Here is a 115,343-nt window from a genome sequence, read left to right on the forward strand (position 1 = left end):
ATGGCGCAATTCGCCGAAAAGCGGTATTGTGGCCTGCAGACAGACCCGAGAAGAATTCACTCTTCACGCTTCAAAGCGCCGCTTACGCGTTCCATCCTCATGCCGCGAGATCCCTTAACCAATACCCAGACGTCACTGCCCATCTCCTTAATAAGTGACTTCGCAAGCGAAGCGGCCTCAGCGCATTCGCTGCAAACATGAATGCTGGAGGCGGGAAAACCTGCCTCCGAGGCTCCTTGCGCAATATCTTCAGCCATTTTGCCGACCGTGATCAGCGTGTTGATTCCCAGCTTCGCAGCAGTCTTACCTACATCCCTGTGACCGGGGACGGCAGAATCCCCCAGTTCATACATTTCACCAAGCACTGCGATCGTTTTTGCCCCTCCGCTTTCAGCCAGCACGTGCAGTGAAGCTTTCATGGAGGTAGGATTCGCATTATACACGTCATTAATGATCGTACTCCCGAAAACGCCCTGCTGAATCTCGAGCCTCATTTTGGACAGTTCCAGTTCTTCGAGTGCTTTGGCTCCTTCAGCCAGGGATACCCCTTTAGCCAGCCCAACACTCAAAGCCGCCAGTGCATCGAGCACATTATGCTCTCCTGGCAGCGGGAGGCGAACCTCAGCTCTGTCCTCGCCGGATACAACTTCAAAACACGTCGTTAGCGTCCCGGAGCTGTGGATATTGACAGCATAAACATCTGGAGACGCATATTTACCGGAAATCCCGTAGAAGACTTTTTTCACATCAGCAGTGGCTGCCTTGCTGACACTGAACGCATCCTCCGCATTTAGCACGGCTATGCCTCCTTCCGACAGAGCGTCAACCAGTTCCCATTTGGCCTTCGCAATATTCTCCTGTGATCCTAACAACTCCAAATGTGTTGTCCCTATATTCGTGATCACAGCAACCGAAGGGCTGCAAATATCGCAAAGGGCCCTAATCTGCCCGAGTCCGCGCATTCCCATCTCCAGAACCATGATCTCGGTTCCTGCCGGTGCATTCAGGATGGTCAGCGGCAGCCCGATCTCGTTATTATGGTTTTCCAGATTTTTATGAACCTTAAAGCTTTTAGCAAGTACGGCAGCCGTCATATCCTTGGTCGTAGTTTTGCCGCAGCTACCGGTAATCCCAATGACCACAGGATCGAGCGTTTTTCTCCACGCCCTGGCTAAATCCTGCAAAGCCCGTAGAGAATCCTCCACAGCAATGATTGCTTTGCCTGCGGGAATAACCGGAATTCCAAATTCTTTCAGGCTGTGGGTTTCCGCCAGCACAATCGAGGCTCCAGCTTCAAAGGCTTTGTGGATGAATAGATGCCCGTCGGTTTTTTCTCCCCTGATCGCAGTGAACAGCACTCCTTCGGAAGCTGCCCTGCTGTCAATGACGCATCCCTTAAAATAAGCCGACTCCGAACCGTAAAGTCTGCCGCCGAGAATTTCGGCAATCATACCGCTATTCCACATAACCCAATCTCCTAAGAACTTTATCTGCTTCTTCCCGGTCATCAAAATGTATTTTTTCCGTACCGAGAATCTGATAGTCTTCATGCCCTTTGCCGGCGATAAGTACCGTGTCCCCGGAACCGGCTGCCATACAGGCTTCGGCGATCGCACTGCGGCGGTCTTTTATCACCTTGTAATTGGCTGATTTAAGCCCCGGAATAATATCTTTAATAATTTCATCAGGATCTTCAGTCCGGGGATTATCTGAGGTTACGACAATATAGTCACTAAAACGGCTGGCGGCTTCTCCCATGAGCGGCCTTTTTTTTCGGTCCCTGTCACCGCCGCAGCCGAATACTGTGATCAGTTTTCCACCAGTGATTTCTCTGGCCGTACGCAAAACATTTTCCAGGCCGTCTGGTGTATGGGCATAATCGACAATGACCAGAAAAGGTTGGCCTTTGCGAATGCTCTCAAATCTGCCCGGAACCCCTTTGATACTGTGAAGCGCTTGCACCACAATCTCAGTCGGATATCCGCTTTCCAGTGCCCAGGCAATTGCGGCTAGGACATTGTAAACACTGAATTTACCAGGGGTACTGTAAAAAAGTTCGGCGCTTTTCCCGTGAAAAAGCACGTCAAATTCAACACCTCTGTCTGAAAGCCTGATATTCATAGCTCGGTAGTCCGCCTCGTGATCAACACCATACGTGACTACCCTGCAACCTGCCTGTTCTTTCAGAAAAGCGCAGGAGCCGTCGTCAGCATTGAGCACAGCCAGCTGGCCGGCTTTTCCGCCGTTCAAGCCGGAGAAAAGCAGCGCCTTCGCTTTGAGGTATTCCTGCATATCCTTATGGTAATCCAAATGATCCTGGGTCAGATTGGTAAAAATCCCGGCATTGAATACACAGCCGTTGACTCTTCCCAAATCGAGCGCATGCGAAGATACTTCCATCACTGCAATGTCTACATTTTCCGTGACCATTTCAGCCAGTAAATGTTGAATTTCCGTGGATTCCGGTGTAGTATGCTGGCCGGGATATGCGTTACTTCCGATTCTGCTGCCGAGCGTGCCGATCAGACCGGTTTTCTTGCCACTTTGCTGCACAATCCGCTCAATCAGATGCGTCACTGTGGTTTTGCCGTTCGTCCCGGTTACACCGACAAGTTCAAGTCGGTCGGATGGTTTCCCGAAGACCTCACCAGCTAAAAAACCCATGGCCTTCCGGGTATCCGCAAATTTAAGCTGGGGTACGGCTAGCGGCAGGAACTCCTCCACGGCTAACGCTGTAGCGCCGGCCCGGACCGCAGCCTCGGCAAATGCATGACCGTCCGCCTGATAACCTCTAATGCATACATATAGATTGCCCGGAGATACCATCCTTGAGTCATGGGTGATCCCATTAATTACCGTCTGCGTATCTCCAAGCACTTCAACCTGTTTCATAGTGTCAATGATTTCCGCCAGTGTTTTTTCAGAACTAGACACGAGCTACACCTCTTCTCAGCTATCTTACCACAATCATGCTTTTTTTTCTAACTCCATCCGGTTGTGACCTATCGTCTTTATTCGGCCAGGTCCGGATTCAGGCTGATCGGGATCCGCTCTCCCAGGTTTTCAATCGCTTCCACATCCGGGTCACTCACTTCCAGCCAGGGAGCTAAGGTTTCTTTACCTGTTTCCGTTCCGAGATAAAGCAGTACTGTCGAACCCTTTTCCACCTCTGCGTCACCATGCGGGATCTGGTCAATTACAACTACGCCGCTTCCTTCAATTTTCACGTTAAATCCCTGTTTTTTAAGGGCGGTTTGAGCCTCAGCTGGAGAATACCCCAAAACGGAAGGTACTGTGGCGGCTTCTTTGACAGCGGGAAATTCCACACCATAAAGCGGTTCTCCCGGAGTGAGCGGAGCATCCGGATCAGGCTGGACGCCAAGATACTTCAGGGAATCGAGCATAACGCTCGAAAATACCGGGGCTGCCACGACCCCGCCGTAGAACGGGACACCATCAATGATGACCAGAATTGCCAGACGTGGATTATCTGCCGGCGCAAACCCGATAAAAGAAGCAACATATTCCCCCTGAATATAGCCGCCGCTGCCAACTTTCTGGGCTGTGCCGGTTTTTCCGGCTACTCGGTAGCCGGGAAGAAAGGTCCTTCTGCCCGTGCCATTGGTGACGACAGACTCCAGGATTTCGCGCTCGAGCTTAGCCGTATCCTCACTGATGACCCGCCGCACCATCTTCTTCGCAAATGGGACAAGTACCTCACCTGTCGGCACTGTAATTTCCTGAACCAACTGGGGCTCAAGCAGCGTACCTCCGTTGGCGACCGCCGAAACTGCTGTCAGGAGCTGAATAGGGGTAACATTATTGGTTTGGCCAATGGACATCGTAGCCAGATCCAAGGCCGTTGCTTTCTTCTTTTTGGCCAGGATACCTTTCGCCTCTCCGGACATTTCAATCCCTGTCTTCTGCCCGAAACCGAACGCCGTCAGATATTGATAAAACTTATCCATCCCGAGGCGCTGCCCCAGCATAATAAATCCCGGGTTGCAGGAGTTCTCGACAACTTCCACCATGGTTTGAGTTCTATGCCCGCCAGCTTTCCAACAGCGGATTTTTTTATTTAAAATTGTCGCATAACCAGGATCTGTAAAGCTTTCTTTCGGGTTATAGTCACCCTCTTCAATCGCTGCTGCGAGTGTAATGATCTTAAAGGTTGACCCTGGTTCATAGCCATTTTGAATTGCAATATTCCGTCGGGTTGACGCATTGGACGCTTGGTAGTTATTCGGATCATAAGTGGGTGCAGAAGCGATCGCCAGCATCCGTCCTGTTGAAGGCTCCATAACAAGAATCGAGGCATTCTTTGGGACTTTGCCTTCCATGTTGACACCCTGGCCAGCCATCAGTTTAGCCAGCTCTCTTTCGGCAAAGGCCTGAATGTTTTTGTCAATGGTAAGTTTGACTGTATTTCCCTGAACCGGCTGGATAAATTCATGCTGGCCTCCGGGAATTTTTATGCCATTTGCCCCGTATTCGGTAAGGATGCTGCCGGATGTTCCTGTAAGTTCTTCATCCCTGGAGTATTCAATCCCTTCCAGCCCCTGACTATCAATTCCGGTAAAACCTAAAATATGCGCCGCCAGTGAGCCATTCGGATAAAACCGTGTACTGTCTTCGATAATACCGATACCCGGGAAATTTTTCCCGGTGATCTCTGCTGCAGCTTCTGCAGATACTTTCTTTTTGACATACTCGACGGAAGTCCGTTTCGTAATTTTTTGCAGGACCTGTCCCTGGTCCATGTCCAGAATAGCAGCAAGTCTGGCCGCTATTTCATCCTGCCGCTTGGATTTTCTGACTTCGGCCGGAATCGCATAGACCGTTTGGGCACTGACACTCATCGCCAAGATATTGCCGTTGCAGTCTTCAATATTGCCTCTTTTAGCTGCGACCGGAACACCGCGGTAATGCTCAGCATCCGCCAGGCCTTTTAAGAAAGGGCCGTCCCGCAGCTGAACAAACGCGAGCCGGATAATCAGAATCAGCAGGAAAAGGCTGCATAGCCCAAATAATAAGAGAATTCTTTTACGCGTCTTGATGTATTGCACCATAGAAAATCTACCCCTTTTGAACAGAGGTAGATTAAACTCAGGCGACGCTATCTTTGGGTTGAAGCAAAAAAACTAGAAAATATGCTGAATACATTTTCAAATATAGAATTGGCTTTGCCTTCAACCGGCACCGCCGCAGTCTTCTGAGTTTCGTCAACCTCTGCTGTACTCTCAGGCTGGATCAGGCTGCTGGCAATATAGATCGTTCCTTCCGGTTTCTCCATGCCCATTGCCAGGGCAACCTTTTCAATTCTGGAAACGGAGCTGAGCTTGTCGACTTCAACCTGCAACAGATCATTTTCTACGTTCAGGGTCTGAATTTCTTTTTGCAGGGCTTTGATTTCCGCAGCTTTGACCACGGTGATATGTACTGTTTTGGCCCCAATCAGACCGAACATCCCAATAATCCCCAATATGACCAAGAGTGCCATGGCCCGATACTTCAGCATCTGAGAGGTCTTTTTGGACGGGGTGGCTTTTTTGGCCTTTGGCTTGCTCTTATCAAGAACTTGATCATATTCCTGATAGGCAAAGGATTCATTGAATTGTAGTTTTCTCTGTGCTGTTAACATCGTATTCTTCTCCCCTCCTATTTAGACCTTAAGTTTCTCAGCAGTACGAAGCTTAGCACTCCGCGATCTGGGGTTATCATTTTCCTCTTCCCTGGATGGAACAACCGGTTTTTTATTGACCAGCCTCACAAGGGGTTTTGCCCCGCAGCAGCAAACCGGAAGAGCGGGAGGACATGTACATTTGCCCATCCAGGACTGAAATTTGTTTTTGACAATTCTGTCTTCCAAAGAATGAAAGGTAATGACGGCTATTCTTCCGCCATCCTGCAGGCAGCGCAGAGCCTGATCCAATGTTTCTTCCAATACCTCAAGTTCTTTATTTACAGCAATCCTTAAAGCCTGGAAAGTGCGCTTGGCAGGATGAGGTCCTTCTCTGCGGGCCGCAGCAGGGACTGCATTCTTTATGATTTCAACAAGCTGCCCTGTTGTTCTGATTCTATCGTGAGTCCGGGCTTCGCCAATAAACTTCGCAATTCTCAGCGCCCATTTTTCTTCTCCGTAATCCCGGATAATTCCGGTCAGGTCTTCCACACTCCAGCTGTTGACGATTTCTTCGGCAGTAAGCAGTTTTCTGCGGTCCATGCGCATGTCGAGCGCTGCATCCTGCATATAGCTGAAGCCTCTTTCTGCTTCATCCAACTGGGGCGACGAAACCCCTAAATCGTACATGATCCCCGCTGCCGGCAATAAGCTATTCGCTCGAATCGTATCCTCAAGTTCCACAAAGTTTTTTTGAAAAACAGTGACTCTTGGGTCATCGGCGAACTTCATACGGGCATTGGTAACAGCAGTTTCATCCTGATCAAAACATACCAGCCTGCCCGAAGCACTCAACCGCCGGAGCAACAGTGCTGAGTGTCCGGCTCCCCCCAGCGTACAGTCTACATATAACCCATTAGGGTCTGTAAACAACAATTCAATTGTTTCTTGCAGCAGGACGCTTTGGTGTTCAAAAACCACTTAGGGCCATTCCTTTCTTTGCTTTATCGCAAGCGTACCCACTTTTTGTTCAGCCTATGTACGATGGCATATTCTGCTATATCATTAAACCCATTGCAGCAAGGGACTCAGCATCATCTTCATAATTTTGGGCTGCGTTGGTGCTGTATTCTCTCCATTTCAAGGAATCCCAGACCTCGATTCTATCCATGACACCGACAACAACGACATCTTTTTCCAAAAAAGCACGCTCCCGTAAATTTGCAGGTACCAAGATCCTCCCCTGTTTATCAAATTCGCACTCGGCAGCGCTTGAAAAGAACAAACGGGTAAATTCACGGGCTCTGGTTTGCGATACCGGAAGCTGTTTCAGCTTCTCCACAAAATCAAGCCATCCATTTTCAGGGTAAAGAAAAAGACAGTCCTCCATCCCCTTGGTAATAAACGACTTATTGCCAAGAAGATCTCTGAACTTTGCCGGTATGATCAGACGGCCTTTATTGTCTATCGTATGGAGAAATTCCCCCATGAACATAATCTTCACCCCACCAGGCACCACTAACTTACCACTTTAACCCACTATACCCCACATATTCTCTATTTTTTTAAGAATTCCTGCTACAAAAAAAAGAAAACAAAAAAAATAGGAATTTAGTCCCTATCTTTCATGTTTTCCTTAATCTGCTAACAAAAAGATCCAAACATAATGGTTAGGTAATGTCCTGCAAATTTTTATTTGGCAGGATCGCAGCAGCAAAATTCTGTTCTTGGAAAAGTTCACGAATCAGTTCCCGCAGAATCAAATTTTTCACCATCTTGGGCAGAACGCCGCTTTGCTTCACGAAAGCAGGCAGGGCGAAGGCTTCCCCGCTGCTTTTTGTTTTCACTTCCCGTAAATTCATACTGATCAATTCCAGAAAATCCTGAAACGAATAGACTCGAAACCTATAGATATCCTGTTCCAGGGCAATAAATTCCAAAAGAGCAATTACCATTTCCTCATAACTTGTTTCTTTTTTCAAATCGAGCAAAACAGCAATCTTCGGTATAATATATTCATAAAGCATCCTCCTGTAAGGAATGCCTTTAAAGCCCAGCTTTTCTCCCAACGCCAAAATTTTTTTCTCACCGAGAGACAGCATCATACGGATAAAAAAGTCCTCATCCCCTGTTGGTTCAATATAATATTTTTGGCCTTTCAGATGCCTGAACTGCCTTATAACATCGTAATAACCAAGTTTAAGATGGTATCTGGCCTGTTCATTGCTGAAATCCAGGATACTGCCAAGTGTCTCGGCGGGAGAAATATATTGAACATGAACCTCCCTGTCTGCAAGCTTTCTGCGACGTCCCAGCGCATTGGTCCTGATAGCAATGATTTCTTTGAAACCTTTGCCCACCAGCATGTTTAAAGGCAAATTGTCATAGAAACCGCCGTCAAGATAGTGTTTTCCGTCGATTTTTTCTTGCTGAAAAGCAGGAAGGTTTGAGCTTGCCAGTAAATACTCTACAACTTTGCCCTTGGGGATATCCTCGAGAAAAAATTCCATGGGTTTCATATCCGACAGGGAAACCGTCGTAAATCCGAACAACATTTTGGATTCTCTAAGCTTGTCTTCATCCACGATTTCCTGAAGCAGTTTTCTGATGAATGTGATATCCAGGCCTTTGCTGGAGGCAATCTCCTTGGCCTTTTTCATGTAGTAAAGCAGTCCGTCATGAGATATGTCCAACTTTTTAAGTTCTTCCAGCCGTACTTCTTCGATATCAAATACCTTTGAGGGAGACATCTCATACCACAGCTCATACGCTTTATCCAGTTCGTCCTGAACAATCATCGCCCCATTCAGCGCCCCAATGGACGTACCGGCCACTGCCCCGTAGCTTATGCCCAATTCCCGCATCGCCTTGCAGGCTCCGATCTGATAGGCGCCTTTTGCACCTCCGCCTTCCAAAACAAGACCGTACATCCTTCCACTCCTTCACTCCAACTCCTGAAGTTAATACCAGATAAGGAAAACCTAATCGATGCCAAACCTTTAGCGGCAACCTCACCTGCTCTTATTTCTACAAAAATGCTTACACTTTATGATACACTAAAAAAGCCCTGCGGAATATACCGCAGGGCCTTGTTATTGTGAGAATGATCGGGGTACTTGGAGTCCTTACTGTCCGACAGCTTTGTTAAGTTCTGCCACCAGATCATCAGGGTTTTTGCCATGCGTGATCGCAGCGCCTTCAACACTCTCCCTTGTTGCGGATGGGCATCCCAGGCAGTGCATACCAAGTGCCACAAAAATTTCTGCAGTTTGCGGGTATTGTCTAAGAACCTGGCCGATAACCATATCTTTCGTGATCATTTGATTTCCTCCTGTACAAGTTAGTTCAATGCTATTATAAAATATTTCATTATAAGAAGCAAACAAATTCATCCACGATTAGAATTTAGAAATAGATATTAAAATAATTGAAAAGAAAAGTCGATGTTAGGCAAGACCATTTGAATCAGATAGGAAAAATCCTGGTAATGCCATAAACACGTGATCAGAATGCCAAAAAAGACTGTAGCTGGAACGATCAGCAGGCGTGAGTGTTTCCCACCGGCTTTCCAGGAACCCCTGATCCTGGCAGGCAGGAATATAACAGACAGAAGGATATATGTCGCAATCGGAAAATAGTAAGGCATGCCGTATATCGTCAACACAAAAGCAACACCAACAAGAACAATCCAGCCGTATTTTCTTTCCATCCAGCACGTCAGCCCTAACGTCCCTGGATTTTGAGGGAAGGCTGAAGCTGCAACCCCAACCTGCAGTAGTCTTAAGACAATCAAAAAGAAGGAGATAAGAATGCAGACAAGTGAAAACGGAAGATCCTGTACTTCCTTAAGCCAGCTGAAGTCATAAGAAATCCAGGGCGGTATGGTATCGACCGACAAATTAAAAAGCAGAGAAGTAATAATCGCTCCGAACGTTCCCATGCGGGCCACAAGTGACAGACAACACCAAAAAAAAGCTCTGCGCACGGCCCTTTTGGGTAAATCGTTAAACAGCTCCTGGTATTTTAATTTAATCGAGAAAAAATTTTGGGCACTCAAAAACACGAGACAGATCAGCCATAAAATTACGGCCACTTTCTCCGTTTTCCATTTGGAATCTGATGGTTGTACCACCCCGGTTGACTCATCGGAATAATAAGTCAGATTTCCCCATTCGCCTTGTAATCCTTCAGGCAGGATCAAAATATTCTCTGTTACGCTTGAATCGACCGGATCTTTCGGAAGTGAAAGTTGATACTGTGAAAAGCCGAAAATCATATCCCCTGTCTTCTGAAGGTATTCTGAGGAAGCTGCCGAATTATCAATGCCTTTGGCAACTGTCCAGGCTAATACCGACGGATGCTTTGCCGCAATGGCAGCAAGATCTTCAAAAATAGCCGGATCCGGAATTTTAGACGATGCCATGATACCGACAGGCATCTCCAGCCATACGCCCACGCCAAACTTGTCCGCAGCATACAGCCAGCTCTCATCCGGAAAGAAGCCCATAAAGTAGATGACATGATAGCCGCCGGACTTAAGGTTTTTCAGAAAGGTCTCCGTCTGACGCTGATTTCGAATTGTGTAATCCTGTTCCTGGGAAATGATTTGACCTCGGACATTCAATGCCGTACCGTTTATTGTCCATTTTCCGTTTGTTGTGCCCAACTGACGGATCCCGACCGGGATCTGAAGACTGTCATAGCCTCCGCGGCTATTGGTAATATTCAAATTAAGTTCATAAAGAAAAGGATCTTCCAGACTCCAGAAATGTGCTGTCGGTATCTGAAAAACCAGCTCCGCGTCTTGCTCAAATCTACTATTGGTACTTAGCGGAAGCACACATTCAGCGAGCTTCTGCTGATTAACAATTAAAGCTCCGTTTAAGACCCAGGGTCCTTGCTCTAGCATATCGTGATGCTTGATCTTCACACGTGCCTTCACTTGCTTTTTCACTGAATCATACGAAACAGCTATACTCGATAAATCAATGGTCGTTTCCGATACTGCCTCCAGGCGTACCTGACCAGTAATTTTTCCTTGTTCCGGCCATAACCAGCCAAAAATTCTGTTCTGCTGAACGCTGTTCTTCTCAGTCTTCAGGTATAGCGTGTTTTCCTTGCTAAAATCAAATCTAGAGGCAGGAAAGTTTAAGATATATACGCCGCCGTTTCCTTCAACTTCACCGATCAAATTCACATCATCAATGCCATTTAAGAATACGCTGACTTTTCCGTTTACCCCTTCTAGAACCAGCTGAGCCGTCTTGTAACTCCATTTGCCGGTAACAGAAAACTTTTTAGCGGCAACATCGAACCCCTGACTCGAAGGTATAATCAAATCCTTGGCCTGATTGAGGTCCAAGACATCAATCCCGTTATCCGTTGCCTCATTTTCATAGATCAAAGCCTGCCTTAAGCTTGAATAGCTATTCCATTTTCCGCCCAAATCCTGCGCAATCCTGTATGGCTTAGTGACCGGATTATCACTATATAGTTCAACACCCTGAATGTTTCCCCAGCATATGGATACTGCAAGAGCAGCTAAAATAAACATCGAAACGAGTATGATGGTAAATCTCTTAAACATAAAACCTCGCAGAATCTTGCATTTCCATATTTATTTCGAGCAAAGCCCTTAAAAAACCTGCAAAAATTTAGAAAACTTGGCTGCCAAGCTTTGGCAGCATTATTTGCACTAAGATTTATTAGAAAGTTATTATGTCCGCGGCATTTGTCCATCCATGAACATCAAAATGCTGATAACAGTCTGAAACTATTATCAGCATCATATTTAGCATTCTCTTGTTTAGAAGTTCACCCCAACATTTAACTAAGAGCCTTATTCTTTGCTGTCTTGACAACCTGGACATACCCCATAAAATACCAGGTTATGGGTATGTACATCAAAGCCTGTTTTAGCAGTGACCATTGCATCCATATCAATCAATGAACTATGAAAATCAACAACCCTGCCACAGCGCGAACACATCACATGATAATGGTTTACCGGATTACCATCAAAACGGCTGGACATATCCCCACAGGGAAGTTCCAGAAGAAACCCGTGTTCCTTGAGCATATTCAGCGTGTTGTAAATTGTGCCCAGACTCACACCGGGGAATTTCGTCTTCACCTGTTTGTAGATCTCTTCCGCAGTGGGATGGGAATCAGTAACCAATAAAAATTCCAAAATTGCCTGCCTTTGGGGAGTAAAGCGTATTCCCTTATCCTTTAATCCCTTTAGAATTTCGACAGCATTCACGACTCTCAATTCCTTTCGTCAATTGTTGGAAAACTTTAAGTTTATATATTATTTGATCTATTTTTAGAATTATTATAATTATTTGTATTATATACCCACCGGACAAATGCCGTCAATAAAAAGAAAGAGCATCCTTCAGATACTCTTTCTTTATTGCCGTATTTAATTATCCTTCAATAATTGCACCTGAAGGACAAGCGTCTACACAAGCGCCACATTCTGCGCAGGTATCAGCATCGATGACATATTTGCCGTCGCCTTCGCTAATAGCTCCTACTGCACATTCGTCGACACAGGATCCGCATGTTGTGCAGTCGTCAGTAATAACGTATGCCATAGTCCCAACCCCCCTTTTCCTATCTCACCAGCAACTATATCAAAGTGCGGACAAAAAAACAAGTGTATTTTTGGGCTAAGCTATTTTTCGGAAAGAAAATGATTGCCATGCAAACCTTCAAATATTTAAGGTATTAAGGCCTGTATGGCACCTTGTATAATCTCCTCAGGCAATAAGAACAATATGGAAGCATCCGGTTGCTGACGTGGTTGCGGCGAAATATGACCCTGGAAATATCATCATGTTCGTGTCCGCAGGAACGGCATCTTTCAATCATTGAATTTCCATCTCCCGTTTGTGTTATTGTGAACAAAGAAAGCAATTAACATTAACGTCACTATTGTTTAGTTCTATTATTCTCCAATCAACCTCTTTTTAAACATTTAAAGCATGAGGTTTTTGCCCAGCAAACCCGGTTAATTCTTTTACGCCAAATAGTTTTAACTGCTGGACAACCTCTTCAAGATCACGTCCTACCATACTTGGTTCATGTGCATCTGAGCCTAGGGTGATTGGGATGCCCATCTGGTGAATTAGTTCAAGAAGTTTCGACTCCGGATAAAATTCCTGCACAGGCTTATACCGTCCGTTGGTATTAACTTCGATGGCCAGTCCTTGCTTCCTGATGGTTTCCAACGCCCTAGCTGCGAGGATTCTTACGTCTGTCTGCGGTCTCATTTTGAACAGTTTGATCAAATCAAAATGCCCAATAATCTGAAACATTCCGCTGGCAGCTGCTTTTTCCACCAGCGCGAAGTACTCCAGATACAAGCTGTCAGGGTTCCGCCTGAGATGTTCTTCTTCTTCCTCGGGATAATCGAAGAACCATCCGTTAATTTCATGGACAGAACCGATCGTATAGTCAAAAGGATATGAACTGATCCGTTTACGGATTAGTTCTTCATTTTCTTCCCGATAGTCGACCTCAAGACCTATTCTCACCTGCAATTCAGGATACTCTTCGGCGACTTCCCTAATCAGATTCAGGTTTAGGTCATTCCAGTACATATCATGATCGGCAAAACCGATCTGAATTAAGTTCTTTTTTTTAGCCTCGTCAAGAAAAAGACGGATATTTCCCCTTGTTGCTTCCCGGTCAAGATGCCCGAGCAAATGAACATGTAAATCAAGCATAACCTACCTCGTAACCTTTAATATTTTTTTAAACCTTATGATCTAATGATTCATTCTAGCTAAAGATTATCCGGCGGAATATGAAACATCTGTATGCAACCTATTTTCCATAAAAAGTGCCAAATTCCTGCAAAAAACTTTTGCATAGTTTCTTAGAAAGCGGGACACAATGGTATTAGTCTCACGTTTTCCAATTTTATTCCCACTCCTCTCTTTTCTTAACTTGCGGCAGATGGTCGCAAGTTTTTTTATGGAAACTAATATATTGATTTTTACTTGCATGATGTTCCATCCAGCAAAATAAAATAAACGGAGTGGTTTTATTCTGTGAATCTACGAGGAGTTGTTGATGCTTGTCCCCGTCTGTTTTACTTTTTTAGGCCTGATGCTATTATTGACAGGAATAAAAATTCTTAGAGATGGCCTGGAAAAATTCACGGGGTCTTATTTTCAGCTTGTTCTGAAGAGATTCACTGAAACCACCGCGAGGGGATTCATCAGCGGCATTCTGGCAACGAGTATCCTGCAATCGAGCACCGCACTGACCGTAATGGCAATTTCCTTTGTTGACGCCGGTTTGTTAAGCTTTCAAAATACCCTCGGACTGATCCTCGGAAGCAATATTGGCAGTACGGTAACTCCCCAGCTTTTGTCTTTGCCGTTCAAGGATTTCGCCATTTGGCTGGTCCCTCCCGGATTTCTAGGGTTCTGGCTGCTGAAAGGCAAAATAAGATTCTTTTACTATGCGTTGGCCGGCTTAGGCTTGATGTTTTTTTCACTTTCCGTTTTGGAATCCGCGATGATCCCGCTTGCCTCGACCTCGTATTTTCAGGAGCGGCTGCTTCATCTGAACAGCAGCTATCTTGAAAGTATTGCAGCAGGTACCGTTCTCTCGGCAGCCCTGCATTCTTCAAGTGCAGCAGCAGGCCTTGTGATGGTTTTAACAGAAAGAGGCTGGCTTGATCTACCAACCTCTCTTGCTTTTATTTTTGGAGCCAATATCGGGACCTGCTTCACCGCTTTGATTGTCTCAACTTTTACCTCAAGATCCGCCCAATGGGTTGCGTTATTTCATGTGTTCGTCAACGTTTTTGGTGTTCTGCTATTTTACCCGCTTCTAGATCCGCTGACTGAGGTGATCAGGTTTCTTGGAGGAGGTCTAAGCCGCCAGATTGCCAACGGTCATACAATTTTTAACATCCTATCTTCACTTATAGTTCTTCCTCTGCTTCCCTATATCAGCCGGTTACTAGTGAAGTCTCGTTAGCGCGTACTGCCGTCCCATCTCAACTTTCCAACCTGAAGGTTCCCTTTGTCCCTGAAAATATCAATTTTTTGAGCTGGTTCATCAATCTTGATCAGCTCTTTGCCGATGAAAATTTTAATATTGGCATGGCAGAACTCGATATTGATATGGCTGTTTTTGGATGCCTTAATTGTCGTGGCACTGATATTCGAGCCGCCAAGTTCCCAAATGTAAAGATCGCCTGAGCAACTGATCTCACCGCCACGGCAGACACCATGGATTTTAATTCCGCCTTCAATTTTCAAAATGGAATTATACACGCCTTTGTGGCAGAAAAAATCGCCGGCGCAACCGATTTCAGAATTTTGGACATAACTAACATCGCAGAGAACACTTACTGAGGCTGCCAGTCCCTTGGTGGCCATGAAGAAGCCTATAATCTTCAGAGCATTTTTAAGGTAAAGCGTATCTTTAAGCTGAAGGGGTCCCAATCCGATCATAAAATGTTTCATTGAACGTATCGCCAGATCAAGCTCCTGGGACACAAACCCGGGTTCCTGACTGTTAAGCAGTCTCTCCAGCTCTTCAACTTTTTTGGGCAATTGCTGAAAATTTTTCTCGAGGATGACCTTAAAAAGTTGGCCAACACTCGTATTAGTGGATGCTCCCTGTAGCTGCTCAATCTGATGAACACAGAGCGTAAGCTCTTCACTGACTTCATGCATGGTCTTGATAAACTCAGAAATGGAGACATGTTTCTCTCCCACAAGTATCTTACTGGCTATAATATTATTTCTTACGACCAGTCCCGTTTCTGCTTTAATATCAGCGCCAGAGACAGAACCCTGTACTTTGATTGTTCCAGAGGAATGAACATACAGTCCGTCCGCAACATTACCCCCGATAAAGACATCGCCTGGGAAGTCGATGCTTCCGGTACTCAGATCAACATCTTTATTCAAAATAAACGCGTTTTCAACCAAGTATGTATTTTTATTGACCCTTACCGGTGTACCGGAACAAGACGCTTTAACTTCCATATTCTCAGTCAGATAGACATTCTTCTTCAGCGTAATTATGAAGTCCTTGATTTTATCAACCTGAGTAGCTTTTCCGAAAATGTTTGTACCGGGGATCCCTTCTTTTCCCGGGATTTTCCTGGCAAGAGTATCATCCTTCTGACAAAGGACAATTTTACAGGCGAAATAATCAATTTTGTCTTCATTACTTTCTTCATTCTGAAATACTGGTTCGCCAACATAGTCGATTAACTGAGGCTGAACAGTTGGAATCGGCAGAGTCGCTTCAGCGATGACAATTTCACTTTCTCCATCGACGTCCATAAAATTCGCCCAAAGATTGCTTTTTATTCCATGAACAATTCCACTTTCTTCAATTTGTTTCAACAGGTCTGCTTCCGTTGGCAGCTCATCAGGTTCAGGAAAAGCATCCCAGGAGACATGTTGTTCCAATACAAGCTGCGAATAATTTGGAAGAGAATTGGTCAGGACAAATTTACCCGCACGGGCATGTCTGACTCTCGCGACAGCTTTGCTGCCGTCCGGCTCGACTGCGATTTGCCAAGATAGTTCACCTTGCTGGACCAAAGGATAGAATTCAAAGGTATCACCTTTATTAACAGGCATTTCGTATGCAATTTCGTTGCCCAGCATAAATAATTTTCCGGCTTGCGGATAAGGAATGATGCTTTGAACCTGTGATCCGGGATAAATCGTATATCTGACTTCATCCCAGACGACCCGCGTATCTTCCTCTCGTGCGTCTTCCTGAAGAATATCTTGTTTGACCGGTTCCGACAAAATTACGTTTACCTTATAGAGCCGGTTGAAGACTCCCGGTTTCTCTATGGTTTCTATCTGCAGCTCTTTAGGATCACAGCCCCATTCCTGAGACCATTTCTCTCTGATCTCTTCTAACGTTTTGCCTGTTGCAATCATTTCTTTCATGGTCCGCACTCTCCTTAAACAACCTGGGAAAATAATCTCATTTAAAAAAACAAAGCACATAGGACTTTAGTCCTAAAAAATCGCATATGCATCATAAATCATCAAAATAATAATGAAAATAAGCCCAAAAATTATCTGCAAAATCACATTTTATTTAAAAAAAGAATACTGTAATAGCATAATTACAGTATTTTATGACTGTTCTCTCTCATTTTACTGACTATTTCGATATTTGTCTACAGGAGAATTATTCAGGAATAATTAATAGCTTTATTCCTTCGTCTTGTTATCTGAAGAATTGTGATTGTTCAAATTGTTTTCATCCCGACCCAGGCTATTGCCCTGGTCTGGGCTATCCGTATCCTGACTAATATCTGTGCCGGTTCCGCCATCCATTCCTTTACTTCCGTCATTCAGTTCTGTTCCGGATGATCCTTCACCGCTCCCGCTCGCACTACCCGAGTCATCGTGGCCTGGAGATGCTGTACCATTTGGATCGGAAGTACTTCCGGGAACCGTGACATGTGCCTGGAGTTCTGGGCTCAGCAAGTCAATGACTGTCCCGTCGATGGTCATATCCGTGGTAATCCCGAGCAGAAGATTTTTAGCCACTTGTTTGGCATGGTCCGGATTGACTTCCCAGTAACTGATATAGTCAAGATAAAGCCCATAGCCAGGCAGTGTTTGATTCACCATGTTTGAGCTGTCGAAAGCTGCGGCTGCCTTAGATAGTCTTAGAATATCTGCGAGTTTCAGATCCGTTTCAACAACCTCATTGATTTGAGGAATAAGCTTGGGCAGTTTAATAATGGTTGAGGGTTGCAAGACTGCTTTGGCCACTGCTTTCAAAACCTTCTGCTGACGCGCAGTTCTGCCGATGTCTGCGGAGCTGTCTCCCCTGAATCTGGCATACTGGAGCGCCTGAGTCCCATTCAGATGCTGCTCTCCAGCTTTCAGGTCAATCACGCCGTCAACTTCGTCTCCAGTCTCTTTGTACATATCCATTTCAACATCAAGTTCGATTCCACCCACTGTGTCGATAATACTTTTAAAACCATCAAAATTGGTTACGACATAACCGTCAAGCGGTATGCCCGTCAGTTCGGTAACCTCATCCATCAGCTCAGTAATTCGTCGATACATCACGACCGAATTAATTTTAACGTAAGAATTTGATCCGGGAAGGCTAACCCTGGTATCCCTGGGAATGGACAAAAGAGAAATCAATTTCGTATCAGGATCCACACTAGCAACAATAATCGTATCCGTATTATACGAAGTCTGTCCGGGCCTTTTGTCTGCACCGATTAACAGGAAGCTTATCCGTTTGTTAAGAGAGTCCGTACTTGAGTTTTCTGTACTGTCCCCTGTACCTGTACTTCCTTGATTTAAGAACAAGTAGCCAAAGGCAGCCGAACCTGCAATAATTCCTGCGAGCAAAACTGCAATGATCGTAAAGGCTTTCCTTGTTTTATTTATTTTCTTCCTCAAGTCTGTCCCACTCCATTTATCGTAGTCTTGCCAAAGGCATGGTTCCCCCGCCGATTAATACTTTTCCGGGTTCTCCCTTCGATACGCTGCCAATGATTTCGACAGGATGCACATTCCTGTTATGACATTCCGTAATTAGCATTTCAATTTTTTCTTTAGGCACTGCCAGAAGCAGGCCACCCGAAGTCTGAGCATCACCGAGAATCAGTTTCCAGTCCAGACTGCAGTCCACTTCCAGATAATCCTCAAGATAAATCAGGTTGGATAACGTTCCTCCGGGGATTGTTCCTTTTTCTAGACAGTCCCAGGCACAGCCCAAAACCGGAACATTCCCAGCAAAGATCTCAGCCTGCATACCACTGGCTTTCATCATTTCGTGAAGATGGCCTAATAGACCAAAGCCGGAAATATCCGTACAGGCATTTACTCCGATCCGAACTGCAATCTCCGACGTTTCTTTATTCAGCCGTGCCATGACCTCAATAGCTGCTTTCTCGTCAATTGCTCGGACAATCCCGTTTTTTATCCCAGTCGTGATAATCCCAAGTCCCAATGGTTTTGTCAGAACGAGCAAATCGTTTTCCCTAGCGCTGGAATTAGTCAGCACTCGGTCAGGATGAACAATGCCTGTTACGGATAGACCATACTTTGGTTCAGGGTCATCGATCGAATGTCCACCGATGATTAAGGCTCCGGCTTCTTCAACTTTGTCTTTTCCCCCTCTTAGTATCTCCATCAATATGCTTTTGTCAAGCTTATCAATCGGAAAAGAAACAAGATTAAGTGCAGTCAGCGGACGCGCACCCATGGCATAGACATCACTGAGGGCGTTGGCCGCGGCAATTTGCCCGAAAGAATATGGATCATCAACGATCGGAGTAAAAAAGTCAACTGTCTGAACAATTGCCTGATCGTCATTAAGACGGTAGACACTCGCATCATCTGACGTATCAAAGCCGACCAGAAGATCCGGGTTGGATGTTTGTTTTGGAAAGTGACACAAAACTTGTGCCAGGTCGCCAGGACCAATCTTGCACCCTCAGCCAGATTTGCTTGAGTACTGCGTCAGTCTTATTTTGTCGCCGGACATTGCTTTCCCTCCTTTCGTTTTTTTCTTTGTTGTCCACTTTGTTTTTCCCAAAAGCAATTATAGCACAACATGACCTGCAGACCTACCTAGAATTCCGTTTTCAACAAAGGTGTCCTATGCTTTGACGCATTCGACCCTAGGCACATCTTGTGCCGTCAGTATGCCCTGCTTGATGCTGGAACTGTAGAATGCAGACCTAATACGGGTTAACGATTAAGAATGTCATAATATTTGAGTAGCAATTTTTAATACGTATACTAGTAAAACATTCATAGGATAACCATACACATAGGATAACCATACAAGTAATTAGCTACATTCTGGCATTGTAGCATGTGGTACTTGTCTCTTGTTACTGATTCCACTGCCGAAGACGGTCTGTCATCACCTGATAATCCTCCGGCAGCAAGGTTCGGGGGTCAAAAAACACTGCATCTTTCACAATGCGTGCCAGAATAGGAACCTCTCCCTGCCGCAGAAACCTTTCGAGATCAACAACTGATCCCTGCTGAGGCTTTACCGCACATACGTAAGTTGGAAGCTCCGCCGTCGGAAAAGCCCCGCCTCCGACGCAGGATTCAGCGTCCATGACTTGTATTTCTAAACCGGGCAGGCTAGCAAGCATTATACTTAGCTTTAGCGCGTCTTTTCGAAGATCATCTTTTGTACGGGAAAGCATATTCCAGACAGGTATCTTACTGATTTCCCCTCTCTGATAGAAACGGAGCGTTCCAATCAAGGCAGCCAGAACCAGTTTATCGACCCTCAAAGCCCGGGTAAGCTGATTTTTTTTCAAGCGATCAATCAGTTCCTTTTTGCCGATAATAATTCCGGCTTGAGGGCCTCCCAAAAGTTTATCCCCGCTGAAAGAAACCAGTGAAGCTCCGCTTTTCAGCGTATCCTGCACCGTCGGCTCCTGCGGAAGACCATATTCCGATCCATCCAGGAAACTGCCGCTGCCGAGATCTACGACAACCGGAATCCCCGACTCTTTACCGAGCATCACAAGCTCATCAACTGGAACTTCATGCTGGAATCCCTGAATTCGATAATTACTGGTATGTACTTTCAGCAGCATCGCCGTCTCAGGACCGATCCCCTCTTGGTAATCCTTGAGCCAGGTCTTATTCGTTGCTCCGACTTCCACCAGTTTTGCCCCCCCTGCTTTGAGCACTTCAGGAATCCGAAAAGATCCGCCGACTTCAACCAGTTCTCCGCGGGAAACAATGACTTCTTTATGAAGGGCAAAAGTATTCATGATTAAAAGTACGGCGGCGGCATTGTTGTTCACAACAAGGGATGCTTCCGCCCCTGTCAGTTCTGTTAAAATTTTTTCTACATGGCTGTACCTCGAACCGCGATCACCGGTTTCAAGGTTAAGCTCAAGATTGCTGTAAACAACAGCCTGTTCCGCAACATAGGCAGCGGTTTCCGGAGCAAGAAGTGCGCGTCCGCAATTCGTATGCAGAATTACACCTGTAGCATTGATAACTCTCTTCATACTTCCGTAACCTCTCAATTCTGCCCGGATCTCCTTATACAACCATGCTCGGAAGAATGGTATGAATTCTTCAGGCTGACAGTATAAAAAATTCTGAGGCTTTATCGTTTTTCCACTATTCAATTCTTTACTATCGTGATTCAGATCATCCAAAAGAATCTTTCTGCCCTTTTCCAAGGCTTTCCTCACAGCCCAGGTAATTGCCGAAAGTTCATAGCCGCTACAGGCACCAGTTTTTACTAATTCGGCAATGACCTCATTTACTGGGGGAAGAAGACGCAGTTTGCTGTTTTTCAAAAAAACACCCCGAATTCTGCAATCTAAGACAAAATGTTCATTCTTACTCGCTTGGTTTTTTTCAGGATTTCGACAAGCCGGATCGTTTAATATTAATATAATAACATTTTAGCCCACTTAAATAAATCCAAGGGGGAAAGGCAATGGAGCCGTCCGAAACAAAAATATACAACTTCTGCATGTTACAAACAAAAAAAAGATCCAAATGCATTTTCTGCAATGGCGAGGACCAGCTTCTATTGTTTAAAAAGCAACCCGTCTGCCCAGATTGCCTGATCAGTATCCGCAAGCTCTATAAGGCAGGCCATTTCAATTCTACTGGCTAGTATCCAAAGCAAAAGGAGCTGTTAGCTCCTTTTCTTTTTCTCGAGGCGTTTTAAGATTCTTACGGCATCTTCCTCGATAATCATTTCACCGTGCTCTTTGAGAAAAGTATCCGTGGTCATGACAGATTCCCCAAATTCGTCCAATATCGCTTCAGCCAGTTTCTTTTTACGCGGGTTTCCAATATTGCTGATTGTCAGGTAATATTCGCTCTCATATTGGAACAATGCGGATTGAAGCTGGAGAATCCCCGGCAAGAGACGGACTGCGGAAATAACATCCTCGAATTCTTCAAACAAATATACCCATTGTTTTTCAGACGCAAATTTCGGAGAAGGGCGTGGATTCTTCTTCTTTTCTCCAAATGCGGTCTGAATAATATGGTTAATTTCCGCATCAATTTGTTCTTCCTGCTTAATTACCGTTATGACAAATTCATCTTCTGAAGCAACAGTAGCCTGGATCCAGAAAGGCTGATCTAAACTAAAGTCTACTTCATCTCTGGCTTTTGAAATCAATTCCCAAAAAAACTGCTCAGTTCTCGCGGAACGTTGAAACAAGTCAGCAAGAGATATATTGCGATCTGCGAGCTCGGTAAAGGAGATAAAAATGCGAACCGTATTGTCATTTACCTTAAGAATACGCATAAGTTCTACCTCTCCTTTCCATGGATCTGATTGATAAAAACACTATTTGTTAATTATATTATATCATGAGACGTCAATAACCAATTCCATTTAATGTCAAATATTAAGCTATGCTATTATATGAAGCCGTCAGCTTGTCGGGTTAATACGCTGCATTTAACTACCTGTTTTTTCTGGCGAAGATAAGTGACTTCCACTAAATCTTTCTTATGAAGTTTATGGAAAGCAGCCGCATCAATACTTAACGTGAGTATCTCTTCTCCGCTTCGTAAGCTTAGTGTATACTGCTCAGCTTCCGCAGAAAGGCTTTCGATGACCCCTTTCGACACTGCCGCATTGTTCAGCCAATCCTGATTGTAATCCATAAACATCAGGGAGTAAATAAAAACGATCAAGACTAGGAAGAGTGATCGGGTTGCAGCAAGAAATTTACTGAAATGATTCTTTTCGGCCAATGCCTCTCTAAATATAGAAAGGCATTTTGCCCCTAAAAAAATGCAGACAAGAAAAAGACCGCTCAAAGCCGGCCAACTAATTTTAAAAAGATATAAATAATAGTCGATATGCACTGCTAACCCTTTTTCACTATCTTTTCTTTATCAGTTCCGCATTCGGGACATTGTTTTGGACGACATCTTCCTTCAGAGACCTTTTTGCATATACTGCATTCCCACAAAGCCAATTCAGACGCCCTCCTTTTCTAGTTAATTATAATGAATTCAATTTAATATAAATCAATATCTGAAAAAAGTCAAGATAGCTCACCAAACCTCCAGTCACCAGTAAACAGGCAGGCGGAGCCAATCAGGCCAAAGCCTTTAAATCTTCCAGCTCATCGGTTTTAAAAATAAATGCCGGATCCAGCTGAACAATCAGTCTGTCCGGGAGATTGACAATTCCTCCGATAAATGAGGCAGCAACCAAAGGAGGCGCCTGAACAACATTCTCAAGTATCCTTACCTCAATGATCTCATCAACGGCAATGCCAACAACATTATCATTAATTTTCATAATGATTGCAAAACCAGCTTCATTCCGGGACGGAATCTCAAATTTGGCATGCAGATCAATCAGCGGAATTGCCTGACCTCTAATAATAATAAGGCCCTTGACATATTTTGTAGACTGGGGTACAGGATGAACTTCTGTCAACTGTGTTATTTCCTGCACGACCTCAATCGGGAGGCCATATTCTTCGCTACCCAGCAAAAAAATAACGGATTGGAAGCCCATAGTTATCACCTCTTACGTATGTTCTGCTTTTTCAGGAGCCAGTTACACCTTTCCTATTTCATTGACGGCTTTTTGTAAAATTTCATCATTGGTTTGGACCACTTTTTGATTCGCTGAATACGATCGCGTTACCTGAATCATTTTGACCATTTGCGCATTTAGATCGACGTTTGATTCCTCAATAAAACCCTGTTCAACCCTGATGTTTTTCGGTAGTATTTCCGTAGGTTGATTCTGGCTGTTATAAAGACTCGTAAGTCCGTCACGATCCAGATCTTCCGCAGGGATGTCCACAATTGTAAGTTTGTCTATGACCTGGCTGCTATCAGTACTGATAATTGTTCCATCCTGCAGAATGGTGAAATCGTCCGGCAAAGGGCCGATTGCTCCGTTTTGACCAAGAACAAGATTACCGCCTGCTGTTCTGAGCATGCCGGAAGGATCAACCTGAAAATGTCCGTTTCTGGTATAACGTTCCCCGTCAAGCGTTTCGACGACAAAAAAGCCGTCACCGTTAAGCGCCACATCAGTCATATTTCCGGTTTCCCGGATCAAACCGGGTTCTGTGCTGTATAAGACTTTCTCCGCATAGACACCCGTTCCCATGATTCCCAGCGGAACATTTTCCGAAGGCTTATCACTGGTCGTAGAAGGGGTAAGCCTGCTGACCAGTAGACGCGGAAAAGAAGTGACCCTTTCACTTTCTTCAAGATAGCCGGGATTGTTCATATTTTCAATATTCCGGTCTATCGCCTCACTCTGTTGGTTATTCATAATCATGCCTGAAGCTGCCGTATATAATCCTCTGAGCAAAAAATCACGCTCCTCCAACGAACCGTCTATTCTTGGATGGTTATTCCTGAATTGCCTGTTTCAGCATGGAGAGATGCATCGTTAACATCCTGGATAATGAATTGTATTGAAGGGTATTTTCTGCAAGCCTGGTCATTTCGAGGTCAATATCCACGTTATTTCCGTCATTACGGTAGGTGGTGCCCTCATCCTTGACTACGAAGCTGTCTGAAGTCAGCCCTGTCCCGGTAATCGGGATATGGCCAGGCTCTGTGCCGGATACTGCTGTTGCATTGTTCATGCTGTCCATCGTAGCTTGCAGGATTTTATCGAAACTGACATCTGACCTTTTAAAATCGGGCGTGTCATTATTGGCGATATTGTCGGCCAAGACACGCTGACGCAGTCCGAGTCCATCCAACCCGCTCTCAAGTAAATTAAAAATCGGACTATTTAGCCATCCAGCCATGCTTATCTCCTCATTGCAATGCTCTGAGCCGTCATCTCATCAAGGTCCTGCCTAATCCGAACATCGACCTGGTAGGCTCTCTGGACTTGTATGAGATCGGTCATCGCCGTTAAAAGATTTGTATTGGATTTTTCCAGCATTGCGCTCTTAATAACGCCATATCCGTCTTCTCCCGGGATCCCGGCCTTTGCCTGACCTGAAGCTCCTGTTGTAAAATACACGTTGCTGCCTGCTTGCTCCAATCCATCAGGATTCGTAAAGCGGAAAAGAGAAATCTTGCCCAAGATAACGGGGTTGCCCTGGTTTTCCTCTTTCCCGGCGGGGACAGCCTGATCCTTTTCTTCTGCCATTGTCCGCACGCCATAGATAGTACCGTCGCTGTCAACACTGATGTCCGTTACATTCTCCGAAACAGATATCTTCGGTTCAAGCAGCATTCCTTGGTTGTTAACCAGATTTCCTGCGGCATCGACACTGAAAGCCCCCGACCGTGTATAGCCAAGCTTTCCGTCCTCCGTTTTCACCTGGAAGAATCCATCTCCACAGATTGCAAGATCCAAAGGGTTCCCGGTACTCCCCAGGGACCCTTGTGTAAAGTCGATGCGGTTTCCGTCGTATTGATTAATGTGAATTACCGGATTTTGCGTCACAGGCATACCACCGTACTGCGCCATCGTATTGCTTCTATCCTGAACGTCGTAACATTCTTCAATAGACAACAGCTGCTCCTTGAAACCTGTCGTGCTGGCATTGGCTAGATTGCTGCCAATCATGTCGATACGATCCTGAAGCGTTTGTAAATATTCCGTTGACAACTTCATCGTTCGTAGTCTCCTTTACCTGCTTAAATAGTTCTCCGTTAACGCCAATTATCCTTCAATGCTTAGCTGCGTTTCAGGTTGATCAGTTCTTCAAGCAGGGTGTCAGAAACCGTAATAACTCTAGAGTTAGCCTGGAATCCGCGCTGGGTTACGATCATATCCGTAAACTCCTGGGAAAGGTCAACGTTGGACATTTCAAGGTATGATGTCATGATATCGCCCTTGTCGCCACTGCCCGCGACCCCGAATTCAGCGTCACCTGAGTTGTTGCTTTGTGTATAGAAGTTGTTCCCCTCATAATTCAGTCCGCCTTCATTGTTGAATGTAGCAAGGGCCAGCTTAAACATTTCACGGCTAACAGAATTGCCCGTTGCATCCGTGAAAACCCCGGTAACGACACCTTTGGAATCAATCCCATAGCTTTCCAGCGTATAGTCAGTACCACCGATCTGGTACGTCTCTCCCTGCTGGATAATGATATCGGACAACGTGGTCATATCATAATCAGTTGTCGAAGGAAAATGATCATTCGTATTATCAGCTAATGCATAATCTCCATTCAGATACCCTTGGACTTTTGCTCCTGTGTTCGTATCGACCAGCATACCGTTTTCATCAAGATCAAAATTGCCGGTTCGGGTAAAATAGGTGTTTGGCCCAATCTCAACAACAAACATTCCTTCTCCCTGGATCATCATATCTGTCGGTTTACCGGTATAGGAAGAGCTTCCCTGCGTCATAATCTTATCGACGGATCCAAGCACGCTGCCGAGACCGATTGTAATGCCATTGGTTCCCCCTATCGTTGCTGTTGAAGGATTGCCCGCAGTAACTAGGCTTGGAGCCGAAGCTCCCTGGGAAGCCTGCCCGAGCATCGTTGCGAAACTGGCTCTTTCTCTTTTATATCCGCTCGTGTTTACATTGGCAATATTGTTACCAATCACGTCCATAGCGGTCTGGTGATTTCTTAAACCTGTAATTGCAGAATATAGTGAACGCATCATAAGGCGTTTCCTCCATTTTAATATTTTTTTGCAAATTTGTTCTAACACAGACACATTTTTTAGCCATTTGCTTATGGTGTAGCTGCAGCAGACCCTTTAATCTCACTAATATCTTCCAGAGATAACTCAGTTTCCCCGACCACCAGAGCCAGCGAACCGTCTGCCCATTTCACCGAAGTGACGGTACCGCTCTGCGATGCCCCATCACTATCGGCCCAAGTGACTTCTTTGCCGATCATAGCCGCTCCCTGCGTCAGCAGGGACTGGCTATTCAACGTAACCATGCTTTCTTTCAGCTCATCCATCGCCGTTGCCATGTTTGAGAGCTGTTCAAGAGAACTGAATTGGGCAAGCTGAGCAACAAACTGGCTATTATCCATCGGAGACATTGGATCCTGGTTTTGCAGCTGAGCAACCAAAAGCTGAAGAAAGGCCTGCTTATCTAAAGACGTACTGTCGGTACTGTTGGTGCCGGTGCTTGTGCCTTTAGTCGCGGCTGTATCCGAAGTTGTACCGGTTACATTATAAACGCTTGTCATGGTTTCCTCCTCGTTTCAGACACTGACATTAATTCGATTACCCTGGTTATTTGTCGTCAGGTAAGACGTAAATACCGGTAAAATACTGCTTGCTTCTTCTTGAAGGGTTAAGGCTGTTTCCTGCTGACTGCGGTAGTCATTCCTGTCCTGCGAAGACTGCTGGTCATTCTGGCGGTAACCCATTTCAAGAGTTCCGCACGAAACACCGATCTGCGCCAGGCCGTTCCGTAAATCCTGCAGGTTGTTCTGAAGCAACGATCCCGTAGCCTGTTCAGAAGCATTGATGATTAGATGCAACTGCCCATTTTCCAGCTTCATGGATACATTCAGCTTTCCAAGGTCCTGCGGCTGCAACTGAATAGAGATCTCCTTAATCTCCTGAGAATTCAGATCCTGTTTATTCAGGATGCCCAAAACCTGGTCCCAAACCGCACCTGGATTGACCAATCCTGCTTTGACACTGCTTACGCCAGTTGCTGAGCTGGTAAGCACAACATCAGTCTTGTCTCCTGAAACCAGTATCTGGTTCGGATCTATTGAGCTGTCCATTGAATCGTTTTGAGAGTTGTTTCCCGAAGAAGATAAATTCTGCTTGTTTTTTGCAGAATCTTCCGCCGCTGCAACACCGCTCAAGGTGTTCTGAGTGGTTGTATTCTGAGTGGTTATATTCTGAGCTGTTGCGGTAGAATTGTCCGCTCTGTTCTTATCTTGAATCAGAGATAATTTGTCGGACAGCCAGTTGAGCAGCTTCGCATTCGTATCCGAAGGTTCTGTTGCTTGATAATTTTTGTCTTTTTGTGAAACAATTTTCCCAGAGAGTTCTTTTAAATATCCTAATATATCATCCAACTCCGCTGGATCGAGAGAATCGGCCGTCGAACCAGAAATCCCTTTAAGTCCGAAAGCCTGCAGGTAGTTCCCGAGGTGTAACCCTTCGCCATTGGTCATAGTCTTATCGGCTTGCCCTGCGCCTGAGGAAAGAACTTCTTGCAAGGCTTGTCCGAGCATCATCCAGGCAGCATCGTTTCCTTTCAGTGCTAAACCTGATACCAGGGAACTATTTTGATCTCCATTTGATCCGGAAGTGGCCTCCATGCCAGCCGGAAATAGGTTTTGAAGAATTTGCAAATAAGTGCTCAGTTCCGAAACAGTCCCGTCGGAAATGGTGACTTCTCCTGAATCGGAATCCGGACCAGCTTCCGCCAATTCTCCAAGAATTTGTTTATCAGCCTTATTGGAAGGATTCAATTTCTGCATAAAAAGCGCAAACAGAAGGTTGTTCTGGTCAATGCCCTTACCTTCTTTTCCTGCTGCAGAATCAGTTTTTGTTCCTTCAACATTAACAGGCGTCAAAACATTCGCTACATTCATCCTTTCACCTCCTGTGTACTGTTATTCAGTATATCGGCACATTTTGGCCTAAACTTTAGTCTCTGCCAAATAAAAAAACCATTTTGTCCTCCAAAATGGTTTAGAAAATATTCTTTTTCTGTCTTCCCAGATAGCCTCGTAATCGTAAGATGGCCTGAGAATGAATTTGTGAGATCCGGGATTCCGATAAATTCATCACCGCCGATATCTCTTTTAAAGTCAGTTCTTCCCGATAATATAAAGCGACCACCAGCTTCTCTTTCTCCGATAATTTCTCAATGGCTTCTGTCAAAATCTGTTTCTGTTCCTCTTTTTCGATCTGGCCAAACGAATCCTGCGAGCTCGGGTCAATAATCAGATCAAGAGGTGAACTGATGATATCCTCGTTATCGTTGGAATTGACATCTTCAAGCGACACGAGTGTCATATACTGTGCCTGCAGCAGGGTCGCATTCAATTCCTCAACGGAAATATCGAGGTGCCGGGCTGCTTCTTCCAGGGTTGGGCTGCGCCCGAGCTGGTTCTCCAGCCAGGCATAACCCTGCGCAACCTGCTTGACCTTCTGGCGCGCTGAATGCGGAACCCAATCCATCGTTCTTAATCCATCAATAATCGAACCCCTGATTCGTAACGTTGCATACGTTTCAAATTTTACGCCGCGAGAAGGATCAAATTTTTGAAGCGCATCCAGTAAGCCAAATACGCCGTACCCAAATAAATCCTCCTGATCAATATGCTCTGGCAGAGACATGGCTAGCCGGCCTGCAATCCTTTTCACGAGCGGCAAGAATTTTTCTAAATGCTCTTCTGTCCATACAGCTTGTTTGGGTGTATCATATTGTCCTTTATACATGCAGCATACACCTCCTTACTGATCATCACCCCAGCCCATTTTTCTGACAATCTCCGCTCTGGCTGCGGCATCCGGTAAATGATCCATGATCTGGTTGTTGATTTGGCCCGGAACCCGTTTTTTTAGTGACAGAAGGCTCTCTGCAGGCTGCCCCGTCTTATTCGGGGCATTTTCGTCCTGACTTTCCATATCCCCAAGGAAGATATCAATTTTGGAAGGTGGTCTTTCTTCTTTGACCGGAGGAGAGACCTTGTTCCATAACAGAATAAGCCCTTTGCCCAAGAGATAAATAAACAAAAAGGCCAGCGCGGTTCGTAGTATGATAGCAGGATAACGATAACCGTTGAATATGGAGAATACCAGAACGATTCCGGCACTGATAACCGACAGTCTAAATGCGTTTTTTTCTAGTTTTCTTTCTGGCTCTGCCATTAGATCACCTTTTCCCCATGGTTAATGGTCCTCACATGCAAATCGCCGGATTGAATGTCAAAAGTGATCGTTCGCCCGAAATTGCCGCCGACATCATGGACGAGCAGCGGAATCCCGGCCTTTTTTAATTCCTGTTCCACTGACTGGGCGTTGCGCTCTCCAATTTTCAAGAGTGGTGCCTTATTTCCAAACGAAAACATCTGAGCCCCACCGGCCATTTTAGCTTTGAGTCTCGATTTCATAACCCCAAGCTTAAACATTTCCTCGAGCATCATGGCCAGGCATGTATCGGCATACTTCATCGGATTGCCCTGAAGGCTCTCCAAAGAGTTAGGAAGCATGATATGGGCCATTCCCCCAATCTGGGATAACGAATCATAAACACATATCCCGATACACGAACCGAGGCCTGCCGTCATCAGCTTGTCAGGCGCCTTTTCCACTTTGTAATCAGCCATTCCTACAATGATCGTCTTGCTCATATACCAAATACTCCCAACAATTTGTCAAGAGAACCTTTACTAGGAATAAAGAAAAATTTCCCTTCCACTTCTTTAACCCCGGATAATTTCGTATCAATGATCAAAACATCGTCATCAACCATTCCTTCTTCCAGCAGGACGCTGTCAATAATCGCGCCGACCATGTCAATAGCTATAGCCGGAATTGACGGATGTAGCAGGACTCCGGAAAACTTGGACAATGCGATGATGAAGGAACTCACCAGAATATTTCCGACTTCCTGCAACGCCGACTGCGCCATTTCGTCACTGAAAATATCCGGACGTTCTGAAAGCGAAAGCAGTTTTTGGGCTATGACCCTGGCGCTTTCAATCGGGAGGACAAAAATAGCCTTTCCGGGTGCGTCCCCCTCGACTTTCAGATAAAGCGCCACCTGAACGGTATCGTATTCACCTAGCGCCTCGCTGAGTTTTTCGAGCGGGACAAGCCATACTTTCGGCACGGACATGTCTATTCTTGCCTGCAGCAGTTTAGAAAGCGATGTCGCCGCATGCCCGGAACCTATATTTCCAATTTCCTTTAAAGCTTCCAGCCTAATTGCAGATATCTCCATGTTCAAACCAGTCCTTTCTTACGCATCTCTCGTTGAAGCTCAAATACATAGGTAATGATTTTATCACGCGTTCTTTCAGAAATCTCATAAAATTCGACGGAAACAAGATACGTTTCTTTTTCATCTTCTTTGATGCAGCGTACCACTACTGCCGGAATCTGCATCGGACTATCCATAATCATGGGCTCAACAACGACAGGTGTCTTTTCAGGTATACATTCTCTAGCGTGGAAAAGCAAACCACCACCACTCAAATCATGCATAAATCCTTTCTGCTCTATCCCTAAACCGTTTTTCTCCACTATCCTGTATTGGAGAGGACTAACCACCTGGACCCTAACATATTTTCTTCTTTGAACTTTAGATATTTTCTCGGGAAATTCTATAATAAACGTTGGAATAGGAACAGAAAACCTTTTGATCAAGACAGTCGAGAAGGAATACGCCGACAGGTCGTCGACAAATACCACTTCCAGCCGCGTTCCTTCTCGGAGCGGAATAAACTGGCCGTCAGCGACCGGTACCCCGATGGTTATGATTTTCTGCCCAACCTCTTCTACCCTGGTCTTATATCTGCCCTGATATTCTCCTTCAGGGACAACAATTTGGACACTTAAGCCTTCATATACTTTGTCTTTATAAAGCATCTTCATCACTCCCCAAATAGCTCTGACCAGGCTAGTCACATCGTTTGATGTCTGACGCTATCTTCATCTCGTTATTTCAATTTCAGTAGAGAAGAAATAAATCCTCTGATTCCGCTGCTTTGAGTCGGAGGCTGCATATATACGCCTGCAACATTTCCGGCGATCCATTGTACGCAGCGATAGGCATAACTTTCAGGATTCGATAACCCGACCGGTTTCTGTTCCATCACGGAACGTCCGACTGATGGGTCGTCGTAAATCCATCCCAATAAACTGATGGGCATCCCCAGAAACTTCGTAACTGCATGCTCCAGTCTTTCATAGGCCTGCTTCGCTTCGGTCTCACTTTTGACCCGGTTCACAACAATGTTAAGATTCACTCTTCCGGTTGGACCTTTGATTGATTTAATCAGTCCATAAGCATCGGTCATGGAAGGCGGTTCCGGCGTCAAAACGAGAATGACATCGTCCGCAGCGCTGATAAAGTTCAGTACAGTATGTCCTAAGCCAGCTCCTGTATCAATCAGTAGGATATCTGCCATTTTTTCGAGGCGGCCAAGATTAACAAGAACATTTTTCAGCTGTCCCCTGTCCAAATTCGCGAGCTCTACCATTCCAGATGCTCCAGGCAATACTTTGATTCCTTTACCAATCGGGTAAAGAATATCTTCAATTCTTTTTTCACCAGTCAGCAGGTGTTTAATATTGTATTTCGGCGTGATCCCAAAAGCAACATCGACATTGGCCAGTCCCAGATCTCCGTCAAGAATAATCACCCTGTAATTGTATTCGGTCAGAGCAAGCGCCAGGTTCACCACAAAACTAGTCTTGCCCACACCACCTTTGCCACTGCTGACTGCAATGACCCGCATATTTCTTGGCATTGCAACTTCTCTTTCACTCGCCATCTGCCTGAGTATACTTGCTTGGTCATGCATATGGATTATCCTCCCCAAGAACGTACCGGGTTAGTTTCTCGGAAGTGGCTGCGTCAATATCATCCGGGACATTCTGTCCGTTTGTTAAATATGCAACAGGCAAATCGGTCTTTGCCAGAAGGTCAAGTATGGAACCGAGCGAAAAACTCTCATCCAGCTTTGTTAAGATCAGATGCGTGGATAACTTATTGAACCTTTGGTAAACTTTCATCTGGTCTGTCATGTTGGTTGTGACACTCATGACAAGCATTGTCAGGTCAGGTTTGGCCTTGTCCAGAAAAGCTTCCAGTTCGTCCATATGAAGGTCGTGCTGTGGACTGCGTCCGGCTGTGTCAATAAAAATAAGCTCTTTGTCGGCATGGATGTTAATCGCTTCTCTTAACCCTTCCGGCGTCATAACAACTTCAACTGGAACACCGATAATTTCTCCGAAAGTTCTGAGCTGTTCGACTGCTGCTACTCTGAATGTGTCGGCTGTTACCAGCGCCACCTTTCTTCTTTCAATGATGCTGAAACCTGCTGCAAGTTTCCCGATGGTTGTTGTTTTCCCGACTCCGGTTGGCCCTACCATTGCGACCACCAGTGTCCTGGATTTGCTTGGCCTAATAACCTCGGTATTTGAACATAATCTCTCGACTTGATTTTTCAACAGCTCAAATACTTTTGTATTGTTTTCCCACTGGTCTTCGGCAAGATCGTTTCTGATAGGTTCAAGCAGCTCAGCGGCAGTCTCTCTGCTGGCTCCTCTAACCGTCAGAAAATTGATCCAGTCGGAGTAGCGTTTGGATTCGGCACTGCTGCTTAAGTCCCCTTTGGTGATATGCCCCTTAATTTCTTTTAAAATATTGTGCATCTGTTTAATTTCGGACTGGGCATCATCGGGAATACTTTGTTCTCTCGTATTTTCATTCTCTTTTTCTCTGTAAGCTTCATAGGCCTTTTTTATCACATCCGTATTAACGACTTTGACAGGTTCATCCTCCGCTGACTTCATCAAGGTATGATTTTGCTGTCTTTCTTCAATCGCTGCGGTAATTTCCACTTTTGTACGCGCAAAAAAGCCTAAGAATCCACCTTCTTTAATCTGGCGGGTTTGCAGAATCACTGCCTCGGATCCAAGCTCCCGTTTGATCTTCCCCATTGTATCTGCCACATTGTCACCGACAAACCGTTTCACCCTCATTAATCCAACACCACCATTCCAAGAGCCTGAACCTCTATTCCCTGTACAAGTTCATTATAAGACAGGATGACCAGGTGAGGAAGTTGACGCTCTGTCATTCTTTTTAAACTTATCCTGACCATAGGAGCACACAACATTACAGGATTGTGTCCCTGCAGCATAATTTTTTCTACTTGTGCGCCTATCCTTTTTAAGAGCTTCTGTATGACATTCGGGTCAATATTCACATAACTGCCGAAGTCCGAGGGGCGAAGATTATCCAAAATCATCTGCTCAATCTTGGGCTCAAGTGTAATTACCGGCAATTTTTTTTGAGGATTCAGAAAGGGTTGTACGATCTGGCGGGCCAAACTCTGCCGGACATATTCGGTGAGTCTGTCCATATCTTTTGTCAGAGGAGCACAATCGGCAAGCGTTTCCAGGATCGTCACCAGATCTTTAACCGATACCCTTTCCCTCAGCAGGTTGCTGAGTACCTTCTGAACCTGCCCCAGACTGAGAAGGTCGGGGATAAGCTCTTCGACAACTGCCGGTGACTGTTCCTTGGTATGATCAATTAGTTTCTTCACATCCTGTCGGCTAATAATCTCATGGGCATGCGTTTTTAGAACTTCCGTTAAATGGGTTGCCAGTACAGTCGGTGCATCGACAACGGTATACCCAGAAAGTTCAGCCTGCTCTCTGACCGACGCGTTAATCCATTTGGCATCAAGACCGAAGGCTGGCTCTTTGGTTGGAATGCCCTGAATGGAATCATCTTCGATTCCCCCACTAAAGGCCAGGTAATGATCGGTCATCAATTCCCCGGAAGCAACCTCCGCACCTTTTAGTTTGATCGTATACTGATTCGGCTGTAGATTCATATTATCCCTGACCCTGATCACTGGAACGATAAATCCGAGTTCACCGGCCAGCTGCCTGCGGATCAGAATAATCCTGTCCAGAAGGTCCCCGCCCTGACCGGCGTCAACCAGAGGAATCAGCGCATAACCGATTTCCAGTTCCATATGATCAATTCCAAGTATATTCATAACATTTTCAGGCTTCTTAGTCTCGTCAATATCGCTTCTAACGGCCGCCTCCGACTCTTTCTTGGCTGCCTGAGCAGTGTTGCGCTGAAGGTAGTAGCCCATTCCGCCAGTAGCGGCGGCAAACATTAGCATGGGTACCTGGGGCATACCAAAAATGGCGAGAGCTACCAATACGCCGGAAGTAATATAGAGCGCCTTTGGCATCCTGAACAGCTGTTTGGCCAAATCCTGCCCAAGGTTACTGTCTGATGCGGCTCGGGTTACGACAAGGCCAGTAGCCGTTGAAATCAGCAACGCCGGGATCTGGGTTACCAGCCCATCTCCGATCGTCAACAGCGTATAGGTGTATAGAGCATCGGTAACCGCCATACCCTTGGTTACCATTCCGATAATAAAGCCGCCGATAATGTTAATTAGCAGGATTATGATTGCCGCAATGGCATCTCCTTTGACAAATTTGCTAGCGCCGTCCATCGCACCGTAAAAATCTGCTTCCTGTTGGATATTCAGTCTTCGAGTTCTGGCCTCCTGATCCGTGATGATCCCGGCGTTCAGGTCGGCATCAATGCTCATCTGCTTCCCGGGCATTGCATCCAAGGTAAAGCGGGCCCCGACTTCGGATACGCGTTCCGCGCCTTTGGTAATGACCAGAAACTGTACCACGACCAGGATACAGAACACAATAAAGCCAACAATCGGATTTCCCTGAATAACAAACTCTCCAAACTGCTGAATGACCTGCCCCGCCTCAGCCTCGAGTAAAATCAGTTTCGTCGTGGAAAGGTTCAAGGCCAGTCGAAATAGTGTCATGGTTAGCAGCAAGGAAGGCAGTACGGAAAACTCCAGTGGATCCTTTGTAAAGACAGCCAGCAGAAGAATCAGAACTGATCCTGTAATGTTTAAGGTAATAAGAAAATCAAGCCAACCTGCGGGCACGCCAATGACCATGACAACAATGATGCCGACGATGCTGATGGCTGCGATAATATCCGTATTTCTTGCTAATCTACCAGCGCGAGTTGTCGTGGCCATGATGCAGTATCCTCCTTTGCTTGATTCTGTGTTTTCAATAATGATCCTTGAATATATCTATTATACTATTGGCTAAAGAAAAATCGCTTTTCGGGTAGGTCTCCGTAATATATAGCCGCTTTCGGCCATTGCGTCCTCCTTGACGCAAAAGGCCGCGCTACGCACTCCATGCTCCACTGACGCTGGCTATATATTACGGAGACTTATCTCTGAAGCTATCTTTGTTTTGGGTATTTCTTCAAGAAGTTTACTGTTTGCATGTTCTCATAGCTTGGAATGGATCTGCAAGTACATAATTCCACAATGGCATACAAACCTGCGTGAATGAGCTTACGTTCAATTCGGGGCAAAAAAGCTAGACCCTAATAAGCATAAGATCAGTCTGCGTGCCACAGTTCCGCGGCGAGCGGAGCCTGGATGGCGGTAGCGCGGCCTTTTGCGTCAAGGAGGACGCAATGGCCGAAAGCGGAATTGTGGCATGCAGACTTGCCCCGGCATAATGGTACCGGCTCCCGCTACGCTGAATAGGATCGTCTCTTTTTGTTAAGACGGAAGACAAACGCGAGGACTTCGGCGACTGCCTTGTATAGTTCCTTTGGCACGGACTGCCCAAGCTCAACCTGGGAATAAAGCGTTCTAGCCAAAGGCTTGTTTTCCATAATCACAATGTTGTTTTCCTCGGCAACCGCCTTGATTCTTAAAGCTATTTCATTCTGCCCTTTGGCGACGACATAGGGAGCAGGATATTTGGCTGTATCATATTTTAGGGCGACTGCATAATGTGTCGGGTTCGTAATAACGACATCGGCCTGCTTGAGGTCCTCCATCATTCTACGCATGGCCATCATACGCTGGCGTTTCTTAATCTGGCTCTTGATAAGTGGATCTCCCTCAGTCTGTTTGTATTCTTCTTTGATTTCTTCCTGAGACATTCTGAGGTTTTTCTCATAGTCCCACCATTGATAAAGAAAATCAGCAAATGCAATAACCAGAAAGGCCAGGGCTATTTTCCAGGCCATTTCAAACAACAACCCACTTAGGAAAATGAGGGACTGACCAACTTCAGCTCCTTGCAGTGCCGGAAATACATCAATGTTTTTTCGAATAACATCGATAAGAAAATAACCAATTACCAGCACTTTGAACAAGGACTTAACCAAATTGACCAGAGCCTTTAGACCAAACATTCTTTTGACCCCTTCAACAGGACTCATTCTTGAGAATTTCGGGATCATAGGTTCGGTAATGAACACCGGCCCCGTCTGCAGAAAATTTACGGCGATGGCGATGACCAGTGCAACAGCAAATACCGGTGCCAGGATCAGCAGGCACTGCCATGAAACATCGATGACAACCTTCCAGAGGGACTGAATATTCCAGTCCACGGAAAGACTTGCTGTATACGTAAAAATGTTAGCTAACCTTTGGAACACATATGGCAGCCATATTTTCAGCAACCCGATAATTGCCAGAAGCATTACCGCCGAAGTCAGTTCCTGACTTTTAAGTATCTGGCCTTTTTTACGGGCGTCCTGCTTTTTCTTGGGAGTCGCCGGAAACCTTTTTTCAGCTATACACTCCACCCCCTGAACAGTTCAAAAATCCACTGCATCGTAATATCGAAGACTCTGGATACCGTATCTCCAAAGAAAGCAATCATTAAATACAACATGGCCAAGCCAAAAATGATTTTTACCGGAAATATCACGGAAAACATATTCAGCTGCGGTACGATCTTCGCTAAAAGGCCGACACCGACATCCGCTAGTAATATGGCACCAAAGACCGGCATCGCAATCTGGAGCGATAAACTCAAGACCTTCCCGGTAATTTCAATAAAAAATTCTGCGCCATAGTTCACCCCGGCAGGATTAATCGGCAGAAACTCATAACTTTTGGTCACAGCAGCAATGATATAGTAATGGGAGTTTGTGGCCAAAAGCAGCATCGTTGCAATCATCGCCAGAAAACTTCCCGTCATCGGACTTTGCATACCGTTGATCGGATCGATAACATTTCCGGTCATAAACCCGAGCTGAAAATCAATTAGCTGCCCAGCTCCCTGCATGACCATGGAAAGCAAGTTGATAATGAATCCTATCGTAAGGCCCAGAAGCGTCTCCTTCACCAGTATCCCAATCAAAGGGAGTAATGCATTCGGTATAACGGGATTTTGGGCTTGAATCAGCGGATATACTACAATGGACAGTCCCGCGGCGAGACCCAGTCTTATCATTGCCGGAACGCCTTTTGCGCCGAACACCGGAGCAAGCATGACCATTCCTGCCCAGCGGGAAAAAATAAGCATGAATAAAGTAAGATTCCACTGTAAGTAATCAGACAGGTTCAAGTTGCTTCCTCCATTGGGCTGCTTTTAATACCGGGCATATGTGGCAATCTCAGTAAAGAGCGTTGCCGTGTAAGTGGTCATGACATTGAGCATCCAGGGGCCCAAGATAAGCAGAATCACGGCAACTCCCAATAATTTCGGAATAAAGGACAGCGTTTGCTCCTGTATTTGCGTCATGGCCTGGAAAATACTCACAATAAGACCGATAAGCAGGCTTACCGCTAGGACCGGTCCACCAACAATGACTGCTATCGCTATTGCTTCTTTAGCCATAGCAAGAATTTGATTCTCAGACATTCCGTTTCACCTCTGGCAAATTTCTTGGAAATCCATTTAACTGAAACTTGAAACCAGAGACTTCACCACCAATGACCATCCGTCAACCAGAACAAACAGCAATATCTTGAACGGCAGGGAAATCATCATCGGAGGCAGCATCATCATCCCCATTGACATCAGCGTACTCGATACGACCATATCGATAATAATAAAAGGAATAAAAATCGCAAAACCCATCTGAAAAGCCGTCTTTAATTCACTAATGACAAAAGCCGGAATTAAAACATACGTCGGAATATCCCCATATGTTTTGGGCTGCTCAATTTTTGCCATATTCACAAACAACGCCAGATCTTTTTCTCTGGTTTGTTTAAACATAAACGTTCGTAACGGCTGTTGGGCTTTGTCCAGGGCTTCCTCCTTCGTTATCTGGCTTTGCAGGTAAGGTTGAAGCGCATTGGTATTGATTTGGTTGAATGTTGGCATCATGACAAAAAAAGTAAGAAATAAGGAAAGTCCGATAATGACTTGGGTAGGGGGCAACGTTTGTGTTCCCAGTGCATTACGGACAAAAGATAAAACGACAACAATCCGGGTGAAAGAAGTCATTAATACCAGAATAGCCGGTGCAAAGGAAAGGACAGTAACAAGTAAAAGGATCTGAACCGCTGAGCCGGTCTGCCCTACATCAAGTGTTATGTTCATTTTTTCTCCTCCTTGAGATAGTACTCAAGTTCAGCAGAGAACGGTTCATTCTTTTGCTTCCTTCTTAACCTCTTCCAGATGCCGGACATCCATCTGTCCATTTTTTCCTGCGGTTGTCGGGCAATTTCCTCAAGAATTTCAGCAGCAACATCAAGATCGTCAATCTCGGCCACCTTTGTGATATGATGATCCGTCCCGCCAAGTACCTGGATCTTACCGGCAATTTCGACCAGATACAGGGCCTGTTGACCGTTTAAGACCTGCCGGTCAAGGACTCTTACCCACGGCGACTGAATATTGCGCAATGAGAAGCGGTTCAGACGTTTCATCAGCCATAGGGCGACGACGAGAATAATCAGAAAGACGACAATCATCCCGATCAGACCAGCCCAGGAAAAAGGTTCCGTCACGGTTGTCGCTGATGCTGCAGCTTCTGAAGCACCCGGATAAGGCTGATTTTCATATCCGTTCATGGCTATTTCAGCGCCTTGGCAATCGCTTCGAGTACTCTTTCCGCCTGGAAAGGCTTGACAATAAAATCTTTTGCTCCAGACTGGATGGCTTCAATAACCATGGCCTGCTGACCCATTGCACTGCACATGATAACTTTGGCCTGCGGATCCTTGGTTCTAATCTCTTTCACAGCCTGAAGCCCATCCATTTCGGGCATTGTAATGTCCATTACCGTGATATCCGGTTTCAATTCCATATATTTGTCGACGCCAACCATCCCATTTTCTGCCTCACCGACAACCTGATATCCATTATTGGCCAGGATATCTTTAAGCATCATTCTCATAAAAGCAGCGTCATCAACAAGCAAAACTGTTTTCCCCACTACGCTTCCTCCTCGATCTAGTTTAATGTGTCAATTCTTTCATTTGGATTTACAATTTCTGTAATACGGATTCCAAAGGTCTCGTTGATTACGACAACTTCACACTTGGCGATAAGTTTGCCGTTGACAATCATATCGACCGGTTCGCCTGCCAGGCGGTCAAGTTCAACGACGGATCCGGGACCCAAATCCAGGATTTCCTTGATCGTTTTTATTGCTTTACCGAGCTCAACATTGACCTGGAGCGGAACATCATAAATCAGACCCAGATTGCTCGGCAGAGCTGCGAGTCCCCCCGAAGAAAGCGGTGCAAACTGCGCCGGTTGCACAAAGGTCGGCTGAACCTTCTGGGAAGGAAAATCCACAGGCGGCTGCCATATTGTCTCCATCGGTGAAGGAGGCGGAGCCTGAGGTTTCGGAATATGCGGCTCAAGCTGTACCGGCGCGGCCGGTGCAGTATACTGGGGCTGCGGTTCCGATACTGTTTCCTGAGCGGGTGCCGCGTACATTTGTCCCAGAAGCTTGTCGGCCATGCCTTTGGCAACTTCAAACGGGAGTACCTGAATCAGAACGCTGTCAATGATTCCTTCAATGATCATTCTAAAAGAAACTCTGATCAATGGTTCATCGGCATTCAGATTCTTGCTTAACTCATAAACCTCATCATCCTCCTCCGCTACGATGACACGGGGAGGCGTGATGTCCACAACCGAATTGAACATTGTGGACATAGATGTGGCTGCCGATCCCATCATTTGATTCATTGCCTCTGAGATACCGCTTAACTGGATATCGGATAGTTCATTTGTCGGGCTCTTGCCGGCCCCCCCCATCATCAGATCCACAATAATGGAACCGTCTTCGCGGGAAAGAACCAGCATATTGGATCCTTCAATCCCTTTTTTATATTTGACATCAATGAGAACATGCGGCACGGGATAATCTTCGAATATTTTCTGTGCTGTGGTCAGTTCGACTTTTGGAGCAGTTATCTCTACGCGCTTTCCGACAAGTTGAGATAAAGTTGTTGCGGCTGTCCCCATCGATATATTTGCAATTTCTCCCATGGCGTCTTTTTCCATATCGGTAAGCTGAATTGTCTGGCTGTTACGTGAAACAGGCTCGTCAACCTCTTGGGAACTGATATCCATTGAGCCGGACAGCAAGGCATCTATCTCCTCCTGCGAAAGCATTCCGTTACCCATCCTCATTCCCCCCTTTTTTAATGACATCCGTAATCTGCACTGCCATTCTGTTTCCAAATAAGCCAGGCATTCCTCTGAATTTGATGTATTCTCCGACGTAGACAGCAAGAGGGTCCTTGATGCCTTGATTCAGAGGGATCACGTCCCCACGTTCCAAATTGATTAGATCCTGTACGGTGATCTGGGCTTTGCCGATAACGGCTTTCATCGGTACTCTAGCCCATTCAATCTTTTGGCGGATCAACTCCCTTTCCTCAGGGGATATGACCTTCCCTCCGGAAGAGAACAGCAGAAGATTATTCAATTTTTCCAAAATCGGTTTCATAACAATATAAGGAAGACAAACATTAATCATCCCCGACTGCTCTTCAATCTTCACCTCCATGGTCACGACAACCACCATTTCATTTGGCGCAACAATCTGGGTAAATTGGGAATTTGTCTCCACATTAACCAACTGAGGATTCCCTTCAAAAATTTCAGCCCAGGCTTCCCCCATTAATTGGACAATCTTGCTTAGCCGGCTGATAATGATTTTTCGCTCAATTTCCGTCAGATCACGATTTTTGGCCGGTTCCATACCATGGCCGCCTAGCAGTCGGTCTACCAGAATAAAGGCCAGTGAAGGACTGAGTTCGAGCAGCCCGTTCCCTTCCAGCGGCGGCATGCTGAAAATTCCAAGGATGGTCGGATAGGGCAGAGAACGAATAAATTCGTCATAAGTCACCTGCTCGGTAGACAGCACTTTGGCATCTACGGCAGTATGCATGTTTCCTGCCAGAAAAGTCGCTAATGAACGGCAAAAATTTTCATGAATATTCAGCAAGGAGTTCAACTGTCCTTTGGAAAACTTGTTGGGCCTTTTAAAATCATAAACTTTGATTTTATGAGGGCTGGACATTTTTATGGTTTCTTCATCAACTGAACCGTCTGACAATGCATTTAGCAAAGCATCAATTTCCGCTTGGGATAATACTTCACCCATCCAATCCCCCCTCCTTTAATCCGTTTGAGATTTGTTAATCATACATGAAATCTTTGAACAATACTTCTTTGACCTGGTCACCGCAGACGTTATTCAGCTCGGTCAGCAGCTCCTCTTTGAGTTTTTCACGTCCTGCATTTGTCCGGACATCGTCAATTCCTTTTGATCCAATCACGGAAATGATACGGTCTCTCAAGAATATTTCTTTTGCTGTAATCTTCTCTTGGGATTTCTTGTTCACGCCTTCCAGTACAATATTCGTCTTTATCATTCCACCTCCGTCGAGGTTGATCATAAATTCGTCTTTCATTTCAATCAGTGGTCCAACTTCCTCCGTAACTTTTTCGACCTGAGCGGCGCCTGAACCGGAACCCGGGAAGATTTTATCTTTAACAATCGTGCCGCCTACGCCAAGCCCTGCTCCGATAACAATAAAGATAAGGGGTACGATAATTTTTTTAATTTTCATTACTGCGGGTTCCTCCTCTGAATTCTGGATGGCAGCGTCTTCGAAATTCTGCAATCCTTTCTATGAGCTCATCAATGGATTCTTTGACGACGTACTTCTTTTCAGTGGTCAGTGTAATAACCGTGTCGGGGGTAGCCTCCGCCGTCTCAATCAAGTCTGGGTTTATTGTAAATTCTTTGTTGTTCAGTCTTGTCAAATAAATCACATCAATCCTCCTGTCATTTCCAGCCTCTAAGGTTCTGGGCAATCTCATCAATTTCAGATTGTTCTTTTTTTAATTGTGCTATATAAAAAAGTCTTATTTTTTTCTCTTTAAGCCTTTTGTATTTTTCTGTTTTAATTCGGCACTCCAGCAGCTTTTCCCTTTGTTTTTCGACTCGAATATTTTGTTCTTCGACTTCTTTTTCTCGCTTCAGCAAAATATTTTTTTGATCATAACAGTATCTTTGCCATAAGTTCAGTATCTGTGGCTCTTCAAGACAGGCTATTTTTTGTTTCTCGTAGGCCTCGTTCAGAAGCTGCTTCTGGAGATCCCTTTGTTCAGTCAAGTGGTGCAGCGTTCTGAGCGCCTGCGCCAACAACCCCTGCTCAATATCCATTTCCTGCTTGGCCAGTCGCAGAGAAGCCTCTAAACGAAATTTGAATGGCATCACTTATCCTTATCGCTCTCTTCAAAAATATCTTTCATAAAGCTCAACATTTCATCAAAACAGCATTTTTCATCCGTATTCTGACAGACGAAAGCGCGTATCTTTTCATGATGCTTGATAGCCTGGTCGATCCGGTTGCTGCTTCCCTCCACATAAGCACCGATGTCAATCAAGTCCTTGGCTTCATGGTAGACTGCAAGATGCTCCCGAATTTTCCCGGCGAGTTCCCTGACCTGCGGATCCGCAACATCGCTCATTAAGCGGCTGATGGATTGCAGGATATCGATAGATGGATAGTGGTTTTTCGCCGCCAGTTCCCTCGTCAAAACAATATGGCCGTCCAGTATTCCCCTTACGGCATCCGCAATAGGTTCATTATGGTCATCACCGTCAACAAGGACGGTATAGATCCCTGTAATACTGCCTTTTTCAGATAAACCGACCCTTTCTAACAATTTTGGCAGCATGGCAAATACCGACGGAGGATATCCTCTGGTTGCCGGAGGTTCTCCGATCGTTAAGCCTATCTCCCGCTGGGCCATTGCAAAACGGGTCACGGAGTCCATCATGAACAATACATTTTTACCTTTGTCGCGGAAATATTCGGCGACCGCAGTTGCCGTGAAGGCAGCTTTCAGTCTGACGAGAGCAGGTTGGTCTGATGTCGCGACAACGATCACAGACCGAGATAGACCTTCTTCTCCAAGGTCTTTCTCCATAAAATCCCGCAATTCCCGCCCGCGTTCCCCAACAAGCGCAATCACGTTCACATCGGCTTCCGAATTCCGTGCCATCATCCCTAATAGCGTGCTTTTACCAACACCTGATCCGGCAAATATCCCCATTCTTTGGCCTCTGCCCATTGTCAGCAGCCCATCGATGCCTCTGACCCCAACGTTCAGAGGCTCACAAATACGCGGTCTGAACAATGCACTGGGTGGCTTATTATGAAGTGGATACAATTGATCCGTATTTAAGGGTCTACCATCAAGCGGCTGACCAAGTCCGTCAAGGATTCTTCCTAACAATTCAGGACCGACTTTGACATTCAGCGTTTCATCCTGAGGGACCACCTTATCACCCGGGGCTACCCCTTCCAGCTCCCCGAGAGGCATAAGCAGGGTTTTTGTTCCTCTGAAGCCAGCGACCTCAGCAGGAATCGCTTTGAAGTTGGAAGCCATAATATGGCAGTATTTCCCGACGCTAACTCTCGGGCCATCCGCTTCAACCAAAAGGCCACTGATTTTAGAGACTAACACAGACTGAGATTGGCTCGTATTGTTCAATTTTCCGGGCCAGCGCCTTCCAGTCGGCCATACTTCAACTCCCCCTTGAGGTATTTTTCTATCTTTTCCAGCTGAAGTTCAATCCGAGCATCAAATATCCCTTCGGAGCATTCCAAAAATGTATCTCCGGCCTTGATTGTTTCATCAATAATGACCGGATAGCTAGGCTTGTACTCAGACGGGAGATTTTTATACCAATCCCAATCTCTACTGGACAGGTGGATCTTTATGCTCTGTTTGTCACTAGGCAGCAAGGTAAGATTCTTAATGATGCCCAAAAGAAGTTCAGGATCAATGTCTAATGAAGTATGAATAATTTTGCTGCAAATCTTCAGACAAAGGTCTGCCAGTTCCCTGTCTGCTCTATTAGATTCATCCGTCAGGACCTTTTGAGCCATGTCTAGATAGTTTGTTGCCTGCTGTGTAATCAAGTCTGCCCGAGACTGAGCTTCTTCAAGTCCCTTATTATAACCTTCTGCAAAAGCGACAGGTGTAATCTCGCTCTTGACCTTTTCCTGATATTCGATGGTTAAGGCTTCACTTTCCTTTCGAGCATTTTCAATGATTTCAGTCGATGTTTTTTGAGCTTCGGCAATTAGCTCATCGGCTTCAGCCCTAGCCTTTGCCAGGATATCGGAAACCTCTGGCCCCCAGTCTTCCTCTGCAACCGGGGCCGTTTCAGTCACATACTGCTCTATGAGCGTATAATCCTCACTAACGGACAGCACAGCCAAGGCAGAGGAAGCATCATATACATTGGTCCTATTTCGATATATCTCCGGATCAGGTGATTCTAGAATCCGCGGAGAAGTAATTTCAATAATCTTGCTCTTCAAAACTGAGGTTTTAGTAGATAATTTCATCTGCACCACCTCTGGAGATTACAATCGCTCCAGCTTCCTCCAGCTTACGAATAACTTTGACAATCTTCTGCTGGGCCTCTTCAACTTCACGCAGCCGAACGGGGCCCATAAACTGCATATCTTCCTTCAGCATACCTGCAGCTCTGCTGGACATATTCGTGAGAATCTTCTGTGTGACGTCTTCATTGGAACCTTTCAGTGCCAAGGCAAGATCCTTGGTTTCGACTTCTCGCAGTACCAGCTGAACAGAACGATCGTCAAGCAGGATGACATCATCAAACACGAACATCTGGCGCTTAATCTGTTCGGCGAGATCCGGATCATCCATTTCTAGAACATCCATGACGGCTTTCAACGTACCGGGATCTGTCCGGTTAAGCATATCAACAACGGACTGCATCCCCCCTGATGAAGTATAATCGGTCGGGGCAAGATTAGAGATTTTGTTTTCAAGCACCTTCTCTATTTCTTTCAGCACTTCCGGACTTGTTCTTCCCATCAGGGCAATCCTTTTTGTGACCTCCGCCTGCAGGTCCTGCGGCAGACTCGCTAAAATCGTAGCCGCTTTGTCCGGTGGAAGGTGTGTCATAATTAAAGAAATCGTTTGCGGATGCTCACCTTGGATAAAAGAAAACAGCTGTTTGGCGTCCGTACGACGGACAATGTCAAACGGACGCATCTTCAAAGAAGAGGACAGGCGTCCGATAATATCAAACGCTCTTTGCTGTCCCAAAGCCCTTTCTAATACATCCCTGGCATATTCGATGCCGCCCTGCGCAATGTAATTGCTGGCCAGACACATTTTATGAAATTCATCAACGACCGAGTCTCTCTGTTCCTCAGACACCTTGCGCATATTGGACATTTCCAGCGTAAGCTGCTCGATCTCCGGCTCAGAAAGAAATTTAATGATCTCCGAAGATCTTTCCGGACCCAAGGTAATTAGTAGTACTGCTGCTTTTTGTAATCCCGTAAAAATTCCGCTGCTCATCCTTATTGCTCCTCAGTCAGCCAGGTTTTGACTAATCTTGCCACATCATCCGGATTTTCCATCGTATATTTTTCAACTTCTTGACGGATCTTCTCTTTTTCAATTTCTTCCGTAGTTTTGGCTCTCTTCCGTGCCAGTTTTAAGTCGGCCTGACGTTCAGCCTCAATCTGTGAGGCCAAGATCTGTTCAGCCTCCTGCAGTGTAACAAATTTGGATCCATCTGCCATATCCATCGATTCGATCGCCAATTCTTTCTTTTTCGATCTGGACCTTAAGATTGCAATCAGAAGAATAATCGCCAGCAATACGCCTCCACCAATCTCCGCATACAGTAGAATTTGGGCCTTGCGGGCAGCTTCTTCTATCGCCGCCTGCTTCTCAAGCGCCGTCGTCTTTTCAAAAGGCAGTCTGGCCGCCTCAATCACATCACCACGATCCTGATTATAACCAACAGCGGAAGAAACAATATTCTTGATGTTATCAAGCTGTTCATCTGTTACACTATCCGAATCGGCCAGGACAGACACAGTCAATCTTTTGATCTGTCCGGGACTTACGATCGTTTCTTCCTGGGTCACACTTGGCTGAAAATTCTCTGTCAGACTGTTTTTTTCTGAAGTTGAAGTCGTACCGCTTTGGCCGGTAACCGGATATCCAGGCACATTAGTCTCCGTACCAGCAACACCCCCATTAGCAGAAGTACTACTGCTTTTCTCCGATACTTCCTGCCGGCTGGTAACAGCCCCGTCTTCACTTTTCTGACTGGTAATCTTCTTTTGATCGAAGTCGAGAGTTGCGTTAGCCCTGACAATGGTATTACCCGCCCCAAACACTTTATCCAGCATCGTTTGCACAGAACTTTGGATATCGTTTTCATACGTTTGCTGAACTTGAAGCTGGGTCGCGGATAATTTCTGCGGCGAAGTGCTGCTTCCGAGAATATCGGATAAGACATTGCCGTTCGTATCGACAATTGTCACTTTATCAATGCTGAGCCCTTCGACCGAATAGGATAAAAGGTTCGCGATTGCCCTTACCTGATCTTCCGACATCTCCTTTCCGTACTTTCGTTTGATCGTTACAGCAGCGGTTGTAGCTTCCTGCTGCTCGGAAAACAGGGCGTTTTCAGGCATAACAATATGAACCCTTGCATATTCCACACCGTCAAGCGTTCCGATTGTTTGTTCCAGTTCGGTCTGCAATCCCAATATATACCTCAGTTTACGGTCTTCGTCAGTTTCACCGATTCTCATCTCATTCAAATAATCAAAACTGAAGGTGCTTTCACTGGGAAGGCCTTGATTGGCCAACTGCAGCCGAACTTCTGCAACATTCTTATGAGGAACCTCGATAGTTGAACCCCCATCCGCCAATTGATATTGAACATCTAATCCTTTCAGCGCCTCCGTGATCGCTCCGGCTTCCTCGGTTTTTAAATCGGAAAACAGAACGGTATACTCCGGACGGCTTGCCCAAAAGATAAGTGTAATCAAAGCAGTTGCAACAATAACCGGTGCGGCGACTAGAATAATCTTTTGCGGGCCGGTCAGTTTTTTCCAAAAATTACGTACAGCATCTAGTATTTCCGTTAAGGAAAAATTCAACTACCTTTCCCCCCAGATTAGATTTGCATCTGCATGATTTGATTATAAGCATCAACAACTTTATTGCGCACAGTAACCGCCAGCCCTAAAGCCAGGCTGGCTTTTTCCATGGCAATGACCGGTGTATGAAAGTCATCAACTTGACCCGTAGCCAAATCTGCCGCAGCCTGTTCAGCTTCAGACTGCACATTCTCAAGCTTATCAAGCGCTTCACTCAGGAAAGAAGAAAAATCAGCGGAACCATTGGCATTGTTCGTTTTGGAAGCTTCAGAGTTTATTTTATTATCCAATGGGGAAAGCGGAACAATCATCGTCAGAGGCTCAATCGCATTACTCATTTTTTACCCCTTTCCAATCCCGAGGGCTGTGGAAGCCATGGCTTTACTCGCATTAAGGGCGGTTACATTCGCTTCATAAGACCTGTTAGCTGAAATCATATCAACCATTTCCTCTACGAGGGTCACATTTGGATAGCGTACATATCCGACTGGGATTCCATCTTCGGCTGTTTGGGCCGCATCCGGATTATCCGGATCGTATTCCAGTCTGAATTCATTATCATCCTGAATAACAGCAGTGACCTGAACCCCTTCACTTCTTAACTTGGTACGGGTATCCTTAAATACATCTGCAAAATCCGTTTCAGATGGACGAGAAGAAAAGACGGCAACTTCGCGCTGATAAGGAATGGGGTTACCGGCCACAGTTGTTTGTCCTGTGTTGGTTGTATTGATATTGGCAATATTATTGGATATCAGGTCAAGCCTAAGTTTTTGGGCAGTAAGACCCGAGGCGCTGATATTCATACCGGTAAACAGACCCATATTATTACTACCTCCTTTTCACACACTCTAAAATTGTGCTCCCGATATCGGAAAGCATTTCGATTCTATCGGCTAGTTTCGCTTCAATAATGGAGCGGGGCATGCCGTAGATGATGCAGGTCTTTTCAGATTCGGCAATTGCATAAGCCCCTTTGGCCTTCAAGGCTTTCATGCCTGCCAGACCATCATTCCCCATTCCTGTCATCACGACACCCAGCACACCGGCTCCGACCTCTTTCGCCAGAGACAGAAACATTACATCAACAGAGGGCTTGTAAAGTGTGGCAATCGGTGATTCCGTAGTGACATTCGCGGTAAGTCCACTGCTGTTTCTTGCCACCTGAAACTGTTTCCCGGCCTGTCCGATATAAATGGTACCTGCTTTAAGCAGCTCACCGTGTTCGACTTCCTTCACTGTGGCCTCACAGATGCTGTTCAGCCTGGAAGCCAGGGGAGCCGTAAATCCAGCCGGCATATGCTGGGCGACGATTACGGGAACCGGAAAATTTTTGGGCAGTTTGCTCAGAACATTCTGCAGGGCACTTGGTCCGCCCGTCGAAGTACCAATCGCAACAATTTCTATTTTGCAGCCAATTGGCTGTATTTGCTGTTTGACAAGCGGTGGCGCAGATCCCAAGTTTTTTTTGTTCAAACGAGTAGTATCTACCCCGGCGACACTCTTTATTTTCAGAACAATCTCTTCAGCCAGGGCTGAGAGATCATTTCCCTCTTTGCCAGAGGGTTTGGCAACAACATCAACAGCGCCAAGGTCAAAAGCTTTCATCGTCATCTTAGTGCCGTCAGTTGTTACAGAACTTAACACAATGACCGGCATCGGCTGCCAGCGCATAATTTCTTCCAAGGCTTCTAAGCCGTTCATCACCGGCATCTCGACATCCATGGTTACAACATCCGGTTTCAGGTCCTGAAGCTTTAATATTCCTTCTTTTCCGTCCTGTGCAGTAGCTATTACTTGAATAGCCGGATCACTGCTTAGAATTTTTTTCAGCGACATCCTGATGAAAGGTGAATCATCGACAATCAGGACCTTAATCGGCTTAAGCAATTTGTTCATTCATGCTATCTCCACCCATAAGTTGATCCAGCTTCAGGAGGATGAGCAGTCTTTCACCTATCTTGCCAACTCCACGGATGTAATTTGAATCCATACCAAGTGCAATCGGCGGGGGTGGTTCTATCGCTTCGCTGTCCAACCACAGCACTTCTGTTACACTGTCAACCATAATGCCAAACACCCTATTGTCGATTTGCAGAACAACGATCCTGCTTAAATCGGTTTCTTCCCCAGGTGGCATACCGAAGCGGGACCTGAGATTAACAATCGGAATGACATTCCCGCGCAGGTTGATGACACCCTCAATATAGCTCCGGGCCTTCGGTACCCTGGTGACAGGAGGAATCCGGATAATTTCTTGGACTTTCATAATATCGACTCCAAATTCTTCCGAACCTAACGAAAAAGTAACCATTTGTTCTTCAGCCATGATTTAGTCCCACCTTTCTTAGCGCTTGATCAAAATATCCTGAAGAAGTGATCCAATGTCCAAAATTAATGTTACTTTGCCATCTCCCAGAATCGTTGCCCCTGCAATGCCCGGTAAACCGTTCAGATAATCCCCTAAAGACTTGATAACAACCTCCTGCTGGCCTTGTAGCTCGTCAACGATAATTCCTACAGTTTTCTCTCCCAAACCAACCACAACGACATAAACTTCCTCATTTATGGTTTCACTTTCGGGCAAATCAAATTTCTGTTTCAACGAAATCAACGGCAAGGTATTCCCTCTGAGTTGAACCATCGGTAAGCTTCCGACGGTCTTGATATCAGGCTTGTTGACAAGCAACGTCTCAACAACAGAAGACAACGGCACTGCATAAGTCTCTTTGCCTACTTCAACGAGCAGCGCCTGAATAATTGCCAGCGTCAGCGGCAGCCGGATGATCATCGACGTTCCAACACCTTTACTTGTCTTGATATCAATGATGCCGCCCAAATTAGTTATGGCCTTTTTTACAACGTCCATGCCAACCCCGCGCCCGGAAATATCCGTCACTTGATCGGCGGTACTGAATCCAGGCTGAAAAATGAGATTGGCTATATCGCTCTCGGATAGGCCCTCCCTTCCACTGACAAGGCCCTTTTCCGAAGCTTTTTTGTAAATCTTTTCAATGTTAAGTCCGGAACCGTCGTCCGAAACGATAATCGCAATATGGTTTCCTTCATGATAGGCATCGAGCGTAATTGTTCCTACTTCAGGTTTCCCGACTGCAAGTCTTTCTTCCGGTGCTTCTATGCCGTGGTCGACTGAGTTGCGGATAATATGCGTCAACGGGTCACCGATCATTTCGATGACGGTCTTGTCCAGTTCTGTTTCTTCACCGTGAATAACAAGTTCAATCCTTTTACCGGTCTTCCGGCATAAATCCCGAACGAGACGCGGATAACGACTGAATACCGTTCCAATCGGCACCATACGAAGCTTCATGACACTTTCCTGAAGATCATTCATCAGACGCCCGAGGTAGACGTTTGCCTCATTAAGGCTTACAACAAGTGGATCAGTCTGGTTTTCCGTCTGCAGGTCCTGGCCGATTTTTACCAGTCTGGTTCTGGTAATGACCATTTCTCCGACAAGATTAATCAGATTATCCATTCTGGCTGTGTCCACACGGATCGTATGCACCTGATTGACATCTTTCCGGGGCTGTTCATTCGTGTTCTGCTGAACTGGCTGATTCGCTTGTTTAGAACGGCTTATTTGAACGGATTCTTCAATGCTCTTCTCTGTACTGACAGGATTTTCCTCTTCTGACTGAACGGTTAAGCCAATCTCCGGAGCATCTGACTCCGGCAATGTGTAATTCGTGACTAGGGCGTCGTAAATTTCGGATACTTCAAGGATGTCAGCCCGAATGTCTTTCTGCAATTCATTGGTCACAAACAAAATATTGAACTCCAGCGCTTCACAAACTTCAAGCTCATCAATCGAGGGGATAATCTTCACGACATTGCCGAGCAGCTCCAGCCTTTGAATAACCATAACCGCCCTTACTGCCTTCATCATGGTATTCGGTTCAAGTACCACATTAAGCCAATATACAGACTTGCTTACAAATGCTGCTTCGCTGACTGTCTCAGTTTCCTCCGGTGACAAGGCAAAGTTAATCCCGGGCTTTTCTTCCTGTTCTTCCATCTGATTTTTTTCGGCAAACGGCTTGCTTTTTTGCACCAGAGCTCCGGTCTCGGTGATCGTCTTCATCTGAGAGGTCAGATCACCATAATCGACCGAAATATCCAAACGCCGCTCGACCTGAGCCAACATCATTTTTACTTTATCGGTTACCGCCAGCAGCACATCGATAATCTCGTTGGTAACCAGCATCTTTCCCTGTCTCAGTTTATCGAGCAGGTCTTCTGCGGCGTGCGTCAATTTAACAATCGGGGTAAATCCCATGGTTCCTGAGGCGCCCTTTAAGCTATGCGCACTTCTGAAAAGATCATTAACCAGCGAAATATTTTCGCCGTCTCTTTCCAACTGCAAAAGACCAGAGCCAAGCTTCTCGACCTGCTCCTGTGAATCAAGCAAATAGAAATCTAGAAAGTCATCGAGGTCTATTCCCATACTCTTCTCACCTTGGCTCAATTTTCTCCCCCCTTTGTCATCATCATTGTTCCGACAAGTTCTTCATATAATTGTTTAAACAAACCAAAAATTTTATAATTAACCCAAATTACAAAGTTCGCCGTTTCTTGTTAAAATCCTCCAAATAGTCTAGATTATATGCAATTTTTCTGCAGCATTGTCGAAATTTATAGTTTGTTTTATTTTAAGATCTAAACATTAATAGCTCACAAACATCAGTTTCCTTTAAAAAAAAATCCCTTGTTCAGGATTTTCTTTTTGGACTATTTTATTGGAAAACTATTTCGATTTGTCAATAAACCTTGGTTCACGAGACACTGGACTGCCATAGGCAAATCTCATCTTTTTTACCCCTCTAACACGGGCAAGCTCTATTTTTACAGATTCTAATTCTGTTTGGATCTTGGGTATGATTTGCTGATCCATCTCCCGGATCTTATCCAGGGCGATTCCCAACGCGTCATGACTCTCGCAGAATTGGCGATATTCAGTAGCGCTCAGATAGGGCTCCAGCAACTCATTGCGGAATTGCAAAACGCCGATGGCCTGACAAAGCTCATCTTTCAGCTGTGATGTCTTATCAATATTCAATTTGAAGCTGGCAAACGTCTGAGCCCTGGTTTCCGAAAACTTCTGAAGCAGTGCGTCAAATATTTCTTCCTGTTCGGTAAGCGCAAGGGCGTCCGCTGTTTCCGGATGGAACAAAACCTTCTTGTCTTGCTTGCTTGTCTGGTAATCATCCAACATTTTGTTGTATTCCGCTAAAACCGCCAGGTGCTGCTCGCACTGGGGAAGGAGACGCTGATAGATTTCCAGTAAGACATTGATCGTTTTTTTCGGCATTATTTTGCCCCCAAACGGCTGATCCTGGCTGCTTCGATCCAGACATTCCTGAATGCTTCGAGAAAATCAAGCACCGGCCGTAGAAAGCTTGGATCCTTTTTGACATTTGCCTTGATCGTTTCCATGTAATAGAACCGATAGAGCTCACGCAGATTTTGCGCAATTTCACCGCCATTCTCCATATCCAGAGTCCTGTCCAACTCGGTGATAATATCCTGAACCCGCAGAAGATTGTTATGAATCTCTTCCAGCTTTTTTTCCTCAAAGGCTTTTTCGGTCTGATGCAAAAGCAAAATTGCCTTCGAATAAAGCATTATTATAAGCTTTTCGGGGGAGGAAGTCTCGACTGACGCCTGCTTGTACGCAGTCTGAGAATTTTGGTAGGCATTTTGTTGTAATGCTGTATTCATCGCCCAGCCTCCTGACATAAATTAACCTGTATAAGTTAAGCTGCATATATTGGTCGTACCTTGGTTCACAACAATTTTAGCTATCCGAATCGGAGTTTGAACTGGAAGTACTCATCGAACTAAGCAGCGAGGTCATATAGGTACTCTCCGAACTCAACGCTGAAAGCTGTGATTCCAGCTTTGAATATTGGTTCGTAATCCTCTCCGTATAGGCATCAATTTTTTCCTGAAAATCTTTCATTCTGCTTTTCAGGTCACTAATCTGACTGGAATAGCCATCTTCTGTCTGGTCAAGAGACCCGCCATACTTCACCATCGGATTCAGATACTCTTCCAGAATGTTAGCCAGACCCTGGGCCTGCGTTGTTTCCGTTGTTTCTGTGACCGGAGTCACCCCGCCGGCTACCGCGCCAAATAAATTGGCAACACCGTTCGGGTCCTCTTTCAGCGCTTCTGCAAAGGCATCTGTATCAAACTCCAGCAAAGCACTTTTGCCGAAATCATCAGAGGAGGTTTCAATACCGACGTCCGACAGGAGAGTGAAGGTACCGCCCATGCTTCCCATTGAATCAGCAAGGAGAGTTCTGAGCCTGGTTTGAATACTCTGAACCGTCGGATCTCCAAATAAGACACCCTTCGTGTTAGTCTCTTCATTATAGGCCAAATCCGTTTCTATTAACGTTTGCAGGGAATTATACTGGTCCACAAATGCCTGAACAGCATCCTGAGCATCTGTATAATCCGCCGCAACCGTTACATTGACCGTAGTTCCGACAGCTTCTTTATTCAGGTTCAGAGTAAGCCCGTCGATCGCTGTGGTAACAGTATTCGACGAACTGATGATATCCGTGATCCCGTTAATGGTCAGCTGTGCATCCTGAGCCTGCTGAACTACATTCAGCGTTCCGGTAGCAGCCGGTTTGACCCCTAGAAAGTCAAGCACGGTTCCCGAAGTATCCGCAAAATCAGCAGCATATTCTGTTCCGGTTTTGGACGATACCAGTGCGAGCTGATAGCCTCCGTTGACTTTGATGACCGAAGCGTTCACGCCTGCCCCGGCATTATTGATGGAAGTGGCAATATCCTGAAGACTTGCGCCGTCCGCTACTGAGATATCCGCCGTTGTGCTCCCGACACTGATTTGAAATGTCCCCGCCGTAAGTCCGGCAAGCGATGTAGAGGCGCTTGCGACACTCTGGACAGCACTAGCAGCCGTCTGTGCTTTGGCCAGCTGGATCACTTCAACCGCATAAACGCCCTTCAGCGTCGAAGAGCCACTGGAAGCTGTCAGGATGGTTTCATTGCTCGATACTGCAGAAGTCCCTGTCCAAGTTGAAGACTTTTTCAAATCGGCCAGGGTATTTTCCAGCGCCGACAACCGTGTATTGATATCCTGCCAAGCATATTTTTCTTCCTGAAGACTGCTCAGGCTGTTTTGCATCGTTGTCAGCGGCTTGCTGTAATTACTGATTAATGCTTCGGTAATTCCGCTGAAATCATATCCGGATATTCCAGAAAGTGATAAACTCGAAGTCATGATCGGTATCCCCTTTCCTAGGCCCTTTCATCCACGATCAGACCTACCGAATCCTGAACGGATTCAAGCATTTCGACAACTTTGGCCGGCGGGATTTCGCTCAGGATTTCACCGCTTTCCTGATCGATGATTTTAACTACAATCCTGTCGGATTTTTCAGCAACTTCAAACTGCAGTTTCTTATTGAAAAGTCCCATCAGCCGGTTCATTTTTTCCGCAGTCTGTTCAACTTCCTCACGCGGAAGCTCTTCTCTGGCCGAAGCAGCATTGTCTTTCTGATCGACAACCAGACGGGGCGCCTCGTTTTTCCCCTGCTCAAGTTTCTGGCCGGAAAAAGTATCCTGCGGCATTACCGGATTCAGGTTAGTTGGCTGGACAGCGCTAACCATCTTTAATTCCTCCTCATAATGGATTTTTCTAGTATGCAAAAACGAACAATATAGCTGTGCTTATGTTAAATCGCAAATGATATTATATGCTTAGTTACAATGCGTTTTATTTTGGAAAGAGAGCTGACCGAGATGACCCGGCCAGCTCTTTATTTATGCCGGCTATTTAGAAAACGAATCTTTAGGATAACAATTTGAGAACGTTCTGTGGAACCTGATTAGCCTGAGCCAGCATCGCAACACCAGCCTGGCTGATAATCTGATTCTTGGTGAAGTCAGACATTTCAGCAGCCATGTCGACATCTTTAATGGTCGATCTGGCAGATGACAGGTTCTCAGAAGCAACATTCAGGTTGGCAATGGTGTGCTCAAGTCTGTTCTGGTTCGCACCAAGTTTGGCTCGCTCGTCGGAAACTGCTTTAATCGCATTATCAATCGTTGTGATTGCCGCTGCAGCACCGACCTGCGTGGTCAGCGTAATGGCACCGGAGTTAACAGTCAACGCCGCTGCAGTCATTGTCCCGAGTGTAACTGTGAGCGTCTGTCCATTATTGGCGCCAATCTGGAATGTGTAGGTAGCATTGGTACCGTTCAGCAGAGTCTGTCCGTTGAACTGAGTTCTACCCGAAATATCCGTAATTTCAGTTTGAAGTTGGGTAATTTCCAGCGCGATTTCATTACGGTCAGCAGTTGTATTGGTATCCGTAGCCGCCTGAACAGCAAGGGTTCTCATTCTTTGGAGAATGCTGTGGGTTTCAGTTAAGGCACCTTCTGCGGTTTGAATCAGTGTAATGGCGCTTTCAGCGTTGTCAGAAGCCTGGTTCAAGCCGTTGATCTGGCTGGTCATCTTTTCACTGATGGCCAGACCTGCAGCATCGTCGGCTGCTTTGTTGATGCGGTAACCGCTGGACAGTTTCTCCAAGGAACTCTGCATGGCTTTGTTGGTTGTGTTAAGGCTTCTCTGAGCGCTCAGGCTCGATAAATTGGTATTGACTATCATAGTTTTTCCCTCCATGAAATTTGATATTTCGCATCCTTGCGATTATTTATTGTTTTTATTTTCTGCCGATGTCTTAACAATATCTTCCTTTTATTTGTTAAGAATTAGGATAGAAGCTTTAGAACATTCTGCGGAACCTGATTGGCCTGAGCCAGCATCGCAACACCAGCCTGGCTGATAATCTGATTCTTGGTGAAGTCGGACATTTCAGCAGCCATGTCAACATCTTTAATCGTCGATCTGGCAGATGTCAGGTTCTCGGAAGCAACATTCAGGTTAGCAATAGTGTGCTCGAGTCTGTTCTGATTCGCACCAAGTTTGGCACGTTCGTCGGAAACTGCAGTAATAGCCGTATCAATCGTTGCAATCGCAGCCGCAGCAAAGGTCTGTGAAGATACAGAAATTGTACTAACGCCTAAGGATACGTTATTCATCTGATTCAAGGTGACGCTCAGCGTTTGGCCACAGTTGGCACCGATCTGGAACGTGAAGGCATTGCTCGCCGTATTCAGCAGGTTCTGTCCGTTAAACTGGGTTCTGTTGGCAATTCCATCAATTTCACTGTTTAGTTGGGTGATTTCCAGCGTGATTTCGGCACGGTCAGCAGCCGTATTGGTATCGGTGGCTGCCTGAACAGCAAGGGTTCTCATTCTTTGCAGAATGCTGTGGGTTTCAGTTAAAGCACCTTCTGCAGTTTGAATCAGTGTAATAGCGCTTTCAGCGTTGTCAGCGGCCTGGTTTAAGCCGTTGATCTGGCTGGTCATCTTTTCACTGATTGCCAGGCCTGCAGCATCGTCAGCTGCTTTGTTGATCCGGTAGCCGCTGGACAGCTTTTCCAGAGAACTCTGCATTGCCTTGTTGGTTGTGTTCAAGCTTCTCTGAGCACTGAGGCTCGACAAATTGGTGTTAACTATCATTGTTTTTCCCTCCATGAAATTTGATATTTCGCATCCTTGCGGTATTCATTGTTCCAGGTTTCCGCCGGCAATGGAAAACCTGTTCTTACCTATATTTTCGTACATTTGAAAATATTCTTTAGGACCATTTTTTGAATATATAGCGGTTAAGATCTTTTTTTCTTAAAATTACTCTTTTTTTCTCTGTTTTTTGTTAAATCTATCATTTATTTAAATTAATAATTTTTTCAATGATACCTCATTCTGATATAATATAGTCAATTGAATTGACTATCGATGTCACTTTTCATAAAGGAGGCTCAGAAATAAGTGTTGATGATTTCTCCGCAAGCGAAAATATCACCTCTGGCAGATATCGAAGATTCCATCAGAGGCTCAAAAATTTCAATTGCTCCTGGTGTTGTTATCGATTCCTTCGTTAAAATAAAGCCTGCCGGCGGTATGGGGGATATTGAAATTGGTGAAAACAGTTTTATTAACTCCGGCGTTGTAATCTATAGTGGAAACGGCGTTAAAATTGGCCGTGATGTTCTAATTGCTGCCAATTGCACCTTTGCTCCTGTCAACCACGAGTACCATGCCAGAAATCAAAAAATAGTGGACCAGGGATTTATGCCCAGCAGAGGAGGAATCTTCGTCGGTGACGATGTCTGGATCGGGGCAAATTGTGTGATTCTTGACGGAGCTCATATCGGAACCGGCACAGTTATCGGCGCCCACTCAATTGTTAGTGGAAAACTCGAAGATTACGGTGTCTATTATGGCCATCCTTTACGCTTAAAAGAATACCGCGAGTAACACAAGGAGGGAAGAGTATGGAAACGACCATTATCGGCGCCAATGGCTTTATTGGAAAACATTTGGTCAATGAGCTAAAAAAACTAGGACAGTCTTATTTTACTCCTGACCGGAATGATGATTCGATTTTCCATGCTCCCCTAGGCAATGTAATCTACTGTGCCGGATTATCTTCTGATTTCCGCAGCAGATCCTTTGATACCGTCCGGGCGCATGTCACCTTACTGTCCGATCTATTGGAGAAATCCTCTTATCATTCTTTCTTATACCTTTCTTCCACTAGAATATATATAAATACGACAAAAGCTGATGAAGATACCGACTTGACTGTTAATCCTAAAAACAAGGAAGATATTTTCAATATTTCCAAATTGATGGGGGAATCCATTTGTCACGCTACCGATAATCCAAAGGTTAGAATCGCGCGACTTTCTAATGTCTGCGGCAATGATTTTTCTTCAGATAATTTTCTTTATTCCATCATAAAAGATGCTGTGACCACCGGCGAAGTAACATTCAGGACTTCGCTTGCTTCAGCAAAAGATTATGTTACGATCGATGACGTTACCAGGATCCTCCTAAAAATATCAAGCTCTGGCAAACAAAAAGTGTATAATGTGGCATCCGGCCAAAATATTTTCCACCAAACGATTGCTGATCTTCTTCAGAAGCTTACCTGCTGCAAAATACATGTCGATGATCATGCAGTACCGGTTACTTTCCCCTTAATTGACATTGACCGCATCACCAAAGAATTTCATTTCACACCTTCAGATCCTCTGGATTTCATAAAAAATCTTATCTTGGACTACCAGCATATCAATCCAATTTGAAGGCAGGCGATATACTCAAATGAATCTTTCATTATCCCCAAAGGAATTCAATCACTATGTTTTAAGGCAAGTGGATCATTTTTTTCCTGACAACGCAAGAATTGATACCGATAAATTCTCGTTAGCCTTTGATCTGGCTGTTGATCGTACTCATCACTGTTTTAAACATCTTCGTTTAACCTCATACTGCAGTCAGGGCGAAACCTATTTGAATCATCTTCATTCGGATCAATATGCCGTATTTCTTTGGTTTTTGTCCAATTCAGTCTGGAAAGAAACCGAGGATGAAAAGCTCGCGGCAAAATTTTTCTATTTGAACAAGTCCCTGCACAGTTTCAATTGTATGTATGATACAAATCTTCCTGATATTTTTTTATTTCTGCACCTAATGGGGACGGTGCTCGGAAAAGCAGCATACTCAGATTTTCTTGTTGTCACTCAAGGTTGTACAGTTGGTGCTCACCGTAGTAAATATCCGCAGATTGGCAAAGGTGCTTCCCTTTTGCCAAATACTTCGATTATCGGAGATTCGCATATTGGAAATTATGTCTCCCTTGGGATTAGTACCGTTGTTTATGAACAAGACATTCCTGACCGCCATATTGTTTACCGAGACAATCAAGGCACAATCCATACTAAACGAAGCGTTAAACCCTGGTCACAGCAATTTTTTAATATTGATTTTTCTTAATTCCCATAATCAGGATAACACGAATCCTTTTCAGAAATAGATGTTACCGGAAGCGGCCATTGTATGCCAAAGAATGCATCATCATACTTAAATCCTCTTGCATGATCCGAATGATAAAATTGCGATATCTGATAAAAAACCTCTGTACAGTCCTCCAAGGTTTGAAACCCATGTGCAAAGCCTTCAGGAACATAAAGCATATTTCTGTCTTCCGCGGATAATTCGATCCCAAACCATTGTTCGTAAGTAGCGGAAGCACTTCTTAAATCAACAATTACATCAAAGATCCGGCCTCTTGTACACTTTACTAATTTTGCTTCTTCATATGGAGGGTTCTGGAAGTGCATACCTCGCAAAGTGCCCTTTTTATAGTTGTAAGAAATGCTACACTGCACCAGGTTTGGATTTAATCCTCGTTCTGAAAATTCCAGCGAACACCATGTTCTGGCAAAAAAACCTCTTTCATCGTGCAAAGGATCAATTTCAATTAAAAAGGCACCTGGAAGTTTGGTTTCCTTGAAAATCATTCAGAACACCTCAATCCCGGGGATAAGAATGACAAATTTTGCCCCCCAGTTTTTTGCATAAGCCAACTGTTCCATGATTTCGCTCTTTAAATTCCAGGGCAAGATAACAATATAGTCAGGTTTCTTCTCCGCAATTCTTTCCGGAGAATAAACCGGAATATGTGTTCCAGGCAAATAGAGGCCTTGCTTATAGGGATTAAGATCAACCGTATATTCAATCGTATCTATTCCTATTTCGCAATAATTTAATAATGTATTTCCTTTGGCGGGTGCCCCATACCCAACAATTGTACACCCTTGTTCTTTGATCCCTTTAAAAAATTGCATAATTTCTTGTTTGATTTTTCTTACATCCTTAGCAAAACGAATATAAGTTTGAATAGCATTTAAACCGGCATCCATTTCTTTCTGCAGTAATTCGGTGACGCTATTCATTTTCATTCTGAATGTGTCTTCGCTATGTTTGACATATACCCGTAAAGAACCGCCATGTGTAGGAATTTCCTCGACATGGAATACTTCTAACTCAACATGTTCAAAGACTTTTTGTATAGTTAACAGCGAAAAATAAGAAAAATGCTCATGATAAATGGTATCAAATTGATTCCCATTAATAAGTTGTAAGAGATGCGGGAATTCGAGCGTAATCATACCGTTCGAATTTAAGAGTATCTTTAAGCCCTTGACAAAATCGTTCAAATCAGGAACATGTGCCAAAACGTTATTGCCAATCAGAAGATCCGCTTTAACCCCCTTTTCAACCAGGTATGCGGCTAAATTTTCACCGAAAAACTCTGTTATAATCGGAATTCCTCTTTTTTCAGCTTCCAAAGCCACATTTTTGGCTGGCTCTATTCCCAATACAGGTATTCCGTGTTTGACAAAATACTGTAAAAGATATCCATCATTACATGCAATTTCTACCACTTGCATTTGTTGATTGACTCCGAATCCGTGGATCATCTGTTCAGTGTATGTCTGAGCATGCCGCAGCCAGCTCTCTGAAAATGAACTGAAATATGCGTAATCCTCGAAAATTGCTTGAGGAGACTCAAATTCCTGCAATTGAACAAGATAACACGCATCGCAAACATATGCGTGCAGCGGATAAAAATATTCTTTCTTATTAAGATTTTCAGGTTTAATAAAAGCATTAGAAAGCGGAGATTCCCCCAGATCGGCGAATGTATGAACCAACGGTTCCCCACAAAACCGGCATGTCATTTTGCTCAATCCTACTCTCCCCTTATTTTTTCATATTTCCGAATATATTCCAGACTTATTTGTCTTAAATTATCTCCAAACGCATAAGCGTGGTACCAGTCGACCGTCCATTTTATAGTGTCCAAAATATCAAGCTTCGTTTCCCAGCCGAGAAGCATCCTGGCTTTCGAACTATCCAACTTCAACACCTGTGTTTCATAAGGTGCTTTGCTTTGATCATATTCATAGTACAGACTGGTTCCCCATTCTTGCAGCGCTAAATTCGTCAATTCCTCTACTGTTACCACATGACTGTCGGGAGGGCCAAAGTTCCATGGTTCCCCATACTTTATGCCGTTCATAAAGAGTTTCTCTGCCAACAAGATATATCCCGACAAAGGCTCGAGCACATACTGCCAGGGTCTTATCGCCAATGGATTTCTAATGACCGGTTTTGCGTTATCAATGATCGCTTTCATGATATCAGGAACTAATCTTTCCTGACTCCAGTCTCCACCACCAATAACATTACCTGCCCGGACAGAAGCAACAGAAATACCCAATTCGTTCAAAAAGGACTGGCGAAAAGAACTTGTAATCAGTTCACTGCACCCTTTGCTGCAGCTATAAGGGTCACGTCCTCCGATTGGATCGTTTTCTCTGTAGCTCCAAACCCATTCCTTATTTTCGTAGCACTTGTCGCTCGTAACATTGACGATTGCCCGTACGCTGTCGCACTCCCTGACAGCATCCAGAAGATTGACCGTTCCCATTATATTAATTTCAAATGTTTCCCTGGGGTTTCGATATGATTCCCTCACAAGTGACTGGGCTGCTAGATGAAAAATGATTTCGGGCTTAAAATCCGCGATTACTTTTTTCAAATGTTCTATATCGCGAATGTCCCCAGAGACAGAAGCCATATGATGTTCCAGGTCAACTTGCGTAAAAAGATTCGGCTGGGTTGGAGGCTCAAGAGCATATCCTAAGATTTCTGCGCCCTTGTTTTGCAGAAGCAAAGATAGCCATCCGCCCTTAAACCCGGTATGTCCGGTGATCAATACTTTTTTGCCAATCCAGAATTGATTATTCATTGCCAAGTCACCCACGGAGCCTGCCCACTGTTCCATAAGTCTTCGAGTCTTATCTTGTCCCTTAAAGTATCCATGGGAAGCCAAAAACCATCATGTTTAAATGCAAATAGTTTCTTCTCTTTGGCCAATTCCTCTAAAGGCTCGGTCTCCCAGGCTATATCATCGCCGGAAATGTAGTCGAATATTTCAGGTTCGAGCACAAAATAGCCGCCATTAATCCAGCTGTCTTCCCCTTCAGGCTTCTCTTTAAATTTCCTGATTCTATTTTTATTCGTACTAAATTCTAGCATACCATATCTTGCAGGAGGATTAACCGCTGTTAACGTAGCCTTCCCTCGCTGTTCAAGATGAAATTGAATCAACTCCTGAATATTTACATTACATAACCCATCACCGTAGGTAAAGCAAAATGTTTCTCGACCGACATAGTCCCGAATTCGCTTTAATCTTCCTCCAGTCATTGTATCTTGACCTGTATCAATAAGCGTTACTTTCCACGGTTCACTGGTATTGTTATGAATATGCATCTCGTTGTTTTTTAAATCAAACGTAATATCAGATTGGTGCAAATAATAATTTGCAAAATACTCTTTGATGACATATCCTTTATAGCCAAGGCAAATAATAAACTCATTAATACCATAAGAAGAATAGATTTTCATAATATGCCAAAGAACCAGATGCCCTCCTATCTCAACCATAGGCTTAGGCCTTATTGTAGTTTCCTCTGATAGCCTTGTTCCAAGTCCTCCAGCAAGAATAACACATTTCATCGCTATTCCCCCAAATACTAAAATTGATATTCTACGCTAACCAAAGGCTAAAAAAATACCTGTTGGCCTTCATCCTTAACTTCACAACTTCTCTAGCCTGTTCAGGAAAGACATCCGCTAAATTATCCATAAATACTTTGTCATCTCCCTCAACTTCATTCGTGTCAATGGTTACTTTTTTAACTTGAACGCCTAAAGCCATTAATTCTTTTTCCATACTGACAAGATCAAATACCTTGACATATCCGTTTTGGGCAATACCTGTTTCCATTCCTGCCATCATGCTTAATAACAGATCATATCGCATCGTATTATTTACGGATAAAATGATTTGTCCGTTTTCTTTTAATAACGTCTTCAAAGTTCCAATTAAATCAATAAATTGATCATAATATTGTGCTGGTTCTCCAATGACAACATAATCAAACTTTTCATTCGCGAATTTTTTGCTGATATCGCGATAATCTCCACAAATTGCACTTTGACAGATTGTATCCAGATCGGTCATATATTTGTAAACTTTGGTAAATGCAAAAAGCTGTACATCCCGCTGTCCTTGATTTCTTAACTTGTTTTTCAGCTGTAAGATTGTCGCACCGCATCTTGGATCAATCCCAAGAATTCGAATATCGCTTTTCCCCTTAGCCTCTTCATAATCGACAAGATTAAGCAAATCAAAATCGTAATGAACATCTGTCCAGGCATCAAGATTATATTTATCTATAAAAAATTGACGGCTAACCTCCAGAGACTTGTTTTCCTTTTGCCCTGCGCCCGTGGTAATCGATCCAAAATGGAACGTGAAGGTATCAGCGGCAAAAACCAGTTTATATCCCGCTCTGCGAATTCTGAAGCTCATATCGTCATCGGCAAATTCGCCAAAGTAGAATTTCGGATCGTAATAACCTACGAGATCTAAGACTTCTCTTTTCACAAAAAGAACTGTTGGCATCAGCCGAACACGCTCTTCCCATTTATCCGGATCTGAATGATTAAATGCTCTTGCAAAGTCCTGCATTTCCTCAATATTCTTATAATTGCCAGGTATCTGTTGAAAATTACTTACATTGCTAGCCGCTGGAGCAACAAAACCAATTTCTTCATCAGATTCCATGCATAAGATAAGATTTTTTAGCCAATCTTTTGTAAATATAAAATCATTACAGACACCGGCAATATACTTGCCTTCAGCAGCCTTCAACCCAATATTGAACCCATTAACTGGTCCCACGTTATTATCCAGATGGATTTTTTTCTTATTGGGTAAGCTGTCAAAGTACTCCTTTGTACCATCAAACGAACCATTATTGACCGTAATTAATTCAAAATCAATTCCTTCAGAATATTGATAAATGCTGTCAATGGCTAGCTTTGTATAATCGAGATGATTATATCCCAGAATGACAATACTCACTAAAGGGTTTACAGCATCATTGTACATAGATTAACCTCCAACATTTTTATCAAATGAACATGTTCTTACATTGGTTTCGCTGTATTGGTTAATTATCCTCCATATCAGCTTTAAATTCAGCAATTTCCGGATCATTCGGGATAATTTCCTCATAGGCCTGAATAATCTCCCTGGCTTCTTTGAACATCCCGTTTTGGATAAACTGTTTCAGATTGGCTTTCACAATCCGCGCATACTCCTGCATTTCAGTGCTGACTGCAGGCTGCGTCTGAACGTCTATTTTTTTCGTCAGCCTGTCCAAAAGCACTTCTATCCCTTTTTTCATGTCAGGATACTCAAGAAGTGCTTTTTTCAAATACCTTACATATTGGGCCTGATCGGAATTTTCTACGAAATGGGCTTTATCAAGACAGTAGAAGAATATTTCTTCCTTATTGGCTAGAAGATAAGGTTTGTCATTTTCAAATAGTTCCGGCCTGTAGATTCTCCTGATATAACCGATACCCTCATGGATGTATCTGTCCAGTACCTGATCGTACTTTTCTTCATCAAGGTTCTCCGCTTGAAGCATGATCCTCCGTAATATTTTATGGACCCGTTGTTCTTCAAGGGGGGCATCTTGATCCCGACTTTGCAGATATACATCACATACTTCGTCAAAATCCGGATATTTTTCAGTTAAATATTTGAACAACAATTCCAGTTCCTGCTCTTGAATTTCAAGGTTGACACTATTTAAAGGGAGCTTCATTTTCGTAACAAAATAGAAAATATCGCCATAATAAAACCCAAGCTCACTAAGCGAAAGGCTCTTAATCCCGCTCAGAAGCTGGTTAGTCACGTTTTTCTGCCCCCAAAGCCTGATTGTGTTTAATAAGCCATACTCCGAATCCTCATTATGGAAAAGTCGGGCCACTTCTTCCCGCTTTATCTCGTCCTCACTAAACAATAAAGTCTCCAGAGCTAAACAGAAACTTTTTTCCAAGTCTTTTTTTGCGAATTTGCTTATTTTATTATAGAAGCATTTTATTTCTTGATATTTTTCAAGACTTAAGTAAAGTGAAATTTGATGAGGGACAGCCTTTTCAATCATTTCAATGGTCTCGAGCTTCTCGAGTGCTTCCAGTGCATCTTCTTTCTGGTCTATCTCCTTGTACATTACAGCTAAATCATAGTAAACATCGTCTTTATGAGAAAATGAGTTTGAGATAATTCTCGGATCTTTTCCTCGAAACTGATCATAATTTTCCACATAGTATAAATACTTCTGGTAACTTGCAATTGCTTCCTGGTATTGTTTCAGCATCCCTTGGGCTTTAGCAAGACAAAACCATAAGTCAATGGCCCATTCCCTGTATTTCAGGCCTTCCTGCGCTAGTTCTACTGTTTTCTTGTACTCTCCGTTATCGTTGTATAGCATAGCAAGGGTACTGTAAACATAAAAATACTCCACAGGGTCCATGTTCTTTCTTTTGGCTGTTTCGTAAGCTCTTACCGCAGGATCCAAAGCGTCTTTATGGTTTTTAAACGTAGCAATCGTGTTGGAAAGATAAAATAATAAACCGACATTATCTGGATCCTTCTCTATGGCTTGCAGCAGTATAGGCTCATAAAGTTTGAGCTTTCGTTCCCTAAGCTCCGGATCATCGGCCGGATAACCATAATGCAGCAACTGGGCATCAAGAACTGCCAGCGGTGGTTCGAAGATCGGCTCTTCATGAATAACACCTTGAAAACCAAATTTTGCTGTTTTGCGAAATAAACGCGTGACCACGCCAGTCCCAACTTTACTGGTATTATTGGTTTGAAAAATATTATCAATCTGAATCGCTGCCGCATTAATATTTTTAGAAACCTTTGATGTGATAAATTGAACGATTGCTTCATATCCTCTCAGTTCTTCATCGGCATCTACAAACATGAACCAGTCCCCCCGGGTGTACTGCACCGTTATATTCCTCATTTTTGAATAGTCATTTTCCCAGGGATGGAAGTATACTTTATTCGTATATTTTTTGGCAATTTCCACTGTTTGATCCATTGATCCTGTATCAACAATGATGAGTTCCGAAGAAACTGCGTTTAAAAGTGGCTTAAGGCTTTCTAAACATCTTTTCAGATTTTTTTCTTCATTTTTCACCATCATACCGATGCTTAATTTCAAAACAACCCACTTCCTTTAGCAAATGTCAGTCATCAAATCTTAAATAATTTATTAGTTCGTGCCACCAGGATATCAAAGATTTAGCGTTTACATGATACTAAATATAATATCGGCTATACTCCTGTTTTTCTGGAGAATAAATTCTGATAAAAAGCAAATCAATTTCCGGCCAGAATTAACATTTTTTAAATGCCGGGCTTCAGATCCGCAATACGGGTTAAAGCAGGTTCATATCCTTCTGATCTAGCTCTGGTATAAAATTCTTTGGCTTTAACCATGTCTCCGGTTGTTTCATAGTACACGCCCAAATTATAGGCTGCCAGGAAACTTCCCGTTCCGGTCATTGTACTATACTTATCGGTCTCTCCCAGTCGAAGACAGGTCTTATACTCCCGTTCAATCTCCGGAAACAAGTGAATATATTTGTTCACATCTGAAAAAACAAGCTCCATATAAAAAAGAGCGCATACAAAATGAAAATCCGGATAATCGGCAAACTGCGCTCTTTCTTTTTCAATCATGCCGATTCCTTTAAACAGCCTTCCGGTGGCAAGAATATTGTAAAGATAGTCAATCACAACAAGATCTCTATAGCCTGCGTTTCGACCCAGAAATTGATAGCACTTTTCGAAATAGTCGTTTGCCGTCTGATATTGGCCGGATAACTTGTATTGTTTGGCTGTCTGGTAAAGAAGATAAGGGTCACTAGGATGATTGTCCAGTTCGAGAAGCAATAACCGTAAATTTCGGCCCGTTTTGTCCGTTTCGTAGTAGCCGTCATGATTCACTTCGATTTCCGTATTGACCCGTGGAAGGTTCGATTTAATTTGCTCATGAACCCTGCCCTCAAAATAAATTCCTTTCGGAATCAACCTGGAGACCCAGGTGCTGGAAGTTCTTATTTCATGATCCTGCTTAATCTTACTGACCACTTTGATTCTGCCGATGGCCTCAGACTGTTCCATAAAGCGCTGAATACTCTCTTTCGTTCCCTGTGTAAAAACTTCATCAGCATCGAGGATTAGATTCCAATCCCCTGCCGCGTAACTCAGCGCAAAATTCCGGGCCTTGGCAAAGTCATCCTCCCAAACATAATCGCATACTTTAGCACCATAAGCGTGGGCAATTTTTTTCGTATCATCCGTGGAACCCGTATCCGCAACAATCATTTCATCAACAAGATGCTTAACACTATCTAAACATCTGGCTAAGACCTTCTCTTCATTTTTAACAATCATGACCAACGATAGCTTTCTCATCTTGCTCTCTTAACTCCAAAAATTTATCTTTTAACGAGTAACCAGAAATTTTTATTAAAAATCAAACTCTCCAAAATCAAGAGAGTTTTAATCGTGTGCTCTTTATTCTTTATTCCCAGGCAAATTCCCCTTAAGCATCTGTTTCAGCTGGCCGGATAATTCCGCTTCCGGAAGTTTGGATGCAGCGGAAGCCTTCACATTTTGATTCTGCACTTCTTCATAAACTTCGCTGCGCAGAATCTTAATATCTTTAGGTGCTTCAATGCCAATCCTAACCTGATCTCCGACTACCGCAACCACCACAATCTCAATATTGTCGCCGATCATAATTCTTTCATTGATTTTCCGTGATAAAACCAGCATCAGTCCACAGCTCCTTCTTGATCGTTTTTTGTTCCGATAGAATCCTGCTGTGTTGGAAACAATGGCTGCCTGGAAGAATGAATCTCATCACTCAGGATCAATTGAACCCCTTTATGGGTCCTCGCATTCAGAATCAGAGGAGCACGCAGGTTGACGGTCGACTGGGCCAGATCATTGGCGTGTACGGTAATGATGTTCCAAACATCCACGTTATCGGTAACTGCAATGTCCAAAATCTCTGTTTCACGCGGACTCAAGTCCACCTGAGGCAAATATTCCGGAAAAAAGAGCTGTGACCGAATCAGAAAAAAAGCAATTTCCCGGTTGGCGACGGCATCCATCCTAGCGAGGAAAGTATCCTCTTCAATATTCAGAGAAAATTCTTTTAGCTCTTCAAATCCGGGTATTCCATCAGGGAAAAAGATAACTGATTCAATTCCTTTGCCATCCATTGTTTATTCTTCCTCCTTGGTCTGTCTCATTTCTATTCCTATTTCTATTCTTATTCTCATACTCATTTTCATCTTCATTTTCATTTTCATTGTTTAATATCAATGGCTTGTCCTACCGCTTTGATTTCGAGGTAGGCTTGCTGCTCAATAAAAGAACGAACAGACGGATACTTGAAGCCGTCTATCGATACCTCGCCCAAATCGGCGGAATAGTGAACATCACCCTGCTGAAGATTAGAATGAACTTCAGCTGGGGTATACCGAATCTCAATGGGTGCAAGCGAAGCAATCGTGACCTCGCTCTCGGGCGGGGCCATCGCTTGAAATACCACTTGTCCAATCGGCACATTATTTTCAATCTCGCCTATTTGACGCCCCGTTTGAACGATCGTTTCCAGGTCCTGTTGGAATTCAGCATCGGCATTCGCTTTAAGGCTTTGTTGCATAAACCAGATCCCTCCAAACCCTATCGATTCACGCATTGAGCTGGAGTCAATTTCGAGGTTCGGTTGTGATGTTCGAACCTGAACATTCGGATTAATCTGGTCAATCTGTAAATTAGGCTGCTTTTTATTCAGTTCATAACTGGCATCACTAATATTCAGGCCGATTCTGGCAAACTGCTGATTAAACTGCAGGCTAATCATACCGGCACCTCCAAGCAATCACGATCTGTGGAAAGAAGAAAATAAATCTAATTTAAGCTAACATTGTTGAAAATGACTTTATTGTAGAAAATCAACCAAAGAAGGCTGGATGATTTGGGCACCGACCGACAATGCCGCTCGGTACGTATTCATCGTTGAGTTATAATCAACAATTGCCGCTGCCAAGTCCGTATCCCGAAGATTGGACAGATTCATCTTGGCATTGATAATACTGGTCTCAAGATTGTTACTGATCGTTTCTACCCTACTGATCTTTGCACCGAGCTCCGCCCGGACATCAATAAATGTGCTTAATATTGAATCAAGATCCGCGATAGAATTGCCTGCTGCAGTGTAATCGCCATTATTCAGGGCTGTAGAAAAATCATTCAGTGCTGTGAAGAAATCACTGACCCCAGTCCCAGTATCGACGCCAAAGAGTTCCTGACCATTGATGGAAATATTAAAATTGACATTGGCACCAAGTTCCACGGAGAGTGATTCGGCGTTTCCCTCCCATAGTGTACCCGTCCAGGGAGCCGTATCCGTGTTTGTCCCGCTGAAAATATAGCGCGAACCGACTTGACTGTTTGCCATAACACCGAGCTGTTCAATAATTTGATCGACTTCCTTTTTGATATCGCCCAGATCATCTGGGGAATTGGTCTGGCTCGACCCCTGCACTGCAAGCTCTCTTAAGCGCTGAAGCATCGAGGTCATATTGGCGGTTACAGATTCAACACTGGACATATAATCGAGAGCCCGGCTAGCATTATCCTTCCATTGCTCCATCGATGAAATATTTGTCTTCAGCCCTAAAATCGCCGTAATCTTAGACGGATCATCCGAAGGCTTAGATATCGCCTGCCCCGTAGAAATACTGTTCTGGAGATCAATCATTTTATTACTGGATTTTTGCAGATTCGACAAAAGGTTACTGCTAATAATATTATTCGTTATCCGCATGCTTATTCCTCCTATTTCGTGACACCCATACCCAGAAGTGATTCCAGCATGGTATCCAGCACCGTCACAATTCTGGCTGCCGAACTGTACCCTTTCTGGAATTTGATCATATCAATCATCTCTTCATCTAAAGAAACACCCGATAGCGCTTCTCGGGAATTCCCTAGCTGCGTGGCAAGTACATTCTGGCCTTCAGCCATTCGGGTGCTTTGTTCCACATCGGAACCAAGCTCTGCCGTTAATCCTTCATAGTAGTCCGAGACTGAACTGGCTCCCAGCGCCGTGACACTGGCCGGCACGGAAGCATAGGTCGTCAGGCTGTCCCAACCGGATGCCAGTGACGAGATGGCCAGGGCAATACTGCTGTCGCCGGAGGAGACTCCAGTAGCATCCGCAATTCCGGACGCTATCAGATTAACATCATCCTGAATGTCTTGATTCACGATAATATTCGCGGCCGTAATTGGGCTGGTTAAATCCGTGCTGGTAAAGAAGTCCAGCCCCGTATCTATCGTCAGCCCTTGACCTGATTGATGAAGCGCATTGACCGAATCGGCAATAACCGTGACAAGCGTATTCAGGTTGTCCCGAAATCCACTCAGATACGTGTCCCGCATTTCGATATCTGCCTGAAGAGAGCCCATTCCGCTCCCGAGATCAACTTCGGCTGCGGTTTTCGTCCCGTCTGCGGAAGCTTCCCACCATACCTCGCTGAAACCTGTGGCTGCATCTGTCGGGACCGGGTCTTCCTGGAGATGATACGCATTGCCATTAGAAACCAGTACATTGTTGCTGTCCGTAGAATTTCCAATAATCACGGTATAATTTCCTACAGACCTGTCCGTAAAATTCGAATCCAAAGACTCGATAACGGTCACTGGGACAAGTCCGGACAGTTCATCGACAATTTGGTCTCTCTGGTCCTTTAAATCATTCGGGTTGTCTCCTCTAATCTCAGCATTCCTGATTTGGTTATTAAGCAGCTGTATCTGATCAGAGATGGTGTTGATCTGCGTAATTGTTGCATCGACACTGTTATCAAGATCTTTCTGCAAAGCAGTAATCTGCTGATCAATATTATGAAAAGTTTCCGTGAGCGATACGGCTTTTTCCCTGACAACAATACGGGAGGCGCTTTCCTCCGGAGAATTGGCCAGATCGCTCCAAGCACTCCAAAATTTCGACATATCAGAGCTGAGGCTGTAATCCGAAGTTTCATTAAAGAACTGTTCAGTCAGACTAAGGGTCGCTTCTTTTCCAGACCAATATTCGTACTGTGATGTTTCCCTGCGATACTGCTGGTCGAGATAAGCATCTCTTACCCTGGTGATATCCGTTAGAAAAGAACCCGTACCAATGCTTAAATCCCTGCTGTTGGCATTAATCGTCAGCGGTATTGTCGCCTGCGTATTGGCGATCTGTCTCGAATAGCCCGTAGTACTGGCATTGGAAATATTCTGGCCGGTCGTATCAATAGCCGCTTGAGATGTAATTAAAGCTCTATAGGCCGTTTCCAGCCCCATAAATGTTGAGTACATATCCGTTACTCCTTTTAATCAAGCCTGTGAGCTTATTGCAGAAAAACCTGCCTCACTGGAATCTTATGAATCGAAAATCAGATGCTTTTATTGATCAAATTATTTGGACTGAAGTCATTTTTTGCGCCTTTATTTGAAGGGTTTGAGTACGTTGTATGCTTTTGGCCCGTTAGAAGCCTCAACGTGAAATCGGCAATACTCAACGCACTTTTAAGCAATTTGGCATTGATTTCATGTAAATTTTTAAGTTGGCTGATGACTTCTTCGAACTCCTGGCCAATCGGCTCAAAGCCCGGAGAGTATTTGATCAAATCCGTTAAGGTAATATCCTCTGTTTTCTTGCCAATCTCTTTACCAAAAAATTCTGCCCAGTAAAGTCTTTCCTCTTCCAACCGTCCGACTTCGAGCAGAATTTTTTCTTCCTGAGCGGTGATGCTTTCTATTTTCTCAATAACATTGTCCACGAGCGCTTTCTGCTTTTCCTGTTCTAATTCGACCAGCTGGTGATAGAAAGCAATTTGCTGTTGTAGGTTATTTTCCAGACCCGCTACATATTCTGCCACTTATTTTCCCTCCATCCCGTTTGGAGAAAGAATTCCTTCTGCAATAGAAGCTGCATCAAGATTAAATTCACCATTGGCAATTTGTTCGGAGATTACCCTGACCCTATCATCTCTGATGTCTGGCATTTCCTTCATCTTTTGCAGTAGCTTTTGAAAAACCTGCGCATTTTCAGATACGGCCAACTGATCCTTTTCTGAAGCCGTATTGACCTTACTCGTCTGAGATACCCGGATCGCAGCTTGGACACTGCCGACGGGGGAAATTGAAGTACCATCTATTTTCATCACATTCACCAACCTGACTGTTTTTATCTTTTTTGTTTTATACAGTTTTCTTATCGTCCAGCCGCCCAGTAATCTGAACATCATCCACGACCAATTAAAGTTAATTACCTCTTATTAACTCTCAATATCTCACAATATCACTTTATTATACCCATTTATAAAGTTTGGAATAATCTTTTTCGTGTCATTATCCGGCAGAATGCTGTATAATATTGGTTGGTCCGATAAAAAAGCGATTAAAACCCCTAATGTTTTCGGTCAAAAATTACGTTATTAATAGTGTGTAAATGAAGATTACATAGGAGGAACATCAGTCAATGGATATAACTACCATCTTAGGGCTTGTCCTGGGATTTTTCGGAATATTGTTTGGTTACGTTATTGAGGGCGGACACTTAGGTTCCTTGTATGCTACTGCCCCAATATTCATTGTCATTCTTGGTACATTGGGGGCAACCGTCATCGGTATCCCTTTAGAAGAATTGAAGAAATTGCCCAGATGGTTAAATATTGCGTTCACAAATCAATCCTTCGGTGTGGAGAAAGCCTATTTCACCCTGGTGCACTTTTCTGAGAAAGCCCGCCAGGAAGGACTTTTGAGCCTTGAACAGGAATTGGAAACCGTCGATGACAAATTCACCAAACAAGGCATGCAGTTGGTAATTGACGGGACAGACCCGGAAATTACTAGAAGCATCCTGGAATCAAACATTGCTGTTTTGGAAAATAGGCATAAGGTTGGGATCACCTTTTTCGAGTCCGCTGGGGGCTACAGCCCGACTTTGGGTATTATCGGAACCGTCATGGGTCTGGTTCACGTTCTTGGTAATCTGACGGACCCCGATAGTCTTTCCGGTTCGATTGCCGCAGCCTTTATTGCTACCCTCTATGGTGTTTGTTTGGCTAACCTAGTCTATCTACCTATCGCTGCCAAGCTGAAAATAAAAAATCAGATGGAAGTGCAGACAATGGAAATGATTCTTGACGGGATTATTTCTATTCAATCCGGTGAGAACCCCGCAATCCTGAAAGAAAAACTCAAGACCCACCTCGGCTATATACCCGAGAAAGAAACTAAATTTGAGGCTGAAGAAGTAACTACAAGAACCGGATCATTAGTCTAAAAAGCATCACAAGTAAAAACATTCGAGGTATACAAGCATTAGTATAGAAGCGGTGATAAAATGAGAAAGCAAAAAAAACAAGATGGCCACCCCCCCGGTCAGGAAAGGTGGCTTGTTACCTACTCAGATCTGATTACACTATTAATGATCTTTTTTATCGTGATGTATTCGATGAGTCAGGTTGACGCCAACAAATTCAGGGCGATGGCCCAATCCCTGAGCATAACGCTTGGCGGTGCGGCACCTTCTGCAGTTAACCTCTCGGAAACACAGGCTGGGGATTCTTTCATTGAAGGTGGGAGTACTGAAGGTTCAACTTCGACAGGCCAGGATGACCAGCAAGGAATAGAGCAGGAGATCACCCCTTCAGAAGGAACCGGCCAAGGAAATACGGATTATCAGGAAAGCCTTACAATAGAGGGAATCAAAGCCAAATTGGATCAGTTTGCGAAAGAAAATGGAATTGAAAATAAGCTTGTATCATCCATTGAGGAACGAGGCCTGGTCATCAGTATTCAGGACACCTTGCTGTTTAACAGCGGCTCAGCAGAAATTACGACAAATTCACGGGCCATCCTGAAAAAAATCGGCACGGTCCTGTCCGCTTCACCGAATTATATAAAAGTGGAAGGACACACCTGTAACCTGCCGATCCATACCGCAGAATTTCGAAGCAATTGGGAACTGTCCGTACTCAGGGCGACCAATGTCGTCCATATTCTTGTCGATGACGGTGAGATCGATCCCCTTCGACTGTCAGCAGCAGGGTACGGCGAATACCGCCCAGTCGCTGATAACAACACAGATCAGGGAAGAATTACCAACCGTAGAGTTGACCTGATTATCCTACGTTCCAAGTATGATCTGCTCGAGCCAGGCAACAGCAGTAGCAATACGGCTACAGGTACCAACAGTAGTGGAAATGACCGCAACTAGCACCCTTATCGCTTTAGTAGGCCAAGCTTTTAACAGCCCTATAGATAATATTACAGGTCATTTCGAGTTTCTCTTCATTGACCGTGTATATTTTGTCTTCCTGCGTATGATTATTCAGCAGCCACTCTTTACTCAGAATAGTTACCGCAGGGATGCCAGTACCTGCAAAGGATATCTCGTCGCTGTGATGGCTGCCGCCAGAAACATGCTTGAGGACCGCCCCATTTACCCTGCCGGCATCTTTCAGGGTCTCAATCAAAGTCTGAGAGTTTTCACCGGCTGACCAGAGAATATACTCTCCAACGGCACCATTGCCGACCGTATCAGCGTTAATAACCGCCTTTATTTCGGAGAGCGGGATCAGAGGGTTCTGTACAAAATATTTGGAGCCCAGGAAGCCCATTTCCTCAGCACTCCAAAAAGCCACTGCAATATTGATTTTAGGCGTAAAACCGTCTTGTGCCTCTTTCACCAGCCGACGCATGACTTGAAGAATACAGCCCACACCAGAAGCATTGTCATTCGCACCCGGATAGACTTCCCCGTTATAAATACCGAGATGATCAAAATGGGCAGAGAGGATAAGTGTCTGTTTTGGGTTATTCCCGGTAATACCAGCTAAGATATTGGCCGCTGGAACCCGAAGTGTGTCCGCTTCATCCGGTCGAAAAAGCGCTCTGCCGTCAATCATCTTTTCTTTCATCGAAGGAATCGAAAATAGCTGCCAGTAATTGTCCGCACTGAAAGACTTAAGTAGTAAGGCCTTAAATTGTCCTTCCAGGTAGACAAGCGCTTTGGTCTCTCCCGCAGTTCCCGCCCGACGGCCTTCGAGATTGGCATGAGACAAGTACTGAACATCTTCGATGGCTTTTCTGGAAATCGCCTGGATTGAAGGCACCCAAACAGTACCTTCACCCGAAGCAAACTCAATGCTGGAAGACGGAATTCCCAGAAGGCTTCCGAGTTTCTGCCCCCATGCCCCGGGCAGGACCGTCCAGGGGATAACAAATGCCGCCAGTCCGGCTACAATTTTTAGAAAAGTCCGGCGTGATTTCATATTTTTTATCCTTTCACGGAGGGAGTAACATGTCACTAAAAATTAATAATTCCACCCCAAAAAATAATTTTGGGATTGATCTTCATCAATCTTCAGAAAAAAAGGAAAGCAGCTTCAGCAATATTCTATCACATTCCCGTCAACTTCAAAGCCAGGAGATGCAACTTTTTCTGAAACGTCTTGAAAAGCAGGGACAAAAGCTCTCCGAGAACAGATCTTTGGAAAATCTGATGGAATTTAAAACCCTGGTCAAAAGTTTTCTTCAATCAACCTTTGGAAAAAGCAGAAATATGCAAGAGGAAACTTTTTGGGATTACCGAGGCCAGCCGAAAGTCATGGCCCGGGTAACGAAAATCAACAAGACACTGGAAGAATTGGGTGAACAGGTACTCTCTTCCCAATCTGAACCGTTAAAAATCCTGGAAAAAATCCATGAAATTAAAGGACTTATTATCGATTTATTCACCTGATATTAAAATTGAATTGGCCTTTACAATATTTTGAATAGTTATTAAAACGTTGTACTAGCGGAAGGAGCAATAAAGAATGATGAACGGCACGGGCATGATTACGGATTATCCTAGATTCGTTAAAGCTTTCCAAAATGTCAGCGGTCTTGACTTGAACTATTATAAAGAAAACCAGATGAAGAGACGGATCCTAAACTTCATGAACACAAGGGGCTACCAGGAAAATTATACGGACTTCCTGAAGGACCTCAATCTTAAACCTGACCTTTACGATGCTTTTTTTAAACACCTGACCATCAACGTCACACAGTTTTTCCGTGATGTCAAGCAGTGGGATGTCTTTCGGGAAAAAATTATCCCCGATTTGTTGAAGACCAGATCTTCCTTAAAAATATGGAGCGCGGGCTGTTCAGCAGGCCAGGAAGCCTGCACCATGGCGATCATTATGGCGGAATATTTTCCGGGAACAAACTTCAGTATTCTTGGAACAGATATTGACGTCAACGTCTTAAAGCAGGCCCAGTCAGGTATTTATGACGAACGTGATTTTGCCAGCACTCCCCCCTATCTTCTTGATAAGTATTTCAACAAATCTGATATGAAATTTCAGATTAAAAGCACGCTCACCAGGAATCTGACTTTCAAGACGCAGAACCTGCTTACCGATAGGTTTGACCGGGGCTTTGATCTGATTGCTTGTCGCAATGTCGTGATCTATTTTACCGATGAAGCAAAGGATGTGCTGTATAAAAAATTTGCGGACTCCCTGAAGACGGAAGGGATCCTTTTCACAGGCTGTACAGAGCATTTATTTGGCAAAAGCCAGCACGGTCTTAAATCCGTTTCCTCGTTTTTTTATCAAAAAGTATAAGATGATACCGGCATTGCCAACCCAGCTTCATTTTTAGCTTCGTGGTATCCAAGGCGTATCTCCGATCGTGTCCGTGGTATCTTTACAAAGTGTGAACAGAGATGCTATACTTTTCTGGACACAATCGGGTTGACAGGATTTTCAGATTTCACTTAAAAATACAATATGGTTTTTAATGTGTTGGAGCAAACTTTACGAAAGTGAAGGACGCTAAAGTCATGGGTCTAAATTAGGGGATTCGAAATGCATGTAATGCGTTTCCAGGATATTCTGACAGGATTGCCAGACTACAAGGATTTTGAACTTCTCAGGGGAGAGCAGTTCCTTTTACGGATCTGCTCTTTTTTATTTCAACTATTTTGTGTACTATAACCGGTTAGGCCAATAAAAATTGACCACACTAATGATGGAGGTGTACGATTCATGACCTTGATTCTGACCCTTGTTATTTTTGTAGCTACTTATGCACTGATCGTAACGGAGAAAATCCCGCGGGCTGTCACCGCGGCCCTCGGTGCCTGTCTCCTGATTCTTTTAGGTGTATTCCCGCAGAAAACTGCTGTCGAACACATTGACTGGAATACGCTGGGTTTACTTATCGGCATGATGATCATTGTCGATCTGACCAGACGTTCCGGTGTCTTCGGTTTTCTGGCTATTTGGGTCGCCAAGAAAGTCAAAGGCAATCCAATCAGACTGTTGATCTCTTTGGCTATACTGACTGCCATTTTATCGGCTTTTCTGGATAACGTGACGACTGTTTTGCTGATTGTTCCGGTCTCCATTGTGATTGCTGAAACCTTGAAATTAAACCCGATGCCTTTTCTGATTACCCAGATTCTGGCCAGTAACATCGGGGGAACCGCGACCCTGATCGGTGATCCGCCGAATATTATGATTGCCGGACCGGCAGAGCTTACTTTTATGGATTTCATGGTGAACCTGACACCTGTGACAATTGTAATCTTGGCTGTTACCCTGTTGGGCTTTTATTTTCTTTATCGCAAAAAGCTAAAGACCGATCAGGAATCCATCGCCCTGCTGCTGTCGCAAAATGAATACGACTATATTAAAGACTGGGCCCAGCTCAAAAGAAGCCTGGCCGTGCTTGCTCTGACCATTGTCGGTTTTATGCTGCACGCCGTCATCCATGTTGAGACCGCTACGATTGCGCTGGCCGGAGGCATGCTGCTCATGGTACTGAGCCGCGAGGAACCGGAAGAGGTATTTCTAGCGATTGAATGGCCAACGATCTTCTTCTTTACTGGATTATTCGTTTTAGTCGGAGGATTGGTCGAAGTCGGCGTCCTGGACAAGATTGCTGAATGGAGCCTGGGGCTTACCGGCGGTGTGCCGGTCGTCATGGCGATGCTGATCGTCTGGCTTTCCGCTATTTTTTCGGCTTTCGTCGATAATATTCCGTTCGTGGCCACCATGATTCCGTTGATTCAAAAAATCGGGGTCCTCGGTGGGCTGACCCCGGAACAGCTCCAGCCGCTCTGGTGGTCTTTGGCTCTGGGCGCCTGCCTGGGCGGAAACGGTACAATTGTCGGCGCCTCGGCCAACGTCATTGTTTCGGGGATTGCCGAAAAAAACGGCTATCCAATCAGTTACAAAAAGTATTTCCTGATCGGGTTTCCATTCATGCTTCTATCCATTGTGATCGCCTCGGCGTATATTTTGCTGCGATACTATTAAATTCTTTCCCGTTCTTCAAAGTGAGTATGAAGCAGTCTATGGGCCATGTCGTTGAAAGGCTGGCCCAGATATTCCTGATATAGTTTCTGGATTTCTGAATTCTCATGAGATTTTCTGATCTTTTTATTTTTGTCTTCTTGATAGATGGCTTCCTGACGCTTTCGAACAATTTCAAAATTGCCGTGATGGTAAGGCTGCCCGCCTCCAGCAACACAACCTCCGGGACAAGCCATAATTTCAATGGCTTCATATTGATCCTTGCCGTCCCTGATTTCTTCGAGTAGGGTCCGGGCGTTTCCGAGCCCGCTGGCGATGCCTATCCGTAGCGTCTTATCGCCAATTTGCACTGTGGCCTTTCGCAATCCTGTGTCTCCTCGGAGCTGCTCCAACTCAACTTTCTGTAATTCTTCACCGGTCAGCCACGCATAAGCTGTCCTGAGTGCAGCTTCGATAACCCCGCCGCTGGTTCCGAAGATCACTGAGGCGCCTGTGGTCTCACCCAATGGTTTGTCGTATTCACTCGAAGGCAGATTGATAAAATCGAGACCGGCTTCTTTGATCATCAGGCCAAGTTCCCGAGTCGTAACGACAATATCGACGTTATTATGCTCATCCTTGGTCAGTTCCGGACGCTTGGCCTCAGCTTTCTTGGCAATACAGGGCATGACGGAGACCATTACGATATTGTCCGGGTCAATGCCATTCTTCTCGGCATAGTAAGTTTTTACGATTGTACCGAACATAATATGCGGCGACTTGCAGGTGGAAGGCACTTCCAACAATTCAGGAAACTGATGCTCAATAAATTTGACCCAAGCTGGACAGCAGCTCGTAAGCATCGGGAGTGTTTTATTGTTCTGCAGACGGTAGATCAGTTCTGAGGCTTCTTCCATAATTGTCAGATCCGCTCCAAAATCCGTATCGAAAACTGCGTTAAATCCAATACGTTTTAACGCGGTTACAAGCTGCCCGGTTGCAATTGTTCCCGGTTCCATATCAAATATTTCTCCGATGGCTACGCGGATAGCAGGAGCAGTTTGGACAATCACATATTTATCCGGATCATTTAAAGCTTCCCATACTTTATCGGTATGATTAATTTCCGTAAGCGCCGCTGTAGGGCATACCTGGACACATTGCCCGCAGTAAGTACAAGAAGACTCTACCATCGGAATATTAAAGGCAGGGCCAACGAAGGCTTCAAATCCGCGGCCAATCCCTGAGAGGATACCGCAGGTTTGGACCTTATTGCACATCGTTTCACAGCGCCGGCAGTAAATGCACTTGTTAGCGTCTTTGACGATTGCCTCACTGGATACGTCCTTCGGATAATTCATCCGTTCACCTTCCCAGCGGATATGCCGGATCCCCAATTCTGCGGCTAAGGCCTGAAGTTCACATTCCCCGTTTTTAGGACAAGTGAAGCATTCATTGGGATGATTTGATAACAAAAGTTCAACCGCCATTCTTCTCGCCGTAATTGCTGTAAGCGTATGCGTAAGTACTTCCATTCCGTCCGTAATGGTGGTTACGCACGCCGGGACAAGTTTATTCCGGTTTGTTTTTGCATCGATTAGCTCAACCATGCAGACCCTGCAGGAAGCCGTCTGATTGACCATTTTAATATCATGCAAATCCAGATGACATAAGGTTGGGATCCGAACCCTTGCTTTATGGGCAGCTTCCAAAATGGTGATGCCTTCAGGGAGCCGCAGATATTGATGGTTAATTTTAAAATCAACCATTTTTTTGGCAGGATGCGTTTGTTGAGCGTGGGTCATGGTTAGCCTCCTATGATTTCAGACCAATTTTGTTCTTTGCCTGATATCGTCCTTCCCCCCGGGGATGGTCGATGTCTTTAATCAGGGCCAGGTATTCATCCCAAAAATATTTCATGGTACTAATGACCGGGTTGGGGGCAGTCTGACCAAGCCCGCAGAGCGAACTGCCTTTAACCATGTAAGCAAGCTGTTTGATGGCATCTATATCTGCCATTGTTCCTTTGCGACGGGTAATTAGATTCAGCTTTTCATATAACCGCTTCGTACCAATCCGACAGGGGGTACAGCGGCCGCAGGATTCATCCATCGTAAACTCCAGGTAAAACTTGGCGATATTGACCATATTATCGGTTTCATCCATGATGATCATGCCCCCTGATCCCATCATAGACCCGATACTGACCAGGTTATCATAGTCTAAAGGAATATCCAGGTGTTTCTCCGGAATCACACCTCCAGACGGTCCGCCTGTTTGGACGGCTTTGAATTTATGGCCATTGGGAATACCTCCACCAATTTGAAAGATAATTTCTCGTAAGGTTGTTCCCATTGGGACTTCGACCAGGCCAACATTTTTGACTTTACCGGCCAGCGCAAAAACCTTGGTTCCTTTACTTTTCTCAGTGCCAATGGAAGCGAACCAACTGCTCCCTTTAAGGATAATCGGCGCAATATTGGCAAACGTCTCCACATTGTTCACACAGGTCGGACAGCCCCAATATCCTTCTTCGGCAGGATAAGGCGGCTTATAATTTGGCTCACCGCGTTTTCCTTCACAGGAGTTAATGAGCGCTGTTTCTTCCCCGCATACAAAAGCCCCGGCCCCATATTTCAACTGGATATCAAAAGAAAAAGACGTGTTGAAAATATTTTCTCCCAGGAATCCCAATTCTCGAGCCTGCTGCAAAGCAGTTTGCAGTCTGAAAATTGCCAGCGGGTATTCGGCTCGGATGTATATGAATCCGTTGGCGGCGCCAATCGCATAGCCGCCGATCACCATGGCCTCTAAAACAGAATGAGGATCGCCCTCCAGGATGCTCCGGTCCATGAAAGCCCCCGGGTCACCTTCGTCTGCATTGCAGATGATATATTTGTCCTTGCTTTTTTGATTTTTTGTAATTTCCCATTTGAGACCTGTGGAAAATCCCCCCCCGCCACGGCCCCGTAGCCCGGATTTTTTTATTTCGTCTATGACCTGATCCTGGGACATTGTTGTCAGCACTCTTCCCAAGGCTTCATAGCCTCCGACCACAATATAATCCAAGATATTTTCCGGGTTAATCAAACCGCAATTGCGCAAGGCAATCCGGTATTGTTTCGGATTTTTTGCTGTTTCTGACATCATAGCCTCCAAACAAATTTACGTACTTTGTAATTTACGCCCGCTTCTACATCCGGTCAAAGTTTATTTCCAAAGAGAGACTTTCAACTGCTTTCCCATTTTTAATATGCTGCTCAATAATTTCGCGGACCTTGTCTTTGGTTACATTGCCATAGAGAACCGGTTGTTCACCTGGTTTATTTACCTGAACAGTTGGTTCCGAGTGACAGCAGCCAATGCAGCCGACAGGAACAACTTGGGCATTGGTTATGTTCTGGGCAGTGATTTCATCCGAAAAAGTATTGTAGGTCTCCCTTGAACCTGATGAGATGCCGCAGGTGCCCATCCCCACAAGAATTTTGATTTGTCCTTCCGGCGTTTGGCCGCCTTGTTCTATATTCATATTTTTTTGGTATTCTTCTTTGATTCTTTTTAAGTTCTCCAGCGAACCAATCTTCATACCAGCATCTCCTTCCGGCGGTATGATTCGAGGATGGTATCCAGATCCTCTTCTCTCACCCTGCCAAATACTTTGTCATCGATCATCATAACAGGAGCCATGCCGCAAGTACCGATGCAGCGGACATCTTTCAGTCCAAAAAGACCGTCAGGTGTGATTTCATTGGATTCAATGCCAAGCTTTTCTTTCAGTCTTTCCATAATTTTATCCGACCCTTTGACAAAGCAAGCAGTCCCCATACAGATACTGATCGTATGTTTTCCCCTTGGCTTGGTTGTGAAGTAGGAATAAAAGCTGACGACCCCGAATACTTCTGCTCCCGAAATTCCCAATTTTCGGGCAATAAAAAGTTGTACATCTCTCGGTAAATAACCAAAAATATTCTGGGCCTTATGTAAGATTTCAATCAGAGCGCTTTTCGTTGTTGGCAAATTGATAATAAAAGCTTCCAGTTCCTCAAATTTTTCTCTGGGCAAATTTCCCTTGGCGGGTTCCATAACATCGATTGCCTGTGGCTTAGTCATAGCAAGTACACGGTCCTTTCCGATAACAGCAATAATTTTTCATGGCAAAGAGCTATTCAGTAATAGTTTGGAAAAATAGCATAGATTTATTCAGACAAGAGCTTGGGCATAAAATAATGCAATGAACTTTTGCATGTTCATTGCATTTCTGGTTAGCCATTATCTTGTTACTTCATTATTCATATCGTCATTCTCAAATCATTTACATTATTATAGAACGTATTACTCATATACTATCCGTATTCCGTCTATTTCTTACTATACTGACACAGTGGATAGAAAGATCTGCTCTCCAAAGATCATTACGGTAAATATCCCAAGGGAGAGAAACGGTCCGAAAGAGATCTCTGATTTCAGGGACCTCTTTTTGACTGTGATCAGTAACACCGCAGTAATACTTGCATACAACGAACCAAGGAACAAAGCCAGCAACACCGGCGGGCCCATAAAAAACCCTGCAGCTGCCATCAATTTGATATCTCCTCCGCCTAAGCCATCGGGGAAAAATAAGCTTAAAAGAAAAAGCGGCAAGGAAGCCGCAAAAAAACCAATCACCCAGGTATACCACGCAGCTCCCAAACACACACTCTGATAGACGCCGTGCAAAACACTTAAGCCCAGCACAAAAATGACCAGCTTATCCGGAATCACCTTTTTCTGCCAGTCAATAAACGCCACCACAACCAGCACTGACAAAAGTATTGCTACAAAAACACTTTCCAGATTCAGTCCATAAGTAAACCAGACAATCAGATACAAGATCCCGTTCAGCAGCTCGACCGCGGGATAGACCGGGGAGATCGGCCCCTGGCAGTTTTTGCAGCGTCCCCGCAGAAAAAGATAGCTGAAAACAGGGATGTTCAAATACCAAGGAATCAGCGTATTACAGTGCGGGCAGTAGGACCTCCCGCCAATAACGCTTCTTCCAATCGGAATCCGGTAAATGCACACATTCAGAAAGCTGCCAATCACTAACCCATATAGCAAGACGATGACGGAGATCATAATATTTTCGATCAAGACGGTACCACCTTTTTGATGTTGGAATTAAAGGCCTAATACGGATAAATAATCTCAGCCACAGTCCAGAAGATAATCAGCAGTCCTACAAGTATTGGCAGAAATATCAGGATCGCCCTTTCCTTTTTGCCAATGATTGTCGCAATTCCGGCAATAAAGCCTGCTAATCCCAATGCAGCTACTGCAAACGTCGGAAAAGGCAGTGCGCCCATCATTTTCAGCACGATCAATACAATAAAAGCAACGCTCAGCCCAGCCGACCATCGTCCAGAACGAGATTGGGGCCATAACTTTGTCTTCATATGATCATCCCTTCCTGTCACTTAATACTTCAACCTTATTATTGTATATACCCGGAAAGCTCGTTTCTAATCATTGATAAATAAGCTATGCAGCAAAAGAAACAAAATCGTACAAAATCCCAAAATGATGGATATCCTGACGAGAATAGCGTTGTCTTTATGTTTACGTACCGCTCTTATTCCTGTAATAAAGGCTGCAATGCTTGCCAGGAAAACGAGTACGGTAACATCCCACCACCGGTCTTCATACCTCAGGATCTCAAAAACATTTACAAGCACGACTGATACCACTATAACAACAATGAATAAGGCCTGCAGTCCTACCGACCATTTTCCGAGTTTAGTTTGAGGCTTTAGACAGCATTTCATTTCCAGACCCCCAGATGCACCTTTTTTTCTTTCATCATTTCCCTGTTAACTATAGAACTTAACTTTTACTGAGATATTTAGCTAAAAAACACGTTCACAGCGACGCCGCAAAAACTCAGGATATAATACACGCCAATCAGAATCACCAGAAAAACCAGGATCGACCGTTCTTTGTTCCTGATAACAGCTTTCATTCCAATAATAGCTGCTGCTATGCCTGCAGCAAAGATCAGAACGGTAATGACAACCTGCAGGGGATTATTCAAGATCAGTTCTAAGCCGGAATATCCTTCCTTGTAAGGAAGTACAGAGCCCACGACAAACAAAATCCAGCTGACAATCACCAGAATGAAGGATTTTTTGCCGGATTTGCTTTTGGGTAAAATCGTAATTCTCATGACATTCACCCCTTTTTATAAAGAAAAATTGGCTGATACCAAGTCTTTGGCGGCTGCTTAGTTGCACTTAGATATATCAGAAAGTAATTATACTTTTTGAATATACCCATAAAACCGACCTTGTTAGCGGTTAGAGTTGGTAGCTCTAATATTAATATACCATGGCTTACTGATATCGCCTATAGGCTTTCCGTTTATTCCCACTCGACAAGTTTTTCTAATTACTAAACATATTTGTTTAACTTCTATCAAATTTAAGCTACTTTTTTCTTTGTTCTATCCGGATTATTTTTCGCTTTTGGAATTTTCAGTATCTAAATAGTATCATTAGTAGTAATATTTATACTATGCTCACATACTTTAGATTCAGCAATCGTTATGGCAACGCTATGTTCACAGTCGGTAAAAGTGTTGGTATACATACATCAAAATACTGAGACAACAGCTTATGTATACTATATAGCATTATAACGTCCCTTTCTCATGACGAGCCTAGCACATGCCGACGGAGATTTTCTGCAAGCCGGCGATGTGAATAATCTGGTGTTCTGAACGCTGACATAATAAGAGCTAGGCTTAGTAGAATGAGAGGTGTGCAGTGAAATTATCGGTTTGTCGTTAGTTGTCGAGGTTCCTAGAGATCATTGAATCCATCAGCTTCAGCATGCGGGTTCGATTCCCGTATCCTGCTGCACATCATCTGCACAAGATAATACAATGAATCCCGCCTCCATTAGATAGAGGCGGGATTTTTGTTTTCTTGTGTTTGCAAGGGGTTAGCTGGTTGTGTTCCTAACTCAAAAATACCTTTAAAAAACGCAAATCCACTTAAATAAAGCTTCTAACATTGGAAACATAATCTCCAATGCGAAAAAAATTATGTTAAAACAGCAGAGGAACTTTTTATCCACCGTAACTGTCTCTTATACAGAATTGTAAGAATCAGCGAGTTAACAGGGCTAGATTTGGATTCTCCCGATATCAGACTTCATATTCTAATGTCTTATTGGTCGAACGGTTGGGTAAAATGAGCTAAAGTGTATTAAACCGCAAAAATCCGTAGAAACAAAACTCTTGGTAATAACTGTATAACGCCCCGGAATTGATGATTCCGGGGCGTTATTCCCACGATAAGAACGATATCAGCTCCATAGAACCCTCATGCCGGTTCTATGATCACCATTATTACTGCTTTTTTAGCCAAGCAGCAGCTTCCTCAAAGCTTTCACAGTAATGAAAATCGATTAAAGACTTAGTATATGTTCCCAATTTGTTTAAAACTTGCTTCTGTATAATATTTTGAGGTAAAATTTGTGCTATCTTAGTAAACCCGGCTCTGGCTGCTTTGGGGATGTAAACTTCTTCCAGCCATTTTTGGTCGTCTGGTCTTATTGTTGTAAAATTTCTGTTATCTGTTAAACATTTTTTTGCTTGGTACTTTAAGCCACATTCTATGGTTTTTTCGAATGCTTCCCTGAGCTGCTCGCTGCTCATATAACCCTTAAATATTACTACAACAGCACGATTAACTTCATCCCAATATATTTCGACATACTTTTCTGAAAAATAAATCATAACAAAACCTTCTTTCTTACCAATTCTGTTGCTTCAGATTTGCCAGGGGCATGGCATACCTCTGGCAAATCTATGAAGGTTGTTTCCGCGTTTTAGTCAGTAACTATTCGTTTACTGTCGCATGCTTCGGTTTCGGCAAAGGATTGACAAAGATAAATACAATACTCGCTACTGCAAGTCCGATCATGCACCATACCATCGGCATCGCAAGCATATCTCCGGTAACAGCACCGACAAAAGAGATAAAGTAACCTGAAAAGAAAGCAAAGATATTGACGGCAGCCAACAAGACAGATGTGCTGAGCGCGACTTCCTGGGGACTGGCAATCATGCCGGCGATCATATAACAGGCCGGCAATACGATAGAGAATGAAGCGCCGGCTATAGCCATGCCTATCGCAACGAGAACGATATTTCCGGAATAGATGACCAGCGCATAACCAACCGCACCGAGCAGCAAGCCTAACGCCACGACATATTTCTTAATGGCTTTGAACAAAGGACCATAAACAAAGCCGCCACCCATACCGCCCAGGGTGAATACCGACAGCACCATACCGGCAACAGCAGGACCACCTAAATTATTCTTTTGCAGAAATCCGGACATGAGGATGGCGGACGGGAATATTAAAATGATATAGATGCCAAGTAATAATGCTGTCAGCAAAACGCCTCCGCGAATTCTGACCTTTGGTTTCTCTGCTCCCGCAGGCTGTCCAACCTTGGGCGGTTCTGTCAGGAAGATCAGAACAAGGATCAAAGAAACAATACCCAACGCGTGTGAATAGAAACTGTATTGCCAGCCGATTTCAGCCAGTGCGCCGCCCGCAAACTGCATGACGATTGCTCCCAAATTCATGACCATTGATCCGATTCCCAACATGGTTGCTCTTTTGTTACCCTCGTAGACACTGAGAACAAGCGCATTGCCCATAGGTGTAATGAAGCCGAAGCCTATACCGAATATAGCTCTTTCGATCAGAATGACGGTCATACTATTTGCAGATACAGGTGCAAGACCGCCTACAAGATAAAATAACATACCAATGATTATTATAGTTTTGTATTTAACTTTATTCCCTGCCAACGCACCAGCGATCAATGATGCCGGAATCATCAGCAAAGATGGCAACGTTGATATTAAGGCTATTGTCGACATGGGCACGTTGGGAAACGCCGCCGAGATACTGGCCAATGCTGCCGAAACGTTACCGGCCGACATGGTGATGACATATACCGACATAATTGCAAATGCGACGATAAACGGACTTTTCTTTTCTTTTTCTGATAGCATAATTTTCCCTCCATTTTATTGTTACATATATTTCAATATAATTCTTGCTAGCTGTCAGCAATCTTTAGAACATACGGTATTTAAGCCACTCATCCCTCAGTGCGCCCAATCGATCATCCCCAACGAAGACGCTGTTGCCGCGTTCGTTAATAATTGAAGGCCATAAGAAAAATCCTGGTTTTTTGTACTCAGTCAAGCAACGCCTAACCTCAGCGCGGATCATCTCTTCGTCCGCGCCAATATAGGACGGGGGTCCCGACGAATCCCAACCGCCTTCAACTGCGATCTGTCCCCGGTACTTATCAAGAATCCCGGCCAGATCATTCATTGGCTGCGCAGACTGCCAGACTCTCACACCTATTTCGACCATATCCGGAATAATCTCTTCGCATTTCCCGCAGTCATGAATATTGAAAAGCACGCCTCGCTTCGTCACAGCCTCCGCCATTCTTGCCCAATAAGGTTTTATAAGCTTTCTAAATGTCTCCGGGGACATGAACAATCCGCGCGCTGTAGCATTGTCATCTCCAAGACAATAAATATCCGGGTTATAAAAATCGATTAATTTGTTAATATAGGCGATCTTATATTCGGTAACGGCTTCAAAAAAGTCCATGCACGCCTGCGGTTCCATCACAAGAGCGCAAAGTGCTTCTTCAAAGGTCATAAAAGACACCAGCCGTTGAAATGGTCCTAAGCCATCCATAATTTCAACGAGTCTCTCTTCCCCGTCACTCGGCGGCCTCCTATTTTTTTCTGCCTCAGCCATAGCCTTAAAGTCCATAGAGGCGACATCGGGGATTTTTACGTGTTTTTCCCATTCTGTAACATCATCAAACAACATAAATCCTGGCTTTGGTATACTGCCTTCCTTTGTTGTTACCCAAGGAACGCCAAAAATATCAGTACCATTTCTCATTAACGGCGCTTCCTGATCAAGAGAGGCCATGCCGGCTAATTGAACATCTTCGTGAGAAAGCGGCACATATTCCGGCTTTCCGCCGTAGATAGATTCCAGCGCATTCTGTTTTGGGGTCATCATAATTTTTCCTCCGTCATATTAATTTCATTGTCGATCAGAGTTTCGAGTACCTTTTCGTCTAAATCACACGGATAATAGATGAAGCGTTAACGGAGACAGTGAGTGGGTTAACGGCGTCGACAATTCTCTGTTTCCCAAATTCGACGGCTAGAGCGATATCGCTGATTTCCGAAATATGTCATTCCTCCTTTGATTTTTCAGGCAATTCTTCACCTGCAAGTCTAATATGTTTGCTGCATGACGTTATGATTCGCCATCCAGCATTGCCTGTAAAATATTAGCACCAATTTCCTCTATACCGCTTACGTGATAATAAATCGCATTTCCGTTGATTTCACGCGCGTCTTTCTCCACCGCTTCCGCTTCTTCCGGACTCACAAGATCCGTTTTGTTTATAAGCACTGTATGTGCGCCGCTCAGCTGACCAATAATCAGATTCTCCAATGAAATGCGCAGCCGCTGCCAGCGGCCTGCATCAATGATTACAGTAATCTGAGCATTAGCTCTAAGATGTGTAGATAGGGCCTCCGAGACATTGCTCGGAAAAGCGACACCAGTTGTTTCAATGATGAGTCATTCTAGGATCAAGTTCATTTTGTATTTCCCGAATCCCCGAAATGATCATTTGCCAATGAACAACAGACACAGCCCGAAAAAATGTCCTTTACTTTATATCCGGTCAACCTCAGCCAACTTGTGAAAAATGCGGATATTTAATATAATTTAATAATAACCCGGTGTCAGCTTATATGCTATATATCGAAACGACAATTGTTGAGGGGTCTTTCATTTAAGAAACTGTATCGCGCGTACAGTGAATATCGGGAGGCTGTATGAAACTGAATATTTGGATGCTCGCACAATGGCTGAAGGAATATGACCCCATTCTGACCGTGACTAGCGGCGCTGATGAAATCGAGGGAATGCAGTTTTTGTCCAGTTTTGCCCCGAAGGGCCGTCGGCATATCTATATCGGCAGGGCAAAGGATTTTTTGAGCGGGAATACGTCCGAAGAAGTTCTGCTGACACATGGCAACGACGTCATCAGTTTACGGTCCTTGGATATGGACGAGATATCTAGCAGGATCATCGATTGCTTTGAGTTTTATAACAATTGGGAAAGTATGGTTTTTGAGAGCGCGCAGTTGGAGCATCCCGAGCAGCGCATAGTGGACGCCTGCAACAACCTGATTGGCCCTATCTTAATTGTAGACCTGAAGCTGAATCTCATTGCATATTCCAAAAACTATAAACCCGGTGAAATCAACCAGTTTTGGGACGAGTATATCCAATTGAACAAGTCCTCCCTAAAATCCATACACTTGATGAATTCCAGCAATTCTATAAAGTTGATTCCCGTTCGGCATAATCGACTCGTATATGAGGAACCCGTGGCTGCGCCTTACTCCTACGGAATCATGGTCAGCTACTGCGATAAAGACAACAACCTGATTGGGCAATGCGTGTTATGCATGAATCACCCGATCACGCCGCGTGAGCTATGCCTAGCCAAAACGATCGAAGCTGCGCTTGCCTCGATCGCCCAGAACACGACTGGCAACACTTTCATTAATTTCGCACAGTCGATCGTATTCGAAGCCTTGTCCTCAGGGAGCCTGGCGGAACACAACCAAAAAAAGCTCATTGCACTGATGGATTGGGATGAGGATGTCTCTTATCAGGTGACCGTTTGCAAAATAAATGGAGCACCAACGAACGGCAGCCTTATGACGTATCTCAGTGGCCTGAGCGAGTGCTTTAAAAAGGCGATCGGTCTTATTTTTCAGGAACAGCTCGTTTTCTGTCATCAGGCGGAAGCATTTGCAGAGCACCAGCTGTTATCGACAATTCCGGGTGAGATCCCGTTATTTGTAGGTGTGAGCGCCCAATTTGTCAACCTTGGAGAGGTGGCGATTTACCACAGGCAGGCGTCAATCGCGGTAAAACGAGGATTTGAACAAAACAAAAGCTTGACACACTTTCGCGACTGCGCGATCGATGTGCTCGTTTTCGAATCGGACAGGGATTTCTGCCGCCATTGCGTCCATCCTGGGGTCCGGTACCTAAAGGATTACGACGACCAATCTGGGACGTCGTATAGCCTGACGCTGCGCAACTACCTCCAGTCTGAGCGCAGTTATTTATTGACGGCTCAGCAGCTATTTATCCACCGCAACACTGCTGTATACCGCCTTGAAAAAATCAATGAATTGTACCGTTTTAATTTGGATGACCCAGAGGAACGGGAGTATATTCTGTTCTCCTTTCGCTTGCTTGGATGCTAACGGATGATTTTGCTACGGTCGGAGACTGCGCACAGGCCCGCAATCTCGTGTTCGCAACTGGGAAGGTTTCTTCGTTGCGTTGCATCTGTAATCTTCTGACTTTTGCAAAGCGAGGACAGTCAGAGTGACCGTCCTCGCTTATTTGCCTATTAAACACAATTGTGATGGAATCTCCGAAAACAGGAATTGTCAGACGGCAAAATCACCGAAGAAGAATATGCCGAGTAGAAACTCAACTGGCCTGACACCGCTGATGATTGCTGCAAATTCCAGCCCAAGAAAAATTGGAGAAAAACATAAAAACGTCCTCTGGAAACTTGTCGTTTCCAGAGGACGTTTTATCCTTCTGTAATTTGTAGGTGGTTATGAAGTTAATATCAAATCAGCATCAACAACACTGATTCCGCCCTTTAAAATAATCAGTATTCTCAAGGCTTCCTAGAATTCGTGCCATTATTCCCACTCAGCAAACCTAAACTTTTACTAAACATATTTGTTTAGTCATTTATGCTTTTCCTTATGCTTTTTGTATCTGTTTTCCATATTATCCGGCGCTTGCCGATTTTCTGTTATCAAAATGTTATCAGAAATACCTCTATTCGTCCAGCATCAGCTTCTTCTTTGAGTTTCTGAGATTGCGGATTTCCTCTCGTTCAATTGTTTGAATGCTTGTATTATTAACTATGCAATAACATACTTACCTTTAAGACTATTCAATCTATCAAATCCAATATGATTATCCTTCTGTAAGCGACCAACAATTATACCTGGATGTATATTAATCCTAGCCGCCAACTCTCTTATATGCCATTCTGAAAAATCCCCAGCATTAACAAACTTTGCGAAAGCCTCTTCCGGCAGTAAAATATTTTGTGCAAATCTGTCGGCTTCATCTTCCAACGCTTTATTTGTTTCATCCATCTCTGCCACATCTCTACCAACAATTAACATTGTTATTTTTTCTTGTAACACGTGCCCAATTTCATGAAACAAGGAAAACCAAAAAGTATCTAAATATTTTCTTCTGTCATTAATCGCTAAAATAACCTTTTCTTTGTTAAGCCATTTAACAGCACCATTAACCCCAGAATTCTTTAAATGCGGCAAATCTACAAAAGCAACCCCGCATAATGCAAAAACTTCTACTAATCTAGGGTAAAACTCTTTTGGGTCTTGCACAGTCATACCCCTTATTTCATCTAAATGACTTCTTAGCTTTTTGGAATCGTATTTACTTGTTTTTATTTCTTTACCAATGTTTAAAGCAGTTTGCACCCAAGCATTTGAATTAATAATATTTTTTTCACCAACTGTTTGAATCGCAGTTCTATAGCTGACAAGAAAATCCGGTTGTTTGAAAACTTCAAAAGAAGATATTTTGAAATACTTTAATAACTCTTTTGCTTTATCAGCTGCCAGCCTTGTCTTAGGTACAACACCTAGATTAACAAAAAAAGAGTAGTCAATCAGATTAACACACTCAACTTCAATATCTTCCGCCTTCCTGCGCTCAATCTCAAGAACTTTTTCAGTATAGGTTTTTTGCAGATTAAGCCATACATCAAGCGTCGTTCCAAACATAATTGAAAGATTCAAAGCAATTTCTTTTGATAAACTGCATTTACCATTTAGCAAATCGCTTAAATGCTTACCAGTTGTACCTAATCTTTTTGCAAATTCATCTTGCGTAATGCCCATATCATCAATAATGTCTTTCAAATAATAGCCAGGATGAAACGCAATTAATTCTTTATATTCAGTTTTACTCATAATGGTTTGATACCTCCAAAACCAAGATTACAGAGGTTGATTTATAAATAATGCTTATATCGTTTGTATCCCATTTGTTTCCTTCGTCGTTTAAAGGTATAACAATTAAACGCCATCCCAATCTTCTGCCTAAATCCAAAGAAAACTCACCGTTTCTTGCTCCATGTAATGGATGCAGATGATGTGTTGGGATAACTGCAACATCGTTTAAATTACAAGCATTATTTATAAATTCAATTAAACTAAAAAGCTTTTCTGCAACTTGAACGCCAAAATCTTTTTTTGCTAAGCAATAATCAGTACATTGCTTCTGTATCTTTTTATTCTTATACTTTATCTTAATTATATTCCACCCCTTATAAAAACGCAAATATTTTTACCTTTTTGGTAAAATTTTTTTCGTTTTTCAAGTACTTTTTTTCCTTTTTGCGTTATACTATTTCGACTATTCAAAATAAATTATAACCCATTAAATAAGTAGATTCAGCTATAATGGCATTTATTTCATTACCCCAGCTAAATGAAAAATCAACCGATTAAACAACACACACCGGCATTATGCGCTGCTTCAGCAAAAAGCTGATTCCACTGTTTGACGTTTCCGCGAACAACTAATCGTTTATTATTTTCATCAAGATGATTAAAGGCATCCTGAACTTCCTGGCGGCGTGTCTGTATAGCGAAATATGTTTGGCCCAAAGCAATTATTTCTTTTCTCGGATCGCCGTTTTGAACAGTCAAATAACATGCATATCGAGTAAGTTCATAATCTTTGACTTTTCTTTGAGTTAAACTACCGATCTCGACCATTTTGTTGACCTCAACAAAATGGTCTAAAACGCTTAAACCACTGTTTTTGCAGGCAAGTATGGCCCGATCAATTACCTTCTGAAAATTACGCCACTCTGTATAATCCAGAACCTTTGCAAGTTCACGAGCATACCAAAATTCGTTCCCACTTTCCCGAATATGCTTAATGCTTTCAAACGATTTATTATTCCTCAGCATTTAAGTTCGACATATTCAATCCTCCATATTACGGAAATAAATTTCCTCATGAGATATCCATCCTCTTACTCTTGCTTCCGCCAGGATTATCTGACTTTTCGTATACCACAATCTTTTGTATCAGCTCGTTGAGGATTTGCGAATTTAGCTCGTTAATTTCGGTATATTTTTGTATAACCAGCAGGAAGTTATCGATATTTATATATTGAGATGCAGTTTTACAGAGAAATTGTATGACAATATTTTGCAATTACTCCATCAACATCTGTAACATTATAGGACACATCATTATACCATTCACCGTAATCGCCAAGGCCGTTTATTGCTTCAACCCACTCTGTCAATGCTTTTCTTTTTTCTTTATCTCGGCGGGTTTCCTGCCCCTTTGTCTCCAGAATCAGCATCCTCCCATTGTCCAGCTTTATCAGAAAATCAGGTGTGTATTTCCGAACCACACCATCAAATATGTAGACAATTTCAAAACCAAGATGATCGTTTTTGACCCATGCCACTACGTGAGGATTTTTCTCCAATATATAACTCTCTGTTGCTTCCCATGCGCTGTCAAAAACACAATGACTAATGTGGGATTTTTTTGTAATAAAGCAAGGTTTGCTGGTGTACCAGGTTATCATATCGCCGGTGCTGCGAACCTTTTTGCCTGGATCAAAAACTGGTACAATTTTCTCAGTCTGCTCCAGTTTAATGAAACTCCAAAGGTGCTGCACAATCTTGTTCATACTCATCATATAAAGAATGCGTTTACGTACAGGATCTGTATTGAACAACGGAGGATTAATGACGATTGCACCGGACTTCAGGAAATCTTCCACAAGCCGTATCACCTGACCCAATAATGCAAACTTTGTGCCTCCACTTTTCCATGATGATTTCATAAGGTCATAGACCTGACCTGCCGTCTCAAAGATTATTCTCTGCATGCGAAGTTCTGCATCGAGTTTTTGCAGGTCGATTTCCGTACACTTCATCAAGTCCGTCTTACCCTCAATAATCGGCGCAAGGTCAGCCCGCAGCCGCGTATCTTCAGCTTTAAGTTCCAATGTATCAATATTATCCAAATCCACTGAAAGTTTCGGCTTGAACTCCCGATCCAAACGCAGGATATTGGGCCACTCTATCTGGTATTTGACTTTATCTTTTAAAGCTTCAATCTGTGTCTTGGGCGGGGGAGTAGGTCCTGGTCCACTTTCATCGGATTCATGAGGTAGGAAAGTAAATGGAATACCGAAGATATTAACGTATTCAGCAGTGAACATATCACTGCCGTCTGCCCGATCATAGGATGTCCTGCGCAGACCGCGACCAACCACCTGTTCACATAACAGCTGGCTTGAAAATGCTCTTAAACCCAGAATATGCGTAACTGTCTTTGCATCCCAGCCCTCGGACAACATACCGACAGAAATAACATTGCGGATTTGCTCGCCACGCTTTCCACGCTGACCAACTGTGTCCACAGTGTCCCGTAAAATGGCGGCTGCTTCTTTTTTGCTTAGTTTCTTTGTTCCGCTCTCTTCTTCAGATTCGCCGTCTTCATTGGTAACTACCGAATCAGATTCAACCTCAATTCCTTCTGCCGAGTCCATCGTCTTGGAATCAATATGAATGGTCAGTTCAGGAATACAAAGTTCTTCCACCGGGATACGTTTGTGGTCAAATGCATATTTAATACGCGCTGCTGTCTCGGTACGATTGGCAACCGTTATCATTACAGGCGGCACAGTTTCGCCTGCACCCTTCCAGTCTTTATAAAGCTCCAGCCAGTCTTTCCCTAATAAATAATATGCCTGTGTAATAAGATCCGGCAGGGGTTCGTCTTCTTTGACCGAGCGATTGATATCATCTCTCACTGTTTCATCTACATAGATATGATATAATCTCGATCTGAATGTTTTCGCATCCGGAGTGCCATCATCGCGTACCACAACCCGGGGGGTTTTTACGAGACCGGATTCAATGCCGTCATTAAGTCCGAAATCGCTGACGATCCAACTGAATAAAGCCTCTTCGTCATTCTTCTTACCGGACGGTGCGAATGGTGTGGCGGAAAAATCATAGCAAGTTAAAATACGGCGGGTCTTATGGATTCGATCAAGGCCACTGATCCAAATGGTGGCCTCTCGCTCTGCTTCTTTTTCCTCTTTGGTCAGTTTGGTTTTTATCTCAGGATTCCAACGCCAGGCATGATGCGCCTCGTCATTGATTACAAGAATATTCTGGGCATTAGCTATCTCACCCAGTACTTCACGCGTATAAGCCTCGTCACTTTTTATTCCGCGCTTATCCACGCTTTTACGCTTTCTAATCGATTCCTCATCATCCCAAGCTAAGGCCTGCCAATTTGTAATCAATACTTTCCCTTGGCGAAGCTTATCCATCAGCCCGACCGGGACGACATTAAACTGTATATAATAATTATCTTCGCCGCCGGTCAATAATACTCTTAAGCGGCTTCTAACCGTAAGACCCGGCGCAACAATGAAAACATTCTTGCTGAACCGCTTGTCCTTCGGATAGGTTACTTTGTTGCAGATCATCCATGTAATCAGCATAGCCATGACTGTAGTTTTACCGCCGCCAGTACAAAGTTTAGTACAAATACGTTGGAACAGACCGCCGTCTCCTTTGATTTCAATACCGACTTTTTCTACATCCGGCGCTTCGACAAGCCAAATCAATGTTTCCATAGCATCAAGCTGACAATAGAAAAATTGATACTGTCTGGCTGTTTGATCATTCCAATGCTCAAGCAGCTTCTTGGATATCCCAGTCACGCCGGGATATCCTGCCTCGCGCCAAGCTTTTACGCGTGGACGAATTTTATTAACCAAGGGAAGTTCGATAAACTGACCTATATCATTATACTGATTGGTACCTTGCCCGGCGATAAAATAACCAGCAGGACGACGTCCCTGTTCACGCTTAAAGGTCTGAGAATTAAGATTGTATTTCCAATGATGTGTCGGTTCACAGAAAGCAGAATTGATAATAAGTTGGTCAATGCCAGCCATTACTGGTCACCTACCTTTATTACCTTTAAACTTTCGATACCACGGTCATCAATAATTTTTACTGCAATCTGTGAATTTGGCTGGACAGTGAACCACAAGGATTCATTACCCGCGTATTTTTCAATTAACTCCTGGTCAATTTCCGCCTTCAAAGTCCTAGCTAGCTTATTCCATCCATCTTTTTTCCCGCCCATCGGAAAAAATACCTGTTTTGGTTCAATACACATCCCATCATAATCCGTATCCAACATCCACATGGCTATGCGCCCTGTACTACCCGATTCAACAATACCGTTTTTTACATCATAATAATCAAAGCCGTTGACTCGTACTTTATAGTGATTTTTACTTCGTCCATCAGCAATCAGCTCGATATCCGGTTGCCCGACCAACCAGAAGCTTTGATTGGAAGACCGTTTTTTCTTTAAGTCATCGGTCATCAAATCGGTGTTCATTTGAACTTTCAGCAATGTAACGTCCGGCCATTTCAAATCATCAATATCTTTGGCTGCTTCGGGATCAAACTGGAATGCTGCGAAGATGATCAATTTGGGAGCAGGGCGTAGTTCCTGCGCTTCGTCCAGCGCCATAGCCACCATCCGTGAATCCAACGGTTTCGTCTCGCCAGCAAAACAAATCACAGCTCGACGGGGTTTATCCTCCTTCGTCTCCGCTTCTGCTTGTAGAAACTTGGTACCGGCTAATGGTTCAACCCGGAAGAACTCGATTTTTGCACCATTTCTGCCTAGGATTCCGGCAACTAGCAGTTCATCACGCCAATCTGTCTGCTTTGTTCCTGTATCGATATTATCAAGGTCGCCTACATTATCAAGCGGTTTTACTACAGGCGCCGGCAGAGCCTCCACCGTAAATGGACCAGTAATTCGGACTATTTTCTTATCAATCTCCGGTTGATCATACAATATTTCTTGCGCTGGAGGTTCATTATTCGCAATGGATTTCAAGGTAATATGCGGCACAGTTTTGTAGATAAAACCGCTTCCAACGCCTTGTTCCGTGTGTGCAAGTTTATAGTAATCAAATGTTGCTGTCATTAATCGTTGTTTTGCAAGTGTAATGGCAACGCGAGATGTATCACATGTGATCCAACGACGCCCCCATTGTTCAGCAACATAAGCGGTGGTGCCACTGCCGCTGGTAATGTCCAGCACGAGATCGCCGGGATCAGTAGTCATCAGAATGCAACGCTGAATTACTTTTGTATATGTTTGGACAACATAGATATTTTCTGTTGAAAAAGTACTCTGAACAGTATCTGCCCAAATATTATTTAAGGCCACTACAGGAAAATCATCAATATAACGTTTATATGCTAGAGTGCTTCCAATGCCTATCAGGCGACCAGCCTTTTCAAGCGAAGACAACTTTTTCGTACCAGGCTTCCAATGTGTTCCTGACGATGGGAAATATGTTTTGCCCTGGAAATTATAAGGCTGAGAGCCTTCTTCAGAAGTTCCTTGAGAAGTAAGATTTGCAGTTCTAAATCGATGACCAGTAGGCATTACTGCTTTTCCTAATAATTCGTCCTTTGTTAATCTTCGCCACGAGCCATTTGGTAGCTCTATACAGTTATACGATGAATCTGAAACATCGTCGCCTAAGATATTATATATGAGCCTACTTTTGATTCTAGTTTTATCTTTCGCAAACCAGACCAGATAATCACATACTCCTGCTACAATATTTGTTGCCTGACCAGAAGTTTTTTTAAAAACTATTTGAGCGCAGAAATTCTCACGGCCAAAAATTTCTTCTAACAAGTCTCGAACATAATTTAAATTCTCATCACTAATCTGGACAAATACGCTACCTGAATCATCTAATAATTCTCGTGACAACAATAAACGGTTACGCAGATAAGTAAGATAGGAATGGATTCCTAACTCCCATGTATCCCTAAAGGCTTTGATCATTTCCGGTTCTTGCGTCAAGTCTTCATCTTTCTTGTCTTTAACATCTCGTTTATCCACAAATGGTTGGAAATTGGAGCCATATTTGATGCCATATGGCGGATCTATGTAAACCATCTGTACTTGTCCGGCCATGCCCTCTTTTTCCAACATGGAGTTCATAATTACAAGGCTATCTCCTGCAATTAGTCGGTTTGTCCATTTATCCTTATGCTGATAAAATTCAATAGCATCTCTGCGGCGGCGCATTCTTTCCATTGGACTTTCGAACAAACTCATTTGAATTTCTTCATATTCATCTCCAATAGTCTGTACAGACCGGATAATTTTGTGCGGCTTGATAGATTCATGAATATGTATGGAGGAAGTAGGCACATCAAAAGAAACCCCCTCTGCCTTACCTGCCCATTGTAGAGTAGGATTTAGATGAGGGTCAAACTGATAGGTTCGTGTTACCTCAGCCTGCTTGTCATACTGAGCCATTCCTACTGGAGGGTTGTTGGTCCTCTGTTTATCATCATGAGTGTATGCTTCTACGTCTCGCATTTTTGCTACTTCGGCATCACTGAGTAGCTTTTTCTTTGAACGTGCCATAATTATTTTGCCTCCTTATTCAATTTGGAGAAAAGTTCTGCATGTTTTGAAAGTAAATAATCCATCGTAAAGTTAGGATCATTGCTTACTTCATAATTAAGCTTCTTCTTCAAAAACTCATATCTAAACTTATTTTTTTGTATTACTGAAGACCATTTTAGAACTGAAATTGATATGTTTCCTGCATTATAATAATTTCCTTCTCCGATTACCTGATTTTTTAACGTTTCAGTGACATCTTCATTGAATTTTTGCCCCAATAAAAAAAAGTGCCACTTAGTAGTTGCTTTATCAAACAACGGATTTTTTGCCACAGTTAATGCATAATCCCGAATTTGATCAAGTTCCTTAAGTGTAAGTGTTAATGTTGGACGTTTAAGTTCAATAACTAAATGCTCGTAACATTCATAGTCGGGACACGATTGCTGAAACAAACAAATATCAGGAATTCGTGATAAATCCTCTGTCGCTTCTGAGGGGATTTCAGGAATAAGATCGCTCCTACCCAAAACTTCAATATGTTCATATAGAAGGTTTTTCAAAGAGATATCCGATGTCCCAAGATAATACTTTTCTCCGAATATCCACAACTCTTTAAGTAGGATTTTATGGAACTGAGTTCGTTCTTTGATAGGCTTTCCTATCGAATCATTATATACCATCTGTTCAAGAGTATATATAAATGTCAGCCGATCTCCAACAGTTTTTGCCGTATCAATAATCGCCGGAAGAGTAGTATGGTTCAGCAGTTCTGCCAAATCATCCTGTTGTTGCTGCGATAGATTGAAGACTTCCGTTAGGATGGTTTGAATACTGGACGGATTGGTGTTAATTGCTTCTTTGATGAGACGATAAGTAAGCTTTTTTGTTTGTTTATTTGTTGTCCTTAGTTGAGGAACCGCTCGATTTATCTCTACTGCAAATACATCGAATACGCTTTGCTCAATCTTAGTCATTTCATCTGATGGTTCCGATTGATATGGATATATGTCTTCTTCCTTAATCTTAATAATTTCCGCAGTAGCATCGTCTACTTCTTGGTCTTGCGTGAACTCACGAGCAAATATCCGAACCTCATTGTCAAAATAGTCGTATACAGGATCGATCTTCCCTAAACCGAGGGTGTTATCTTGATGCATCTTTTCATAATAGCTACTAAGTAAATAGATTGATGTATCATTCTTTTGCAATGTAGAATAATCCTGCTCGTCAAAAACCACGCCTGATTCACCGCATATATATAGTTTACTAAAGTCAGACTCTTTCCAACATATTGCCACAGCCTTGGCTAGAATACTCTCTTTTCCTTTCTCTTCATATTCATAGACAAAATCGCGTTTATCGCGCTTCTTTATCAAATGCTCAGGCTCAATCTTTATACCGTTATATTTTAAGGAAACGTCGTTATACGCTAAAAGATAAGGAGCAAAAGTAGATAAAATATCGGAAATCATAATCTGATTATCAGCTAATTTTGAAATCGCACCAACGCTTTCTTCATGAATTCCCGTTATCGTTGCGATAGTCCCTGTGTTTACATGATAGTTAACAAGCTCCGGCTTCTCACTAAATTCTACGCTCAATCTAGCCCCGGAGTTAATGCTGATTTCATAACTGTATTTTTTCGCATCAGACGCTTGATACACAGTTTTCCATTTTATGAAAGAGCCGATAGCAAAACATTTATATCTTCCTTGCCCAAGCTTTCCGTGGTATACTCGACCACCCGGGCTTTTGTTGCTATATGTCTTATCAGAACTACCATATCGGCCAAAAACATCCTGAAATCTCTCGAAAGGAATACCGGTTCCATTATCCTTAACGATAACAGCGGTAACATTTTCTGTTCCCAAAAAGGTATCGATTTCAAATGAAACATCAATGTTCTTTGCATCGGCATCACAAGAATTCCAAATGAGTTCTTTAACGGCATCCTTCGGGGAACCTTTTATGCTACGGTCAAAAAGTTCCGGGGTCATATTTAGCTGTAACGACTGATAGGCCATCTCTAAACCTCCTATATCTTTCTATTTCAGTCTAAAGAATATACCAGAATTTCTGGAAATTGCCTTTTGTTAGCTCCTTTTTATCTCCATATACTTCCCAAGATTCCGCTCGATTTCCTAAAATCAATTTAAATAAACGGCCTTATCAGATCCATGACGATCCATTCCTCGGATTTATAAGCTCAGATCCTCCGACAGCTCTTAAATATACTAAGTATACACTCAACTTCCTCTGGCCGGTGTTGTAGCGAAGCTGCGTGTGCTTCTTCCTCACTTAAAAGGCCTTACTGTTTATCTATCAACTATATTTTTCAGTTCTCCTATTATCATACTTGCGCACTCTCTATTAATTTTCTGTATTTTAATTATCTTCCGCGGTTTTTCTTTCCTCGGCCATCTTTCGGTTTTTGCGCATCAACAGGAATTACCCATGCATTCCCGAAACGAACCGCTCCGGGTATACGGCCTTGGGCACAAAGCAGCTGCACCTGGCGAGGTGTAATACCCCATTTTTCTGCGGCTTTTTTCGTTGTTATCCCATCCATTTTGAGAGTCTCCTCGAAATATTGTGGTATTAATTTTAGTATATCGCAGAAGCGAAATATAGACAATAAAAAAATAGCAATATATGGAAAGATACATAAACTACTCCGCTACATTGATAACCCTTAGACCCTTTTGCCTCGCATATCTAACAGTCTGATTCGTTCCGCTAAAGGTATTAAGCTGCGCGCAGATACAAAACAAGGACCGATCGACAATGTACCGATTACATTTTTTTATGCACCAATCATTATACTCTTCAGACACGTAGATGACTTCGTCAGCTTCTGCAATCAAATTGCGATAAAGTCCTTTTTGCTCTACATTCCAAAACGCGTCCTGATTTTTGCATGGTAATGCGAATATCAATCTAATATCTTGCCCCATTTCTTTTTTTATAATAATGAAGGATGCGGCAAGCTGGTCAAAACCGAGTGTTCCTACCGTAATAAAGTCCGTTACACCTTGGCTGATGAGGCAGTCTATCTCAAGGTCAAGGCGTTTAACTATTTGTTTAATCCTGTTACTTGGTAGTTTGTTATCCCCGGAGAAGCAGCAGGTCTTAATTTTCATACAATATCCTCTTTCAGTTTATATTTGGTGTCCCCAAATATATAAATTATATTTGGTAATACCAAATATATCAAGTCCCATATTGGATATACTTTACATAGGGGGTGTATGTTTGAAAAAACGACAATTACCGCTTGGCGACCGAAATATGATTGGCGCTCATGTGACGAAGGCGCGTGAAAACCTTGGAATGAAGCAAGTTGAGCTTCTTACGAAACTGCAAGCAGCAGGAATTGACATCAGCATTCCGGCACTTTCCCTCCTGGAAGGGCAAAAGCGCCCCGTTTCTGATTTGGAATTGAACGCTCTGGCAGATATATTAATGGTTTCTGTAGACTGGCTTTTAGGTAGAGGGTGAAAGAAGGGCTTGCATCATGGCAAACCCTTCTTTTTATTAACCATTTATTTCATCCCTGACTATTTCATCAACTGCATTTCGAATATTGTTCATTCTCCCGACCCATTCCATCTGATTTTCGGCCTTGAGCTGCTCGGTTACCCCCTGTTGCAAGGAATATTCTCTGACTAGCCTTCCATACATCTCCAGAGCTTTAATGTCAACTTCGTGTAAGTAGGCATTGAGCCGTCCAGAAAAAAGGAATTCAGTATAAATCATCGGCTGATTTTCTTTTAGATATTTCAAATGTTCTCTACCGAATCTCCCGATTTCATATTCCTGTTTTTGTGAATCCAAACCGGAAATATGGTAATCTCCGTTTCGGGTATAGCTAATACCTATTTTCTTATCTGTGATATGCTTTTTCATATTAAAATCTTCCTCACCGTTCATAATCTTGTTTCCCCGCAATTGTCCATATTGCCGTTCTCTCTCTTTCCCTTCCAAAAACTTCACTTTTCCTTTCGCTCTTTGCCTTATCCGCTATTTCCTGTACCTTTACTTCACCAATTATTTCATCAGTCCTGTCACCTCCCAAAAACCGGCGCAGCCGGTTGTAGTCTTTCTCGATTCCTTGAAGACGTTCGCCTTTTGCTTCGCTTATTTCAAGTCGTTTATATAGGCTTTGAATTTGACTATTCGCCCGATCAAGTTCCATCATCAGCTCTCTTGTCTTTTCAAAGAACTGTGACAAGATACTGCGAATTACTTTTTTAAGCTTTTGCACCAATGGGGCTGCAACTTTCTCCCTATAACCTTTTGCCGTCATCAACGGCTTTGGTTCCGGCAATTGGTATTCCGGGTCATTATCGTAATGGCCGGCATGTTGGGCAATAAACCTTTCTTTGCTTTCCGCTGTTTGCAGCTGATCTTGAATATCCACAAGCCGAAAAAGGAAATTGTCAAGCTCTTCCTGCTTGCCGGAAATAGTTTCTTCAAGTGCAGCAACTTCTTTGACGCGCTGGACTTTTTTGTAGTCAACAACACTCAGGTGTTCTTCGTGGGTGCCAAGCTGTTCCCACTCTATGCCGTGACGCTCCATCACCTGCGAAAGCTGCTCTTTCTCTGATCTGACCCATTGGTTCCACTCCGTATCACCCCTGGTACCACCCGTAAATCCTTGTTTAGCCAGCGCCTGTTTAAGGGAAACACGGGTGTCCAGCCCGCGCTTGCTGCCGGTGGTAAACGGTACAAAATCTACATGCAGGTGCGGCGTGGCCTCATCCATATGCAGATGTGCAGAAAATACTTTTAAATAGGGGTTCCGCTCTTGAAAGTTGCTCATGAACTCACCGAGCACCTTTGCCGCGAGCTGTCCCTCCGCAGATTTTGAAGCCATATTTTCCATGTTACCCACCTGAAAAATGACCTCATAAAATAATTTCTCCTGTTTGGCGGTTCGGATTTTTTCATAATAATTGTTAATGCAGCGGTCGTCTCTGGTCTGCTTCGCATTGTATCGCTGAAGGGCATCATCAAAAAGCTCATGGTACACATCTTTGATGGGGATATTGCAATACGATTTATTAAACTGTGACCTATCGCTGTCTATATTGGAAGCAATAAACTGGCGGCTGTTGTGGTTTATCGAGCCTTTGCCGAGCATGACGCTGATCGTTCGTTTCATCGTACTCTCCTCTTCTTTTTCGGTTGGTATCCAGCGAAGCCAAGCCGGGGTTTTGCGTTACTTTTTTCAAAAGTAACGCAAAAGCACTTTTGACACTACGTATCAAAAATGCTTTGCGCCCTGCCGGGATTATAGCAGCTTTTACCGCCTGGTGCCTTGCGGCGCGTGACGATGTGACGATATTTCTGATAGTGAGCCCATCCTGCAAATTATCGTCACATCGTCACATATCGTCACGCCTCATCTCGCTCAGGTGTAAGCTTGATCGTTCTGCCAAAATGGTTTCGATTGCTTTCGTAGCGAATATTGTATTCGTTCCACAATCTCTCCGCTCCAACGTTGAGCCGCCGTGTCAGCACATTTGGTTGTATTTCCAGACCCAGCATTGCAATCAACTCTGAGGCGCTGCCATGCCATTGCAAGTCTCTTATCCTCAGAAAATCAGCTATAGCTTCCAAAATTGGATCGGGCGGTTCTTGCCAAAGTTCCGTTTCTGCTTTGGTCAGCTGCCAAATACAGCGCTCCCGATCAAACAGCAGGTGTAACCGCTGATCCTGCTGGTCTCTCCCAACCACATCCAAGATTGCCCTATTATCGTTCCGTTTATCTTTCTGCATCAGAAAAGCGCCATCCGCTGCACCAAGAAGTCCGTTAGTTCCTGAGATAGTATCAAAGCAGTCCCCCGCTTCCTGTTTGCGAGTATGGTGTACAAGTATGAGGCAAAGCCTCAGCCTGTCCGCAAACTGTTTAAGCCGTGTTACAATTTCATAATCACTGGCATAGCTGTATTTTTCACTGCCGATCTCGCGGATTTTCTGAAGAGTATCAATGATAACCAACACCGTTTCCGGATGTTCTTGGATGAACTTATCAAGCTGGCTATCCAGCCCATCCTTCAAATTTTTCGCATGCGTCGAGAGATAGAAATTATCCGAACTGTCTATTCCAAACATACGTGATAATCTCTTTTGCAATCTGGCATAATCGTCCTCCAGGGCGAGATAGAGCGTCGTTCCCTTATGGACAGGAAATTCCCACAAAGGTAAGCCACTGCTTACATGATAACCGAGCTGGGCCATGAAGAAGGACTTCCCAATTTTCGGCGCTCCGGCAAACAGATAAACCCCGCTGCAAAGTAGGCTTCCAATAACCTGAATTCTGGGCGGATACACCGTGTCAAACAATTCCGTCATAGAAACGGCGCTGAGAAAATCCGGATTGATATTTTGTCCTGTTTCGGATATACTTTTTTTGCTTAATAGCGTAAGTGGCTGCCCTTCGCCTGTTGCCTCAGACGAAGCCCGGGCAGTCGCTTTTTCTGTTTTGGTCATTGGGCATCCTCCTTCATGCCGTTTACTGTTTCCATTACCAGCCGAAAAAGAGATAGAAACTCTTCATTTGCATCCCCACATTGTTCCATCCGTTTAAGTTCGGTTAGAATGGCAACCAGCTCATTTCGCAGTGCGCGGTGAACCCTTGGATTGCCTTGAACGACAACCTCTCTTTCAGTGAGGCGACGGATAATGTAGTCTTGTTTATTGAGGCCGGAAAGTTTCACGCGGCGGTTCAAATCATCGCTTTCTTCCTGTGACATCCGAAAAGCGACCGTTACATTTCTCCATCTGCCCTTATGGTCCAAATTCTTTTCCAACTTCAAACCCTCCTCTCCATGTCCAATTTATCTGCTATCTCCTTTTGTTTGGAAGGAAAGAGATGCGCGTAGCGATAGGTAATGTCAATACTCTCATGGCCCAGGCGATCAGCAACAGCGACTGCGGAAAATCCCATCTCGATGAGAAGAGATGCGTGGGAATGTCTTAAATCATGGATTCTAATGCGCTTTACTTTGGTTTCTTTGCAGCCCCTGTCCATTTCATGGTGAAGATAACTTTTGGTAACCGGGAAAATCCTGTCTTTTTCTTCAAATCCATACAGTGATTTCAGATAGTCCTGCATTTCGCCGCTTAGGAAATCCGGCATCTTTATAATCCGGTTGCTCTTTGGTGTTTTCGGCTCGGTAACAATATCTTCACCCTGTATCCGTTGATAGGATTTGCTGATAGTAACTGTACTTTTGGGGAAATTAAAATCTTTTGCCGTTAGCGCCAGCAGCTCCCCTAACCGGATACCGCACCAGTAGAGCATTTCGAAAGCATAGAAAGAAATTGGTTTTTCCATCATTGCGTCAGCAAATTTCAGATATTCCTCCTTGGTCCAAAACAACATTTCTTTGGTTTTCTCTTTGCCCATGTTCCCCGCTTTCGCTGCCGGGTTGGATTTCAGTTCATAATAACGCAACGCGTGATTAAAAATGGCACTCAGTTGATTGTGCAGCGTTTTCAGATAGATCGGTGAAAATGCTTTGCCGTTTTTATCCCGAAAAGCGATCATTACATTCTGCCAGGCAATTACATCCGAAGGCTTAATCTCATTCATTTTCTTATGGCTAAAATAGGGCAAAATCTTGTGCTCAATGATACTTTCTTTGGTCTGCCAGGTGTTTCGCTTTAAACGCTCCTTCATATCTTTAGAGTAGATTTTAACGAAAGACTCAAAGGGCATAGTGAGGTCGGCAGATTTTTGCTGTAAAAACTCCCGTTCCCATTCTAAAGCTTCCCGCCTTGTCTGAAATCCTCGCTTGACCTTCTGCTTACGTTCCCCTTGCCAATCAGTAAACCGGAAGGACGTGAACCATGTACCGTTTTTGTCCTTATATGCCGCCATAATCACTGCTCCTTGATATCTTGTTTAATTCCGTAGAGTTTTTCCTGATAGTACCTTTTGCTGACCCGTCCGGCTATGGTAATAAAGCCTTGCCGCTCCAGCTCCTCATTAAGTTTGCGTACGAGCTTGTAGGCATAGGCCGTGGATACACCCAGCTCTTCGGCGATCTCCTCGACTTTGATAAAAATCTTATTCGACATCTTGAATCTCCTCCTCAAAATTTACTAAACAATTTTGTTTAATTATTCGTATTGTATTAAACATATTTGTTTAAGTCAATAAGTTCTCAGGATATTTCCTAAACTTTTTTGTTTAGATATTGCAATTTTATCTTCAATTGGCTATACTGTACAAAACATATTTGTTTAGTCTCAACTGGAGGAATCCCTATGGCCGTAGGAGATAGAATTAAAAGAATCCGCAATTTGCGCGGCCTTACGCAAAAAGAGCTGGGCCTTGCCATCAGCTTCGACGATAAGACTGCCGACGTGCGTATCGCGCAATATGAATCCGGCATACGAACACCCAAAGAGGATATGCTGAAAGAAATCGCTGAAGTGCTGGATGTCAATTACCGTTCCATTTATGAACCTTCCCTCTATGCAGCGGAAGATGTAATGTACACGCTTTTTGAGTTGGACGAACACTATCCTATTAACCTCCATGATATTGAAGACAACTCTGCACCTAAATCTCCTGCGAAGCACATTGCCATTGACTTTAACTCTCACCTCCTTAATGAATTTCTTACAGAATGGCAGCAACGCAAAAAAGACCTTGCCGACGGTATTATCAGCAAGGCCGAATATATGGAATGGAAGCTAAACTGGCCGCAGACTTGCGACGAAGGCGCTATGAAAGAGCCAACGAAAAAGTGGCGCAAATCCTAAGCCACCGGATACATAAAGCACATGAAAAGCTGTCACTGTTATCAATCTGTTATCATTTCACATAAAAAAGCCCCGAGAGCCTTGATCTACTGAGGTTCTCGGGGCTGTGTTTCTTATTCCCACTCTATCGTTCCGGGAGGTTTAGAGGTAATGTCATAAACCACGCGGTTCACACCGTGGACCTCGTTGACGATCCTGTTTGAGATGACTTCGAGCAGTTCGTACGGTAGCTTTGCCCAGTCGGCCGTCATCGCATCGTCACTCGTGACCGCCCTTAACACGATGGGATAACCATACGTACGTCCATCTCCCATCACGCCGACACTGCGGACAGAGGGCAGCACCGCAAAATACTGCCATACCTCCATGTGGAGTCCGGCTCTAATAATCTCTTCCCTGACAATTGCATCCGCTTCTCTTAAATAATCCAGCTTTTCCGGCGTAATTTTACCGATGATGCGAATGGCGAGCCCCGGACCCGGGAATGGCTGGCGCCAGACAATCTCTTCCGGCAAACCAAGTTCCAGTCCGACTTCCCGGACCTCATCCTTGAAAAGCATCCGTAAAGGTTCGATTAGTTTAAACTGCATATCTTCCGGCAGGCCGCCAACATTATGGTGCGTTTTAATGGTTTCAGCCGTTTCGGTGCCGCTTTCTACAATATCCGGATAAAGCGTACCCTGTACCAGAAAATCAATCTGGCCCAACTTACGGGCTTCATCTTCAAACAGCCTGATAAATTCATTGCCGATCCGTTTACGTTTTTCTTCCGGTTCGGAAATTCCTTTCACCTTGGCCATAAAACGTTCCGAAGCATCGACAAAATCCAGATTCAGGTGAAACTTTCCGATAAACGTATCCTTGACCTGCTCCGATTCATTCTTGCGCATAAATCCATGATCGACATAAATGCAGGTCAGCTGGTCCCCGATCGCTCTATGAACAAGCACTGCGGCAACAGAAGAATCGACCCCGCCGCTTAATGCGCATAAGACCTTTTTGTCTCCGACTCTCTTCCTGATCTCCTGCACCTGGGACTCAATAAAAGATTCCATGGTCCAGTTGCCCTGGCAGCCGCATACCCTGTACAGGAAGTTCTCAAGCATTGCCTGTCCTTCCGGAGTATGTTTGACTTCCGGATGAAATTGAACGCCATAAAAGTTCTTTTCCGGACAATAGATTCCTGCAACCGGTGTATTGGCGGTAAAGGCAGCCTGGATGAAACCGGCAGGCAGTTCCAGCACTGAGTCCCCATGACTCATCCAGCACTGACGAGTACCTTTCAGTCCGTACCAGACCCCTTCATTATATTCGATCGTGATCTCTGTTTTTCCATATTCATGGGCCTGCGGCCTCTCCACACGTCCGCCTAACTGTACGGTCATCAGCTGCATGCCGTAGCAGATACCAAGGATCGGTACCCCCAGTTCATAGATTGCAGGGTCAATGAAAGGCGAACCCTCCTGATTGACACTGGCAGGACCTCCCGAAAAAATGATTCCTTTCGGGGCCATGGCTTTAATCTTTTCTACAGGGGTCTTATAGGAAATCATCTCTGAATATACTTTTGCTTCTCTGACCCGGCGCGCAATCAGCTGATTATATTGTCCGCCAAAGTCAAGAACCAACACCAGTTCACGTTCCACTTGTATCATCCTTTCAACATTTCAGTACTATGATCATTTTCTCTTAACCGGCAGCAAAATGGAGCAATCTCTTTTGATTTATTTCTCATAAACCTCCGGCTTCAAAACGCCAATATACGGGAGGTTCCTGTACATTTCGCCATAATCAAGCCCATAGCCGACTGCAAACTCATTTGGTATTACAAAGCCGTTGTAATCAGGCTGAATATCGGCCTGTCTCCGCTCCGGTTTGTCCAGAAGCGTAACAATCTTCAGGCTTAAGGGTTGTCTCCTAAGAAGGTTTTCCTTCAGGTATTTCAACGTTAGCCCTGTATCAACGATATCCTCAACAATCAGGACGTGCTTGTCCTCGACACCGGTCTCCAGATCTTTCAGTAGCCGGACGGCTCCCGAAGAATGGTCGGAATTCCCGTAACTTGAAACGGCCATAAAATCATATCTCAACGGAATTCTGATTTGCCGGATCAAATCTGCAAAAAAAGGCACGGCTCCCTTAAAAATACCAATGGTCAGAAGATCCTTGCCAAGATAATCACTGGTAATCTGTTCACCCAGTTCGGCCACCCTTTTTTTTAGCTGTTCCTCGGTTATCAGCACCTTCGCAATTTTTCTTTCCATTTGTACCACTCCATTAAACTATTACCACTGAATTATATCATAAGTTGAATAGGATAAAAAAGAAGGCACTGCAAAAACTGTATTTGAACAGCTTTTTTTGCAGTACTTTCTTTAATAAATCCAAAAATCTATTCAGCCACATCTGGCGGCTGGATTGAAATCTTTCTTCCAATATCTTTAAATTCCAGTACTAGGGCCATCGGTTCTCCGGTTTCCTTGTTTTGCGCTCTTACTTCAACCTGCATTACAGTTTTGGTGCTTCTGGCAATATAGAGCGTGTATTCAAAACCGGTCCATAGAGTTTCCATCATCTGGTTCTGTACGCTTGGTTTCAGCGTGTATACCCAGCATTTCTTGCTGTTTAATTCTTCCTCTCCTTTAAGCATCACCTCACCGATCTCTTTCAGCTGCAAACTAGCCAAAGGGTTAAGCTCCACCAGAAAGACTTTTTGGGCAACTGTTACATCGCTGAATTTTGCCCACGCTTTACTAAAAGGATCTTTGTTGTAGAGAACATCACCCACCTTGATCATCTCAACTTTGCTTCCCGCTAACTGACCTTGAATCTGAATGTTTTCACCGCTCTTATAACCGGTAATCCTCGTGAGTAACCGCGTCTTGCCATCCACCGTCTGCTGCTGTGTTAAAGTGTAAGAAAATGAATTGGCTTTATTCAGGTTTTCTAGTCCCAGGATAACCAGCTGCTGCGGATCCGGCTTACTTACTATTGTGATTATTCCCCCGATGACAAGCAAAAAAATGATGATGGAACCAACAATAATTTTCTTTTTCATTCCTTGCCCTCCTGGCGGAGTTCTTACTTAATATTATGACTAGCTAGATCAAGGTATTACTGGTAATTCCTGTTTCAGCTGAATATCTATTATACAGCTACATATTGGAAAAGCCAAAGTTAGTAGATCAAATGCCAGGGGCTGCCATATCTACGCCTGAAATTTGGTGTCGGTGACCGTTGTCGACGGTCGTGTAGAAATTCCAATTATGCACATGCCATCCGTTCTGTAACGGAATTGAAGGACCCGAAACAGCTTTGTAGTAGTGCGTGTGCCCATGCTCAAATAAAACGTAATTTTCTGAGTGATGCACATGACTGTCACCGGTTGGAATAGCTATTCCTGAAATATCTAAACATTGATGAGAATGCCCCTGATCGCAGGATGTATGCGTTACACTTCCATGATTATGGTTTAGCGGGCTTTTCGTAGTTTGCACCATAAATGATAACCTCCCCTCTTAGATAAAATATTTCCAGAGGAGGTTTTTTGAGCATATTCCATTTAATTTTTATCCAAATAAAAGCATTAGAGGTCCATCACGCTTTTATGACTAGATCCGTAGGACAAGTTCCCTCTGCAGAAGTTTTTTGCGAGGAAATATTATTTGATCATTCCTGACCTCGAAAACAACAGAATATACAAAGATTTTTCACCAGACTCTCGAAAAAAACGTCCATCTCGGGCTGTTAATTCTGAAGACAAACATTTTAAGTCTAAACTTGTATAACTAGCATATATACTACTACAAATATATTTAGAATAATTAATTTATAAGGTAAAGCAACCAATTCTTCTTGAGAGGAGGAATTGGACTATGACAAAACTCTATCAGACAATGATGATCATTTTTGGTTCCTGTTCCCTTCTTGTAAGCCTGATCGCTTTGATTATCCAAATAATTAAACTATGTATCTAATTAGAAATTTGCCTAGATCTAGCCTTATGTGTAAAAAGTAGCCGCCTACAAATCAAACTACTTTTTACACCAAGCAATATGGTTGCTTTACCCATCTATAGGGAGAATTCCTTATAGATTTTTTGTTCACAATGTTATTTTATGAGATTGATTAACCATTTATGATAAGAATCATACAAAGACCATTGATTTAAGATGATCAAGGACACTTTCACAAGTGGCATACATGACTGGCCTTTGCATAGATTGTTCTTTGAAAACAATAAAGCCCCCCTTATCCAGGGAGGCATAGCAGACAGTTAAATTTTCTTTAAAATTTTTCTCAGTAAACGAATAATCTCTAAGATAAGCAAAATAAGGATAATTGTTAAGATTACTAACATTATTCATCCCCCCTTTTTTATCTACAATATTTTATGTTCAAGCTACTTGGTTTGTCCTAAATTAAAGCAAAAAAGAAAGACAACCAGGTACGGTTGCTCCCACCAATTACAATATATATTTTTGGTCAAGAGACTGAATCAGTTTACTGAACAGCCGGAATTGATCATTCTCGAAGAAGTTATCATACGGTAGCAAAACACCTAAAAGAACGAACGTTTCATAAGTCTCTTCCGATGATCATGGAACGATTTGGCCATAAAGATGATGAGCAACTAGACTCGTATATATGCATGTTACTAAAACAATGAAAAAAGAGGCTTCTCAAAAGTTCAGTGAACTGATGAAAAACCTCTGATTCTTTCATACTCCCCTACGGTATTATTTTTTTGTCTAGAAATGTTACCGTTTCGTTACCGCAGGGGTATGATAAGCGATATTGTCGCTTTGATTTTGGCTTATATTAAAGGCATATGGTTTTCGCCTACATCATGCCGCCCATGCCGCCCATACCACCCATGCCGCCCATGGCAGCTGCCGGATTTTCTTTCTCAGGCAGGTCGCATACGAGGCACTCTGTAGTTAAGAGCATGGCGGAGATCGAAGCTGCATGCTGCAGAGCCGAACGGGTTACTTTCGCCGGGTCAACGATACCGGCAGCGATCATATCTTCATATACTTCAGTCATCGCGTTGAAGCCTACACCTCTAGCGCTGTTGCGGACTTTTTCCACAACGACGGAACCCTCGAGACCAGCATTATTAGCAATCTGTCTGACAGGCTCTTCCAGTGCTTTACGGATAATAGCCACTCCGGTTTTCTGATCGCCGGATACATCAACGTTATCAAGTGCAGCAAGTGCATCCAGATAAGTTGTACCACCGCCTGCAACAATACCTTCTTCGACTGCGGCACGCGTAGCTGCCAGAGCGTCCTCAATGCGCAGTTTCTTTTCTTTCATTTCAGTTTCGGTAGCTGCTCCAACCTGGATGACGGCAACACCCCCGGCCAGTTTAGCCAGACGTTCCTGGAGTTTTTCTTTGTCATAGTCGGAGGTTGTTTCTTCAATCATCTTCTTGATGGATTCAACACGGGCACTGATAGCCTGTTGGTCGCCGTTGCCATCAACGATGGTCGTTTCTTCCTTGGTTATTTTGACCTGACGGCAGCGTCCGAGCATATCCAACGAAGTATTTTCTAGTTTGAGGCCGAGGTCTTCAGTAATGACCTGTCCGCCGGTCAGAACAGCAATGTCTTCGAGCATTGCTTTACGGCGGTCTCCAAATCCAGGAGCCTTGACGCCTACGGCAGTAAAGGTTCCACGAAGCTTATTGACAATCAGGGTAGCCATAGCTTCGCCTTCCAGATCTTCAGCGATGATCAGGAGCGGTCTGCCGGCCTGAACTACTTTTTCCAGAACAGGAAGGATATCTGCAATTGCACTGATCTTCTTGTCGGTGATCAGGATGAACGGATCGTTTAAGATAGCTTCCATTTTATCGGTATCGGTAATCATATAGGCGGAAACATACCCGCGGTCAAACTGCATTCCTTCAACAACTTCCAGTTCAGTGGTCATGCCTTTGGCTTCTTCAACAGTGATAACACCGTCTTTGCCGACTTTTTCCATAGCCTCGGCAATCAGACTGCCGATGGTGGTGTCGGAAGCGGAAATCGAAGCAACCTGAGCTATGGCTTCTTTGCTTTCCACAGTCTTGGCATTCGCTTTAACGTCAGCAACAATCGCTTCTACAGCTTTTTCAATACCACGTTTGATCTCCATAGGATTGGCGCCTGCAGCAACGTTCTTCAGACCTTCACGAATGATGGCCTGAGCCAGAACGGTCGCTGTGGTCGTGCCGTCGCCAGCTACATCGTTCGTCTTGGTAGCAACTTCTTTAACAAGCTGTGCTCCCATATTTTCAAACGGGTCTTCCAGATCAATATCTCTGGCGATCGTTACACCATCATTGGTGATCAGCGGAGAACCAAATTTTTTATCCAAAACAACATTGCGTCCTTTTGGTCCCAAGGTAACGCGGACAGCTTCCGCAAGCTTATTGACACCACGCTCCATGGCATGGCGAGCATCTTCGTTAAAAATGATTTGTTTAGCCACCTAAATGTTCCTCCTTTAATTCTATCGGAAAATACTTTCAAATGTTATCTGATAAGTAATACTGGACTGTTACTTAACCAATGACTGCCTGAATATCAGCTTCTCTTAAAATCAAATATTCGTTGCCGTCATATTTGACTTCAGTGCCGGCATATTTAGAATAAATCACGCGGTCACCGACATTAACTTCCATTGGAATTCTTTCCCCTTTTTCAACTTTTCCAGGACCTACAGCAATCACTTCGCCTTCCTGAGGCTTTTCTTTTGCGGTGTCAGGCATAATGATCCCGCTCTTGGTTCTTTCCTCAGACGGAACCGCTTTAATAATTACCCTGTCAGCCAACGGTTTGAGTTTCATAAAATAATTTCCCTCCTTGAAACCTTTATATTTTTATATTCCGCTTTATTGTTAGCACTCAATCAAGATGAGTGCTAATACCTAGGTATAATAATATGCAACGTCTGGTAGTATTGCAACCCCATCCACGCATAATTACGACCAATTAGAATTGTTTATCACTTATTTTC

At 44.0% G+C, this 115,343-nt stretch carries 119 protein-coding genes, 1 pseudogene and 1 riboswitch; of the genes and pseudogenes, 13 read left to right on the forward strand and 107 right to left on the reverse strand.

The features are described from left to right. Positions 1-56: 56 nt before the first annotated feature. From murF to A7K50_RS02200, 12 genes are all read right to left on the reverse strand, one after another. Positions 57-1,466: a UDP-N-acetylmuramoyl-tripeptide--D-alanyl-D-alanine ligase gene (gene murF, locus A7K50_RS02145; protein WP_020491916.1), complete on the reverse strand. Its 1,410-nt coding sequence runs from the start codon at positions 1,464-1,466 to the stop codon at positions 57-59. Then, entirely contained in the window at positions 1,456-2,934 is a 1,479-nt protein-coding gene (locus tag A7K50_RS02150) for a UDP-N-acetylmuramoyl-L-alanyl-D-glutamate--2,6-diaminopimelate ligase (protein ID WP_020491915.1), read from the reverse strand. The genes murF and A7K50_RS02150 overlap by 11 nt, the downstream gene beginning before the upstream one ends. A gap of 77 nt (positions 2,935-3,011) precedes the next feature. Continuing rightward, positions 3,012-5,069 carry a penicillin-binding transpeptidase domain-containing protein gene (locus A7K50_RS02155; RefSeq protein ID WP_020491914.1) on the reverse strand — a complete coding sequence of 686 codons (2,058 nt, stop codon included), beginning with the start codon at positions 5,067-5,069 and terminating at the stop codon, positions 3,012-3,014. Positions 5,070-5,116: 47 nt separating this feature from the next. Continuing rightward, entirely contained in the window at positions 5,117-5,641 is a 525-nt protein-coding gene (locus A7K50_RS02160; RefSeq protein WP_020491913.1) for a septum formation initiator family protein, read from the reverse strand. Positions 5,642-5,662: 21 nt separating this feature from the next. Beyond that, positions 5,663-6,601: a 16S rRNA (cytosine(1402)-N(4))-methyltransferase RsmH gene (gene rsmH / locus A7K50_RS02165; RefSeq protein WP_020491912.1), complete on the reverse strand. Its 939-nt coding sequence runs from the start codon at positions 6,599-6,601 to the stop codon at positions 5,663-5,665. A gap of 76 nt (positions 6,602-6,677) precedes the next feature. Next, on the reverse strand, positions 6,678-7,115 hold the full coding sequence (gene mraZ / locus A7K50_RS02170; protein WP_026156382.1) for a division/cell wall cluster transcriptional repressor MraZ: 438 nt from the start codon (positions 7,113-7,115) through the stop codon (positions 6,678-6,680). A 175-nt stretch (positions 7,116-7,290) separates the two neighbouring features. Further along, the gene (locus tag A7K50_RS02175; RefSeq protein ID WP_020491910.1) at positions 7,291-8,550 is read right to left on the reverse strand and encodes a patatin-like phospholipase family protein; all 1,260 of its coding nucleotides are present in this window, start codon (positions 8,548-8,550) and stop codon (positions 7,291-7,293) included. A gap of 195 nt (positions 8,551-8,745) precedes the next feature. Further along, positions 8,746-8,940: a DUF1858 domain-containing protein gene (locus tag A7K50_RS02180; protein WP_015043552.1), complete on the reverse strand. Its 195-nt coding sequence runs from the start codon at positions 8,938-8,940 to the stop codon at positions 8,746-8,748. 98 nt (positions 8,941-9,038) lie between these two features. Beyond that, entirely contained in the window at positions 9,039-11,207 is a 2,169-nt protein-coding gene (locus A7K50_RS02185; protein WP_020491909.1) for a beta-galactosidase, read from the reverse strand. Positions 11,208-11,459: 252 nt separating this feature from the next. Further along, positions 11,460-11,882, reverse strand: a complete 423-nt coding sequence (locus A7K50_RS02190) for a transcriptional repressor (RefSeq protein ID WP_020491908.1) — start codon at positions 11,880-11,882, stop codon at positions 11,460-11,462. 166 nt (positions 11,883-12,048) lie between these two features. Beyond that, complete coding sequence (locus A7K50_RS02195; protein ID WP_015043555.1) at positions 12,049-12,219, reverse strand: 4Fe-4S binding protein; 171 nt, start codon at positions 12,217-12,219, stop codon at positions 12,049-12,051. A 375-nt stretch (positions 12,220-12,594) separates the two neighbouring features. Next, positions 12,595-13,353 (reverse strand): histidinol-phosphatase, encoded by a 759-nt coding sequence (locus A7K50_RS02200; RefSeq protein WP_020491907.1) that lies wholly within the window; start codon positions 13,351-13,353, stop codon positions 12,595-12,597. A 349-nt stretch (positions 13,354-13,702) separates the two neighbouring features. Between A7K50_RS02200 and A7K50_RS02210 the strand changes: the two genes are divergently transcribed. Further along, entirely contained in the window at positions 13,703-14,620 is a 918-nt protein-coding gene (locus tag A7K50_RS02210; RefSeq protein WP_020491906.1) for a Na/Pi symporter, read from the forward strand. On the opposite strand, the gene A7K50_RS02215 is transcribed toward A7K50_RS02210, so the two are convergent. From A7K50_RS02215 to A7K50_RS02455, 47 genes and pseudogenes are all read right to left on the reverse strand, one after another. Continuing rightward, entirely contained in the window at positions 14,617-16,566 is a 1,950-nt protein-coding gene (locus tag A7K50_RS02215; RefSeq protein ID WP_020491905.1) for a FapA family protein, read from the reverse strand. The genes A7K50_RS02210 and A7K50_RS02215 overlap by 4 nt on opposite strands. A 270-nt stretch (positions 16,567-16,836) precedes the next feature. Next, positions 16,837-18,057 (reverse strand): LCP family protein, encoded by a 1,221-nt coding sequence (locus A7K50_RS02220; RefSeq protein WP_243103608.1) that lies wholly within the window; start codon positions 18,055-18,057, stop codon positions 16,837-16,839. Between the two features lie 16 nt (positions 18,058-18,073). After that, a complete protein-coding gene (selD, locus tag A7K50_RS02225; protein WP_083916772.1) occupies positions 18,074-19,147 on the reverse strand; it encodes a selenide, water dikinase SelD in 1,074 nt (357 codons plus the stop codon). A gap of 352 nt (positions 19,148-19,499) precedes the next feature. Beyond that, positions 19,500-20,945, reverse strand: a complete 1,446-nt coding sequence (gene selA / locus A7K50_RS02230) for an L-seryl-tRNA(Sec) selenium transferase (RefSeq protein WP_026156381.1) — start codon at positions 20,943-20,945, stop codon at positions 19,500-19,502. Positions 20,946-21,292: 347 nt separating this feature from the next. Then, the gene (locus A7K50_RS02240) at positions 21,293-21,916 is read right to left on the reverse strand and encodes an adaptor protein MecA (RefSeq protein ID WP_020491901.1); all 624 of its coding nucleotides are present in this window, start codon (positions 21,914-21,916) and stop codon (positions 21,293-21,295) included. Positions 21,917-22,032: 116 nt separating this feature from the next. Continuing rightward, positions 22,033-22,371 (reverse strand): hypothetical protein, encoded by a 339-nt coding sequence (locus A7K50_RS02245; RefSeq protein WP_243103609.1) that lies wholly within the window; start codon positions 22,369-22,371, stop codon positions 22,033-22,035. A gap of 349 nt (positions 22,372-22,720) precedes the next feature. After that, complete coding sequence (locus A7K50_RS02255) at positions 22,721-23,149, reverse strand: chemotaxis protein CheW (protein WP_020491899.1); 429 nt, start codon at positions 23,147-23,149, stop codon at positions 22,721-22,723. Between the two features lie 42 nt (positions 23,150-23,191). Continuing rightward, on the reverse strand, positions 23,192-23,962 hold the full coding sequence (locus tag A7K50_RS02260) for a flagellar hook-basal body protein (RefSeq protein WP_026156380.1): 771 nt from the start codon (positions 23,960-23,962) through the stop codon (positions 23,192-23,194). A gap of 40 nt (positions 23,963-24,002) precedes the next feature. Beyond that, positions 24,003-24,410, reverse strand: a complete 408-nt coding sequence (flgB, locus tag A7K50_RS02265) for a flagellar basal body rod protein FlgB (RefSeq protein ID WP_020491897.1) — start codon at positions 24,408-24,410, stop codon at positions 24,003-24,005. A 2-nt stretch (positions 24,411-24,412) separates the two neighbouring features. Next, positions 24,413-25,231: a flagellar hook basal-body protein gene (locus A7K50_RS02270; RefSeq protein ID WP_020491896.1), complete on the reverse strand. Its 819-nt coding sequence runs from the start codon at positions 25,229-25,231 to the stop codon at positions 24,413-24,415. A 62-nt stretch (positions 25,232-25,293) separates the two neighbouring features. Next, positions 25,294-26,235, reverse strand: a complete 942-nt coding sequence (locus A7K50_RS02275; RefSeq protein WP_026156379.1) for a flagellar hook-basal body complex protein — start codon at positions 26,233-26,235, stop codon at positions 25,294-25,296. A 71-nt stretch (positions 26,236-26,306) separates the two neighbouring features. Further along, positions 26,307-26,774, reverse strand: a complete 468-nt coding sequence (locus tag A7K50_RS02280; RefSeq protein ID WP_020491894.1) for a flagellar hook capping FlgD N-terminal domain-containing protein — start codon at positions 26,772-26,774, stop codon at positions 26,307-26,309. Between the two features lie 15 nt (positions 26,775-26,789). Next, positions 26,790-28,145: a flagellar hook-length control protein FliK gene (locus tag A7K50_RS02285; protein WP_020491893.1), complete on the reverse strand. Its 1,356-nt coding sequence runs from the start codon at positions 28,143-28,145 to the stop codon at positions 26,790-26,792. A 100-nt stretch (positions 28,146-28,245) separates the two neighbouring features. After that, the gene (locus tag A7K50_RS02290; RefSeq protein WP_020491892.1) at positions 28,246-28,998 is read right to left on the reverse strand and encodes a FliA/WhiG family RNA polymerase sigma factor; all 753 of its coding nucleotides are present in this window, start codon (positions 28,996-28,998) and stop codon (positions 28,246-28,248) included. A 15-nt stretch (positions 28,999-29,013) separates the two neighbouring features. Continuing rightward, on the reverse strand, positions 29,014-29,430 hold the full coding sequence (locus tag A7K50_RS02295; protein WP_020491891.1) for a hypothetical protein: 417 nt from the start codon (positions 29,428-29,430) through the stop codon (positions 29,014-29,016). Next, on the reverse strand, positions 29,430-29,912 hold the full coding sequence (locus A7K50_RS02300) for a chemotaxis protein CheD (protein WP_020491890.1): 483 nt from the start codon (positions 29,910-29,912) through the stop codon (positions 29,430-29,432). The genes A7K50_RS02295 and A7K50_RS02300 overlap by 1 nt, the downstream gene beginning before the upstream one ends. Further along, positions 29,909-30,505, reverse strand: a complete 597-nt coding sequence (locus tag A7K50_RS02305) for a chemotaxis protein CheC (protein WP_020491889.1) — start codon at positions 30,503-30,505, stop codon at positions 29,909-29,911. Before A7K50_RS02305 ends, A7K50_RS02300 begins: the two co-directional genes overlap by 4 nt. Positions 30,506-30,507: 2 nt before the next feature. Next, a complete protein-coding gene (locus A7K50_RS02310; protein ID WP_026156378.1) occupies positions 30,508-31,152 on the reverse strand; it encodes a flagellar brake domain-containing protein in 645 nt (214 codons plus the stop codon). Positions 31,153-31,223: 71 nt separating this feature from the next. Continuing rightward, positions 31,224-32,090, reverse strand: a complete 867-nt coding sequence (locus A7K50_RS02315) for a MinD/ParA family protein (RefSeq protein ID WP_020491887.1) — start codon at positions 32,088-32,090, stop codon at positions 31,224-31,226. Further along, complete coding sequence (gene flhF / locus A7K50_RS02320) at positions 32,083-33,273, reverse strand: flagellar biosynthesis protein FlhF (RefSeq protein WP_020491886.1); 1,191 nt, start codon at positions 33,271-33,273, stop codon at positions 32,083-32,085. The genes A7K50_RS02315 and flhF overlap by 8 nt, the downstream gene beginning before the upstream one ends. Next, complete coding sequence (gene flhA / locus A7K50_RS02325) at positions 33,273-35,336, reverse strand: flagellar biosynthesis protein FlhA (RefSeq protein ID WP_020491885.1); 2,064 nt, start codon at positions 35,334-35,336, stop codon at positions 33,273-33,275. The genes flhF and flhA overlap by 1 nt, the downstream gene beginning before the upstream one ends. A 515-nt stretch (positions 35,337-35,851) precedes the next feature. Continuing rightward, positions 35,852-36,919 (reverse strand): flagellar biosynthesis protein FlhB, encoded by a 1,068-nt coding sequence (gene flhB / locus A7K50_RS02330; RefSeq protein ID WP_020491884.1) that lies wholly within the window; start codon positions 36,917-36,919, stop codon positions 35,852-35,854. After that, positions 36,907-37,686: a flagellar biosynthetic protein FliR gene (gene fliR / locus A7K50_RS02335; protein WP_020491883.1), complete on the reverse strand. Its 780-nt coding sequence runs from the start codon at positions 37,684-37,686 to the stop codon at positions 36,907-36,909. The genes flhB and fliR overlap by 13 nt, the downstream gene beginning before the upstream one ends. A gap of 24 nt (positions 37,687-37,710) precedes the next feature. Then, positions 37,711-37,983, reverse strand: coding sequence for a flagellar biosynthesis protein FliQ (gene fliQ, locus A7K50_RS02340; RefSeq protein ID WP_015043585.1), 273 nt, complete (start codon positions 37,981-37,983; stop codon positions 37,711-37,713). A gap of 36 nt (positions 37,984-38,019) precedes the next feature. Further along, entirely contained in the window at positions 38,020-38,670 is a 651-nt protein-coding gene (gene fliP, locus A7K50_RS02345; protein WP_020491882.1) for a flagellar type III secretion system pore protein FliP, read from the reverse strand. Continuing rightward, a complete protein-coding gene (locus A7K50_RS02350; protein WP_026156376.1) occupies positions 38,667-39,143 on the reverse strand; it encodes a flagellar biosynthetic protein FliO in 477 nt (158 codons plus the stop codon). The genes fliP and A7K50_RS02350 overlap by 4 nt, the downstream gene beginning before the upstream one ends. Positions 39,144-39,145: 2 nt before the next feature. Beyond that, complete coding sequence (locus tag A7K50_RS02355) at positions 39,146-39,508, reverse strand: response regulator (RefSeq protein ID WP_020491880.1); 363 nt, start codon at positions 39,506-39,508, stop codon at positions 39,146-39,148. A 17-nt stretch (positions 39,509-39,525) separates the two neighbouring features. Beyond that, positions 39,526-40,713: a flagellar motor switch phosphatase FliY gene (gene fliY / locus A7K50_RS02360; RefSeq protein WP_026156375.1), complete on the reverse strand. Its 1,188-nt coding sequence runs from the start codon at positions 40,711-40,713 to the stop codon at positions 39,526-39,528. Next, positions 40,706-41,698, reverse strand: coding sequence for a flagellar motor switch protein FliM (gene fliM, locus A7K50_RS02365; RefSeq protein ID WP_020491878.1), 993 nt, complete (start codon positions 41,696-41,698; stop codon positions 40,706-40,708). Before fliM ends, fliY begins: the two co-directional genes overlap by 8 nt. 34 nt (positions 41,699-41,732) lie before the next feature. Next, on the reverse strand, positions 41,733-42,167 hold the full coding sequence (locus A7K50_RS02370; RefSeq protein ID WP_026156374.1) for a flagellar basal body-associated FliL family protein: 435 nt from the start codon (positions 42,165-42,167) through the stop codon (positions 41,733-41,735). Then, on the reverse strand, positions 42,157-42,372 hold the full coding sequence (locus A7K50_RS02375; protein WP_083916770.1) for a flagellar FlbD family protein: 216 nt from the start codon (positions 42,370-42,372) through the stop codon (positions 42,157-42,159). The genes A7K50_RS02370 and A7K50_RS02375 overlap by 11 nt, the downstream gene beginning before the upstream one ends. A gap of 13 nt (positions 42,373-42,385) precedes the next feature. Then, positions 42,386-42,817, reverse strand: coding sequence for a flagellar FliJ family protein (locus tag A7K50_RS02380; protein WP_020491876.1), 432 nt, complete (start codon positions 42,815-42,817; stop codon positions 42,386-42,388). After that, positions 42,817-44,134: pseudogene (fliI, locus tag A7K50_RS02385) on the reverse strand (flagellar protein export ATPase FliI). Before fliI ends, A7K50_RS02380 begins: the two are co-directional and overlap by 1 nt. Beyond that, positions 44,100-44,966, reverse strand: coding sequence for a FliH/SctL family protein (locus A7K50_RS02390; protein WP_119774507.1), 867 nt, complete (start codon positions 44,964-44,966; stop codon positions 44,100-44,102). The pseudogene fliI and the gene A7K50_RS02390 overlap by 35 nt, the downstream one beginning before the upstream one ends. Further along, positions 44,950-45,957, reverse strand: coding sequence for a flagellar motor switch protein FliG (fliG, locus tag A7K50_RS02395; protein ID WP_020491874.1), 1,008 nt, complete (start codon positions 45,955-45,957; stop codon positions 44,950-44,952). The genes A7K50_RS02390 and fliG overlap by 17 nt, the downstream gene beginning before the upstream one ends. 2 nt (positions 45,958-45,959) lie before the next feature. Beyond that, positions 45,960-47,561 (reverse strand): flagellar basal-body MS-ring/collar protein FliF, encoded by a 1,602-nt coding sequence (gene fliF, locus A7K50_RS02400; RefSeq protein WP_020491873.1) that lies wholly within the window; start codon positions 47,559-47,561, stop codon positions 45,960-45,962. Between the two features lie 17 nt (positions 47,562-47,578). Continuing rightward, on the reverse strand, positions 47,579-47,899 hold the full coding sequence (fliE, locus tag A7K50_RS02405) for a flagellar hook-basal body complex protein FliE (protein ID WP_020491872.1): 321 nt from the start codon (positions 47,897-47,899) through the stop codon (positions 47,579-47,581). Between the two features lie 3 nt (positions 47,900-47,902). Beyond that, a complete protein-coding gene (flgC, locus tag A7K50_RS02410) occupies positions 47,903-48,385 on the reverse strand; it encodes a flagellar basal body rod protein FlgC (protein ID WP_020491871.1) in 483 nt (160 codons plus the stop codon). Positions 48,386-48,392: 7 nt separating this feature from the next. Continuing rightward, positions 48,393-49,460 carry a chemotaxis response regulator protein-glutamate methylesterase gene (locus A7K50_RS02415; RefSeq protein WP_020491870.1) on the reverse strand — a complete coding sequence of 356 codons (1,068 nt, stop codon included), beginning with the start codon at positions 49,458-49,460 and terminating at the stop codon, positions 48,393-48,395. Next, positions 49,444-49,890, reverse strand: a complete 447-nt coding sequence (locus tag A7K50_RS02420; RefSeq protein ID WP_020491869.1) for a chemotaxis protein CheW — start codon at positions 49,888-49,890, stop codon at positions 49,444-49,446. The genes A7K50_RS02415 and A7K50_RS02420 overlap by 17 nt, the downstream gene beginning before the upstream one ends. 18 nt (positions 49,891-49,908) lie before the next feature. Next, a complete protein-coding gene (locus A7K50_RS02425; RefSeq protein WP_020491868.1) occupies positions 49,909-52,029 on the reverse strand; it encodes a chemotaxis protein CheA in 2,121 nt (706 codons plus the stop codon). Between the two features lie 300 nt (positions 52,030-52,329). Next, the gene (locus A7K50_RS02430; RefSeq protein WP_020491867.1) at positions 52,330-52,893 is read right to left on the reverse strand and encodes a hypothetical protein; all 564 of its coding nucleotides are present in this window, start codon (positions 52,891-52,893) and stop codon (positions 52,330-52,332) included. Next, positions 52,893-53,303 (reverse strand): flagellar export chaperone FliS, encoded by a 411-nt coding sequence (fliS, locus tag A7K50_RS02435; protein WP_020491866.1) that lies wholly within the window; start codon positions 53,301-53,303, stop codon positions 52,893-52,895. The genes A7K50_RS02430 and fliS overlap by 1 nt, the downstream gene beginning before the upstream one ends. 76 nt (positions 53,304-53,379) lie before the next feature. Continuing rightward, on the reverse strand, positions 53,380-54,840 hold the full coding sequence (gene fliD / locus A7K50_RS02440; RefSeq protein WP_026156372.1) for a flagellar filament capping protein FliD: 1,461 nt from the start codon (positions 54,838-54,840) through the stop codon (positions 53,380-53,382). Between the two features lie 17 nt (positions 54,841-54,857). Beyond that, a complete protein-coding gene (locus A7K50_RS02445; protein WP_020491864.1) occupies positions 54,858-55,229 on the reverse strand; it encodes a flagellar protein FlaG in 372 nt (123 codons plus the stop codon). Between the two features lie 181 nt (positions 55,230-55,410). Continuing rightward, a complete protein-coding gene (locus A7K50_RS02450) occupies positions 55,411-56,229 on the reverse strand; it encodes a flagellin (protein ID WP_026156371.1) in 819 nt (272 codons plus the stop codon). Between the two features lie 104 nt (positions 56,230-56,333). Further along, positions 56,334-57,146: a flagellin gene (locus A7K50_RS02455; RefSeq protein WP_026156370.1), complete on the reverse strand. Its 813-nt coding sequence runs from the start codon at positions 57,144-57,146 to the stop codon at positions 56,334-56,336. A gap of 315 nt (positions 57,147-57,461) precedes the next feature. On the opposite strand from A7K50_RS02455, the gene A7K50_RS02460 reads away from it, so the two are divergent. From A7K50_RS02460 to A7K50_RS02470, 3 genes are all read left to right on the forward strand, one after another. Beyond that, positions 57,462-57,944: an acyltransferase gene (locus tag A7K50_RS02460; RefSeq protein ID WP_243103617.1), complete on the forward strand. Its 483-nt coding sequence runs from the start codon at positions 57,462-57,464 to the stop codon at positions 57,942-57,944. Positions 57,945-57,961: 17 nt separating this feature from the next. After that, on the forward strand, positions 57,962-58,777 hold the full coding sequence (locus A7K50_RS02465; protein WP_020491860.1) for an SDR family oxidoreductase: 816 nt from the start codon (positions 57,962-57,964) through the stop codon (positions 58,775-58,777). A 70-nt stretch (positions 58,778-58,847) separates the two neighbouring features. Next, positions 58,848-59,468, forward strand: coding sequence for a serine acetyltransferase (locus tag A7K50_RS02470; protein WP_131929844.1), 621 nt, complete (start codon positions 58,848-58,850; stop codon positions 59,466-59,468). Here A7K50_RS02470 and rfbC read toward each other — a convergent pair. The 14 genes from rfbC to flgM all read right to left on the reverse strand — a co-directional run bounded on the left by rfbC (position 59,465) and on the right by flgM (position 72,716). Next, positions 59,465-59,995 (reverse strand): dTDP-4-dehydrorhamnose 3,5-epimerase, encoded by a 531-nt coding sequence (gene rfbC / locus A7K50_RS02475; RefSeq protein WP_083916769.1) that lies wholly within the window; start codon positions 59,993-59,995, stop codon positions 59,465-59,467. The two genes, A7K50_RS02470 and rfbC, sit on opposite strands and share 4 nt — an antisense overlap. Next, on the reverse strand, positions 59,996-61,219 hold the full coding sequence (locus A7K50_RS02480) for a class I SAM-dependent methyltransferase (RefSeq protein ID WP_020491857.1): 1,224 nt from the start codon (positions 61,217-61,219) through the stop codon (positions 59,996-59,998). A gap of 11 nt (positions 61,220-61,230) precedes the next feature. Next, complete coding sequence (gene rfbG / locus A7K50_RS02485; RefSeq protein WP_020491856.1) at positions 61,231-62,292, reverse strand: CDP-glucose 4,6-dehydratase; 1,062 nt, start codon at positions 62,290-62,292, stop codon at positions 61,231-61,233. Then, complete coding sequence (rfbF, locus tag A7K50_RS02490; protein WP_119774509.1) at positions 62,289-63,065, reverse strand: glucose-1-phosphate cytidylyltransferase; 777 nt, start codon at positions 63,063-63,065, stop codon at positions 62,289-62,291. The genes rfbG and rfbF overlap by 4 nt, the downstream gene beginning before the upstream one ends. A 31-nt stretch (positions 63,066-63,096) precedes the next feature. Further along, complete coding sequence (locus A7K50_RS02495; protein ID WP_020491854.1) at positions 63,097-64,506, reverse strand: glycosyltransferase family 2 protein; 1,410 nt, start codon at positions 64,504-64,506, stop codon at positions 63,097-63,099. A gap of 61 nt (positions 64,507-64,567) precedes the next feature. Beyond that, positions 64,568-66,643, reverse strand: coding sequence for a glycosyltransferase (locus tag A7K50_RS02500; protein ID WP_026156367.1), 2,076 nt, complete (start codon positions 66,641-66,643; stop codon positions 64,568-64,570). 185 nt (positions 66,644-66,828) lie between these two features. Continuing rightward, positions 66,829-67,902, reverse strand: a complete 1,074-nt coding sequence (locus A7K50_RS02505) for a glycosyltransferase family 2 protein (protein WP_020491852.1) — start codon at positions 67,900-67,902, stop codon at positions 66,829-66,831. Positions 67,903-68,004: 102 nt separating this feature from the next. Next, entirely contained in the window at positions 68,005-68,265 is a 261-nt protein-coding gene (gene csrA / locus A7K50_RS02510; RefSeq protein ID WP_020491851.1) for a carbon storage regulator CsrA, read from the reverse strand. Next, the gene (locus A7K50_RS02515) at positions 68,265-68,717 is read right to left on the reverse strand and encodes a flagellar assembly protein FliW (RefSeq protein WP_119774510.1); all 453 of its coding nucleotides are present in this window, start codon (positions 68,715-68,717) and stop codon (positions 68,265-68,267) included. The genes csrA and A7K50_RS02515 overlap by 1 nt, the downstream gene beginning before the upstream one ends. An 86-nt stretch (positions 68,718-68,803) precedes the next feature. Continuing rightward, complete coding sequence (locus tag A7K50_RS02520; protein ID WP_119774511.1) at positions 68,804-69,364, reverse strand: DUF6470 family protein; 561 nt, start codon at positions 69,362-69,364, stop codon at positions 68,804-68,806. A gap of 78 nt (positions 69,365-69,442) precedes the next feature. Further along, positions 69,443-70,330, reverse strand: coding sequence for a flagellar hook-associated protein FlgL (gene flgL, locus A7K50_RS02525; RefSeq protein ID WP_119774512.1), 888 nt, complete (start codon positions 70,328-70,330; stop codon positions 69,443-69,445). A gap of 11 nt (positions 70,331-70,341) precedes the next feature. After that, positions 70,342-71,868 carry a flagellar hook-associated protein FlgK gene (flgK, locus tag A7K50_RS02530; protein WP_119774513.1) on the reverse strand — a complete coding sequence of 509 codons (1,527 nt, stop codon included), beginning with the start codon at positions 71,866-71,868 and terminating at the stop codon, positions 70,342-70,344. 77 nt (positions 71,869-71,945) lie between these two features. Beyond that, on the reverse strand, positions 71,946-72,431 hold the full coding sequence (locus A7K50_RS02535; protein ID WP_119774514.1) for a flagellar protein FlgN: 486 nt from the start codon (positions 72,429-72,431) through the stop codon (positions 71,946-71,948). Then, a complete protein-coding gene (gene flgM / locus A7K50_RS02540) occupies positions 72,432-72,716 on the reverse strand; it encodes a flagellar biosynthesis anti-sigma factor FlgM (protein WP_119774595.1) in 285 nt (94 codons plus the stop codon). It abuts the gene before it with no gap. A gap of 317 nt (positions 72,717-73,033) precedes the next feature. On the opposite strand from flgM, the gene A7K50_RS02545 reads away from it, so the two are divergent. Together A7K50_RS02545 and A7K50_RS02550 are read left to right on the forward strand one after the other, a co-directional pair. After that, positions 73,034-73,840: a flagellar motor protein gene (locus tag A7K50_RS02545; protein WP_020491844.1), complete on the forward strand. Its 807-nt coding sequence runs from the start codon at positions 73,034-73,036 to the stop codon at positions 73,838-73,840. Positions 73,841-73,900: 60 nt separating this feature from the next. Further along, positions 73,901-74,776, forward strand: a complete 876-nt coding sequence (locus A7K50_RS02550; protein WP_119774515.1) for a flagellar motor protein MotB — start codon at positions 73,901-73,903, stop codon at positions 74,774-74,776. Between the two features lie 13 nt (positions 74,777-74,789). Here the strand turns inward: A7K50_RS02550 and A7K50_RS02555 are convergent, their stop codons facing one another. Then, the gene (locus A7K50_RS02555) at positions 74,790-75,833 is read right to left on the reverse strand and encodes a M20/M25/M40 family metallo-hydrolase (RefSeq protein WP_119774516.1); all 1,044 of its coding nucleotides are present in this window, start codon (positions 75,831-75,833) and stop codon (positions 74,790-74,792) included. Positions 75,834-75,862: 29 nt separating this feature from the next. On the opposite strand from A7K50_RS02555, the gene A7K50_RS02560 reads away from it, so the two are divergent. The 3 genes from A7K50_RS02560 (at position 75,863) to A7K50_RS02575 (ending at position 78,872) form a co-directional block, all read left to right on the forward strand. Beyond that, positions 75,863-76,303, forward strand: a complete 441-nt coding sequence (locus A7K50_RS02560) for a YaaR family protein (RefSeq protein WP_119774517.1) — start codon at positions 75,863-75,865, stop codon at positions 76,301-76,303. A gap of 76 nt (positions 76,304-76,379) precedes the next feature. Then, complete coding sequence (locus A7K50_RS02565) at positions 76,380-77,174, forward strand: protein-glutamate O-methyltransferase CheR (protein ID WP_020491840.1); 795 nt, start codon at positions 76,380-76,382, stop codon at positions 77,172-77,174. A 174-nt stretch (positions 77,175-77,348) separates the two neighbouring features. Continuing rightward, positions 77,349-77,469: riboswitch (cyclic di-GMP riboswitch) on the forward strand. Positions 77,470-77,597: 128 nt separating this feature from the next. Beyond that, positions 77,598-78,872 carry an ArsB/NhaD family transporter gene (locus A7K50_RS02575; RefSeq protein WP_020491839.1) on the forward strand — a complete coding sequence of 425 codons (1,275 nt, stop codon included), beginning with the start codon at positions 77,598-77,600 and terminating at the stop codon, positions 78,870-78,872. On the opposite strand, the gene A7K50_RS02580 is transcribed toward A7K50_RS02575, so the two are convergent. The 12 genes from A7K50_RS02580 to A7K50_RS02640 all read right to left on the reverse strand — a co-directional run bounded on the left by A7K50_RS02580 (position 78,869) and on the right by A7K50_RS02640 (position 89,528). Next, entirely contained in the window at positions 78,869-80,653 is a 1,785-nt protein-coding gene (locus tag A7K50_RS02580; protein ID WP_119774518.1) for an NADH-dependent [FeFe] hydrogenase, group A6, read from the reverse strand. The two genes, A7K50_RS02575 and A7K50_RS02580, sit on opposite strands and share 4 nt — an antisense overlap. Before the next feature lie 10 nt (positions 80,654-80,663). After that, the gene (locus A7K50_RS02585; RefSeq protein ID WP_282433200.1) at positions 80,664-81,998 is read right to left on the reverse strand and encodes an NADH-quinone oxidoreductase subunit F; all 1,335 of its coding nucleotides are present in this window, start codon (positions 81,996-81,998) and stop codon (positions 80,664-80,666) included. Between the two features lie 43 nt (positions 81,999-82,041). Further along, positions 82,042-82,434 (reverse strand): (2Fe-2S) ferredoxin domain-containing protein, encoded by a 393-nt coding sequence (locus A7K50_RS02590; RefSeq protein WP_020491836.1) that lies wholly within the window; start codon positions 82,432-82,434, stop codon positions 82,042-82,044. Continuing rightward, complete coding sequence (locus tag A7K50_RS02595) at positions 82,431-82,958, reverse strand: NAD(P)H-dependent oxidoreductase subunit E (protein WP_119774519.1); 528 nt, start codon at positions 82,956-82,958, stop codon at positions 82,431-82,433. Before A7K50_RS02595 ends, A7K50_RS02590 begins: the two co-directional genes overlap by 4 nt. Positions 82,959-83,216: 258 nt before the next feature. Further along, entirely contained in the window at positions 83,217-83,978 is a 762-nt protein-coding gene (locus A7K50_RS02600; RefSeq protein WP_020491834.1) for an A24 family peptidase, read from the reverse strand. Positions 83,979-84,013: 35 nt separating this feature from the next. Further along, positions 84,014-84,280, reverse strand: coding sequence for a hypothetical protein (locus A7K50_RS02605; protein WP_020491833.1), 267 nt, complete (start codon positions 84,278-84,280; stop codon positions 84,014-84,016). A gap of 66 nt (positions 84,281-84,346) precedes the next feature. Beyond that, positions 84,347-84,649: a hypothetical protein gene (locus A7K50_RS02610; RefSeq protein WP_020491832.1), complete on the reverse strand. Its 303-nt coding sequence runs from the start codon at positions 84,647-84,649 to the stop codon at positions 84,347-84,349. 77 nt (positions 84,650-84,726) lie between these two features. Next, a complete protein-coding gene (locus A7K50_RS02615; protein ID WP_119774520.1) occupies positions 84,727-85,047 on the reverse strand; it encodes a hypothetical protein in 321 nt (106 codons plus the stop codon). 1,185 nt (positions 85,048-86,232) lie between these two features. Beyond that, positions 86,233-86,622 (reverse strand): hypothetical protein, encoded by a 390-nt coding sequence (locus A7K50_RS02625; protein ID WP_020491830.1) that lies wholly within the window; start codon positions 86,620-86,622, stop codon positions 86,233-86,235. A 103-nt stretch (positions 86,623-86,725) separates the two neighbouring features. Continuing rightward, positions 86,726-87,916 carry an MFS transporter gene (locus A7K50_RS02630; RefSeq protein WP_020491829.1) on the reverse strand — a complete coding sequence of 397 codons (1,191 nt, stop codon included), beginning with the start codon at positions 87,914-87,916 and terminating at the stop codon, positions 86,726-86,728. A gap of 64 nt (positions 87,917-87,980) precedes the next feature. Next, entirely contained in the window at positions 87,981-88,958 is a 978-nt protein-coding gene (locus tag A7K50_RS02635; RefSeq protein WP_020491828.1) for a uroporphyrinogen decarboxylase family protein, read from the reverse strand. Positions 88,959-89,201: 243 nt separating this feature from the next. Beyond that, a complete protein-coding gene (locus tag A7K50_RS02640) occupies positions 89,202-89,528 on the reverse strand; it encodes a GTP-binding protein (RefSeq protein ID WP_083916768.1) in 327 nt (108 codons plus the stop codon). Between the two features lie 281 nt (positions 89,529-89,809). Between A7K50_RS02640 and A7K50_RS02645 the strand changes: the two genes are divergently transcribed. Both A7K50_RS02645 and A7K50_RS14435 read left to right on the forward strand, forming a co-directional pair. Then, entirely contained in the window at positions 89,810-91,243 is a 1,434-nt protein-coding gene (locus A7K50_RS02645) for a PucR family transcriptional regulator (RefSeq protein WP_243103610.1), read from the forward strand. A gap of 217 nt (positions 91,244-91,460) precedes the next feature. Further along, entirely contained in the window at positions 91,461-91,595 is a 135-nt protein-coding gene (locus A7K50_RS14435; RefSeq protein WP_282432386.1) for a hypothetical protein, read from the forward strand. Between the two features lie 329 nt (positions 91,596-91,924). On the opposite strand, the gene A7K50_RS02655 is transcribed toward A7K50_RS14435, so the two are convergent. From A7K50_RS02655 to A7K50_RS02695, 8 genes are all read right to left on the reverse strand, one after another. Further along, positions 91,925-93,013, reverse strand: a complete 1,089-nt coding sequence (locus A7K50_RS02655) for a HigA family addiction module antitoxin (protein WP_243103611.1) — start codon at positions 93,011-93,013, stop codon at positions 91,925-91,927. Then, entirely contained in the window at positions 93,006-93,383 is a 378-nt protein-coding gene (locus A7K50_RS02660; protein WP_119774523.1) for an addiction module toxin RelE, read from the reverse strand. The genes A7K50_RS02655 and A7K50_RS02660 overlap by 8 nt, the downstream gene beginning before the upstream one ends. Before the next feature lie 158 nt (positions 93,384-93,541). Further along, positions 93,542-94,021, reverse strand: coding sequence for a BRO family protein (locus A7K50_RS02665; protein ID WP_348980870.1), 480 nt, complete (start codon positions 94,019-94,021; stop codon positions 93,542-93,544). Positions 94,022-94,239: 218 nt separating this feature from the next. Beyond that, the gene (locus A7K50_RS02675; protein WP_119774525.1) at positions 94,240-97,053 is read right to left on the reverse strand and encodes a DEAD/DEAH box helicase family protein; all 2,814 of its coding nucleotides are present in this window, start codon (positions 97,051-97,053) and stop codon (positions 94,240-94,242) included. Beyond that, complete coding sequence (locus A7K50_RS02680) at positions 97,053-99,578, reverse strand: site-specific DNA-methyltransferase (protein ID WP_119774526.1); 2,526 nt, start codon at positions 99,576-99,578, stop codon at positions 97,053-97,055. Before A7K50_RS02680 ends, A7K50_RS02675 begins: the two co-directional genes overlap by 1 nt. 2 nt (positions 99,579-99,580) lie before the next feature. Further along, on the reverse strand, positions 99,581-101,584 hold the full coding sequence (locus tag A7K50_RS02685; protein WP_119774527.1) for an ATP-binding protein: 2,004 nt from the start codon (positions 101,582-101,584) through the stop codon (positions 99,581-99,583). A 365-nt stretch (positions 101,585-101,949) separates the two neighbouring features. Beyond that, positions 101,950-102,129 (reverse strand): helix-turn-helix domain-containing protein, encoded by a 180-nt coding sequence (locus A7K50_RS02690; RefSeq protein WP_119774528.1) that lies wholly within the window; start codon positions 102,127-102,129, stop codon positions 101,950-101,952. A gap of 100 nt (positions 102,130-102,229) precedes the next feature. After that, positions 102,230-102,700, reverse strand: coding sequence for an SLOG family protein (locus A7K50_RS02695; RefSeq protein WP_119774529.1), 471 nt, complete (start codon positions 102,698-102,700; stop codon positions 102,230-102,232). 112 nt (positions 102,701-102,812) lie between these two features. Here A7K50_RS02695 and A7K50_RS02700 point away from each other — a divergent pair, with 112 nt between their 5' ends. Continuing rightward, the gene (locus A7K50_RS02700) at positions 102,813-103,058 is read left to right on the forward strand and encodes an XRE family transcriptional regulator (protein ID WP_119774530.1); all 246 of its coding nucleotides are present in this window, start codon (positions 102,813-102,815) and stop codon (positions 103,056-103,058) included. A 36-nt stretch (positions 103,059-103,094) separates the two neighbouring features. On the opposite strand, the gene A7K50_RS02705 is transcribed toward A7K50_RS02700, so the two are convergent. The 6 genes from A7K50_RS02705 to A7K50_RS02730 form a co-directional block, all read right to left on the reverse strand. Continuing rightward, complete coding sequence (locus A7K50_RS02705; RefSeq protein ID WP_119774596.1) at positions 103,095-103,466, reverse strand: TnpV protein; 372 nt, start codon at positions 103,464-103,466, stop codon at positions 103,095-103,097. A gap of 13 nt (positions 103,467-103,479) precedes the next feature. After that, positions 103,480-104,703: a plasmid recombination protein gene (locus A7K50_RS02710; RefSeq protein ID WP_119774597.1), complete on the reverse strand. Its 1,224-nt coding sequence runs from the start codon at positions 104,701-104,703 to the stop codon at positions 103,480-103,482. A 254-nt stretch (positions 104,704-104,957) separates the two neighbouring features. Continuing rightward, the gene (locus A7K50_RS02715; RefSeq protein WP_119774531.1) at positions 104,958-106,055 is read right to left on the reverse strand and encodes an AAA family ATPase; all 1,098 of its coding nucleotides are present in this window, start codon (positions 106,053-106,055) and stop codon (positions 104,958-104,960) included. Further along, complete coding sequence (locus A7K50_RS02720) at positions 106,052-106,318, reverse strand: mobilization protein (protein WP_348980871.1); 267 nt, start codon at positions 106,316-106,318, stop codon at positions 106,052-106,054. The genes A7K50_RS02715 and A7K50_RS02720 overlap by 4 nt, the downstream gene beginning before the upstream one ends. Positions 106,319-106,377: 59 nt before the next feature. Next, positions 106,378-107,448, reverse strand: a complete 1,071-nt coding sequence (locus A7K50_RS02725; protein ID WP_119774533.1) for a site-specific integrase — start codon at positions 107,446-107,448, stop codon at positions 106,378-106,380. 2 nt (positions 107,449-107,450) lie between these two features. Continuing rightward, positions 107,451-107,648, reverse strand: coding sequence for an HTH domain-containing protein (locus A7K50_RS02730; protein WP_119774534.1), 198 nt, complete (start codon positions 107,646-107,648; stop codon positions 107,451-107,453). A gap of 189 nt (positions 107,649-107,837) precedes the next feature. Between A7K50_RS02730 and A7K50_RS02735 the strand changes: the two genes are divergently transcribed. Continuing rightward, positions 107,838-108,338 carry a helix-turn-helix transcriptional regulator gene (locus tag A7K50_RS02735; RefSeq protein WP_119774535.1) on the forward strand — a complete coding sequence of 167 codons (501 nt, stop codon included), beginning with the start codon at positions 107,838-107,840 and terminating at the stop codon, positions 108,336-108,338. Between the two features lie 113 nt (positions 108,339-108,451). Here A7K50_RS02735 and guaA read toward each other — a convergent pair whose 3' ends face one another. The 7 genes from guaA to groES all read right to left on the reverse strand — a co-directional run bounded on the left by guaA (position 108,452) and on the right by groES (position 115,173). Next, a complete protein-coding gene (guaA, locus tag A7K50_RS02740) occupies positions 108,452-109,984 on the reverse strand; it encodes a glutamine-hydrolyzing GMP synthase (RefSeq protein WP_020491825.1) in 1,533 nt (510 codons plus the stop codon). Positions 109,985-110,062: 78 nt separating this feature from the next. Then, entirely contained in the window at positions 110,063-110,602 is a 540-nt protein-coding gene (hpt, locus tag A7K50_RS02745; protein WP_020491824.1) for a hypoxanthine phosphoribosyltransferase, read from the reverse strand. A 128-nt stretch (positions 110,603-110,730) separates the two neighbouring features. Next, positions 110,731-111,396 (reverse strand): hypothetical protein, encoded by a 666-nt coding sequence (locus A7K50_RS02750; RefSeq protein ID WP_020491823.1) that lies wholly within the window; start codon positions 111,394-111,396, stop codon positions 110,731-110,733. 127 nt (positions 111,397-111,523) lie between these two features. Next, positions 111,524-111,838, reverse strand: a complete 315-nt coding sequence (locus tag A7K50_RS02755; protein WP_083916767.1) for a YmaF family protein — start codon at positions 111,836-111,838, stop codon at positions 111,524-111,526. A gap of 648 nt (positions 111,839-112,486) precedes the next feature. Further along, positions 112,487-112,705 (reverse strand): hypothetical protein, encoded by a 219-nt coding sequence (locus A7K50_RS02760; RefSeq protein WP_119774536.1) that lies wholly within the window; start codon positions 112,703-112,705, stop codon positions 112,487-112,489. A gap of 475 nt (positions 112,706-113,180) precedes the next feature. Then, positions 113,181-114,815, reverse strand: coding sequence for a chaperonin GroEL (groL, locus tag A7K50_RS02770; protein WP_020491822.1), 1,635 nt, complete (start codon positions 114,813-114,815; stop codon positions 113,181-113,183). A 73-nt stretch (positions 114,816-114,888) separates the two neighbouring features. Beyond that, a complete protein-coding gene (gene groES, locus A7K50_RS02775; protein WP_015043663.1) occupies positions 114,889-115,173 on the reverse strand; it encodes a co-chaperone GroES in 285 nt (94 codons plus the stop codon). Positions 115,174-115,343 lie beyond the last annotated feature (170 nt).

Source organism: Dehalobacter sp. MCB1 (assembly GCF_003590275.1).
Lineage (GTDB): Bacteria > Bacillota > Desulfitobacteriia > Desulfitobacteriales > Syntrophobotulaceae > Dehalobacter.

Coding starts and splice junctions, on each gene's coding strand:
- murF (WP_020491916.1), bottom strand. CDS start 1,466: ATGTGGAATAGCGGTATGATTGCCGAAATTCTCGGCGGCAGACTTTAC.
- A7K50_RS02155 (WP_020491914.1), bottom strand. CDS start 5,069: ATGGTGCAATACATCAAGACGCGTAAAAGAATTCTCTTATTATTTGGG.
- A7K50_RS02160 (WP_020491913.1), bottom strand. CDS start 5,641: ATGTTAACAGCACAGAGAAAACTACAATTCAATGAATCCTTTGCCTAT.
- mraZ (WP_026156382.1), bottom strand. CDS start 7,115: ATGTTCATGGGGGAATTTCTCCATACGATAGACAATAAAGGCCGTCTG.
- A7K50_RS02175 (WP_020491910.1), bottom strand. CDS start 8,550: ATGTACGGTCTTGTTTTGGAAGGCGGAGGTGCAAAAGGCGCCTATCAG.
- A7K50_RS02180 (WP_015043552.1), bottom strand. CDS start 8,940: ATGATCACGAAAGATATGGTTATCGGCCAGGTTCTTAGACAATACCCG.
- A7K50_RS02185 (WP_020491909.1), bottom strand. CDS start 11,207: ATGTTTAAGAGATTTACCATCATACTCGTTTCGATGTTTATTTTAGCT.
- A7K50_RS02195 (WP_015043555.1), bottom strand. CDS start 12,219: ATGGCATACGTTATTACTGACGACTGCACAACATGCGGATCCTGTGTC.
- A7K50_RS02200 (WP_020491907.1), bottom strand. CDS start 13,353: ATGCTTGATTTACATGTTCATTTGCTCGGGCATCTTGACCGGGAAGCA.
- A7K50_RS02210 (WP_020491906.1), top strand. CDS start 13,703: ATGCTTGTCCCCGTCTGTTTTACTTTTTTAGGCCTGATGCTATTATTG.
- A7K50_RS02215 (WP_020491905.1), bottom strand. CDS start 16,566: ATGAAAGAAATGATTGCAACAGGCAAAACGTTAGAAGAGATCAGAGAG.
- A7K50_RS02240 (WP_020491901.1), bottom strand. CDS start 21,916: ATGCGTATTCTTAAGGTAAATGACAATACGGTTCGCATTTTTATCTCC.
- A7K50_RS02255 (WP_020491899.1), bottom strand. CDS start 23,149: ATGGGCTTCCAATCCGTTATTTTTTTGCTGGGTAGCGAAGAATATGGC.
- flgB (WP_020491897.1), bottom strand. CDS start 24,410: ATGGCTGGATGGCTAAATAGTCCGATTTTTAATTTACTTGAGAGCGGG.
- A7K50_RS02270 (WP_020491896.1), bottom strand. CDS start 25,231: ATGAAGTTGTCAACGGAATATTTACAAACGCTTCAGGATCGTATCGAC.
- A7K50_RS02275 (WP_026156379.1), bottom strand. CDS start 26,235: ATGATGCGTTCACTATATTCTGCAATTACAGGTTTAAGAAATCACCAG.
- A7K50_RS02280 (WP_020491894.1), bottom strand. CDS start 26,774: ATGACAAGCGTTTATAATGTAACCGGTACAACTTCGGATACAGCCGCG.
- A7K50_RS02285 (WP_020491893.1), bottom strand. CDS start 28,145: ATGAATGTAGCGAATGTTTTGACGCCTGTTAATGTTGAAGGAACAAAA.
- A7K50_RS02290 (WP_020491892.1), bottom strand. CDS start 28,998: ATGTATAAAGGACAATATGATACACCCAAACAAGCTGTATGGACAGAA.
- A7K50_RS02295 (WP_020491891.1), bottom strand. CDS start 29,430: ATGGCAGAGCCAGAAAGAAAACTAGAAAAAAACGCATTTAGACTGTCG.
- A7K50_RS02300 (WP_020491890.1), bottom strand. CDS start 29,912: ATGAGCAAGACGATCATTGTAGGAATGGCTGATTACAAAGTGGAAAAG.
- A7K50_RS02305 (WP_020491889.1), bottom strand. CDS start 30,505: ATGGAGATATCTGCAATTAGGCTGGAAGCTTTAAAGGAAATTGGAAAT.
- A7K50_RS02310 (WP_026156378.1), bottom strand. CDS start 31,152: ATGCTTTATAAAGACAAAGTATATGAAGGCTTAAGTGTCCAAATTGTT.
- A7K50_RS02315 (WP_020491887.1), bottom strand. CDS start 32,090: ATGCATGACCAAGCAAGTATACTCAGGCAGATGGCGAGTGAAAGAGAA.
- flhF (WP_020491886.1), bottom strand. CDS start 33,273: ATGAGGGTGAAACGGTTTGTCGGTGACAATGTGGCAGATACAATGGGG.
- flhA (WP_020491885.1), bottom strand. CDS start 35,336: ATGGCCACGACAACTCGCGCTGGTAGATTAGCAAGAAATACGGATATT.
- fliQ (WP_015043585.1), bottom strand. CDS start 37,983: ATGTCTGAGAATCAAATTCTTGCTATGGCTAAAGAAGCAATAGCGATA.
- fliP (WP_020491882.1), bottom strand. CDS start 38,670: ATGAACATAACACTTGATGTAGGGCAGACCGGCTCAGCGGTTCAGATC.
- A7K50_RS02350 (WP_026156376.1), bottom strand. CDS start 39,143: ATGAACGGATATGAAAATCAGCCTTATCCGGGTGCTTCAGAAGCTGCA.
- fliY (WP_026156375.1), bottom strand. CDS start 40,713: ATGGGTAACGGAATGCTTTCGCAGGAGGAGATAGATGCCTTGCTGTCC.
- fliM (WP_020491878.1), bottom strand. CDS start 41,698: ATGGGTGAAGTATTATCCCAAGCGGAAATTGATGCTTTGCTAAATGCA.
- A7K50_RS02370 (WP_026156374.1), bottom strand. CDS start 42,167: ATGAAAATTAAAAAAATTATCGTACCCCTTATCTTTATTGTTATCGGA.
- A7K50_RS02380 (WP_020491876.1), bottom strand. CDS start 42,817: ATGCCATTCAAATTTCGTTTAGAGGCTTCTCTGCGACTGGCCAAGCAG.
- A7K50_RS02390 (WP_119774507.1), bottom strand. CDS start 44,966: ATGAAATTATCTACTAAAACCTCAGTTTTGAAGAGCAAGATTATTGAA.
- fliG (WP_020491874.1), bottom strand. CDS start 45,957: ATGAGCAGCGGAATTTTTACGGGATTACAAAAAGCAGCAGTACTACTA.
- fliE (WP_020491872.1), bottom strand. CDS start 47,899: ATGAGTAATGCGATTGAGCCTCTGACGATGATTGTTCCGCTTTCCCCA.
- flgC (WP_020491871.1), bottom strand. CDS start 48,385: ATGGGTCTGTTTACCGGTATGAATATCAGCGCCTCGGGTCTTACTGCC.
- A7K50_RS02415 (WP_020491870.1), bottom strand. CDS start 49,460: ATGAACAAATTGCTTAAGCCGATTAAGGTCCTGATTGTCGATGATTCA.
- A7K50_RS02420 (WP_020491869.1), bottom strand. CDS start 49,890: ATGGCTGAAGAACAAATGGTTACTTTTTCGTTAGGTTCGGAAGAATTT.
- A7K50_RS02425 (WP_020491868.1), bottom strand. CDS start 52,029: ATGGGAATAGACCTCGATGACTTTCTAGATTTCTATTTGCTTGATTCA.
- A7K50_RS02430 (WP_020491867.1), bottom strand. CDS start 52,893: ATGCCGAAAAAAACGATCAATGTCTTACTGGAAATCTATCAGCGTCTC.
- fliS (WP_020491866.1), bottom strand. CDS start 53,303: ATGAATACAGCATTACAACAAAATGCCTACCAAAATTCTCAGACTGCG.
- fliD (WP_026156372.1), bottom strand. CDS start 54,840: ATGACTTCGAGTTTATCACTTTCTGGAATATCCGGATATGATTTCAGC.
- A7K50_RS02445 (WP_020491864.1), bottom strand. CDS start 55,229: ATGGTTAGCGCTGTCCAGCCAACTAACCTGAATCCGGTAATGCCGCAG.
- A7K50_RS02450 (WP_026156371.1), bottom strand. CDS start 56,229: ATGATAGTCAATACCAATTTATCGAGCCTGAGCGCTCAGAGAAGCCTT.
- A7K50_RS02455 (WP_026156370.1), bottom strand. CDS start 57,146: ATGATAGTTAACACCAATTTGTCGAGCCTCAGTGCTCAGAGAAGCTTG.
- A7K50_RS02460 (WP_243103617.1), top strand. CDS start 57,462: ATGATTTCTCCGCAAGCGAAAATATCACCTCTGGCAGATATCGAAGAT.
- A7K50_RS02465 (WP_020491860.1), top strand. CDS start 57,962: ATGGAAACGACCATTATCGGCGCCAATGGCTTTATTGGAAAACATTTG.
- rfbC (WP_083916769.1), bottom strand. CDS start 59,995: ATGATTTTCAAGGAAACCAAACTTCCAGGTGCCTTTTTAATTGAAATT.
- A7K50_RS02480 (WP_020491857.1), bottom strand. CDS start 61,219: ATGACATGCCGGTTTTGTGGGGAACCGTTGGTTCATACATTCGCCGAT.
- rfbG (WP_020491856.1), bottom strand. CDS start 62,292: ATGAATAATCAATTCTGGATTGGCAAAAAAGTATTGATCACCGGACAT.
- rfbF (WP_119774509.1), bottom strand. CDS start 63,065: ATGAAATGTGTTATTCTTGCTGGAGGACTTGGAACAAGGCTATCAGAG.
- A7K50_RS02495 (WP_020491854.1), bottom strand. CDS start 64,506: ATGTACAATGATGCTGTAAACCCTTTAGTGAGTATTGTCATTCTGGGA.
- A7K50_RS02505 (WP_020491852.1), bottom strand. CDS start 67,902: ATGAGAAAGCTATCGTTGGTCATGATTGTTAAAAATGAAGAGAAGGTC.
- csrA (WP_020491851.1), bottom strand. CDS start 68,265: ATGCTGGTTTTATCACGGAAAATCAATGAAAGAATTATGATCGGCGAC.
- A7K50_RS02515 (WP_119774510.1), bottom strand. CDS start 68,717: ATGGATGGCAAAGGAATTGAATCAGTTATCTTTTTCCCTGATGGAATA.
- A7K50_RS02520 (WP_119774511.1), bottom strand. CDS start 69,364: ATGATTAGCCTGCAGTTTAATCAGCAGTTTGCCAGAATCGGCCTGAAT.
- flgL (WP_119774512.1), bottom strand. CDS start 70,330: ATGCGGATAACGAATAATATTATTAGCAGTAACCTTTTGTCGAATCTG.
- flgK (WP_119774513.1), bottom strand. CDS start 71,868: ATGTACTCAACATTTATGGGGCTGGAAACGGCCTATAGAGCTTTAATT.
- flgM (WP_119774595.1), bottom strand. CDS start 72,716: ATGAAAATAGATGGTACTTCAATTTCCCCCGTCGGCAGTGTCCAAGCT.
- A7K50_RS02545 (WP_020491844.1), top strand. CDS start 73,034: ATGGATATAACTACCATCTTAGGGCTTGTCCTGGGATTTTTCGGAATA.
- A7K50_RS02550 (WP_119774515.1), top strand. CDS start 73,901: ATGAGAAAGCAAAAAAAACAAGATGGCCACCCCCCCGGTCAGGAAAGG.
- A7K50_RS02555 (WP_119774516.1), bottom strand. CDS start 75,833: ATGAAATCACGCCGGACTTTTCTAAAAATTGTAGCCGGACTGGCGGCA.
- A7K50_RS02560 (WP_119774517.1), top strand. CDS start 75,863: ATGTCACTAAAAATTAATAATTCCACCCCAAAAAATAATTTTGGGATT.
- A7K50_RS02565 (WP_020491840.1), top strand. CDS start 76,380: ATGATGAACGGCACGGGCATGATTACGGATTATCCTAGATTCGTTAAA.
- A7K50_RS02575 (WP_020491839.1), top strand. CDS start 77,598: ATGACCTTGATTCTGACCCTTGTTATTTTTGTAGCTACTTATGCACTG.
- A7K50_RS02580 (WP_119774518.1), bottom strand. CDS start 80,653: ATGACCCACGCTCAACAAACGCATCCTGCCAAAAAAATGGTTGATTTT.
- A7K50_RS02585 (WP_282433200.1), bottom strand. CDS start 81,998: ATGATGTCAGAAACAGCAAAAAATCCGAAACAATACCGGATTGCCTTG.
- A7K50_RS02590 (WP_020491836.1), bottom strand. CDS start 82,434: ATGAAGATTGGTTCGCTGGAGAACTTAAAAAGAATCAAAGAAGAATAC.
- A7K50_RS02595 (WP_119774519.1), bottom strand. CDS start 82,958: ATGACTAAGCCACAGGCAATCGATGTTATGGAACCCGCCAAGGGAAAT.
- A7K50_RS02605 (WP_020491833.1), bottom strand. CDS start 84,280: ATGAAGACAAAGTTATGGCCCCAATCTCGTTCTGGACGATGGTCGGCT.
- A7K50_RS02610 (WP_020491832.1), bottom strand. CDS start 84,649: ATGAAATGCTGTCTAAAGCCTCAAACTAAACTCGGAAAATGGTCGGTA.
- A7K50_RS02615 (WP_119774520.1), bottom strand. CDS start 85,047: ATGAGAATTACGATTTTACCCAAAAGCAAATCCGGCAAAAAATCCTTC.
- A7K50_RS02625 (WP_020491830.1), bottom strand. CDS start 86,622: ATGATTTATTTTTCAGAAAAGTATGTCGAAATATATTGGGATGAAGTT.
- A7K50_RS02630 (WP_020491829.1), bottom strand. CDS start 87,916: ATGCTATCAGAAAAAGAAAAGAAAAGTCCGTTTATCGTCGCATTTGCA.
- A7K50_RS02635 (WP_020491828.1), bottom strand. CDS start 88,958: ATGATGACCCCAAAACAGAATGCGCTGGAATCTATCTACGGCGGAAAG.
- A7K50_RS02645 (WP_243103610.1), top strand. CDS start 89,810: ATGCTCGCACAATGGCTGAAGGAATATGACCCCATTCTGACCGTGACT.
- A7K50_RS14435 (WP_282432386.1), top strand. CDS start 91,461: ATGCCGAGTAGAAACTCAACTGGCCTGACACCGCTGATGATTGCTGCA.
- A7K50_RS02655 (WP_243103611.1), bottom strand. CDS start 93,013: ATGAGTAAAACTGAATATAAAGAATTAATTGCGTTTCATCCTGGCTAT.
- A7K50_RS02665 (WP_348980870.1), bottom strand. CDS start 94,021: ATGCTGAGGAATAATAAATCGTTTGAAAGCATTAAGCATATTCGGGAA.
- A7K50_RS02675 (WP_119774525.1), bottom strand. CDS start 97,053: ATGGCTGGCATTGACCAACTTATTATCAATTCTGCTTTCTGTGAACCG.
- A7K50_RS02680 (WP_119774526.1), bottom strand. CDS start 99,578: ATGGCACGTTCAAAGAAAAAGCTACTCAGTGATGCCGAAGTAGCAAAA.
- A7K50_RS02685 (WP_119774527.1), bottom strand. CDS start 101,584: ATGGCCTATCAGTCGTTACAGCTAAATATGACCCCGGAACTTTTTGAC.
- A7K50_RS02690 (WP_119774528.1), bottom strand. CDS start 102,129: ATGGATGGGATAACAACGAAAAAAGCCGCAGAAAAATGGGGTATTACA.
- A7K50_RS02695 (WP_119774529.1), bottom strand. CDS start 102,700: ATGAAAATTAAGACCTGCTGCTTCTCCGGGGATAACAAACTACCAAGT.
- A7K50_RS02705 (WP_119774596.1), bottom strand. CDS start 103,466: ATGAAAAAGCATATCACAGATAAGAAAATAGGTATTAGCTATACCCGA.
- A7K50_RS02710 (WP_119774597.1), bottom strand. CDS start 104,703: ATGCTCGGCAAAGGCTCGATAAACCACAACAGCCGCCAGTTTATTGCT.
- A7K50_RS02715 (WP_119774531.1), bottom strand. CDS start 106,055: ATGACCAAAACAGAAAAAGCGACTGCCCGGGCTTCGTCTGAGGCAACA.
- A7K50_RS02720 (WP_348980871.1), bottom strand. CDS start 106,318: ATGTCACAGGAAGAAAGCGATGATTTGAACCGCCGCGTGAAACTTTCC.
- A7K50_RS02725 (WP_119774533.1), bottom strand. CDS start 107,448: ATGGCGGCATATAAGGACAAAAACGGTACATGGTTCACGTCCTTCCGG.
- A7K50_RS02730 (WP_119774534.1), bottom strand. CDS start 107,648: ATGTCGAATAAGATTTTTATCAAAGTCGAGGAGATCGCCGAAGAGCTG.
- A7K50_RS02735 (WP_119774535.1), top strand. CDS start 107,838: ATGGCCGTAGGAGATAGAATTAAAAGAATCCGCAATTTGCGCGGCCTT.
- hpt (WP_020491824.1), bottom strand. CDS start 110,602: ATGGAAAGAAAAATTGCGAAGGTGCTGATAACCGAGGAACAGCTAAAA.
- A7K50_RS02750 (WP_020491823.1), bottom strand. CDS start 111,396: ATGAAAAAGAAAATTATTGTTGGTTCCATCATCATTTTTTTGCTTGTC.
- A7K50_RS02755 (WP_083916767.1), bottom strand. CDS start 111,838: ATGGTGCAAACTACGAAAAGCCCGCTAAACCATAATCATGGAAGTGTA.
- A7K50_RS02760 (WP_119774536.1), bottom strand. CDS start 112,705: ATGAATAATGTTAGTAATCTTAACAATTATCCTTATTTTGCTTATCTT.
- groES (WP_015043663.1), bottom strand. CDS start 115,173: ATGAAACTCAAACCGTTGGCTGACAGGGTAATTATTAAAGCGGTTCCG.